This window comes from Sediminibacillus massiliensis (assembly GCF_900156915.1).
In the GTDB taxonomy this organism is placed as follows: domain Bacteria; phylum Bacillota; class Bacilli; order Bacillales; family Amphibacillaceae; genus Sediminibacillus_A; species Sediminibacillus_A massiliensis.
This window is the reverse complement of record NZ_LT732535.1, coordinates 518,645-633,987: the sequence shown is the minus strand read 5'-3', so window position 1 is coordinate 633,987 and position 115,343 is coordinate 518,645. Positions and strand designations below refer to the sequence as shown.

Annotated in this window: 114 protein-coding genes and 1 riboswitch; of the genes, 89 read left to right on the top strand and 25 right to left on the bottom strand. The window is 40.6% G+C overall.

Annotation, left to right across the window (positions count from 1 at the left end; translation table 11 throughout):
• The first annotated feature begins 178 nt into the window (after nucleotides 1–178).
• The 12 genes from rny to CZ434_RS03865 all read left to right on the top strand — a co-directional run bounded on the left by rny (nucleotide 179) and on the right by CZ434_RS03865 (nucleotide 15,175).
• Entirely contained in the window at nucleotides 179–1,741 is a 1,563-nt protein-coding gene (rny, locus tag CZ434_RS03920; RefSeq protein WP_077621901.1) for a ribonuclease Y, read from the top strand.
• 107 nt (nucleotides 1,742–1,848) lie between these two features.
• Nucleotides 1,849–2,646: a TIGR00282 family metallophosphoesterase gene (locus tag CZ434_RS03915; RefSeq protein ID WP_077621900.1), complete on the top strand. Its 798-nt coding sequence runs from the start codon at nucleotides 1,849–1,851 to the stop codon at nucleotides 2,644–2,646.
• Nucleotides 2,647–2,754: 108 nt separating this feature from the next.
• Complete coding sequence (locus CZ434_RS03910) at nucleotides 2,755–3,015, top strand: stage V sporulation protein S (protein ID WP_077621899.1); 261 nt, start codon at nucleotides 2,755–2,757, stop codon at nucleotides 3,013–3,015.
• Between the two features lie 93 nt (nucleotides 3,016–3,108).
• Entirely contained in the window at nucleotides 3,109–4,026 is a 918-nt protein-coding gene (locus CZ434_RS03905) for a dipeptidase (protein WP_077621898.1), read from the top strand.
• A gap of 183 nt (nucleotides 4,027–4,209) precedes the next feature.
• Nucleotides 4,210–5,241: an L-threonine 3-dehydrogenase gene (gene tdh / locus CZ434_RS03900; RefSeq protein WP_245831052.1), complete on the top strand. Its 1,032-nt coding sequence runs from the start codon at nucleotides 4,210–4,212 to the stop codon at nucleotides 5,239–5,241.
• Nucleotides 5,242–5,263: 22 nt separating this feature from the next.
• Nucleotides 5,264–6,442, top strand: coding sequence for a glycine C-acetyltransferase (locus CZ434_RS03895; protein WP_077621897.1), 1,179 nt, complete (start codon nucleotides 5,264–5,266; stop codon nucleotides 6,440–6,442).
• Nucleotides 6,443–7,087: 645 nt separating this feature from the next.
• Nucleotides 7,088–8,668 (top strand): tRNA (N6-isopentenyl adenosine(37)-C2)-methylthiotransferase MiaB, encoded by a 1,581-nt coding sequence (gene miaB, locus CZ434_RS03890; protein WP_077621896.1) that lies wholly within the window; start codon nucleotides 7,088–7,090, stop codon nucleotides 8,666–8,668.
• A complete protein-coding gene (locus CZ434_RS03885) occupies nucleotides 8,669–9,094 on the top strand; it encodes a YlbF/YmcA family competence regulator (RefSeq protein WP_077621895.1) in 426 nt (141 codons plus the stop codon).
• 197 nt (nucleotides 9,095–9,291) lie between these two features.
• Nucleotides 9,292–9,855, top strand: coding sequence for an outer spore coat protein CotE (locus tag CZ434_RS03880; RefSeq protein ID WP_077621894.1), 564 nt, complete (start codon nucleotides 9,292–9,294; stop codon nucleotides 9,853–9,855).
• 162 nt (nucleotides 9,856–10,017) lie between these two features.
• Nucleotides 10,018–12,618 carry a DNA mismatch repair protein MutS gene (gene mutS, locus CZ434_RS03875; protein ID WP_077621893.1) on the top strand — a complete coding sequence of 867 codons (2,601 nt, stop codon included), beginning with the start codon at nucleotides 10,018–10,020 and terminating at the stop codon, nucleotides 12,616–12,618.
• 18 nt (nucleotides 12,619–12,636) lie between these two features.
• Nucleotides 12,637–14,511 (top strand): DNA mismatch repair endonuclease MutL, encoded by a 1,875-nt coding sequence (mutL, locus tag CZ434_RS03870; RefSeq protein ID WP_077621892.1) that lies wholly within the window; start codon nucleotides 12,637–12,639, stop codon nucleotides 14,509–14,511.
• A 169-nt stretch (nucleotides 14,512–14,680) separates the two neighbouring features.
• Nucleotides 14,681–15,175, top strand: coding sequence for a Dps family protein (locus tag CZ434_RS03865; protein WP_425442090.1), 495 nt, complete (start codon nucleotides 14,681–14,683; stop codon nucleotides 15,173–15,175).
• A 50-nt stretch (nucleotides 15,176–15,225) separates the two neighbouring features.
• Here CZ434_RS03865 and CZ434_RS03860 read toward each other — a convergent pair whose 3' ends face one another.
• Nucleotides 15,226–15,477, bottom strand: coding sequence for a GlsB/YeaQ/YmgE family stress response membrane protein (locus CZ434_RS03860; protein WP_077621891.1), 252 nt, complete (start codon nucleotides 15,475–15,477; stop codon nucleotides 15,226–15,228).
• Nucleotides 15,478–15,663: 186 nt separating this feature from the next.
• Between CZ434_RS03860 and miaA the strand changes: the two genes are divergently transcribed.
• From miaA to CZ434_RS03820, 8 genes are all read left to right on the top strand, one after another.
• Nucleotides 15,664–16,599: a tRNA (adenosine(37)-N6)-dimethylallyltransferase MiaA gene (gene miaA, locus CZ434_RS03855; RefSeq protein WP_077621890.1), complete on the top strand. Its 936-nt coding sequence runs from the start codon at nucleotides 15,664–15,666 to the stop codon at nucleotides 16,597–16,599.
• Nucleotides 16,600–16,637: 38 nt separating this feature from the next.
• Nucleotides 16,638–16,862 carry an RNA chaperone Hfq gene (gene hfq, locus CZ434_RS03850; RefSeq protein WP_077621889.1) on the top strand — a complete coding sequence of 75 codons (225 nt, stop codon included), beginning with the start codon at nucleotides 16,638–16,640 and terminating at the stop codon, nucleotides 16,860–16,862.
• Nucleotides 16,863–16,978: 116 nt separating this feature from the next.
• Entirely contained in the window at nucleotides 16,979–17,899 is a 921-nt protein-coding gene (gene spoVK, locus CZ434_RS03845; protein WP_077621888.1) for a stage V sporulation protein K, read from the top strand.
• Between the two features lie 98 nt (nucleotides 17,900–17,997).
• On the top strand, nucleotides 17,998–19,245 hold the full coding sequence (gene hflX, locus CZ434_RS03840) for a GTPase HflX (RefSeq protein WP_077621887.1): 1,248 nt from the start codon (nucleotides 17,998–18,000) through the stop codon (nucleotides 19,243–19,245).
• Nucleotides 19,242–20,489 (top strand): methionine gamma-lyase family protein, encoded by a 1,248-nt coding sequence (locus CZ434_RS03835; RefSeq protein WP_077621886.1) that lies wholly within the window; start codon nucleotides 19,242–19,244, stop codon nucleotides 20,487–20,489. The genes hflX and CZ434_RS03835 overlap by 4 nt, the downstream gene beginning before the upstream one ends.
• A gap of 189 nt (nucleotides 20,490–20,678) precedes the next feature.
• Complete coding sequence (locus tag CZ434_RS03830) at nucleotides 20,679–21,074, top strand: MerR family transcriptional regulator (protein WP_077621885.1); 396 nt, start codon at nucleotides 20,679–20,681, stop codon at nucleotides 21,072–21,074.
• Between the two features lie 22 nt (nucleotides 21,075–21,096).
• Nucleotides 21,097–22,431: a type I glutamate--ammonia ligase gene (gene glnA / locus CZ434_RS03825; protein ID WP_077621884.1), complete on the top strand. Its 1,335-nt coding sequence runs from the start codon at nucleotides 21,097–21,099 to the stop codon at nucleotides 22,429–22,431.
• Nucleotides 22,432–22,541: 110 nt separating this feature from the next.
• Nucleotides 22,542–23,303, top strand: coding sequence for a nucleotidyltransferase domain-containing protein (locus CZ434_RS03820; RefSeq protein WP_077621883.1), 762 nt, complete (start codon nucleotides 22,542–22,544; stop codon nucleotides 23,301–23,303).
• A 33-nt stretch (nucleotides 23,304–23,336) separates the two neighbouring features.
• On the opposite strand, the gene CZ434_RS03815 is transcribed toward CZ434_RS03820, so the two are convergent.
• Together CZ434_RS03815 and lexA are read right to left on the bottom strand one after the other, a co-directional pair.
• Entirely contained in the window at nucleotides 23,337–23,456 is a 120-nt protein-coding gene (locus CZ434_RS03815) for a biofilm-forming protein (RefSeq protein ID WP_077621882.1), read from the bottom strand.
• 212 nt (nucleotides 23,457–23,668) lie between these two features.
• Nucleotides 23,669–24,292 carry a transcriptional repressor LexA gene (gene lexA, locus CZ434_RS03810; protein ID WP_077621881.1) on the bottom strand — a complete coding sequence of 208 codons (624 nt, stop codon included), beginning with the start codon at nucleotides 24,290–24,292 and terminating at the stop codon, nucleotides 23,669–23,671.
• A 304-nt stretch (nucleotides 24,293–24,596) separates the two neighbouring features.
• On the opposite strand from lexA, the gene CZ434_RS03805 reads away from it, so the two are divergent.
• The 9 genes from CZ434_RS03805 (at nucleotide 24,597) to CZ434_RS03765 (ending at nucleotide 31,027) form a co-directional block, all read left to right on the top strand.
• Nucleotides 24,597–25,265 carry a YneB family resolvase-like protein gene (locus CZ434_RS03805; RefSeq protein ID WP_077625060.1) on the top strand — a complete coding sequence of 223 codons (669 nt, stop codon included), beginning with the start codon at nucleotides 24,597–24,599 and terminating at the stop codon, nucleotides 25,263–25,265.
• 161 nt (nucleotides 25,266–25,426) lie between these two features.
• Nucleotides 25,427–25,663 (top strand): DUF896 domain-containing protein, encoded by a 237-nt coding sequence (locus CZ434_RS03800; protein WP_077621880.1) that lies wholly within the window; start codon nucleotides 25,427–25,429, stop codon nucleotides 25,661–25,663.
• Between the two features lie 143 nt (nucleotides 25,664–25,806).
• Nucleotides 25,807–27,816 (top strand): transketolase, encoded by a 2,010-nt coding sequence (gene tkt / locus CZ434_RS03795; RefSeq protein ID WP_077621879.1) that lies wholly within the window; start codon nucleotides 25,807–25,809, stop codon nucleotides 27,814–27,816.
• Between the two features lie 155 nt (nucleotides 27,817–27,971).
• Nucleotides 27,972–28,430 (top strand): sporulation inhibitor of replication protein SirA, encoded by a 459-nt coding sequence (gene sirA, locus CZ434_RS03790; RefSeq protein WP_179107163.1) that lies wholly within the window; start codon nucleotides 27,972–27,974, stop codon nucleotides 28,428–28,430.
• Between the two features lie 45 nt (nucleotides 28,431–28,475).
• Nucleotides 28,476–28,697: a YneF family protein gene (locus tag CZ434_RS03785; protein WP_077621877.1), complete on the top strand. Its 222-nt coding sequence runs from the start codon at nucleotides 28,476–28,478 to the stop codon at nucleotides 28,695–28,697.
• Nucleotides 28,698–28,954: 257 nt separating this feature from the next.
• A complete protein-coding gene (locus CZ434_RS03780) occupies nucleotides 28,955–29,659 on the top strand; it encodes a cytochrome c biogenesis CcdA family protein (protein WP_077621876.1) in 705 nt (234 codons plus the stop codon).
• Between the two features lie 63 nt (nucleotides 29,660–29,722).
• Nucleotides 29,723–30,148: a Na(+)/H(+) antiporter subunit B gene (locus CZ434_RS03775; protein WP_077621875.1), complete on the top strand. Its 426-nt coding sequence runs from the start codon at nucleotides 29,723–29,725 to the stop codon at nucleotides 30,146–30,148.
• Nucleotides 30,149–30,160: 12 nt separating this feature from the next.
• Nucleotides 30,161–30,520 carry a response regulator gene (locus tag CZ434_RS03770; RefSeq protein WP_077621874.1) on the top strand — a complete coding sequence of 120 codons (360 nt, stop codon included), beginning with the start codon at nucleotides 30,161–30,163 and terminating at the stop codon, nucleotides 30,518–30,520.
• 33 nt (nucleotides 30,521–30,553) lie between these two features.
• Nucleotides 30,554–31,027, top strand: coding sequence for a CcdC family protein (locus tag CZ434_RS03765; RefSeq protein ID WP_077621873.1), 474 nt, complete (start codon nucleotides 30,554–30,556; stop codon nucleotides 31,025–31,027).
• A gap of 68 nt (nucleotides 31,028–31,095) precedes the next feature.
• Here CZ434_RS03765 and CZ434_RS03760 read toward each other — a convergent pair whose 3' ends face one another.
• Complete coding sequence (locus CZ434_RS03760) at nucleotides 31,096–31,521, bottom strand: DUF2621 family protein (protein ID WP_077621872.1); 426 nt, start codon at nucleotides 31,519–31,521, stop codon at nucleotides 31,096–31,098.
• 338 nt (nucleotides 31,522–31,859) lie between these two features.
• Here CZ434_RS03760 and CZ434_RS03755 point away from each other — a divergent pair, with 338 nt between their 5' ends.
• From CZ434_RS03755 to rsgA, 10 genes are all read left to right on the top strand, one after another.
• Nucleotides 31,860–33,002, top strand: coding sequence for an ATP-binding protein (locus CZ434_RS03755; RefSeq protein WP_077621871.1), 1,143 nt, complete (start codon nucleotides 31,860–31,862; stop codon nucleotides 33,000–33,002).
• Between the two features lie 291 nt (nucleotides 33,003–33,293).
• Nucleotides 33,294–36,002, top strand: coding sequence for an aconitate hydratase AcnA (acnA, locus tag CZ434_RS03750; RefSeq protein ID WP_077621870.1), 2,709 nt, complete (start codon nucleotides 33,294–33,296; stop codon nucleotides 36,000–36,002).
• Nucleotides 36,003–36,193: 191 nt separating this feature from the next.
• Nucleotides 36,194–36,763 (top strand): redoxin domain-containing protein, encoded by a 570-nt coding sequence (locus CZ434_RS03745; RefSeq protein WP_245830918.1) that lies wholly within the window; start codon nucleotides 36,194–36,196, stop codon nucleotides 36,761–36,763.
• A 75-nt stretch (nucleotides 36,764–36,838) separates the two neighbouring features.
• Nucleotides 36,839–36,967, top strand: coding sequence for an FbpB family small basic protein (locus CZ434_RS03740; RefSeq protein ID WP_143262116.1), 129 nt, complete (start codon nucleotides 36,839–36,841; stop codon nucleotides 36,965–36,967).
• A 109-nt stretch (nucleotides 36,968–37,076) separates the two neighbouring features.
• The gene (locus CZ434_RS03735; protein WP_077621868.1) at nucleotides 37,077–37,220 is read left to right on the top strand and encodes an acid-soluble spore protein N; all 144 of its coding nucleotides are present in this window, start codon (nucleotides 37,077–37,079) and stop codon (nucleotides 37,218–37,220) included.
• Nucleotides 37,221–37,224: 4 nt separating this feature from the next.
• Nucleotides 37,225–37,467 carry a small acid-soluble spore protein Tlp gene (tlp, locus tag CZ434_RS03730; RefSeq protein ID WP_425442004.1) on the top strand — a complete coding sequence of 81 codons (243 nt, stop codon included), beginning with the start codon at nucleotides 37,225–37,227 and terminating at the stop codon, nucleotides 37,465–37,467.
• A gap of 122 nt (nucleotides 37,468–37,589) precedes the next feature.
• A complete protein-coding gene (locus tag CZ434_RS03725; protein ID WP_342745655.1) occupies nucleotides 37,590–39,896 on the top strand; it encodes an AAA family ATPase in 2,307 nt (768 codons plus the stop codon).
• Nucleotides 39,893–40,318 (top strand): acyl-CoA thioesterase, encoded by a 426-nt coding sequence (locus CZ434_RS03720; RefSeq protein ID WP_077621866.1) that lies wholly within the window; start codon nucleotides 39,893–39,895, stop codon nucleotides 40,316–40,318. Before CZ434_RS03725 ends, CZ434_RS03720 begins: the two co-directional genes overlap by 4 nt.
• 2 nt (nucleotides 40,319–40,320) lie before the next feature.
• A complete protein-coding gene (locus tag CZ434_RS03715; RefSeq protein WP_077621865.1) occupies nucleotides 40,321–40,623 on the top strand; it encodes a hypothetical protein in 303 nt (100 codons plus the stop codon).
• A gap of 272 nt (nucleotides 40,624–40,895) precedes the next feature.
• Nucleotides 40,896–41,963 carry a ribosome small subunit-dependent GTPase A gene (gene rsgA / locus CZ434_RS03710; RefSeq protein ID WP_077621864.1) on the top strand — a complete coding sequence of 356 codons (1,068 nt, stop codon included), beginning with the start codon at nucleotides 40,896–40,898 and terminating at the stop codon, nucleotides 41,961–41,963.
• 49 nt (nucleotides 41,964–42,012) lie between these two features.
• Here the strand turns inward: rsgA and yidD are convergent, their stop codons facing one another.
• From yidD to plsY, 3 genes are all read right to left on the bottom strand, one after another.
• Complete coding sequence (gene yidD / locus CZ434_RS03705) at nucleotides 42,013–42,243, bottom strand: membrane protein insertion efficiency factor YidD (RefSeq protein WP_077621863.1); 231 nt, start codon at nucleotides 42,241–42,243, stop codon at nucleotides 42,013–42,015.
• A gap of 1 nt (nucleotide 42,244) precedes the next feature.
• Nucleotides 42,245–43,183 carry a GTP cyclohydrolase FolE2 gene (folE2, locus tag CZ434_RS03700; protein WP_077621862.1) on the bottom strand — a complete coding sequence of 313 codons (939 nt, stop codon included), beginning with the start codon at nucleotides 43,181–43,183 and terminating at the stop codon, nucleotides 42,245–42,247.
• Nucleotides 43,184–43,284: 101 nt separating this feature from the next.
• Nucleotides 43,285–43,866 (bottom strand): glycerol-3-phosphate 1-O-acyltransferase PlsY, encoded by a 582-nt coding sequence (gene plsY / locus CZ434_RS03695; protein ID WP_077621861.1) that lies wholly within the window; start codon nucleotides 43,864–43,866, stop codon nucleotides 43,285–43,287.
• A 159-nt stretch (nucleotides 43,867–44,025) separates the two neighbouring features.
• Between plsY and CZ434_RS03690 the strand changes: the two genes are divergently transcribed.
• From CZ434_RS03690 to CZ434_RS03650, 9 genes are all read left to right on the top strand, one after another.
• A complete protein-coding gene (locus CZ434_RS03690) occupies nucleotides 44,026–45,093 on the top strand; it encodes an ABC transporter ATP-binding protein (protein WP_077621860.1) in 1,068 nt (355 codons plus the stop codon).
• The gene (locus CZ434_RS03685) at nucleotides 45,090–46,616 is read left to right on the top strand and encodes an ABC transporter permease/substrate-binding protein (protein ID WP_077621859.1); all 1,527 of its coding nucleotides are present in this window, start codon (nucleotides 45,090–45,092) and stop codon (nucleotides 46,614–46,616) included. The genes CZ434_RS03690 and CZ434_RS03685 overlap by 4 nt, the downstream gene beginning before the upstream one ends.
• A 27-nt stretch (nucleotides 46,617–46,643) precedes the next feature.
• Nucleotides 46,644–47,057, top strand: a complete 414-nt coding sequence (locus tag CZ434_RS03680; RefSeq protein ID WP_077621858.1) for a CoA-binding protein — start codon at nucleotides 46,644–46,646, stop codon at nucleotides 47,055–47,057.
• Nucleotides 47,058–47,217: 160 nt separating this feature from the next.
• Entirely contained in the window at nucleotides 47,218–49,191 is a 1,974-nt protein-coding gene (gene parE, locus CZ434_RS03675; protein ID WP_077621857.1) for a DNA topoisomerase IV subunit B, read from the top strand.
• Nucleotides 49,192–49,206: 15 nt separating this feature from the next.
• Nucleotides 49,207–51,663, top strand: coding sequence for a DNA topoisomerase IV subunit A (gene parC, locus CZ434_RS03670; RefSeq protein ID WP_077621856.1), 2,457 nt, complete (start codon nucleotides 49,207–49,209; stop codon nucleotides 51,661–51,663).
• Between the two features lie 216 nt (nucleotides 51,664–51,879).
• Complete coding sequence (locus tag CZ434_RS03665) at nucleotides 51,880–52,344, top strand: flavin reductase family protein (protein ID WP_077621855.1); 465 nt, start codon at nucleotides 51,880–51,882, stop codon at nucleotides 52,342–52,344.
• A gap of 141 nt (nucleotides 52,345–52,485) precedes the next feature.
• Nucleotides 52,486–53,532, top strand: a complete 1,047-nt coding sequence (locus CZ434_RS03660; protein WP_077621854.1) for a C45 family autoproteolytic acyltransferase/hydrolase — start codon at nucleotides 52,486–52,488, stop codon at nucleotides 53,530–53,532.
• Nucleotides 53,533–53,612: 80 nt separating this feature from the next.
• The gene (locus tag CZ434_RS03655) at nucleotides 53,613–57,254 is read left to right on the top strand and encodes a dynamin family protein (RefSeq protein ID WP_077621853.1); all 3,642 of its coding nucleotides are present in this window, start codon (nucleotides 53,613–53,615) and stop codon (nucleotides 57,252–57,254) included.
• Nucleotides 57,255–57,374: 120 nt separating this feature from the next.
• Nucleotides 57,375–57,566 carry a DUF4025 domain-containing protein gene (locus CZ434_RS03650; RefSeq protein WP_077621852.1) on the top strand — a complete coding sequence of 64 codons (192 nt, stop codon included), beginning with the start codon at nucleotides 57,375–57,377 and terminating at the stop codon, nucleotides 57,564–57,566.
• A gap of 49 nt (nucleotides 57,567–57,615) precedes the next feature.
• On the opposite strand, the gene hisJ is transcribed toward CZ434_RS03650, so the two are convergent.
• Nucleotides 57,616–58,440, bottom strand: coding sequence for a histidinol-phosphatase HisJ (gene hisJ / locus CZ434_RS03645; RefSeq protein WP_077621851.1), 825 nt, complete (start codon nucleotides 58,438–58,440; stop codon nucleotides 57,616–57,618).
• Nucleotides 58,441–58,648: 208 nt separating this feature from the next.
• On the opposite strand from hisJ, the gene CZ434_RS03640 reads away from it, so the two are divergent.
• The 9 genes from CZ434_RS03640 to CZ434_RS03600 all read left to right on the top strand — a co-directional run bounded on the left by CZ434_RS03640 (nucleotide 58,649) and on the right by CZ434_RS03600 (nucleotide 66,200).
• Nucleotides 58,649–59,773, top strand: a complete 1,125-nt coding sequence (locus tag CZ434_RS03640; RefSeq protein WP_077621850.1) for an ATP phosphoribosyltransferase regulatory subunit — start codon at nucleotides 58,649–58,651, stop codon at nucleotides 59,771–59,773.
• The gene (gene hisG / locus CZ434_RS03635) at nucleotides 59,770–60,390 is read left to right on the top strand and encodes an ATP phosphoribosyltransferase (RefSeq protein WP_077621849.1); all 621 of its coding nucleotides are present in this window, start codon (nucleotides 59,770–59,772) and stop codon (nucleotides 60,388–60,390) included. Before CZ434_RS03640 ends, hisG begins: the two co-directional genes overlap by 4 nt.
• The gene (gene hisD / locus CZ434_RS03630; protein ID WP_077621848.1) at nucleotides 60,387–61,679 is read left to right on the top strand and encodes a histidinol dehydrogenase; all 1,293 of its coding nucleotides are present in this window, start codon (nucleotides 60,387–60,389) and stop codon (nucleotides 61,677–61,679) included. Before hisG ends, hisD begins: the two co-directional genes overlap by 4 nt.
• A 12-nt stretch (nucleotides 61,680–61,691) precedes the next feature.
• Nucleotides 61,692–62,279 (top strand): imidazoleglycerol-phosphate dehydratase HisB, encoded by a 588-nt coding sequence (hisB, locus tag CZ434_RS03625; RefSeq protein WP_077621847.1) that lies wholly within the window; start codon nucleotides 61,692–61,694, stop codon nucleotides 62,277–62,279.
• Nucleotides 62,276–62,875 (top strand): imidazole glycerol phosphate synthase subunit HisH, encoded by a 600-nt coding sequence (gene hisH / locus CZ434_RS03620; protein WP_077621846.1) that lies wholly within the window; start codon nucleotides 62,276–62,278, stop codon nucleotides 62,873–62,875. The genes hisB and hisH overlap by 4 nt, the downstream gene beginning before the upstream one ends.
• Nucleotides 62,872–63,582 carry a 1-(5-phosphoribosyl)-5-[(5-phosphoribosylamino)methylideneamino]imidazole-4-carboxamide isomerase gene (hisA, locus tag CZ434_RS03615; RefSeq protein WP_077621845.1) on the top strand — a complete coding sequence of 237 codons (711 nt, stop codon included), beginning with the start codon at nucleotides 62,872–62,874 and terminating at the stop codon, nucleotides 63,580–63,582. The genes hisH and hisA overlap by 4 nt, the downstream gene beginning before the upstream one ends.
• Nucleotides 63,572–64,339, top strand: coding sequence for an imidazole glycerol phosphate synthase subunit HisF (hisF, locus tag CZ434_RS03610; RefSeq protein WP_077621844.1), 768 nt, complete (start codon nucleotides 63,572–63,574; stop codon nucleotides 64,337–64,339). Before hisA ends, hisF begins: the two co-directional genes overlap by 11 nt.
• On the top strand, nucleotides 64,320–64,991 hold the full coding sequence (hisIE, locus tag CZ434_RS03605; RefSeq protein ID WP_077621843.1) for a bifunctional phosphoribosyl-AMP cyclohydrolase/phosphoribosyl-ATP diphosphatase HisIE: 672 nt from the start codon (nucleotides 64,320–64,322) through the stop codon (nucleotides 64,989–64,991). The genes hisF and hisIE overlap by 20 nt, the downstream gene beginning before the upstream one ends.
• Nucleotides 64,992–65,198: 207 nt before the next feature.
• A complete protein-coding gene (locus CZ434_RS03600; protein WP_281252296.1) occupies nucleotides 65,199–66,200 on the top strand; it encodes an LLM class flavin-dependent oxidoreductase in 1,002 nt (333 codons plus the stop codon).
• A gap of 80 nt (nucleotides 66,201–66,280) precedes the next feature.
• Here CZ434_RS03600 and msrA read toward each other — a convergent pair whose 3' ends face one another.
• Nucleotides 66,281–66,808 carry a peptide-methionine (S)-S-oxide reductase MsrA gene (msrA, locus tag CZ434_RS03595; RefSeq protein ID WP_077621841.1) on the bottom strand — a complete coding sequence of 176 codons (528 nt, stop codon included), beginning with the start codon at nucleotides 66,806–66,808 and terminating at the stop codon, nucleotides 66,281–66,283.
• A 161-nt stretch (nucleotides 66,809–66,969) separates the two neighbouring features.
• Here msrA and CZ434_RS03590 point away from each other — a divergent pair, with 161 nt between their 5' ends.
• The 3 genes from CZ434_RS03590 to sspL all read left to right on the top strand — a co-directional run bounded on the left by CZ434_RS03590 (nucleotide 66,970) and on the right by sspL (nucleotide 68,420).
• Nucleotides 66,970–67,860: a 5'-3' exonuclease gene (locus CZ434_RS03590; protein ID WP_077621840.1), complete on the top strand. Its 891-nt coding sequence runs from the start codon at nucleotides 66,970–66,972 to the stop codon at nucleotides 67,858–67,860.
• Nucleotides 67,861–67,892: 32 nt separating this feature from the next.
• Complete coding sequence (locus CZ434_RS03585; protein ID WP_077621839.1) at nucleotides 67,893–68,213, top strand: CHY zinc finger protein; 321 nt, start codon at nucleotides 67,893–67,895, stop codon at nucleotides 68,211–68,213.
• 66 nt (nucleotides 68,214–68,279) lie between these two features.
• Entirely contained in the window at nucleotides 68,280–68,420 is a 141-nt protein-coding gene (gene sspL, locus CZ434_RS03580; RefSeq protein WP_077621838.1) for a small, acid-soluble spore protein L, read from the top strand.
• A 35-nt stretch (nucleotides 68,421–68,455) separates the two neighbouring features.
• On the opposite strand, the gene gltC is transcribed toward sspL, so the two are convergent.
• Complete coding sequence (gltC, locus tag CZ434_RS03575; RefSeq protein ID WP_077621837.1) at nucleotides 68,456–69,358, bottom strand: glutamate biosynthesis transcriptional regulator GltC; 903 nt, start codon at nucleotides 69,356–69,358, stop codon at nucleotides 68,456–68,458.
• 130 nt (nucleotides 69,359–69,488) lie between these two features.
• On the opposite strand from gltC, the gene gltB reads away from it, so the two are divergent.
• Nucleotides 69,489–74,051 carry a glutamate synthase large subunit gene (gene gltB / locus CZ434_RS03570; protein WP_077621836.1) on the top strand — a complete coding sequence of 1,521 codons (4,563 nt, stop codon included), beginning with the start codon at nucleotides 69,489–69,491 and terminating at the stop codon, nucleotides 74,049–74,051.
• A 16-nt stretch (nucleotides 74,052–74,067) separates the two neighbouring features.
• The gene (gltD, locus tag CZ434_RS03565) at nucleotides 74,068–75,564 is read left to right on the top strand and encodes a glutamate synthase small subunit (RefSeq protein WP_077621835.1); all 1,497 of its coding nucleotides are present in this window, start codon (nucleotides 74,068–74,070) and stop codon (nucleotides 75,562–75,564) included.
• Between the two features lie 44 nt (nucleotides 75,565–75,608).
• Here the strand turns inward: gltD and CZ434_RS03560 are convergent, their stop codons facing one another.
• Nucleotides 75,609–76,640 (bottom strand): oxidoreductase, encoded by a 1,032-nt coding sequence (locus CZ434_RS03560; protein ID WP_077621834.1) that lies wholly within the window; start codon nucleotides 76,638–76,640, stop codon nucleotides 75,609–75,611.
• 133 nt (nucleotides 76,641–76,773) lie between these two features.
• Here CZ434_RS03560 and CZ434_RS03555 point away from each other — a divergent pair, with 133 nt between their 5' ends.
• From CZ434_RS03555 to CZ434_RS03530, 6 genes are all read left to right on the top strand, one after another.
• Entirely contained in the window at nucleotides 76,774–76,962 is a 189-nt protein-coding gene (locus CZ434_RS03555) for a hypothetical protein (protein ID WP_077621833.1), read from the top strand.
• Between the two features lie 308 nt (nucleotides 76,963–77,270).
• Nucleotides 77,271–77,558, top strand: coding sequence for a TIGR04104 family putative zinc finger protein (locus CZ434_RS03550; protein ID WP_077621832.1), 288 nt, complete (start codon nucleotides 77,271–77,273; stop codon nucleotides 77,556–77,558).
• Nucleotides 77,559–77,746: 188 nt separating this feature from the next.
• A complete protein-coding gene (locus CZ434_RS03545) occupies nucleotides 77,747–78,814 on the top strand; it encodes a branched-chain amino acid aminotransferase (RefSeq protein ID WP_077621831.1) in 1,068 nt (355 codons plus the stop codon).
• A 109-nt stretch (nucleotides 78,815–78,923) separates the two neighbouring features.
• Entirely contained in the window at nucleotides 78,924–79,850 is a 927-nt protein-coding gene (locus CZ434_RS03540; RefSeq protein WP_077621830.1) for an LLM class flavin-dependent oxidoreductase, read from the top strand.
• 558 nt (nucleotides 79,851–80,408) lie between these two features.
• On the top strand, nucleotides 80,409–81,656 hold the full coding sequence (locus CZ434_RS03535; RefSeq protein WP_245831049.1) for an MFS transporter: 1,248 nt from the start codon (nucleotides 80,409–80,411) through the stop codon (nucleotides 81,654–81,656).
• Between the two features lie 15 nt (nucleotides 81,657–81,671).
• Nucleotides 81,672–81,953, top strand: coding sequence for a hypothetical protein (locus tag CZ434_RS03530; RefSeq protein ID WP_077621828.1), 282 nt, complete (start codon nucleotides 81,672–81,674; stop codon nucleotides 81,951–81,953).
• A 127-nt stretch (nucleotides 81,954–82,080) separates the two neighbouring features.
• Here CZ434_RS03530 and CZ434_RS03525 read toward each other — a convergent pair whose 3' ends face one another.
• Entirely contained in the window at nucleotides 82,081–82,686 is a 606-nt protein-coding gene (locus CZ434_RS03525) for a YitT family protein (RefSeq protein ID WP_342745725.1), read from the bottom strand.
• Between the two features lie 393 nt (nucleotides 82,687–83,079).
• On the bottom strand, nucleotides 83,080–83,394 hold the full coding sequence (locus CZ434_RS03520; RefSeq protein WP_179107161.1) for a DUF948 domain-containing protein: 315 nt from the start codon (nucleotides 83,392–83,394) through the stop codon (nucleotides 83,080–83,082).
• A gap of 127 nt (nucleotides 83,395–83,521) precedes the next feature.
• Here CZ434_RS03520 and uvsE point away from each other — a divergent pair, with 127 nt between their 5' ends.
• The 11 genes from uvsE to CZ434_RS03470 all read left to right on the top strand — a co-directional run bounded on the left by uvsE (nucleotide 83,522) and on the right by CZ434_RS03470 (nucleotide 95,771).
• Complete coding sequence (gene uvsE, locus CZ434_RS03515) at nucleotides 83,522–84,493, top strand: UV DNA damage repair endonuclease UvsE (RefSeq protein WP_179107160.1); 972 nt, start codon at nucleotides 83,522–83,524, stop codon at nucleotides 84,491–84,493.
• A gap of 98 nt (nucleotides 84,494–84,591) precedes the next feature.
• Nucleotides 84,592–86,046 carry a circularly permuted type 2 ATP-grasp protein gene (locus CZ434_RS03510; RefSeq protein ID WP_179107159.1) on the top strand — a complete coding sequence of 485 codons (1,455 nt, stop codon included), beginning with the start codon at nucleotides 84,592–84,594 and terminating at the stop codon, nucleotides 86,044–86,046.
• Nucleotides 86,039–87,916, top strand: a complete 1,878-nt coding sequence (locus CZ434_RS03505) for an alpha-E domain-containing protein (RefSeq protein WP_077621824.1) — start codon at nucleotides 86,039–86,041, stop codon at nucleotides 87,914–87,916. The genes CZ434_RS03510 and CZ434_RS03505 overlap by 8 nt, the downstream gene beginning before the upstream one ends.
• A 74-nt stretch (nucleotides 87,917–87,990) precedes the next feature.
• On the top strand, nucleotides 87,991–88,152 hold the full coding sequence (locus tag CZ434_RS21920; protein ID WP_179107158.1) for a hypothetical protein: 162 nt from the start codon (nucleotides 87,991–87,993) through the stop codon (nucleotides 88,150–88,152).
• Nucleotides 88,153–88,382: 230 nt separating this feature from the next.
• On the top strand, nucleotides 88,383–89,510 hold the full coding sequence (gene proB, locus CZ434_RS03500; protein WP_077621823.1) for a glutamate 5-kinase: 1,128 nt from the start codon (nucleotides 88,383–88,385) through the stop codon (nucleotides 89,508–89,510).
• 113 nt (nucleotides 89,511–89,623) lie between these two features.
• Nucleotides 89,624–90,676, top strand: a complete 1,053-nt coding sequence (add, locus tag CZ434_RS03495; RefSeq protein ID WP_077621822.1) for an adenosine deaminase — start codon at nucleotides 89,624–89,626, stop codon at nucleotides 90,674–90,676.
• 147 nt (nucleotides 90,677–90,823) lie between these two features.
• On the top strand, nucleotides 90,824–91,702 hold the full coding sequence (locus CZ434_RS03490) for a Cof-type HAD-IIB family hydrolase (protein WP_077621821.1): 879 nt from the start codon (nucleotides 90,824–90,826) through the stop codon (nucleotides 91,700–91,702).
• Between the two features lie 122 nt (nucleotides 91,703–91,824).
• Entirely contained in the window at nucleotides 91,825–92,712 is an 888-nt protein-coding gene (locus tag CZ434_RS03485; RefSeq protein WP_077621820.1) for a gamma-glutamylcyclotransferase family protein, read from the top strand.
• A gap of 175 nt (nucleotides 92,713–92,887) precedes the next feature.
• On the top strand, nucleotides 92,888–93,829 hold the full coding sequence (locus CZ434_RS03480) for a DMT family transporter (protein WP_077621819.1): 942 nt from the start codon (nucleotides 92,888–92,890) through the stop codon (nucleotides 93,827–93,829).
• Between the two features lie 137 nt (nucleotides 93,830–93,966).
• Nucleotides 93,967–95,226, top strand: coding sequence for a threonine ammonia-lyase IlvA (gene ilvA, locus CZ434_RS03475; protein WP_077621818.1), 1,260 nt, complete (start codon nucleotides 93,967–93,969; stop codon nucleotides 95,224–95,226).
• Between the two features lie 173 nt (nucleotides 95,227–95,399).
• Complete coding sequence (locus tag CZ434_RS03470; RefSeq protein WP_077621817.1) at nucleotides 95,400–95,771, top strand: helix-turn-helix transcriptional regulator; 372 nt, start codon at nucleotides 95,400–95,402, stop codon at nucleotides 95,769–95,771.
• A gap of 70 nt (nucleotides 95,772–95,841) precedes the next feature.
• Here the strand turns inward: CZ434_RS03470 and dapA are convergent, their stop codons facing one another.
• Nucleotides 95,842–96,729 (bottom strand): 4-hydroxy-tetrahydrodipicolinate synthase, encoded by an 888-nt coding sequence (gene dapA, locus CZ434_RS03465; protein ID WP_077621816.1) that lies wholly within the window; start codon nucleotides 96,727–96,729, stop codon nucleotides 95,842–95,844.
• A gap of 170 nt (nucleotides 96,730–96,899) precedes the next feature.
• A riboswitch (Lysine riboswitch) is annotated at nucleotides 96,900–97,090 on the bottom strand.
• A gap of 186 nt (nucleotides 97,091–97,276) precedes the next feature.
• Between dapA and CZ434_RS03460 the strand changes: the two genes are divergently transcribed.
• Together CZ434_RS03460 and cysK are read left to right on the top strand one after the other, a co-directional pair.
• Entirely contained in the window at nucleotides 97,277–97,573 is a 297-nt protein-coding gene (locus CZ434_RS03460) for a rhodanese-like domain-containing protein (protein ID WP_077621815.1), read from the top strand.
• Between the two features lie 44 nt (nucleotides 97,574–97,617).
• A complete protein-coding gene (gene cysK / locus CZ434_RS03455; RefSeq protein ID WP_077621814.1) occupies nucleotides 97,618–98,538 on the top strand; it encodes a cysteine synthase A in 921 nt (306 codons plus the stop codon).
• A gap of 38 nt (nucleotides 98,539–98,576) precedes the next feature.
• Here the strand turns inward: cysK and CZ434_RS03450 are convergent, their stop codons facing one another.
• Complete coding sequence (locus CZ434_RS03450) at nucleotides 98,577–98,828, bottom strand: DNA alkylation repair protein (protein WP_077621813.1); 252 nt, start codon at nucleotides 98,826–98,828, stop codon at nucleotides 98,577–98,579.
• A gap of 121 nt (nucleotides 98,829–98,949) precedes the next feature.
• On the opposite strand from CZ434_RS03450, the gene CZ434_RS03445 reads away from it, so the two are divergent.
• Complete coding sequence (locus CZ434_RS03445; protein ID WP_077621812.1) at nucleotides 98,950–99,789, top strand: deoxyribonuclease IV; 840 nt, start codon at nucleotides 98,950–98,952, stop codon at nucleotides 99,787–99,789.
• Between the two features lie 123 nt (nucleotides 99,790–99,912).
• On the opposite strand, the gene CZ434_RS21805 is transcribed toward CZ434_RS03445, so the two are convergent.
• Nucleotides 99,913–100,062, bottom strand: a complete 150-nt coding sequence (locus tag CZ434_RS21805) for a BH0509 family protein (RefSeq protein ID WP_143262115.1) — start codon at nucleotides 100,060–100,062, stop codon at nucleotides 99,913–99,915.
• A gap of 251 nt (nucleotides 100,063–100,313) precedes the next feature.
• On the opposite strand from CZ434_RS21805, the gene CZ434_RS03440 reads away from it, so the two are divergent.
• Entirely contained in the window at nucleotides 100,314–101,171 is an 858-nt protein-coding gene (locus tag CZ434_RS03440; protein ID WP_077621811.1) for a CvfB family protein, read from the top strand.
• Between the two features lie 41 nt (nucleotides 101,172–101,212).
• Here CZ434_RS03440 and CZ434_RS03435 read toward each other — a convergent pair whose 3' ends face one another.
• Entirely contained in the window at nucleotides 101,213–102,247 is a 1,035-nt protein-coding gene (locus tag CZ434_RS03435; RefSeq protein WP_077621810.1) for an LLM class flavin-dependent oxidoreductase, read from the bottom strand.
• Between the two features lie 255 nt (nucleotides 102,248–102,502).
• On the opposite strand from CZ434_RS03435, the gene ltaE reads away from it, so the two are divergent.
• Nucleotides 102,503–103,522 (top strand): low-specificity L-threonine aldolase, encoded by a 1,020-nt coding sequence (gene ltaE / locus CZ434_RS03430; protein WP_077621809.1) that lies wholly within the window; start codon nucleotides 102,503–102,505, stop codon nucleotides 103,520–103,522.
• 245 nt (nucleotides 103,523–103,767) lie between these two features.
• Nucleotides 103,768–105,069 carry a globin-coupled sensor protein gene (locus CZ434_RS03425; protein WP_077621808.1) on the top strand — a complete coding sequence of 434 codons (1,302 nt, stop codon included), beginning with the start codon at nucleotides 103,768–103,770 and terminating at the stop codon, nucleotides 105,067–105,069.
• Between the two features lie 263 nt (nucleotides 105,070–105,332).
• On the opposite strand, the gene CZ434_RS03420 is transcribed toward CZ434_RS03425, so the two are convergent.
• From CZ434_RS03420 to CZ434_RS03410, 3 genes are all read right to left on the bottom strand, one after another.
• Nucleotides 105,333–106,496, bottom strand: coding sequence for a glycosyltransferase family 4 protein (locus CZ434_RS03420; RefSeq protein WP_077621807.1), 1,164 nt, complete (start codon nucleotides 106,494–106,496; stop codon nucleotides 105,333–105,335).
• 269 nt (nucleotides 106,497–106,765) lie between these two features.
• The gene (locus CZ434_RS03415; RefSeq protein WP_077621806.1) at nucleotides 106,766–107,536 is read right to left on the bottom strand and encodes an alpha/beta fold hydrolase; all 771 of its coding nucleotides are present in this window, start codon (nucleotides 107,534–107,536) and stop codon (nucleotides 106,766–106,768) included.
• A 24-nt stretch (nucleotides 107,537–107,560) separates the two neighbouring features.
• Nucleotides 107,561–109,102: an FAD-dependent oxidoreductase gene (locus tag CZ434_RS03410; protein WP_077621805.1), complete on the bottom strand. Its 1,542-nt coding sequence runs from the start codon at nucleotides 109,100–109,102 to the stop codon at nucleotides 107,561–107,563.
• 288 nt (nucleotides 109,103–109,390) lie between these two features.
• On the opposite strand from CZ434_RS03410, the gene CZ434_RS03405 reads away from it, so the two are divergent.
• From CZ434_RS03405 to CZ434_RS03395, 3 genes are all read left to right on the top strand, one after another.
• Nucleotides 109,391–110,761, top strand: coding sequence for an N-acetylmuramoyl-L-alanine amidase (locus CZ434_RS03405; RefSeq protein ID WP_077621804.1), 1,371 nt, complete (start codon nucleotides 109,391–109,393; stop codon nucleotides 110,759–110,761).
• 115 nt (nucleotides 110,762–110,876) lie between these two features.
• Nucleotides 110,877–111,251: a PH domain-containing protein gene (locus tag CZ434_RS03400; protein WP_077621803.1), complete on the top strand. Its 375-nt coding sequence runs from the start codon at nucleotides 110,877–110,879 to the stop codon at nucleotides 111,249–111,251.
• 81 nt (nucleotides 111,252–111,332) lie between these two features.
• Nucleotides 111,333–111,608, top strand: a complete 276-nt coding sequence (locus CZ434_RS03395) for an acylphosphatase (RefSeq protein WP_245830917.1) — start codon at nucleotides 111,333–111,335, stop codon at nucleotides 111,606–111,608.
• A gap of 60 nt (nucleotides 111,609–111,668) precedes the next feature.
• On the opposite strand, the gene CZ434_RS03390 is transcribed toward CZ434_RS03395, so the two are convergent.
• Entirely contained in the window at nucleotides 111,669–111,908 is a 240-nt protein-coding gene (locus tag CZ434_RS03390; protein WP_077621802.1) for a ferredoxin family protein, read from the bottom strand.
• A gap of 261 nt (nucleotides 111,909–112,169) precedes the next feature.
• Entirely contained in the window at nucleotides 112,170–112,721 is a 552-nt protein-coding gene (locus tag CZ434_RS03385; RefSeq protein WP_077621801.1) for a histidine phosphatase family protein, read from the bottom strand.
• Nucleotides 112,722–112,964: 243 nt separating this feature from the next.
• Here CZ434_RS03385 and CZ434_RS03380 point away from each other — a divergent pair, with 243 nt between their 5' ends.
• Nucleotides 112,965–113,336, top strand: coding sequence for a cytochrome-c oxidase (locus CZ434_RS03380; RefSeq protein WP_077621800.1), 372 nt, complete (start codon nucleotides 112,965–112,967; stop codon nucleotides 113,334–113,336).
• Between the two features lie 67 nt (nucleotides 113,337–113,403).
• Here the strand turns inward: CZ434_RS03380 and CZ434_RS03375 are convergent, their stop codons facing one another.
• The 3 genes from CZ434_RS03375 to vrrA form a co-directional block, all read right to left on the bottom strand.
• Entirely contained in the window at nucleotides 113,404–113,607 is a 204-nt protein-coding gene (locus tag CZ434_RS03375) for a DUF6501 family protein (protein ID WP_077621799.1), read from the bottom strand.
• A gap of 190 nt (nucleotides 113,608–113,797) precedes the next feature.
• Nucleotides 113,798–114,760, bottom strand: coding sequence for a peptide-methionine (R)-S-oxide reductase MsrB (msrB, locus tag CZ434_RS03370; RefSeq protein ID WP_077621798.1), 963 nt, complete (start codon nucleotides 114,758–114,760; stop codon nucleotides 113,798–113,800).
• A 114-nt stretch (nucleotides 114,761–114,874) separates the two neighbouring features.
• Nucleotides 114,875–115,255 (bottom strand): VrrA/YqfQ family protein, encoded by a 381-nt coding sequence (gene vrrA / locus CZ434_RS03365; RefSeq protein ID WP_077621797.1) that lies wholly within the window; start codon nucleotides 115,253–115,255, stop codon nucleotides 114,875–114,877.
• Nucleotides 115,256–115,343 lie beyond the last annotated feature (88 nt).

Below are 115,343 nucleotides of genomic sequence, written 5' to 3'. Positions count from 1 at the left end.
ATGACATAAATTTGACGGTTCCTTGACAATATACCCCCTCAAGATTAAAATTGAAATGTATAATTATTATTTTTATTATACATTTCATTGTGAAAAAAGATCATTTTTAAAATGAAGGACACTGTACATGCCGACTAAAAAGTGATTGTACAAATTTATAGCAAGAGGAGGTGAAATCATGGACTTAGTTACCCTAATCATCTCCAGTTTGCTTACCCTTATCGTCGGTATTGTTGTTGGTTATCTGATTCGAAAATCGATTGCTGAAGCAAAGATATCCAGTGCGGAACAATTGGCAAAACAAATTGTTGAAGAAGGACATCGAAACGCCGATGCTGCCAAAAAAGAAGCACTTCTAGAAGCCAAGGATGAAAACCACAGGCTTCGTCAGCAGGCGGATCAGGAACTTCGTGAGAGACGGACTGAATTGCAAAAGCAGGAAAACCGCTTGATGCACAAAGAAGAAAATCTGGACCGTAAGAGTGAAACGCAGGATAAGCGTGAACTCATGTTAGAGAAGAAAGAAGAGTCTTTAACAGAAAAACAACAACAAATTGAAGAAATGGAAAGCAAAGTGGGAGCTATGTTAAGCGAGCAACAAGCTGAACTAGAGCGCATTTCCGGATACACTACTGACCAGGCGAAACAAGTAATATTGGAACGAGTAGAACAAGAGGTTACACACGAATCTGCCTTGATGATAAAGGAAGCGGAAAATCGTGCAAAAGAAGAAGCGGATAAAAAAGCGAAAAGCATTTTATCTCTTGCTTTGCAGCGTTGTGCAGCGGATCATGTTGCAGAAACGACTGTTTCTGTAGTCAATCTGCCAAACGATGAAATGAAAGGCCGCATCATAGGTCGTGAAGGAAGAAATATCAGGACCTTAGAGACATTGACTGGAATCGATTTGATTATAGATGATACACCAGAAGCTGTCATCTTATCAGGCTTCGATCCGATAAGAAGAGAAACAGCTCGGATTGCCTTGGAAAAGCTTGTTCAAGACGGAAGAATCCACCCTGCAAGAATTGAAGAGATGGTTGACAAATCACGCAGGGAAGTTGATGAGTATATTCGGGAAGTTGGAGAACAAACAACTTTTGAGGTTGGTGTGCACGGTTTGCATCCAGATCTCGTGAAAATATTGGGTCGACTCAAATACCGTACAAGTTATGGTCAGAATGTATTGAAACATTCTACGGAAGTTGCTTATCTATCAGGTCTTCTTGCAGCTGAACTGGGAGAAGATGAGACACTCGCTAAAAGGGCTGGCTTACTCCATGATATCGGAAAGGCTATCGATCACGAAGTGGAAGGAAGTCACGTGGAAATTGGTAAGGAACTTGCGATGAAATATAAAGAAAATGAGGTCGTTATCAATTCGATTGCTTCCCATCATGGTGATGAAGAGCCGACATCTGTTATCGCGGTACTGGTAGCTGCAGCCGATGCATTATCGGCAGCGAGACCAGGAGCAAGAAGTGAAACATTGGAGAATTATATTAAGCGTTTAGAAAAATTAGAAGAAATTTCCGAATCCTATGAAGGGGTGGAAAAATCATTTGCCATTCAGGCAGGCCGGGAAGTAAGAATCATGGTAAAACCTGAAGAAATTGATGATTTGGAAGCTTTGAGGATTGCCAGAGACATCAGAAAAAAAATCGAAGACGAGTTGGATTACCCTGGACATATCAAGGTTACAGTAATCCGGGAAACTCGTGCTGTAGAATATGCAAAATAAAGCGGCCATTCAGCCGCTTTATTTTTTTGCGGCTGGGGAGATTTTGACATCGATGGCCGTCTGTGTGAAACTGAATGAAACAATGACAAAGAATGGATGATGTATTTATGAGAATTTTGTTTATCGGTGATATAGTAGGAGCGCCTGGAAGAGAAATGGTGACAGAGTATTTACCTAAACTGAAGCAGAAGTTCCAGCCGCATATCAGCATTGTTAATGGAGAAAACGCAGCATCAGGTAAAGGGATAACCGAAAAAATTTATAAACAATTGCTTGAAGCGGGGGCACAAGCAATCACAATGGGGAATCATACTTGGGACAAAAAGGAACTCTTTGAATTTATAGACGATGCTGACTGTATGGTGAGACCTGCCAACTTCCCTGAAGGGACACCGGGAAAAGGCCTCGTGTTCGTAAAATCAAACAAACTCACACTAGCGGTGATCAATTTACAAGGCAGAACTTTTCTTCCGCCTTTGGATGATCCGTTCCGCAAAGCAGATGCATTGATAGAAGAAGCAAAAAAGAAGACGAACCATATATTTGTTGATTTTCATGCTGAAGCAACGAGCGAAAAGCAAGCCATGGCCTGGTATTTAGACGGAAGGGTCAGTATGGTTGTAGGTACACATACACACGTCCAGACTGCAGATGAACGGGTGCTGCCTCAAGGGACTGGTTATATAACAGATGTGGGCATGACAGGCCCTTACGATGGAATACTCGGAACAGACCGGGAAGCTGTTTTGAAAAGATTTCTGACAAATTTGCCTGTACGTTTCGAAGTGACGAAAAAGGGAAGAACACAATTAAGTGCGGTGATAGTGGATATCGACGATACGTCGGGAAAAACAAAAAAAATTGACAGAATTCTTATTAATGATGACCACCCATTTTTCGGCTGATTATTTGAATTTTTAGAAAAATTCCTTCATAATAAAAGGGAATAACTGTCTTCTCCAAGAATATAGTAAAAGTGGAAACAACTTTAGTAAACGAAGGAGGTACTAGTAGTGGAAATATTAAAAGTTTCAGCTAAATCGAATCCGAATTCAGTAGCGGGTGCGCTTGCGAATGTTCTAAGAGAACGCGGTTCAGCGGAAATTCAGGCTATCGGCGCTGGTGCATTAAACCAAGCCGTGAAAGCAGTTGCAATTGCCCGAGGATTTGTAGCCCCAAGTGGAGTTGACTTAATTTGTATCCCAGCTTTTACAGATATTATGATTGATAATGAGGAGCGTACAGCAATTAAATTGATTATTGAACCTAGATAAACCATCATATAGATATTATTTTAAGCCTGTTTGATCTAACAAACAGGCTTTATTTTTCATGGCTGCGATTTTTTGGAAGGAGTTAAGATTCATATGATAATAGATGCCCACTGTGATGTTCTATTGAAAATTTGGGAACGGAATATTTCTTTTTTTGACAGCGAGGAATTACAAGTCAATTATGTGAATTGGAAGAAAAGTCCGGTGAAAGTCCAGTGTTTTGCTATCTTCGTACCAGAAGAAGTTCCAGAAGAACGACAATTCCACTCGGCATTAGAAATGGTGAACATTTTCTATAAAAAAATCATCGATCCATATCCGGATATCAAAATGATTCGTTCGAAGGAAGATATTTTGTCACTGAAGGAACAGGAAAAAGGGGCAATTCTCACTTTAGAAGGTTGTCATTCAATCGGAAGAGATATATCAAAAATGGAAACGTTCATTCAACTTGGTGTAAAAGCGGTAGGATTGACATGGAATCAATCCAATGCAGTAGCAGACGGGATTCTGGAAAAGCGCGGCGCAGGGGTAAGTTCGTTTGGAGAAGAAATCATCGATTTGTTGAACAAAGCCAAAGTGTGGACAGATCTTTCTCATATTTCTTATAAAGGATTCTTTGATGCGGTCGAATTGGCGGATTATCCAATGGCCAGTCATTCAAACGCCAAAAAGTTGGCTTCGCATCCCAGGAATTTGGATGATCGGCAAATACATAAGTTGATAGAGAAAAATGGGTGGATAGGAGTCACTTTTGAACCCGACTTTATAAAAGATGGCCCAAATCCCTCTTACAAAGATGTTTTTTATCATATCGATTATTTTCTCCAAATGGGAGCTGAAAAATGTCTTGGGTTTGGCTCTGACTTCGATGGAACAACAGGGCCGACTTTACGACTCAATAATCAGCTGGATTATGATTATTTACTTGATGGCCTGCCTCACTTTTGCTCAAGGGAACAAATCGAATACATTACACACCGTAACTTTATAGAAAAGTTTCCTGATTGAAGAACCATTAAGCTACGGATAGCAGCAACAGAATCTACCTGCAGATCTGTTGCTTTTTTATATGTGCAAATGTATTTATCAGAAGGACAGTGCGGATTGTAATATTTTTATTGCGTGTTAAAATAAATGTATATCAACTAGAAATGAGCTTTTCTTTGAGGAGTTGTGTTCACTGTGAATGGAATGATGAAAGCGATCGTTAAAAATGGCAGGCAAAAGGGTGCAGTCTTAAAGCAAGTCAAAATCCCGGAGATCAAGGAAAAAGAAGTATTGATAAAAGTAAAGGCGACCTCTATTTGCGGGACTGATGTTCACATTTACAATTGGGATGAATGGTCGCAGGCCAGAATAAATCCGCCTTATGTTTTCGGCCATGAGTTTTCCGGGGAAGTGGTCGAGATTGGTGATAAAGTAAGCAAGGTAAAAACAGGAGATTTTGTAAGCGCAGAAACACATATTGTATGTCACCAATGTTCCCAGTGCTTGTCCGGCAAGTATCATATTTGTGCAAATACGGAAATTATAGGAGTCGATAGGGACGGTTGTTTTGCTGAATATGTCGCACTGCCGGAAGAGAATCTTTGGAAAAATCCAAGTGACATGCCGGAACATATAGCTTCTGTACAAGAACCGATGGGTAATGCTGTCCATACTGTATTGAGCGGAGATGTAGTCGGAAAGTCTGTAGCTATAATTGGCTGTGGTCCAATCGGGCTTATGGCAGTCGGTGTAGCGAAAGCAGCAGGTGCTTCTCAAGTGATAGCGCTTGATTTAAATGAGTATCGTCTGGAATTGGCAGAAAAAATGGGAGCGACTTCTGTCATTAATTCCGGTGAATCTGATCCCTTGGAGATTATCCAGAAGCTTACACAACTTAATGGAGTCGATGTAGTCTGCGAAATGAGTGGTCATCCCGTCGCCATTGATCAAGGATTCAAAATGATTACAAATGGCGGCAGAATGTCCATCCTCAGCCTTCCGACCAAACCAGTAACAATAGATATTACAAATGATATTGTCTTCAAAGGAATATCAGTACAGGGGATCACAGGCAGGAAAATGTTTGAAACCTGGCAGCAGGTGTCCGGATTGCTTCATTCAGGCCAAGTTGATCTGACACCAATGATTACCCACCACTTCCCGTTGGAAGAGTTTGAAAAAGGCTTTGAATTAATGAATCTGGGAAACTGTGGTAAAGTTGTGCTACATCCATAATTAATAGAGTGGAGGAGATGGAATGAAAGGTTTTGAATATTTACAGAAACAACTGGAAGAAATGAAAAGTGAAGGAACTTTCCGGCAATTGATACCTTTGGAATCAGCCCAGGGATCCAGGGTCACTATTAGAGGTAAGGAAGTAATTCAGCTTTCTTCCAATAACTATCTTGGACTGACTTCCCATACCCGTATGAAAAAATCAGCAGAGGAAGCTGTACGTGAATACGGAGCTGGAACTGGATCTGTCAGGACAATTGCCGGTACGTTGAAAATGCATGAAAACTTTGAGAATAAACTTGCAGAATTTAAACATACGGAGGCGGCTTTGGTTTTCCAGTCCGGATTTACGACGAATCAAGGAGTCCTTTCTTCTATCTTAACAAATGAGGATGTAGTGATTTCGGATGAATTGAACCATGCTTCTATTATCGATGGAATCCGCCTGACAAAAGCTGCCCGCAAAGTCTATAAACATGTGAATATGGAATCTTTGGAACAGGCACTTAAAGAAAGTATGGATTATCGTACACGTTTAGTGGTAACAGACGGTGTGTTTTCGATGGACGGAAATATTGCCCCTCTTCCTGAAATTGTGGAACTGGCCGAAAAATATGATGCACTTATTATGGTGGACGATGCCCATGCAAGCGGAGTGCTGGGGGAAAACGGACGTGGAACAGTAAATCATTTTGGGCTTGATGGAAGAGTTCATATTCAAGTCGGTACGTTAAGCAAAGCAATAGGAGTACTGGGAGGCTATGTGGCCAGTACGCAGACATTGAAGGATTATCTGATTCACAAGGGCAGACCATTCTTATTCAGTACTTCCCATCCGCCTGCTGTGACGGCGGCATGCGATACAGCTATCGATGTCCTTCTGGAAGAACCAGAGTTGATCGATAAGCTGTGGGAAAATACCAAATACTTCAAAAAAGGGTTGGAAACACTCGGTTTTGACATCGGGATTAGTGAAACGCCGATCACACCCGTAATGATCGGTGACGACGGTCTCGCACATAAATTTTCCGATCAATTATTCGAAGAAGGGGTATTCGCACAAGGGATCACTTTTCCTACTGTACAAAGAGGGAAGGCCAGAGTCCGGACGATAGTGACTGCGGAGCATTCCCGTGAAGAATTGTCAGAAGCCCTCTCGGCATTTGAAAAAGCCGGCAAAAAGCTTGGCATCCTGTCCTGATATCCTGGTTTTAAAGTGGGAGAAACGTTTTTAGTTTCTTCCACTTCCTTTTTTATTGAAATGAAATCACGTATAATTAATGCATAAGCTCTTTATTTTTTTCAGGATTGCTTGGTATAATAGTTAAATTGGAAAACCTTGTTCTGGAAAGCTGTTTTTCTGAAGAATAACTTTGCGCAAAATATATAAACTGCGACATAACTTGTGTGTGGCTTCCTATCATCCTTTTCGGATTGAGTGGTAGTCCAGCGCTGCGGAAAAACGCTCGCTTTCCGTGGGGAACGCTTCAGCCTCCTCGCTGGCAAAAAGCGCCACCTATGGGGTCTTTAGACTATTCCTTTCCCACTGGAGTCTCGCATTTTCCTTCGCTTATGATGGGATTTTTGATTAAGTGTGAGGTGGTCCTATAATATTTCTAACATGGGTTATTCCAACTATAAATTCAGAAAACTCCTAACAGCGAAGAGTTCTGCCGTAGCGAGTGTATGGCTCAACAATCATCAGAATCACAGGAAATAAAAATGTCACTATGTCGCTATTTGCCTATACTGGGTAGTTGAAGAGATACCAAAGTATGGGGAGAGTGCAGTGCATGGGAACAGGGTTTCACACTAGTTAAGTGTTTTAAGGAAGGAGTTTCCGTAAATGAATGAACAACAACGGAAAGAAATGAACCAAATTAAACAGGCTGAACCAACGGACATAAAATCCGCACAGGACAGCAACCTGGACCGTATAAAAAATACGGATTCTGAAGAATTGATCGGCAAGTATTTTCAGACTACTTACGAGCCGCCAAACTTAAAAAAAGCAAAAAAACGCCGCCGGGAAGATGTACAAATTCATTATGATTATAATGTTCCTGACGATATGAAAAATATTGGCAAGGACAAGAAGTTCCTGATCCGTACTTACGGATGTCAAATGAACGAGCATGACACAGAAGTGATGGCAGGACTGTTGACGGATATGGGTTATCAATCGACAAACGAAGCAAAAGAAGCAGATATCATCCTTTTAAACACTTGTGCGATTCGTGAAAATGCAGAGAATAAAGTTTTCGGTGAGATAGGCCACTTAAAAACACTGAAAACAGAAAACCCCGATGTTATTTTAGGTGTGTGCGGTTGTATGTCCCAGGAGGAATCAGTCGTCAACAGGATTCTTAAGAAACATCCATTCATTGATATGATTTTCGGGACCCATAATATCCATCGTTTGCCACAGCTTTTAAAGGAAGCAATGTTTGGAAAGGAAATGGTTGTGGAGGTATGGTCTAAGGAAGGAGATATCATCGAAAACCTTCCGAAAGTCCGAAAAGGAAAAATAAAAGGATGGGTCAATATTATGTATGGTTGTGATAAGTTCTGTACATATTGCATTGTTCCCTATACCCGTGGTAAAGAAAGAAGCCGTCGTCCGGAGGATATTATTCAAGAAGTGCGACAGCTCGCAGCACAAGGATATAAAGAAATCACTCTGCTTGGTCAGAATGTTAATGCTTATGGAAAAGACTTTACTGACATGGAATACGGACTTGGGGATTTAATGGATGAAATTCATAAAATCGATATTCCGAGGGTTCGTTTTACCACTTCCCATCCCAGGGACTTCGATGATCGCTTGATTGAAGTACTCGCTAAGGGCGGCAACTTATTAGACCATATCCATCTTCCGGTTCAATCGGGAAGTTCTGAAGTGCTCAGAGTGATGGCAAGGCGTTATACGAGGGAAAGATATCTTGAACTTGTCGATAAAATCCGGACTGCAATGCCGAATGCTACATTGACTACTGATATAATCGTCGGTTTTCCGAATGAAACAGAAGAACAATTTGAAGAGACCTTATCATTGGTCGAAGAAGTCGGGTTCGAAAGTGCCTACACTTTTATTTACTCTCCAAGAGAAGGTACACCTGCTGCAAGATGGGAAGACAATGTACCGATGGAGGTCAAGAAAGAACGGTTGCAACGATTGAATAAACTCGTGAATAAGCAGGCTGCCGAGGCGATGCAAAAATATGAAGGAAAGACTGTGAAAGTGCTAGTAGAAGGGGAAAGTAAAAAGAATCCGGACGTACTCGCAGGTTACACAGAAAGAAACAAACTTGTAAACTTCAAAGCACCGAAGTCTATGATCGGTAAGATTGTGGAAGTGAAAATAATCAATGCAAAAACTTGGTCTCTTGACGGAGAATTGGCAGAGAAAGCTATCGAGGTGAAATAAATGGCGGAATACACTAGGAAACAGGTAATGGAAGAAGCGAATAAACTTGCTAATATGATGGCGAATACAGAAGAAATTGATCGTTTTAAACAAATAGAAGCGAAATTGAATGAAAATCAAAAAGTTCAAATTTTAATTAAAAAGCTGAAGGCCCTGCAAAAACAAGCTGTCAACTTTCAAGCATATGGAAAAGAAGAGGCTTTGAAAAAGGTGGAAACTGAGTTAGACCGAATCGAAAAAGAGATTGATGACATACCTGTCGTGCAGGAATTCAAGGAATCACAAGTTGTCATAAATGACATTTTGCAAATGGTTACCAACACAATCGCACGTGAGGTCACCAATGAAGTAATTAGATCGACAGGTGGAGATATTCTAGCCGGCGAAACAGGAACGAAATCGCAAAACAGTTCTTGCAGCCATTGATCAACCAAAAAGTCTGGCTCATTGCCAGGCTTTTTTTTGTTTTTTATTCTGCCGGGATAGTACAATTCGATAGGCTTTTGCATAGGATGGATTAGAACCTTTCATGTCACTTCCTAATTGAAAACAGGAAAGTTATGCACTTTAGGTGAATGCCATGCATAAAATGACTATGAAAAAAAGAGGAGGTTTTAGTTCTTATGTCATTTCTTGATCAGGAATATCGGGAAATCATAACAAAAGCCGTTATTGGCAAGGGGCGTAAATTTACTCAGGACACGAATACAATCTCGCCATCACATAGACCCTCCAGTATTCTTGGTTGCTGGGTAATTAACCACTTATACAATGCCAATAAAAAAGGTGATGATACTGTAGAGATAAACGGCAGCTATGATGTAAACGTTTGGTACTCCTATAACGATAACACCAAGACAGAAGTAGTAACGGAACGAGTGAAGTATTGCGATCACGTAAAATTATCCGTGAAAGATGACCAGACATTAAATGACGATTTTGAGGTTTTTGCTAAAGTCATCCAGCAGCCAAACTGCCTGGAATGTAAAATATCAAGCAACGACCATAAAATTCTGGTAGAAACAGAGAGGGAATTTTTAGTCGAGGTTATCGGTGAAACCAAGGTATGTGTCAAAGTAGATCCTAAAGGATATGTGGGAGAAGATGACGATTGGGATTTTGATCTGTCGGATGATGAGTTTGATGAGATCAACCCTGATTTCCTTGCTAAAAATGAAGAAGAATAACCAAAAACGAGGGAGAAATCTCTCGTTATTTTTTTCTGTCTAAGAAAGTTTATTAATGATGACTAACCATAAAATGGACGGAAAACTAGTAAACACAACAGAATGAAATGCCAGTTTTATATGATATAATAATGGAAGTATGTTTGTTACGGGGGAAATAAAATGGTTACATATACACCGATGATACAACAGTATCTCAAGATAAAAGCGGAATACAAAGATTGCTTTCTCTTTTTCCGTTTGGGAGATTTTTATGAAATGTTCTTTAACGATGCACTTATGGCATCCAAAGAATTGGAAATAACGTTGACGAGCCGGGATGGCGGAGGAGAGGAAAGGATACCGATGTGCGGTGTGCCTTACCACTCGGCAGAAAATTATATAAAAACCCTGGTAGAGCGGGGTTATAAAATTGCGATTTGCGAACAAGTGGAAGATCCAAAGTCTGCAAAAGGAGTTGTCAAAAGAGAAGTAGTACAACTGATAACGCCAGGCACGATTATGGAAGGAACGATGCTGGATGATAAGGAAAATAATTACCTCGCCAGTATCAACGAAAGCTCTGATGGTTCTTTTACCGTTGTGTACAACGACTTGTCTACAGGGGAAACTTCTTTGGCAAATGTCAAGGATGGCTGGCAGTCCGTAGTCAGCGAACTATTCAACCGGCCGATCAGGGAAATTGTCATACCAGGTGATTTGGATGAAAGATATCAGACAGAACTGAAAGAGAGACTTGAAGTGACTCTTTCTATACAGGAAGAAACAAAGATTCCAGAAGGGTTCGATTCTTTAACAGAAGAACTGAACGAAAGCAAGGAATTAATGGAAGCATATGGCCGGATGTTGAATTACTTGCAAAAGACTCAGAGAAGATCGTTGGATCATTTGAAACCTGTACAAATTATCCAGTTGAAAGACTATATGACGTTAGATATGTATTCGAAAAGAAATCTGGAATTGTCCGAGACGCTTCTGCGAAAAGGAAAACAAGGAAGTTTGTTATGGGTGCTTGATCAAACGGTCACTGCAATGGGAGGCAGGTTGTTGAAGAAGTGGCTCGAGCGGCCATTGATGAACCTGGCAGGTATTGAAAAACGGTTGGAAATCGTGGAAGGCTTCATGGAACAGTTTTTTGAAAGGGAGTCGATCAGAGAAGCGCTGCAATCTGTCTACGATTTGGAAAGACTTGCCGGCAGGGTTTCTTTTGGGAATGTAAATGCCCGGGATTTAATCCAATTAAAGCAATCACTGGGTAAAATACCGGAGATTAAAGAAATACTGAGCCAATTCGAAAATAATGGGGTCCATGGGCTCGGCCGGGACATCGATGATTTGAAGGAACTTTATTTATTGTTGGAAGAAAGTATTCATGAAGACGCCCCCTTAACATTGAAAGAGGGCGGATTGATCAAAGATGGCTATGATGGACGCCTAGACGACTTCAGGTATGCATCTAAGAACGGCAAGAAATGGATAACGGAGCTTGAGCAAAAAGAAAAGCAGGAAACGAAAATCCGCTCACTGAAAATCGGTTATAACCGGGTTTTCGGCTATTACATCGAGGTCACGAAAGCTAATCTGCACCTGCTCCCCGAAGGAAAGTATGAACGGAAGCAGACGTTGACAAATGCTGAAAGATTCATCACTCCTGAACTAAAAGAAAAAGAAGCATTGATTCTTGATGCAGAAGAAAAAAGTGTAGACTTGGAATACCAACTTTTTCTAGAAATCAGAGAAAAAGTGAAAAAGTTTATTCCCGAATTACAGATGTTAGCGGAAAAAGTAAGTGAAATCGACGTCTTGCAAAGTTTCGCCACAGTCAGTGAATCTAATGATTATGTCAGACCGGTTTTCAATAATTCCAGGCAAGTGCAAATCGAACAAGGCAGGCACCCTGTCGTCGAAAAGGTGATGAAGGATGGCAGCTTTGTTCCGAACAGAGTGAGTATGCACGATGAAACGGACATTTTGTTGATAACAGGTCCAAACATGTCCGGGAAGAGCACATATATGAGACAGCTGGCATTGACAGCAATCATGGCCCAAATCGGATGTTTCGTGCCGTGTGAATCTGCCAACTTACCGGTGTTTGACCAGATTTTCACCAGGATAGGGGCTGCTGATGACCTAGTCTCAGGGCAGAGTACCTTTATGGTGGAGATGCTGGAGGCTAAACATGCCATCACACAGGCAACTAAAGACAGCCTTATCTTATTAGATGAGATAGGCAGGGGGACAAGTACTTATGATGGTATGGCATTGGCGCAGGCGATTATCGAGCACTTGCATGAACATGTCCATGCCAAAACTCTTTTTTCCACACATTATCACGAGTTGACAAGCCTGGCTGACGACCTCGATAAATTGAAAAACATTCATGTCAGAGCTGAGGAATATGAGGGGAAAGTTGTTTTTTTACATCAGATTCAAGAAGGTGCGGCGGATGAAAGTTACGGGATCCATGTTGCCAAACTTGCGGAACTTCCGGCACAATTAATAGACCGTGCCACCGAGATTCTGCGTCAATTGGAACAAAAGCAGCCAGATGGCAAGACGGAAAACAACCAATCAGATGAAACAGAAGATGATTTGCAGATGTCCTTCTTCGGAAGTGCCGAAACCCAAAAAACCGGAAAACCCGTCAAAAAGAAAAACAGTCAACTGCATGACGAGCTGATGAAAATCGATTTTATGGATATAACTCCCATGGATGCAATGAACATCTTGTACAGTTTGCAAAAAAAAGCGAAAGAATCCTGAGATGAGGAGGTCTCCTGAATGAAAATATTCCAAATGCCTGACTCATTAGCAAACAAAATAGCGGCAGGGGAAGTAGTCGAAAGGCCTTCTTCAGTAGTTAAAGAGCTGGTCGAAAACAGTATAGATGCAGGCAGCTCCTGGATAAAAGTCGAAGTGGCCGAAGCAGGGCTGGAGCTGATAAAAATAACGGATAATGGGGAAGGGATGACGGAAGAAGACTGTGTGCAGGCTTTCTCGCGCCATGCTACCAGTAAGATCAGGAATGAAACTGATTTATTCCACGTGAAAACATTAGGATTCCGTGGCGAAGCCTTGGCTAGTATTGCAGCAGTAAGCCGGCTGTCAGTAAAAACATCGACTGGTGTGGAAGCTGGTACAATGATTGAGATGGAAGGCGGCAAAACTGTCAATAAAACGAAAAGTGATGCAAGGCAGGGTACGGAGATAACTGTAGAAAGCTTGTTTTACAATACACCGGCTAGATTGAAATACATGAAAACACTTCATACAGAACTCGGTCACATAACAGATGTAATAAACAGGATGGCCATGTCCAATCCCGATATAAGATTTGAATTGCTGCATAATGACAAGCAGTTGTTTAAAAGTAACGGCCGTGGTGATTTATTGCAAATTATAGCCCAAGTCTATGGTATGAGCGTCGCCAAGAAAATGGTGCCCGTAGAACATGAGAGTCTTGATTTCTCTATTAGTGGGTACGTGGCAAAGCCTGAAGTGACTAGAGCTTCCCGTAATTATATATCCACTATAGTAAACGGAAGGTATATAAGAAGTGTTCCTTTAACCAAGGCGATTGCCGGTGGATATCATACATTGTTGCCAATTGGCAGGAACCCGCTTGTCGTTTTAAACATCGAAATGGATCCAATCCTCGTAGATGTCAATGTCCATCCTTCGAAACTAGAGGTGCGGTTTAGTAAGGAAAAAGAATTGTTTGACGCAATCGAAACAATGATAAAAGAAGCATTCCGTAAACAGTCGCTTATACCTGAATCAAACGCTCCGAAAATTTCGCAGCAACAGAGCTTGCAAAATACGTTTGATTTCGATTATGATGAACGAATCAAGGAGGCGGCACCCTTTCCGACTCCAAACATGGAGATAACAACAAAAGAAACGACATCCCCATTTGGGGTTTCCGGGCAGGATGACTCCTATTCAAGTGAACCAAGCGAAAGTAGGAGCGAACTTCAGGAGGAAATGACGGGACAACTTGAGAGGCCGACACTAACTCAAAGTGACCAGGATCAGACGCCAACCGTCACACATCCAATACGAGAAAGCAGCCAAAGAATACCTACTCTATATCCGATTGGACAGCATCACGGCACATATATCCTTGCCCAAAACGAACACGGGCTTTATATTATCGACCAACATGCAGCACAAGAAAGAATCAAATACGAATTTTTCAAGGAAAAAATCGGTGAAGTGGAAAATGAAGTACAGGAATTATTACTTCCTTTGTCATTTGAATTTTCAAAGCAGGAATCACTTTTAATCGAACAGCACCAAAAAGAATTTCAAAAAGTGGGTTTGTTTTTTGAACCCTTCGGTCCGCAAAGCTATATAATCAGGTCTCACCCACAATGGTTCCCTAAGGGATTTGAAGAAGAAGTGATTCAGGAAATGGTGGAACAAGTTATAATGGAAGAAAAAATCAGTATTCACAAATTAAGGGAAGAGGCAGCAATACTGATGTCCTGTAAACGATCAATCAAAGCAAATCATTATTTGAATAATGAAGATATGTTCCGATTATTGGAAGACTTGCGAAAATCAACCGATCCATTTACATGTCCTCATGGTCGGCCGATCATCATCCACTTTTCTGAATATGAAATGGAAAAAATGTTCAAACGAGTTATGTAACAAGCATTCCCCCACAATGGCTGGGGATGCTTTTTTTGTGGACAAAAACCAACTAAACTCGTTTCATTTCAGGCAAGTAGTGGAAAGGATAAGTAAACAAAGGTTTTACTGTATATAATTATGTATTAAAACAAATACATAATTAGAAACATATACAATGAAAGGTGAGATGAAATTGGCAGACAATCTAAATGTCCATGTGAACGAAAACATGCCGGAAAATCAAAGGTTGGTAAATTTTTTGAATCAGGAGTTATCCAACTTTGCCGTCTTGTATATTAAACTGCACAGGTACCACTGGTATGTGACTGGCAGACATTTCTTTAAGTTACATGAAGTGTTCGAAGACCTGTACAATGAAGCTGCTGAAGACTTGGACGAACTGGCTGAACGGATTTTGGCTATTGGCGGAAAACCACTTGCCACTATGCATAAATATATCAAAGAAGCGACCCTATATGAAGCTCAGGCTGACGATACCGAGCATGAAATCATTACGCAGCTGGCTAAAGATTATCAAACCATGGTTGATGAAATTAAAGGAAAAGGTGTGAAGATGGCAGAAGAATTGAATGACCAGCCGACTGCCGATTTGCTGAACGAAATCCAAGGAAGATTGGAAAAACATATATGGATGTTACAAGCATATGAAACAATGGAATGATTTCGATAAAAAAAACGAAGGCTTCTTGATAAGCCTTCGTTTTTTATGAGTTATTTTCTGCGTAATGCACGCATGATGACGCTCAAGATCAGTACAAAGATAATGGCGCCAATAAGTGCAGGAATAATGTAGATGCCGCCGAGCTCAGGTCCCCATTGCCCGAATAGTTCTCCACCAATCCAAGCGCCTATAATCCCTGCAACAATGTTACCGATGATCCCTGCAGGCAAGTCTTTTCCGACAATCAAGCCGGCTAGCCAGCCTATCAAGCCGCCGACAATAAGATATATGATGATTCCCATTGTAATTCCTCCTTTTTAGTTGCTTGTAAATTTTAATACCCCGCGATTTGGTAACTGAAACTTAGATAGGAAGCAGTATATCCTATAAAAATTTTATTTGGTACGGTATAATAGATGAAAAATTTGATAACAATGATAACTCGGATAAATCGGGTTAACTCTATCAATCGACCGAGGAGTATGTAAATGAAACAACAAGTGGTGGCTGTGGTGGGCCCGACAGCAGTAGGAAAGACAAAGCTCAGTGTGGAAATTGCCAAACGTTTCAATGGCGAGGTAATCAGTGGAGATTCCATGCAGGTTTATAAGGGAATGGATATAGGGACCGCTAAAGTGACGGAGACAGAAAAACAAGGGGTTCCTCACTATATGATCGATATAAAAGAGCCTGATCAACATTTTTCAGTGGCAGAGTTTCAATTGCTTGTAGCCGGTTATATTCAAAAAATAGGCGATAAAAATAAGCTGCCAATCATTGCAGGAGGTACAGGCTTGTACATCCAGGCTGCTCTTTTCGGCTATAATTTCACGGAGCAAAAAAGAGATGAGCAGTATCAGAAGGCGCTAGAAGAAGAAATCAACGCTAATGGCATCGAACCAGTCTATGAACGTCTGAAAAGAGCAGACCCCGAGCAGGCTGCCAAAATTCACCCAAATAACATGAGAAGGGTCATAAGAGCCTTGGAAGTTTACGAAACTACTGGTATGACTATGACAGAATACCAAAACAATCAACAAACAGAATCTGACTATGATCCATACTTGATCGGCCTCGATATGGATAGGGAGACATTGTACAAGCGAATTAATGAGCGGGTCGATACGATGATGGAACAAGGTTTACTTGAAGAAGTCGAAAACCTTTATCAAAAAGGGCTCAAACACGCACAAGCCATGAAAGCGATCGGCTATAAAGAATTCCTCCCTTTTTTGGAAGGAGAAGCCAGTCTGGAAGATTCAATCGAATTATTAAAAAGGAATTCCAGAAGGTATGCAAAACGGCAGTTGACTTGGTTTAAAAACAAAATGGATGTGGAATGGTATAGCATTTCACCAGATAATCCAGATGAAAAATTTGAAGTTATTTTGAACGATCTGGCAGGAAAGATAGAAAAAAAATAGAAATACATATTATAGATAGAAAAGAGGAGGAAATTTTCATGTCCCAATCGGTAAATATACAAGACCAATATCTAAACCAATTACGCAAGGATCGCATTCAAGTTACAGTTTTTTTGCTTAATGGTTTCCAGTTAAGAGGAACTGTCAAAGCCTTCGATAACTTTACGGTTCTTTTTGATACAGATGGGAAACAACAGCTGATTTTCAAGCATGCAATATCCACATTTGCACCTGCAAAAAATGTTACATTGGATAAAGAATAATATCTATTTTAAAAAAAGGACGTTTTGATTACGTCCTTTTTTTGTGTCCGTTATATGGGCGAATGTCACATTGCTGGAATCCCCGGCGTATACTATCGTGAATAAGGGGTGGTGACATGGATTCTCAAGTTTCCTTAAGAAGGAACGGACAAATAAATATTGTATTGAGTGAACGAGATAAAAACCTTGACGAAAAAAATACTCCCATGAAATCAAACAGCTATGACCCTTTTCTCAAAATAGACCAAGACTTTTCTTCATTTGTAGGGATGTCGAATCTCAAAGAAACAGTAAAAGAAATATATGCAAATATGCATATTAATAGCAAAAGAGAAAGAGCTGGTTTGAAAACGCAAAAGCAAGTGCTTCATATGTTGTTTAAGGGAAATCCCGGGACTGGGAAAACAACCGTTGCCCGAAAGCTTGCCAAAGCATTCTATGAGATGGAAATCCTTCCGAAAGGCCAATTTATTGAAGCGGAACGGGCTGATTTAGTCGGTGAATATATTGGACATACGGCCCAAAAGACAAGAGACTTGATTGCAAAGGCGATGGGTGGAGTGCTGTTTATCGATGAGGCATATTCTCTCGGGCGTGGAGGAGAAAAGGATTTTGGGAAAGAAGCAATCGACACTTTGGTGAAACATATGGAAGACAGCCATAATCAGTTTATTCTGATTCTTGCCGGATATCCAAGGGAAATGGATGAATTTTTAACTCTGAATCCTGGATTAACTTCCAGGTTCCCGATTGTCTTGGATTTTGAAGATTATTCTATCGATCAGTTAGTGGAAATCGCCAGACAGATGGCTGCTGAAAGAGAATATCAGCTTTCCAAGGAAGCTGAGTGGAAATTGAGAGATCATCTGCTGAAACAAAAACAAACACAACATTATCGGAACTTTTCTAATGCTAGGCTGGTGAGAAATCTCATTGAAAAAGCGATTCGGAAACATGCTGTCCGGTTGATGGAAAAGAACCATCATACTACAAAAGAGTTAATGACCATAACGAGGATAGATCTTTCCATAGATTAAAAAAAGCCCCTGTTCATGTCCAACAGGGGCTTATGATTTTTTGTTTTTATAAGTTCTTTGATATGATGGAAATAATTATAAAGAAAGAGGTTGGAATTATGCAGGAAAAAGTTTTAATCGTAGCAGTTAGTCATCCGCGACAAGATGAAGAACGGTTTTTGTCCTCTCTAAGTGAATTGCAATCGTTGACCGAGACCGCTCAAGGAAATGTCTTGAAGATTGTTACCCAAAACCGGGAGCGCATCCATCCTGCTTTTTATTTAGGCGAGGGGAAAATAGAGGAGATAGCAGAGACCGTCGAAGAAATGGAAATAGATTTGGTTATTTCCAATGATGAACTTTCTCCTGGTCAAGCCAAAAATTTAAATGAAAAGCTCGGTGTTAGAATTATCGATAGAAGTCAGTTAATTTTGGACATTTTTGCCCAGAGGGCAAACACAAAAGAAGGTAAGCTGCAAGTCGAGTTGGCACAGTTGCAATATATGCTTCCACGTCTATATGGTCAGGGGAAATCTCTTTCAAGGCTTGCAGGTGGTATCGGTACAAGAGGTCCTGGTGAAACGAAACTGGAATCAGACCGGCGTCATATTAGAAGAAGAATTGATGATATCAAGAAGAGATTGGATGCTGTAGTGAATCAGCGGGCTCAATACCGTAAAAGACGGAAGGAAAACAAAGCATTTCAAATTGCAATCGTTGGTTATACGAATGCTGGAAAATCAACCTTTTTCAATCGGATAACAAAGAGCCAGTCATTGGAGGAAAACCAATTGTTTGCAACGCTAGATCCAATGACAAGACAAATAAAGCTGCCTTCCGGATTCGCAGCCTTAATTACAGATACGGTTGGATTTATACAGGATTTACCTACAACGTTGATTGCTGCTTTCCGGTCGACACTTGAAGAAGTGACAGAAGCCGATTTTATCCTACATATGGTCGATGCATCACATCCTGATCAAGAAAACCACCAGAAGACAGTCAACAGGTTATTGAAGGAGCTCGGTGCCGATCATTTGCCAATGCTCACCATTTATAACAAGAAGGACATTCTGCAGGAAGAGTTCATTCCGAGTACGCATCCGTCAATAACGATTAGTGCACAGGATCCGATTGACTTAAAAAGAGTCATGGGAGAAATAGAAAGGATGCTGGCGGAACAATGGGAAAGCTATCATGTCGTCATTCCGGCTTCAGAAGGCAGTATTTTGGACAGAGTGTCGAGAAGTACGATTGTCAGTTCACGGGAATTTAGCGAAATGGAAGAGGGTTACAGCGTATCTGGTTATGTGGATCCCGAACACCCACTTAGAAACAAGTTGAAGGAGCAGGATTTTCAGCAATGAATCAACAGCTAATCGAAAAAGTAGAACAAGAAATTCAACCCTACACAGCCAAGATTAATGAAATAACAGAACACAATCAACGCAGAGTGCTTCGGGCGTTCCAAAACAACCGGGTCAGCGACAGTCATTTTAATCCCACTACAGGGTACGGGTATGATGATTATGGAAGAGATACTTTGGAAGCAGTTTATGCCGAGGTTTTTGGGGGAGAAGACGCCCTTGTCAGACCACAGCTAGTTTCAGGTACTCATGCTATTTCTACTGCCTTGTTCGGAGTCCTCCGTCCTGGGGACGAATTATTGTATATTACGGGAAAACCTTATGACACGCTTGAAGGGGTTGTAGGTACAAGAGGGGATAACAATGGCTCTCTTAAAGACTTTCAGATTGGGTTCCAATCCGTTTCCCTGACAGAAACAGACGAAATTAATTGGGACATGGTCAAAAATTCGATAAACAGTAAAACCAAAGTTATCGGCATTCAACGTTCCAAAGGTTATCACGACAGGCCATCCTTCAGCATCAATGAGATTGAGGAAATGATTACGTTCGCAAAGAAAATCAACCCTCATTTAGTTGTATTCGTTGATAACTGTTATGGAGAGTTTGTGGAAGAAAGGGAGCCTTTACATATCGGTGCGGATTTGATTGCCGGTTCCTTGATTAAAAACCCCGGAGGCGGTATTGCAAGGGCAGGAGGGTATATAGCGGGGAAAACCAAGCTAGTAGAAGCCTGTGCCAATAGACTTACGGCCCCGGGACTTGGGAAGGAAACGGGTGCAAGTCTCGGTATGCTTCAGGAAATGTTTCAAGGTTTTTTCCTTGCGCCGCACATCGTAGGTGAAGCATTGAAAGGTGCTGTTTTCACTTCTTGCTATCTTGAAAACATGGGATTTCAAACAAATCCGTCTTATCAGCATAAACGGACAGATTTAATCCAATCCGTCAATTTTCAATCTGCTGAACAGATGGTTTCCTTTTGTCAGGCAATACAAAAAGCTTCTCCTGTCAATTCTCATGTTCTGCCTTATCCTTCCTCCATGCCTGGGTATGAGAATGATGTCATCATGGCTGCAGGAACGTTTATTCAAGGAGCCAGTTTGGAGCTGACGGCGGACGGACCCATCAGACCTCCATATACTGCATACGTTCAAGGGGGGTTGACATATTCCCATGTGAAAATAGCCATTTTGGATGCAGTCGAGCAATTACTGGAAAAGGGCCATCTATCCGCTAAATCATAAATCTTTTTCATATGGGAGACATTAAGAGCAGTACATGATCAGAGTACTGCTTTTGATTTTGTGTATATATTTAGAAAATTTTATTTTTTTATAAAATTTTTTATGTAAAGAAAGCTTACACGTATTGACAATTATCTTTCGGATTGTATAATTGGAGTATGGAAAAGTTAATAGGGAAGGGGTTATTAAATGAGTGACTTAGACAGAAGGTCGATGCCCTTATTTTCCATTGGTATTGTAAAATCACTGACGGATTTGACCGCAAGACAAATTCGTTACTACGAAGAACATAACCTAGTTCATCCTGCCCGCACAAATGGCAATCAACGATTATTTTCTTTTAATGATGTAGATCGGTTGTTAGAGATTAAAGAACTCATTGAAAAAGGAATCAATCTTGCCGGTATAAAGCAAGTGTTGAATATAAAAGACTTGCCGAAAACACAAGAACTGGATGAAGGAGAGAAAGCCCCTGAGCTTTCCGATAAGGAGCTTAGAAAGATGCTTCAGAAGGAACTTTATAGTAATGGGCGCTTAGGTAAAACTTCGTTACGCCAGGGAGAATTATCACGATTCTTCCATTAAAATACAGAAGGAGAGGAAAAAAATGGCAAAATTCACTAGAGAAGAGATCATTCAAAAAATCAAGGAAGAAGACGTAAAATTCATCCGTCTACAGTTCACTGATATGTTGGGGACTATTAAAAATGTTGAGATTCCTCTTAGTCAGCTGGATAAAGCTTTGGACAATGAAATGATGTTTGACGGTTCTTCGATTGAAGGATTCGTACGTATCGAAGAATCGGATATGAAATTATATCCTGATTTGGACACTTTCGTAGTCTTCCCATGGACATCTGAAAAAGGAAAAGTAGCGCGATTCATTTGTGATATTTACAATCCTGATGGAACACCATTTGAAGGAGATCCCCGTTATAACCTCAAACGCAATTTGAAAAAAATGGAAGAGTTGGGTTTTTCTGCGTTTAATATTGGAACAGAGCCTGAATTCTTCTTGTTTAAATTGGATGAAAAAGGTGAACCTTCTTTGGAATTGAACGATAAAGGCGGTTACTTCGATTTAGCACCGACTGATCTAGGTGAAAATTGCCGACGCGATATTGTGCTCGAACTAGAAGAAATGGGCTTTGAAATCGAAGCGTCCCACCATGAGGTAGCACCTGGACAGCACGAAATCGATTTTAAATATTCAGATGCCTTGAAACATTGTGATGACATTCAAACTTTCAAACTGGTCGTAAAAACAATCGCCAGAAAGCACGGACTGCATGCAACGTTTATGCCGAAACCGTTATTCGGTGTTAATGGTTCTGGAATGCATTCTAATATGTCATTGTTTAAAGACGGCAAAAACATGTTTTTCGATGAAAATGGTGAACTTCAACTAAGTGAGGCTGCATACCAATTTATCGCTGGTATTATCAAACACGCAACAAACTTCACGGCAGTAACAAACCCGACTATCAATTCTTACAAGCGATTGGTACCCGGATATGAAGCTCCATGTTATGTGGCGTGGTCTGGATTGAATAGAAGCCCACTAATTCGGGTTCCTTCTTCCAGAGGTCTAAGCACTCGTATTGAAGTGCGCAGTGTTGACCCTGCTGCAAATCCATACATGGCAATGTCAGTGATGCTTGCTGCTGGCCTGGATGGAATTGAAAGTAAGATGGAAGCACCGACTGCAGTAGATCGTAACATCTATGTGATGGACAAAGCGGAAAGAGAAGCAAACGGTGTCCAAGATCTTCCTGCTACGTTGAGCGATGCAGTTGAATTACTAAAACAAGACGAAGTAATTGTCGGAGCGCTTGGCGAACATCTTTTCGAACATTTTGTTGAAGCTAAAGAAATCGAATGGGATATGTTCCGTACACAAGTTCATCCTTGGGAGCGCGAGCAATACTTATCAACTTATTAATCTATTAAACCCTTGGCGCATAGGCGCTGAGGGTTTTTTGTTTTCCGATTTTTATGGATGGAAAGTAGAATTTGATTTTGTGATTCTAATTATAGAAAGGTGGATTAACATTGGAGTTATTCAAAGAAGCAGATGAAGGTTGGCTTAAAGAAAGAACGATCTTGCTCGCTCGGGCTGGCAGCTATGCACATGGCACACAAATAGAAGGATCCGATAAAGATTACAAAGGGATTTGCATACCTCCGGAAGAGTATTATTTAGGATTGAATGCATTTAATGAATTCAATAATAGCGGCGGAAGAAATTTCAAAAACACAATCGTTGACTTGGATATCAGCATAACCCACCTCAATAAGTTTGTGAAAGACGCGATGTTAGGTGTGCCCAATAATATAGAATTATTATTTGTCCGGCCTGAAGATTGGCTTATAATAACGGATCTGGGCCGAAAATTGATCAAACACAGGCAGTTGTTTTTATCTAAATTAATCGAAAAAAAATTTGGTGGATATGCAAAATCGCAAGTGAAAAAAATGATCTCACTGACTGGGACCGAAAAAACAACCGAGGAGTCATCCGTTATCGCCGATTATGATACCAAGCTATTTATGACAAGTATTCGGCTGCTTACCAGCGCCATCGAAATATTGGAAACAGGTACCTACATTACATACAGGGGAAACAGGGATTTGTTACTTGACTGCCGTCAAGGAAAATATTCGTTTAACGAGGCTTTGGATATGATAGAAGATTATGAAAGGCGATTGAAATTGGCATTAGAGGAGACCGAACTTCCAGACCGGCCGGATTATCAAAAAGTAAATCGGCTATTGATTGATTTGAATGTTGATGGTTTAGGCTTGAAGAGATAAACAAATAAAAACAGGAGCCTGGGGCTCCTGTTTTTATTTGTGATTTTTTTTACCAGCTTTTTTGGGGTTGTCGACTTTGAAAGCTGTCTCTGACTCGTGGTCTTTTTGAACTTGTTCGATGCTTGAATCCTGGATCCCTTTCTTTTTGGACATTGATAAGCCTCCCTGTAACTAAATTTACTGCATTCAGTATTTTGCCAGGAAAGATGATTTCTCATTCTGCAAAAAACAACAAAATGAACATTTATAGAGAAGGTGTAAAACTGTAGAGGGAGAAGCTTGAAATGGATAAACCAATAGCACACGAAAATCCGCAACACAAACAAATCGGTCCTAAAAAAAGTCCCGCACTGAGGCGGGACTTTTTAATGAATATGTCGATATAACCCTACTACCTTGCCGAGAATGGACACATTCTCCAGTAATATCGGATCCATTGTAGCGTTTTCCGGTTGCAGTCTAATATGATCACTTTCTTTAAAGAACCGTTTGACGGTTGCTTCCCCTTCCTCTGTCATCGCGACGACAATCTCTCCATTAAGAGCTGTTTGCTGTTGTTTTACAATTACCATATCCCCATCTAAAATGCCTGCCTCAATCATACTCTCTCCTTCAATGACGAGGACAAAAATGTTTTCATCAGCATTGGCAATTGTATTTGGCAGCGGTACGTATTCTTCAATATTTTCAACAGCGGTTATTGGGATACCGGCCGTTACTTTACCGATAACAGGCGCGAATGTTGCTTCTCCTGTAGGAATGTTTTCCGTTTCTTCCAAATTCATTACTTCAATTGCCCTTGGTTTGGTGGGATCTCTTCTTATATAACCTTTTTTTTCGAGCCGGGACAAGTGGCCATGGACTGTGGAACTCGAAGCAAGTCCCACAGCTTCGCCTATTTCCCTGACAGAAGGGGGATAACCTTTATCGACGACTTGTTCTTTTATATATTCTAGTATTGCTTGCTGCCTTTTTGATAGTTTTGTCATTAAAGTAACACCTCGGACATAGTATTTATTGTAAATAGTATAGCATGTCTACCATAAATATACAAACATCCGTTCGAAGAAAAGAGTTGACAAGAACCTATGTTCGTATATAATGGTAATTACCGCAGCGAACATTAGTTCTTATGCACGGGATAGGAGGGAAATAATATGTTTCATAAATTATCAAAAGTAGATATCTTTTATTTCATCTTATTTGTATTGACTTTAGGTTTCATGTACTATTCTATGGTCACAGTATAATTGACAATTCGTTCGTAAAAAGGATGTTTTATGTTTGGATAATTTGAAGTCAAAGAAAGCTATTATATATTGCAGGGTAAGTACAACGAAAGACGAACAAGCAAGTTCTCTGGAAAGGCAACGTGAAGAGTTGGAACGGTTAGCTGATAACAAAGACATGGAAATCGTCAAAGTGATCGAGGAAAAAGAAAGTGGCTACGAAATTGAGAGGGAAGGCGTATTTTCTATGTTGGAGTTATTTGCCAGTAACGAGGCGGAATGTCTGCTGATCCAGGACGAAACGAGGCTTGGAAGAGGGAACACAAAGATTGCGTTATTCCACCAGTTGAATAAATTGAACATTGCGGTTTACACCCTTACAGACTCAGATGAATTTAAACTGTCAGAATCTGATTCCATGCTGCTTCAGATTGTTGGAATTGTAGAAGAATATCAACGTAGAATACATAACTTGAAAATTAAAAGGGGTATGAAAAAAGCGATAGAAAAGGGGTTCAATCCGGGTGACAACCTTAAACACCAGAATCAGGGTACAGGCAGGGAACGGATTGAATTTCCGATAGATGAAGTTGTTCGACTAAGACAAAACAACCTCACTTTCGAAGAAATTGCTGCCACCTTAAGAGGATTGGGCTACTCGGTATCCAAAGCAACCGTTCACAGAAGATATAGAGAGTATGTTTCACTTGAATCGCCAGCAAATGAAGGTTAATATAAAGGAAAAAGACAAGATCCTGGTTGGAGCTTGTTTTTTTATGTTTAAGAAATGAATGGATAAAGCAGGATAAAGGCATGGCTTAATTGGAATAATTTATAGATAAATGCAAATCCGCAGCCGGTGACCGTGGCATCTTATATAGAAGGAGAATGATTATGCTTTCAAAAGAAAAGTTGGATCGAATAAATGTTCTTGCCAAGAAGGCAAAAGATGATGGACTGAATTTGAAAGAACAGAAAGAACAAAAAGAACTAAGGGAAGAATACCTGAAAAATGTGAGAAAGTCTTTTAAAAACCAGTTCAAGAGCATGAAAGTCGTCGATCCGGAAGGAAACGATGTGACCCCGAAAAAAGTTCAGGAATTGAAGGACAGAGAAAGAAACAACCATTGATAAAACGAAAACATAATTGCAAGAAACAAGTGACCGATGAGATTCTTTTTACATCCTTTGTTTAATACTTGTTTCTTGTTTGTTTTCATTATACCATAGTAGTTATGAAACACATTATTGCTGAAAGGGGATACATAGTAAATATGGTAAATAAAACAGAAAAATTATCAATCAATACAATCCGCACACTATCAATAGATGCGATTGAAAATGCGAATTCCGGCCACCCTGGTCTTCCGATGGGGGCTGCCCCAATGGCTTATACGCTTTGGACAGACTTTATGACGCATAATCCGAAAAATTCCCATTGGTTTAATAGAGATCGGTTTGTTCTCTCTGCGGGTCACGGTTCTATGTTACTGTACAGCCTCCTTCATTTATCTGGCTACAACGTAACAATCGATGACCTAAAAGGATTCCGTCAGTGGGGATCGAAAACACCTGGTCATCCAGAAGTACACCACACAGATGGTGTGGAAGCGACAACAGGCCCGCTTGGTCAGGGGATTGCTATGTCTGTCGGTATGGCTATGGCTGAAAAGCATCTCGCCGCTAAATATAACAAAGAAAATTATCCTGTCGTAGACCACCATACATATGCCATTTGCAGTGATGGTGATTTGATGGAAGGTATTTCACACGAAGCCGCATCATTGGCAGGCCATTTGAAACTTGGTAAATTGATTGCACTGTATGACTCCAATGATATTTCCCTCGATGGGGAATTAAACCGTTCTTTCTCTGAAAATGTAGAGGAAAGATTCAAAGCGTATGGATGGCAGGTAATCCGTGTAGAGGACGGAAATGATGTTTCATCTATCAGGGAAGCTATCAAAGAAGCAAAAGAGAACACTGACCAGCCAACATTGATTGAAGTCAAGACGGTCATTGGCTTCGGTTCTCCTAATAAATCCGGTTCTGCAGCTTCCCATGGAGCTCCTTTGGGTGCGGATGAGATAACCTTGACCAAAGAAGCTTATGAGTGGGAACATGAAGATTTTCATGTGCCGGATGAAGTTTATAAAGATTTCAATCACAAAATTGTTGAACAGGGCCAAAGAGCCGAAGAAGAATGGAATGCCCTGTTTGATTCTTACAAAGAGGCTTATCCAGAATTAAGTGATGAACTGACTAAAGCGATAAATGGCGAACTACCTGAGAACTGGGATAAAGAACTCCCTGTATATGAGCCGGAAAAAGACAGATTGGCTACACGCGCATCATCTGGGGAAGTAATTAATGCTATTGCCGAAAAAGTTCCTAATTTCTTCGGTGGAAGCGCTGATTTGGCTGGTTCAAACAAAACGACAGTTAAAGGTGCGGGCGATTTCTCCAGAGACGATTACGCTGGCAGGAATATCTGGTTCGGTGTTCGCGAATTTGCCATGGGTGCTGCATTGAACGGAATGGCATTGCACGGCGGACTGAAAGTTTATGCTGGTACTTTCTTTGTCTTCAGTGACTATGTGAGACCAGCAGTAAGGCTTTCAGCGATTATGGATCTCCCTGTAACCTATGTGTTCACCCATGATTCGATTGCAGTAGGAGAGGACGGCCCAACTCACGAGCCAATCGAACAACTGGCTTCTCTAAGAGCTATGCCTAATCTTTCTGTTATCAGACCGGCAGATGGCAATGAAACACAAGCTGCGTGGAGACTGTCTTTAGAATCGACTAAAACTCCAACAGCACTTGTATTGACTCGTCAAGGATTGCCGACTCTAGAAAGCACGAAAGAAAACGCCTATGAAGGTGTCAAAAGAGGTGCATACACAGTAAGCCCTTCTGAAGCAGAGACACCTGATGCATTGCTATTAGCTTCCGGTTCTGAAGTTCAACTTGCCGTAAAAGCTCAAAAAGAATTGAAGAACAAGGGCTATGACGTAAGTGTTGTCAGCATGCCTTCTTGGGATAGGTTTAAGAACCAGGATAAGGGATACCAGGAAAAAGTCCTGCCTTCTTCTGTTAAAAAGCGTCTGGCAATTGAAATGGCTTCTCCATTCGGTTGGGAAAGATTTACCGGCGATGAAGGGAAAATTCTTGGAATCGACACATTCGGTGCTTCAGCAGACGGTGAAAAAGTAATGGCGGAATACGGCTTCACTGTGGAAAATGTGGTTAGCTTGACAGAATCGTTGTTTGAAAACAAGTAGAAACTAATATACCCTTGGCCTTGTTTGAGGTCAAGGGTATTTCTGCGTTCACCGAATCATTCGACAAAACTCGCTGTCATTCTTTCCGGGGTTTGACAATGTTATCAGAAAATTTCGGGTATAATAGCTCTAAGAAAATAAAGGAGGACGAGCAGGTGCTCTATTATTCTATCTATTGGATCAAGGAAGAAGTTTCCCTTCAGTACTTTTACCGGTCAGATATCCTCTATCGTTTTCTTTCTGAATGCAACATGTACCCCGACAAAACAGATATGATGAAACAATTCGAATACATTACACATCCAATTCCGGCAAAACAGTTAGTAGGACATATTATTAAATGCCAAGCTAAAGGTGTTGAGTCAGTCACCGACGGCAGACGGTTAAAATTGGCCGGAAAAGAACAATCGCTTGAGTTATTTACTGCCGGTAGATTTCTGCATGGAAACTGCGGAACAATGGATGAAGCTGAAACGTTAGTATTTCAGCCGCTCAGATTATTTGACCGCAACTTTTTTGTGATAGAAAATGAAACAGGCAAGTTTGGCTGGATTTCCCCTGTGACTAAAAGAAATCATACTTTAAATCCTCAACTATTGTATTCTTTCCATTGATTTACTATACTGTATGAGAGACAACATGAAGGAGGAAAGCGTTACATGGGCACGATTTGGGTTGTATTGATAGCCATAGTAGCATTAATTGCTGGTGTTGCTCTTGGGTTCTTCATCGCTAGAAAGTACATGATGAGCTACCTTAAGAAAAACCCACCAATTAATGAACAAATGCTTCGCACATTAATGATGCAAATGGGACAGAAACCTTCCCAGAAAAAGATTAATCAAATGATGCGTGCAATGAATAATCAACAAACGAAATAATATGGATAAGTAGAGAGCATTTTTGGAGAAATGCTCTTTTATAAGATATGAGAACACATTCTTATCTTTTATTATTCATTGAGTTGATATTTTAGAAAAATGTTGGAATAATTGTACTTAATCACAAAGATCAAATCCCTTGTCCAGTAAAACGGCAGGGGATTTGTCTATGTTTGAAAAATATTCATGAGCCTGTCACATTGGATTTGGATGTTAGTATGCTAAAATAGTCCTTGTCTAAGGAAAGGAGGAAAAACATGTCCGAGTTGAATATATTTCTGGCATTTGGTGCCGGATTTTTATCGTTCATTTCGCCCTGTGTGCTTCCGTTGTATCCGGCTTTTTTGTCCTACATTACCGGTATGAGTGTAAATGATATAAAAGAAGAAAATGCGATGTTGAATGTTAAAAGCATAGTCCACACTATTTTGTTTTTGATTGGATTTTCCAGCATATTCTTGGTTTTAGGATTTACGACATCTTTTTTTGCCGAATTCCTTCTTGCATGGCAGGATGCAATCAGACAAATTGGTGCCATACTCATAGTGTTTTTTGGTTTGGTTATTATAGGAGTACTGAATTTTGATTTTTTGATGAAAGACAGAAAGATCGTATTCAAGAACAGGCCGAGTGGTTACATAGGTTCTTTTATTATCGGAATGGCATTTTCGATGGGGTGGACGCCATGTACCGGTCCGATTTTGGCAGCTGTCATTTCTCTATCTGCAGAGAGCCCAGAGTCCGGATTTATTATGATGAGTGCATACTCCCTTGGATTTTCCTTGCCATTTTTGATACTTTCTTTCTTTATAGGGAAGATGAAATGGATCAAGAGGAATGGCCCCCGCTTAGTTAAATTCGGAGGCTATGTAATGATTTTCATGGGTGTTGCTTTGTTCTTTGACTGGATGACAAAGCTGACGTCATTTCTGGCCGGATGGTTTAACTTCTACGGGTTCTAGGAAATGAATTTCAGCCAACTTTGTATTATGATAGAAGCAAGATATATGTAAAGGAGTATTTTTATGACTAGGACAAATGACTTAATCCTTCGAACGGCGACTAGTTTGCTTGCCTTCATATTATTCGGGTTTTCCATTTACCTTTTCTTTGCCGGTCACAGTTCCCCGGGTGGTGGATTCATCGGTGGTTTGATGACTGCAGCTGCCATTGTGCTTATGTATATGGCGTACGGCTATGATACAATGGAAAAAGTAATCCCAGTAAACTTTCGAATGTTGACTCCGGCCGGTCTGTTGATAGCCGTTACCACCGGTATAGGCTCTTTCATTTTCGGGCAGCCCTTTTTGAGCCACACGTTTACGTATGTGCACCTCCCGGTATTGGGAGAAATGGAGCTGGCGACAGCTGTTCTATTCGATCTTGGTGTTTATTTAACTGTCGTCGGTATCACAATGACAATCATCCTTTCTATTGCAGAGGATCGATGACCGGAGGAAGCGATGGCAAAAGTTTTAATCGTCGATGATGCCGTATTTTCAAGAAAGACACTTATAGCCATGCTCAAAAAAGGAAATCATGAAGTAATAGGCGAAGCGGATGATGGCAGACAGGCTATTGAAAAATACAGGGAATTGTCACCTGATATGGTGATTTTGGATATCACCATGCCTGTCTTAAATGGCATGGCAGCTTTGGAAGAAATAATGAAAACAGACAATAATGCAAGAGTGATTATGTGTTCTGCAACAGCGCAACAAAAATTAGTCGTAAAGGCAATCGAATTGGGTGCTAAAGACTTTATTGTCAAACCCTTCGATGAAACAAGAGTGTTAGAAGCGGTAAACCGTGTATCTATATAATTTCCTATTAGAATTATTGGAAGAGTTGATATTATGTTAATAACGGCATCTTCAATATTGGCTGTAATAATGGCCATATGTATGATTTTTATAAGAATGAAGGCATCCAAAAAACCGGCCAGTACCCGTAAAATCATCCTGCCTCCATTATTTATGAGCACGGGCGCTTTGATGTTTCTTTCACCTGTATTTCACGTTTCATGGAGTCAGGTTTTGGAAGCAGTCAGTGTAGGGGTTTTATTTTCTTTTTTCTTGATAAAAACTTCCAATTTCGAAGTGAAGGACAATCGTATTTATTTGATACCTTCTAAAGCATTTGTGTTCATCTTGTTCGCACTGTTAATTTTGCGGATCATTCTTAAAGTCCTTCTAGGAAGAACGGTTTCCTTTGGGGAAACCAGCGGTATGTTTTTCTTGCTTGCTTTGGGAATGATTGTTTCCTGGCGGATCGCCATGTTGTTTAAATACAAAAAATTGGAAAAAGAAATCCACCAAACATCTATATAAAAAAACTGTTCCACATACTGCCAATGATTTGGGTTAGGCAGATGCTTATGGAACAGTTTTTTTATGTCTTATTCAAAGAGACTAGCATACGGTGTTATATCTATTTTTTTCTCATTCAGTTTCTTCTTCAGGAATTTATGGTCACGTTTGGGAGTAGCCAGAATGTACCCTTCGATCAGGATATCTTCTGTTATTTTTTTTCTTTTTTTTTCGATGGCTAGTTCGCCGATTTTTCCTGCTATTTTTTGTTTCGCTATATCCCTGAACAATTCCGGAACGGGTGAGACCAAATCTTCCAGCAATGACAGTTCTTTTTTTCCCCACATGTGTCTGGTCCGCTCGACATAGTACTCTTCCCAATCCAAAATCGATTTTCCATCTTCCTTTGGCAATCTTTTTAAAAATTTGCGAAACATGAAAAATCCGCCGATACCCATGAAAATGACAAGGATAAATACCCATATAACGATAAATAAAGCAAAACCACCTGACACAACAGATCACCATTCCTTCTATTATTCTTCCAATATTATACCAGATTCCATGCTTTGTTTTGCAGAAAAAGCAGGAAGATAAGTTTTATTTTGCGGATTTTTATAGTAATATTACTAATAATTGTAACAAGTATTCAATTAATGATTCAAAATGGCATATTTTTCTTTAATATTACATATTATCAACTATCGATACTTAAGTTGTTTTCATCGACATTATAAGAGCATTGCGGCAAAAAGACAATATAATCGTTACCACCTAAATGGATAATAGTTGATTGTTATAAAAATGTTACGATAATATGAAATTAGGTCGGTATATAAATAGGGGGATGGGCATGGATTCGGAACAAAGTAACAAAGATACCATAAACAATTGCAATACAAAAACGAAATGTAAAGCCTCTGACCATTATAACGAAGTCACGGACTTTGTACTTGCCAAGTTACCTGAAAATATGCTGAATTGGATTGAAGTCAATGGTTATGATTTGATCACAATCTGTGACCTTAAAGGGTATCTGCTTTATGTATCGAACTCAGTTCAGAAGATTCTGGGCTATGATGCGAAAGAACTTATCGGAACCAAAGCTATGGATTATCTTTCACCATATGATCAGGAAATGTTGTCGGTCAAACTAAGGAATGCCGATGTTGAAAACCAGAAATGCCATCTTAGCATCCGGAACAGTTACGGGAAATACATATGGGTGGAATCCGTCATCGGCAGACTGTATGATCAGGAAAATGATATCGATCTGCTGGTCGGGGTAACCAAAGACATGCAGGATAAAAAAGAAGCAGAAGAGATGATGATCAGATCTGAAAAGATGTCTGTAGCGGGACAGTTAGCGGCAGGAGTTGCGCACGAAATCAGGAACCCTCTTACCTCCATAAAGGGCTTCTTGCAATTGCTGCAGGCAGGAATCGACCGTAAACAAGAATATTATAAAATAATGGTCGAAGAAATCGAAAAAATAGAAACAATCACATCTGAACTTCTTTTCATCTCCAAACCAATGACAGAAGCCCGGAAGTTGGAACGCTTGTCCGATATGTTGAATGATGTCATCTTATTGTTGCGGTCACAAGCTAAATTAAGCAATATTGAAATACACTTAGAATTAGAGGATGATCAGTATATTTTTTGCGACCGGTCACAAATAAAGCAGGTTTTTATAAACCTTATCAAAAATGCTGTCGAAGCAATGGAAGACGGAGGGAATATTGTTGTTCGCTCAGCCACCAGAGAGTCTGTGTGTGTGATCGACATTATCGATGAGGGACCTGGCATTCCGGAAAGTATTTTACATAAATTAAAAGAACCTTTTTTCACTACCAAGAAAACAGGAACAGGGCTGGGTTTGATGATTTCCAACCAAATCATCGAGAAACACAAAGGAAATCTTGAGATACTGAGGAATCCGGAAAAAGGAAGTACTTTCCGCATCGTGATACCTTGTTCAGCACATCAGTTTTAACGCCCGGCCGGTTAAGGAGTTCTTGCAGTCTAAGAATCTCCTTATTTTATTGTGTTCTCTTTTTGCTGTGAAGCGAAATCCATCTGTCTATCATTGTCCGATGAAAATTCTAAAAATTTTTATAAGTGAAAGGATTTTACTAGGAAATCTTTTCGAAACATTTTACTTATAAACCGATTTCATTTAAAATGAATAGGTGGAAATATACAAAGATAATTTGTCGAAGGTTGGAAACAGGGGAGTGGAGTAACCTGTCGACGTCGAGAATCTAAAGGGGGTAACGTTAATCTTATGGCAAAAAATGACATTTACAATGCGAAAAAACAATTCGAACTTAACGGTAAGAAGTATAACTACTACCAATTAAAAGCCTTGGAAGATGCAGGATTGGGCGATATTTCCCGTCTACCATTCTCCATTCGTATTTTACTAGAATCATTGGTAAGACAGCATGATGGATTTGTCATCAAGGATGAACATGTAGAAGGACTTGCTAAATGGGGAAATGTGAAGGGGAAAGATGTACCTTTCAAGCCTTCCCGAGTAATCTTGCAGGATTTCACAGGAGTTCCAGCTGTAGTTGACTTGGCGTCTCTTCGGAAAGCAATGGTAGATCTTGGTGGTACACCAGATAAGATCAATCCTGAGGTTCCGGTGGATTTGGTTATAGACCATTCTGTCCAAGTAGATAAATATGGGACTTCCGATGCGCTCAAGGCAAACATGGAACTGGAATTTGAGCGGAATATAGAACGCTATGAATTTTTGAACTGGGCCCAAAAAGCATTCGACAACTATCGTGCAGTTCCGCCCGCAACTGGAATTGTTCACCAGGTAAACTTGGAATACTTGGCTAATGTAGTTCATTCAATCGAGAATGAAAACGGAGAATATGACGCTTTTCCTGATACTTTGGTCGGTACAGACTCACATACTACGATGATCAACGGTCTTGGTGTCTTAGGCTGGGGCGTCGGTGGTATCGAAGCTGAAGCAGGAATGCTCGGACAACCTTCTTACTTCCCGGCCCCTGAAGTGATCGGTGTTAAATTTACTGGAAGTTTTCCAAATGGAACTACAGCCACTGACCTTGCTCTGAAAGTTACTCAAGTACTGCGGGGTCGAAATGTGGTGGGTAAATTTGTCGAATACTTTGGACCGGGCTTAAAAGATATGCCACTGGCCGACCGTGCCACTATTTCGAACATGGCACCGGAATATGGAGCTACTTGTGGTTTCTTCCCGGTAGATGAAGAATCACTTAATTATCTTCGTCTCACGGGTCGAAGTGAAGAGCAAATTGAACTTGTCGAAAAGTATTGCAAGGAGAATAACTTATGGTATTCTTCTGACCAGCCGGACCCTGAGTTCACTGAATTGGTGGAAATTGACCTTTCCGAATTGGAACCTAATTTATCCGGACCTAAGCGTCCTCAAGATTTGATTCCATTGTCCGATATGAAAGAGTCATTCAATCAGGCCGTTACGGCGCCTGCAGGTAACCAAGGTTTCGGTTTGGACAAAAATGAGTTTGATAAAGAAGTGAAAATCGACCATCCAAGCGGTAAGTCCTCCGTAATGAAAACTGGAGCAGTGGCTATTGCTGCTATCACATCCTGTACAAATACATCCAATCCATATGTTATGTTGGGTGCAGGATTGTTGGCCAAAAAAGCTGTCGATAAAGGTTTGGAAGTACCAGCCTATGTTAAGACATCGTTGGCCCCTGGTTCAAAAGTCGTTACCCGCTATCTGGAAGATTCTGGTTTGATGACTTATTTGGACCAGTTAGGTTTTAACCTCGTTGGTTATGGATGTACGACATGTATTGGTAACTCGGGACCTCTTTCTCCTGAAATCGAGGAAGCAATCGCGGATAACGACCTTACTGTTTCTTCCGTTCTTTCTGGTAACAGGAACTTTGAAGGGCGTATTCATCCGTTGGTTAAAGCCAATTATCTTGCCTCTCCTCCGTTGGTTGTGGCTTATGCGTTGGCTGGGACTGTTGATGTCGACCTCAAAAATGATCCAATCGGCAAAGACAAAGATGGAAATGATGTTTTCTTCAATGATATTTGGCCATCAATTGATGAAATAAAACAAGAAGTTGCCAATGTAGTAACGCCTGAAATCTTCCGTAAGGAGTATGAGCAGGTATTTGAGTCAAATGAAAAATGGAATGAAATCGAAACGACTGATCAACCTTTGTATAAGTGGGATTCTGAATCTACTTACATTCAAAACCCACCGTTCTTCGAAGGTCTATCCAAAGAAGCGAGTGAAGTTAAACCATTAAACGGCCTCCGTGCAATCGGGAAATTCGGTGACTCGGTAACAACCGACCATATTTCTCCTGCTGGGGCAATAGCTAAGGATATGCCAGCCGGTAAATACTTGCAAGCAAAAGACGTGTCCCCGCGTAATTTCAATTCGTACGGATCTCGTCGAGGTAACCACGAAGTGATGATGAGAGGTACGTTTGCGAACATCCGTATTCGTAATCTGCTGGCTCCCGGCACTGAAGGTGGTTATACAACTTACTGGCCGACAGAGGAAGTCATGCCTATCTATGATGCTGCAATGAAATACCAACAAGATAACACTGGTCTCATTGTAATGGCAGGTAAAGATTATGGTATGGGAAGTTCTCGCGACTGGGCTGCTAAAGGTACCAACCTGCTTGGAATAAAGACAGTCATTGCCGAGAGCTTTGAGCGAATCCACCGTTCGAACCTTGTTATGATGGGTGTACTACCACTTCAATTCCAAAATGGCGAAAGCGCTGATTCACTGGGTCTTACCGGAAAAGAATCATTCAGTGTAGAAATCGATGAGTCGGTAAAACCTCATGACCTTGTAAGTGTGACTGCAACTGATGAAGACGGCAATGAAACAACTTTTAAAGCAATTGCCAGATTCGACAGTGAAGTCGAGATCGATTACTATCGTCATGGTGGCATTTTGCAAATGGTGCTCAGAAACAAGTTGGAAATGAATTAATACGATAAATTAAGAGTGGCCCGATTTTCCGGGCTGCTTTTTTTATTTGAGGCTATTTTGCCCATTTTTTATAACTTTACATCTCAGACAAATATAATTAGTATGTAATAAGGGCAGTCATGGAATGATAATCTTTACATAACTTGTTAATAGTCCCCTAACTATTAATATTTGTTAAGGATGTGGAAACATTGATAAAGCAGATAGCAGCTAGTTTATTCTTACTGAGTTTAATCGTGGTTTTTATATATAACGTTAAAGAAGACAACAGCAAAGGTACCGAAGTTCAATCGGAAGCGGAAAGCGCTTATATGGTGGCACCCAATGCAGAAGAGGGATTGAAAGCAGGTCAGACTGCACCTGATTTTAAACTTGAAGGCTTGAATGGCGACTCTTTTCACCTTTCGGATTTAAGGGGGAAGAAGGTAATTATCAATTTCTGGGCAACTTGGTGTGGCCCATGTGAAGAAGAAATGCCTTCCATCCAGAAGGTTGAAGAAAAGTATAAAGGTGAAGTGGAGATTTTAGCTGTAAATGCAACTAATACCGAACTTGGCGGTATAAACAAGGTCAAGGAATTTGTTAATCGTGGAAGATTCACCTTTGATGTCCTTTTGGATAATGAAGCCGAAGTAACAGAGAGTTATCGTGTATTAAATATACCCACCACTTACTTTATTGATAGAGATGGTATTATTAGTGAAGTGATATCGGGACCGATGACCCTGGATTATATGGAAGAAACTTTGCAGAAAATGTAAAAAGGCTTATATTTTTCTGAAAAATGGTAATCCTTTTATTAATAGACGAGTGAAAAGGAGAGGGTTATCATTTCTTTGCGGAAAAAAAAGTCTTTAGAAGATCTTATCAAGGAAAACAGGGATCAAATCCTTCAGGATAGCAGCCTGCTTGAACAAATCGAAGAGAGAATGGAACAAAAATGGAATGCAAAAAAAAGCAACTGATTGTTGCTTTTTTTTGTGCCCGAATAAAAAGACTCCAAGTATTGCTAGCATAGGCCGTGTGGGTGAAGCAAATAATATTCTTACATCCTGATTAGAAAGGGGATGCAGCATGGGCAATCCGAAAAGAGATAGTAAACACTTCCGGCCAAGGCACCTAGGTACACAATCCTTGGATGCCGGGGGAAATAAAGGCAAGCAAATGCAGGTCAAAACAAACAAGCAGCCGAAGGTCATTCAAACAAAAGGTGAATAGGAGGTTGACATTTATGAGGGAACATAATACACAGCCAAATCCTGACAACCGTGAAGACAATGTAGAAAAACTTCAGGAAATGGTCCAAAATACCATCGAAAACCTTGAAGCATCCCATGACACAATGAAGTTTGCCTCTGGTGAAGAGAAAGAACAAATCAAAGCTAAGAACGCCCGCAGGGAAGAATCGATTCGTGGGCTGAGACAGGAAATCAAAGACGAATTTCGACACCAACAAGGACAATAGAAAGTGGAAAGGAGCCCGGCACTGGGGCTCCTTTTCGTTTGACAACAAAGCCTCAATGCACGTTAATCAACAATAATTACGGGCTGTGATAGAATATTTATGACAGAAAGGAGCGAAAATAGTTGGTAGCTGAAAACAATATCACTAATGAATTACGAGAGAAATTACAGTCATGGTCAACTATTGATGAATCTCCTCCGATAATGGAAGTAGAGGCCTTAAGATTTATCGATCAAGTACAGCATCATGATGCCTCTTTCGCGGAAATGGAAATAGCTCAATTATATAGCATAGTAGCGTTCTATCGATTAATGAGAAATTTCGATGATGATCAAATAGTGGAAAAATTATTGCGTGAAGCCGAAGCAGTTGGCGTTCAATCAAAAGTTTTGACTGAGTTAAATGATGTCAGGCAATTATTACAGCTGTATACTGATTTGGACAAAATCGATTTAAAAAATTGGGCGATGAGGGAAACCGATTTTGACCCTGCAAAGTTGAAAAAAACGCAAGACTTGTTAGCGAAAATCAAAGTTTTTTTATACGAAAAGGGTTACAACTCGGAAGATTTTCTTCGTCAGAACGTTCTTTCCGGCGCGGAAGAAATCAAACAAGAGCTTATTGAAAAATTGGTAGACCTTAGTGGAATGCTGGAAGAGACAGTGTTCGCTATTGAAAACAAGAAAAAAACGATACCTGTCACTTCATTAAACAGGGAAGTGAAAGATATATACCAACTTGGAATTGACTTGTATGAAAGTTTTCCGACAGCATTTAAAAAAACAGCAAAGCAGGATCCTCTTAAAACACTCGATGAGATGATAGGGCTGGAGGATGTGAAGCGTTATATCAATCAATATTACCATTATCTGAAATACCAAAAAGAACGACGGGAACTTGGTTTCAATATAATGGACGAACCAGGTCTGCATATGGTGATCAGTGGCAACCCCGGCACGGGTAAGACAACAATTGCAAGGCTATTATCCGCTATCTATCACGAGCTGGGACTATTGGAGACTGACCAGGTAACAGAAGTTAACCGTTCAAATCTAGTCGGGTCTTATGTCGGGCAAAGTGAGGAAAACACCATTGGCTATGTGAGGCAATCAGTGGGTGGCATATTGTTTATCGATGAAGCTTACAGTTTGAAAAGAGAAGGACAGACTGGTAATGACTATGGACAAGCGGTGATTGACACCCTGGTATCCAGCATGACCAGTAAAGAGCTCGCAGACAAATTCGCGGTCATTCTGGCAGGCTATCCGGAGGAAATGAGACAATTTCTCTGGTCGAATCCGGGTCTGCGAAGCCGATTTCCAGAACAAAACCATATTCACCTTCCGGATTTTCGTACAAGTGAACTACTCCAAATAGCAGAAAAAACGGCATTGGATAATGATTACTTTTTCACCAAAGAGGCACTGAACAAATTCGAGGATTTAATTGAACAGTCCCGTGTAGATGAGACCTTTGGAAATGCGAGAACTGTGAGAGACCTTGTTTTGAAGGCCATTTTCCACAAAGGGGCTTATAAAAGCAGGGGCACCGAGGAAAATTGGCTTGACCATATGAGAATAGAAGCAGGCGATCTTCACTTTGCTGACAAAGGGAATCAAAGCGAAGACCCGATCAAGCAACTTGATGATTTAATCGGCCTCGGAAACGTCAAGGAAGAAGTGAAGAAGTTATCATCGTTTGTTCAAGTTCAGCAGCAAAGAAAGCAGAATGGATTGCCGAATATCCCTGTTCAGATGCATGCTGTTTTTTCCGGAAACCCGGGAACAGGAAAGACGACAGTTGCGAATATATATTCCCAAATTCTGAATCATTGTGGCTTGCTGAAAAGAGGACATTTAGTTGTAGCTTCCAGAAGCGATTTGGTTGCCGGTTATGTAGGACAAACAGCTATTAAAACAAAGCAGAAGGTCCGGGAAGCTCTGGGAGGTGTGTTGTTCATTGATGAAGCATACTCCCTCTATCGTGGTGATAAAGATTTCGGGAAAGAAGCAATTGATACGCTAGTAGATGAAATGACTAAACATAATGAGAATTTAGTGGTCATCCTTGCAGGATACGAACAAGAGATGGAGCGATTTATTGAAAGCAATCCTGGGCTGGAATCCAGATTCAAAAAGTATTTTTTGTTTCGGGACTACCTACCGGAAGAGCTTGTCGAAATAACGAAGTTTCATCTGTCCAAATATCAATATGAAGCCGGCAATTCCGCTATCGAGTATTTACAGGAAAACTTCATGAAGCAAACAATCGAGGGGAATGCCAGGTTTATTGTCAATTTGGTCGATGAAGCAATACAATTCCAGGCATTGCGTATGATGAATGGACAGCCTGCAGATTTGCTCGATCAACAACTTATAAAACAGGATTTCCAACAAGCTTGGGATACTGTCAGGGGGAAGAAATCTTGAAGAAGTCAGTGAAGACAACAATAAAAGTAAGATACCAGGAAACAGACCAGATGGGGGTAGTATACCATGCTAATTATCTGGTTTGGTTTGAAATCGGGCGGACCGCTTTTATAGAAGAATTGGGATTCAAATATCATGAAATGGAACAACAGGGCGCTGTATCACCTGTAGTAGATGCGAATATCTCTTTTCACCATCCCATCCGTTACGGAGAAGATGCAGTAGTAGAGACTTGGATAAACACTTACGATGGATTACGAGTCGAATATGGATACCAAATTATAGACTTGAATGGCGAGGTAGCGGTTTCTGGTAATACGAAACATGTTGTCGTCAAAAAAGATAATTTTCGTCCGGTTTCCATTCGACGCGTATTTCCAGAGTGGCATGAAGCCTATTTGAAGGCTATGGGTGAAAAATAAACATGGCCTTTGGATTGAAAAGAGATGAACTAAGACAATGGAAAATGGATGTGGAGAACGGTGACATTGCTTTTCTCACCCACTACTGGATTGATAGTCGATTCCCCGGCTGTGATACTGTGACAAAAGTAGGCTGTAGCGATATAGAAAAATTGGCACTTTGGGGAAGCCACTATGGTTTGCTTCGAGAATGGATCCATTTGGATAAATGTTATCCCCACTTTGATTTGCTCGGAAACAGGCAGAAAGAAATCTTGATTGCAGAGGAGCAATGGAACCAACTTCACCGTTTTAAATTGGTATAGGATTTAATCCTTAACCATATATATTTGTTTACATTTTGTAAATTTAGCATATAATGATAGTAACAAATGACAAAGGAGGTATGTGCTATGGAAAAATCGAAAAGTGTTTTCAAAGATAATAATATAGCACTGCCTGTCGGATATCTTTGTACTTTCCTTTAAAATTGATCCATGGGCAGTGCTTGCCAACCATGGTTTCTTATTAAAATTGACTGCTGAAAAAGAGACTGTGTCATATAGTCTCTTTTTTTAGTGCCATAGGAGGAAGTACATTGGATTTAAAACAAATTGGTTTGAATGATCATTTTTCTTCGCTTGCGTCGGAGTATGGATCCACTGAAGTTGAGATAGGAAGAGTATGTACCGAATATAAAGGTTTATATCGGATTTTTACAGAAAATGGAGAAAGATTTGCTGAAATTTCCGGCAAGATGAGATACCAATCACAAGAACGTCGGGATTACCCTGCTGTCGGCGATTGGGTAATCTTCGAAACCGGCGGGGAAGAATCTAATGCAATTATTCAACATATTCTGCCTAGAAGGAGCAAGTTTTCGAGAAAAACTGCAGGAGAAACGACGGAAGAGCAGATTATTGCCACCAATATCGATACTGTCTTTCTGGTGAACGCTCTTAATTTGGATTTCAACCTCAGAAGAATAGAACGTTATTTGGTGCTGACATGGGAAAGTGGGGCAAAACCTGTCATCGTGTTAACAAAAAAAGACTTGTGTGAAGAAGTTGAAAGCAGGATTAAAGAAGTGGAAAGTGTAGCAATGGGAGTACCTGTTTATGCAGTAAGCTCTATCACAAACGAAGGATTTGGGGATTTGACGCAGCATTTAACGACAGGGCAAACAGTCGCACTTCTTGGCTCATCGGGAGCCGGGAAGTCCACTTTAGCCAACCGGTTGTCCGGGAAACAATCATTGGCTGTGCAAGAAGTAAGACATGGGGACGACAAAGGACGCCATACTACCACACATAGAGAGATGGTCTTATTGCCTGGCGGTGGTATATTAATCGACACTCCAGGTATGAGAGAGCTGCAATTGTGGGACAGCAATGAAGGCATTGTTGCTGGGTTTGACGATATTGAAGCGATATCGGAAGAGTGCCGGTTCAGAGACTGTTCACACGGATCAGAACCCGGTTGCGCTGTCCTGGCAGCTATAGAAAATGGCAGCCTCTCTCCTGAAAGGCTTTCCAACTATAAAAAGCTTCAGAAAGAACAAGCATATTTTGAACGGAAAGCTGATAAACGTGCTCAATTGCAGGAAAAGCAAAAGTGGAAGAAAATTGCGGGAGACAGAACGAGGTTCCACCGGCCAAAACATTAAAACCAAAAAGAAACGACCATTCGTATTTCTCGAAAGGTCGTTTCTTTTTTTAATTTGACTGCTTTTTCTTTTCCGGCACAGGGTCGAATCCGCCCGGATGAAAGGGGTGGCATTTCAATATTCTTGTAATGGTCAATATACCGCCTTTCCAAGTACCGAAGCGACGGAATGATTCCAACCCGTATTGAGAGCAAGTAGGATAAAATCGGCAAGTAGGCGGTTTGATGGGACTTATGACTTTCTGATAAATTTTTATCAGAAATATAAATATCCGAGTCATTTTAATGATTTCCAGTCTCTTTCCTTTTATCATAGGAAAGGGAAGCTACAGCATCGTGTAAATGAATGGATTCTTCATTTGTGCAGGAAATCGAAAATTTCTCGACAAAGGGCATTTCATAAAGATCCGCTGCTACCAATCTGACGATATCTTCCACAAATCTGGGATTTTCGAAGGCTTGCTCTGTAACCATTTTTTCATCTGGTCTTTTCAAAACGGGATGGATTCTGGCACTTGCATTACTCTCCGCAGCTTCCAGCAGTGCTGCTTTCCAGTCTGTTTCCGTTTCATCAAAATTCTCAGAAAGTACTACCGACATGGAAACAATCCCTCGCTGGTTATGGGCACTATATTCACTGATTTCCTTGGAACACGGGCAAAGTGTAGTGATTGTCCCTGATAAAGAAACTTCTACTTTGTGGCCCTTATTTATATCATAGGACACTTTCATCCCTGCATCCGCATGATTTAACCCGGCCATACCTGAAGAGGGAGCACTTCTTTCGAAGAACCAAGGGAAGGTGATCTCCATTTCCGCATTATGTTGGTTTAAACGCTCTGTAAGATCTTTGGTAAACTCTTTTAGCGTTTTAATATCTATTATATAGCCGTTGTTATAATATGCATCAAGTTGCTCGGTGAACCTGCTCATATTCGTACCCTTGCTTCCGCGGTCGATTTTTGATGTGAAGCGAAAGTTGGCAATAGTCGTTTGATTGACCGGTTTTAGACTGCTGATTATATTTATCGGATTTTTCACATTGGAAATACCGACTGCATCTATATCAAAAAGAAAATCTTTTTTTGAATTTTGCAAGTCTGCCATTTTTTCTTTGGTGACTGGCTTCGTTCTGGGCCCCGGAGCTACTGATCCAAACAATTTATGCCGTTCTTCTTTACTCGGCAGTTTTCTCTGCGGTTTAATATCCATTTTATTCATAGCTTTGACTCCTTTCAGCCTCTAGAGCTAACAAAAGTATATTAAAGGTGGCGATATTATTCAATCTTGAGCATCTGTGTTAACAGCCATCGCTATTCAGATTACATCCATGTTATCTTTGGTTCGGTTTTATTGATGATTCGTTTGATGTTGGCCCTGTGTCGGTAAAAAACAAAAATGGTCAATAAAGCTGTGACGATCAGCAGACCGGTTTCCCGGAAAGCAAAACTGACGATAACTGCGACAATACCTGTTATCATCGAAGATAGCGATACATACTTTGTCAAATACAGCGCAAGAAAGAAAGTTAATAGGATAATCAGGAATACTAGTGGGTTGGCTCCGAGGATTACCCCTCCAGAAGTTGCGACAGCCTTTCCTCCTTTGAATTTAGCGAAAACGGGATACATATGCCCGATGACCGCAAAAATTCCGATAACAATTGGATTGACATTTGCTGAAAAAAGGATCGGCAGAACAGTAGCCAAGGTTCCTTTCAGGATATCAGACAAAGTCACAAGCATTCCTGCTTTAAATCCAAGCACCCGGAAGGAATTAGTTCCACCCAGGTTCCCGCTGCCGTGTTCTCTGATATCGATTTTGTAACCGACCTTTCCGACTATTAATCCGAATGGTATGGAGCCAATCAGATAAGCTATAAGTGCAAAAATAATATAATTCATAAGCGAAAACTCCTTATCAGGATATGATACTGCTATGCGTATTTTATCATGAAGCTGGCGAAGATACAGCAATTGCAGAAAAAAATCAAGTTATATTCTGTTTGCCATCGATTTAATTAGGGAAGATAGATAATATTTACTATGTAAAGGGAGAATTTTATGATCGAATTTCAGAATGTGTCAAAAATCTATCCAGATGGCACCCAAGCCATAAAAAATTTGAATCTAACTGCCAAAAACGGTGAATTCATCACTTTGATAGGACCCAGCGGGTGTGGGAAGACAACCACGATGAAAATGATCAACCGGCTGATTGAGCCCACTGAAGGCACTATCAAAATCAACGGCCGAAATATCCTGGATTATAATGTCCATGAACTCCGTTGGAATATTGGCTATGTATTACAAGAGATTGCCTTATTTCCACACATGACCGTAGCAGAAAATATTACAGTCGTCCCAGAAATGAGAAAATGGAAAAAGAGCAAAATGAACGACAGAATTAATGAATTAATGGAAATGGTTGGTCTTGATCCGGATCAGTATCGAAACAGGAAACCCGCCGAGCTTTCAGGCGGCCAGCAGCAACGGATCGGTGTAATCAGGGCATTGGCTGCAGATCCGGATATCATCCTGATGGATGAACCGTTCAGTGCATTGGATCCTATTACAAGAGAACAACTGCAACAAGATGTTCGCAAGCTTCATAAAGAAATTAAGAAAACGATCGTTTTTGTCACACATGATATTGATGAAGCGATGGCCCTTGGCGACAAGGTCTGTTTGATGAAAGAAGGGGAAATCGTTCAAGCCGACAAACCGCAAAATCTAATTTTACATCCAAACAACGATTTTGTTAAGGAATTTATCGGCGAGAAAAAATCTCCATGGCAGACGGCTGTCGATGTAATTATGGATGACACGTTTTCCAAAACGATCTCCTATTTGCAGTACCAGAGAACAAATTTCAATCCGCGTACACTCTATATCATCACTGGAGAGAACATGGAATACGAAGGAACTTACATAAATGGTGAAAAGCTTGAGCATCCAGAGTTGCCGAATGACATTCCCTTAATCAAAGCAACAAAATTATTTCGTGAATATGAAACGAATATTTTACCAGTAGTGAAAGACAATCAAGTTATCGGTACGCTTTCGTACGAAGATATCGTTCATTTCTTGGAAAGTAAAACTAAGGTGGAAAACGGGGTGGTCCACCAATGAATGAATTTATCAATGTATTTCAAAGTAGAAGTGATATGTTATTGGAAAAGATTTGGGAACACTTGCAAATTTCGGTAATCTCTCTCTTGATTGCGATACTGATCGCCGTTCCGTTAGGACTGTTGTTGACAAGGTATAAGGGAGTAGCTGAACCAATCATCGGCATTTCAGCAATAATGCAGACCATCCCGAGCTTGGCTGTGCTTGCCTTTTTAATCCCTTTTTTGGGTATCGGAAAGCAGCCGGCGATCGTGGCTTTGATTGCTTATGCACTCTTGCCGATATTGCGGAATACATACACCGGCATCAAGGAAGTGGATCCAGCTCTGAAGGAAGCGGCAACAGGTATGGGGATGAATTCTTTCCGAAGACTTTCGAAGATTGAGCTACCGCTGGCCATGCCCGTTATCATGGCTGGTATAAGGACATCGATGGTACTGATCGTGGGGACAACGACTATTGCCGCTTTGATAGGAGCAGGCGGGCTGGGTGAGTTGATTCTCCTGGGTATAGACCGTGGTGGAGACCTCAATCTTATCTTGCTTGGTGCGATTCCCGCAGCGTTGCTGGCAATTTTGCTGGATGTAATACTCCGTTTTTTTGAACGGACTTCGGCAAAATCCGGGTTTAAATCTTTGGTAATTATGTTGATTATTTCGTTACTGGTTGTCATAACTCCCCTGTTTGTGAACACTTCCTCACAACAAGAAGATATTGTTATTGGCGGAAAGTTAAATGCCGAGCCGACTATCTTGATCAATATGTACAAATTATTGATCGAAGATGGAACAGATTTGAATGTCGAACTGGAACCAGGTCTTGGGAAAACTGCCTTTGTATTCAGCGCATTGAAGCAAGGGAGCATCGATATATATCCAGAATTTACAGGTACTGCGATTGTGACTCATTTGGAAGAACAAGCTGAAAGCACCGATCCCGCAGAAGTCTATCAACAGGCAAAACAGGGAATGATGGAACGCTACAATATGGCTTATCTGGAACCGATGCAATTCAACAACACTTACGCACTGGCTACGACCGAGCAGTTTGCAGAGGAAAACGGCCTTGAGACCATAAGCGATTTAGAAGGGATTGCAGATGAAATGACTGCAGGATTCACACTTGAATTCAATGACAGAGAAGATGGATATGTCGGTATTCAGGACGTTTACGGAATTGAATTCGGAGACGTCCGGACGATGGAGCCAGGGATTAGACAGGAAGCGATAGAATCTGGGCAAGTCGATATTATTGATGCCTACTCTACTTCCAGTTACATGGTGGAATTGAATTTGACCACTCTTGAAGATGATCAAAACCTATTCCCGCCGTACCAGGGTGCACCTTTATTAAGACAAGAAACGCTTGAGAAGCATCCGGAACTAGAAGAGATATTGAACCAATTGTCAGGAAAGATTACAGATGAACAAATGAGGGAAATGAATTATCAAGTTGATTATGAAGGCAGAAGCCATGAAGAAGTAGCCAGAGAATTTCTTGAAAATGAAGGGTTATTAAATTAAAGAATCAAAAAGAGAGGGGAAATTCATATGCCTTTTCAAAATCCTGCACAACAAGAAATAAAGAGTATCCTGGAGAATGCGAAAACCATTGCAGTAGTGGGGTTATCAGACAATCCCGCAAGAACTTCCTACCATGTATCCAAAGCCATGCAAAACAGCGGTTACCGGATAATCCCTGTTAATCCTGAAATCTCCGAGAGTCTCGGAGAGAAAGCGTACGGCTCACTTGATCTTGTCAATGAACCTATCGATATTATCAATGTATTCCGGAGGTCGGAATATTTGCCGGATTTGGCTGAACAGGCCGTGAAGACAAACGCGAGAGTATTCTGGGCGCAGCAAGGTGTTTATAACCAGGAAGCTTACGACTATTTGATTGATCATGAGTTTACTGTAATAATGGATATGTGCATAAAAGTGGCACATTCCTTGGTGAAATAAAGGATTGACCCTGCTCAGGCAGGGTTTTTTTCATGGTTATCGGCAGCCCTTAACCAAAATTAGAGTTTGCGATTCTCAAGAAAACCGCTAAAATAAGGAAAGCAGCATTTTCCCCGATTCTTTACAGAAGCAAACATTTGTTCTAATATATATGGAGAATATGAAAGGAGCCGGTGTTCGATTGGTTAAACAAACAACACAATACTCAGATGACTCTATCCAAGTCTTAGAAGGACTGGAAGCAGTAAGAAAACGCCCAGGAATGTATATTGGAAGTACGGATTCCCGAGGACTTCACCACCTTGTTTATGAAATAGTCGATAATTCGGTGGATGAGGTGCTTGCTGGTTATGGAGAGCTCATCAGAGTTGTCATACATAAAGACAACAGTATTTCAGTCGAAGATAAAGGTCGCGGCATGCCGACTGGAATGCACAAAACAGGTAAGCCCACACCAGAAGTTATTTTCACTGTATTGCACGCAGGTGGTAAATTTGGACAGGGTGGTTATAAAACGAGCGGGGGACTACATGGCGTCGGTGCTTCCGTAGTAAATGCATTGTCGGAATGGCTGGAAGTGACCATTTACAGGGATGGCCATGTCTATTACCAACGCTTTGAAAATGGCGGTACACCGGTAACATCCCTTGAGAACAAGGGAACAACGAGAAAAACCGGTACCACTATTCATTTCAAACCTGATCCAACCATTTTCACATCGACCAATTACCAGTTTGAAATGCTGTCTGAACGGCTGAGAGAGGCGGCTTTTCTACTGAAAGGATTGAAAATTGAGCTGTCCGACCAACGGGATGGAAAGGAAGAGTCCTATCAGTATCCGGATGGGTTGGAATCATTTGTCGCTTATCTAAACGAAGAAAAGGATACCCTCCATCCTGTAGTATCTTTCGAAGGAGAACAGCAGGAGATTGAAATTGATTTTGCTTTTCAATTTAATGATGGGTATGCTGAAAGTATGTTGTCTTTCGTCAACAATGTAAGGACAAAAGACGGTGGAACCCATGAATCGGGTGCAAGGACTGCTATAACCAGGGTCTTTAATGAATATGCTAGGAAAACGAATATATTAAAAGAAAAGGATAAAAACCTGGAGGGGAACGATATCAGGGAAGGTTTCACTGCCATCGTCTCCGTACGAATTCCTGAAGAAAAACTTCAATTCGAAGGGCAGACGAAAGGTAAGCTCGGAACGTCGGAGGCACGGTCAGCCGTCGATGCAGTGGTGTCTGAGAAGTTATCGTATTTTCTCGAAGAAAATCCCGACATTTCCAGCATGCTGGTAAAAAAAGCAGTACGAGCTAAAGAAGCACGGGAGGCAGCCAGAAAAGCCAGAGAGGAAGCGAGAACAGGCAAGAAAAAGAAACGGAAAGATACCTTGCTCAGTGGAAAGTTGACTCCCGCACAATCAAAAAATGCTGCCAAGAATGAGCTTTATCTCGTAGAGGGCGATTCTGCAGGTGGTTCTGCAAAACAGGGCAGGGACAGAAAATTCCAGGCTATCCTCCCTTTACGTGGCAAAGTAATCAATACGGAGAAAGCTAAATTAGCCGATGTATTTAAAAATGAGGAAATATCCACGATCATCCATACGATCGGGGCCGGTGTCGGAGGAGACTTCAATCTTGAAGACGCCCAGTACGACAAGGTAGTGATCATGACGGACGCTGACACAGATGGAGCGCATATTCAAGTATTGCTGTTGACTTTTTTCTACCGCTACATGCGGCCGCTGATAGAAGCGGGGAAAATCTATATTGCCCTACCCCCGCTATACAAAATATCCAAAGGGAAAGGCAAAAAAGAAACAATTCGTTATGCCTGGAACGACGAAGAAATGAAGGCAGCGATTAAAGAATTGAAAAACGGTTATATCCTCCAAAGATATAAAGGTTTAGGGGAGATGAATGCGGATCAATTATGGGAAACTACCATGAATCCCGAAAGCCGTACATTAATCCGTGTGACTATCGACGATCTGGCAAGAGCAGAACGAAGAGTGACTACCCTTATGGGAGATAAAGTGGAACCTCGCCGTAAATGGATTGAATCCCATGTGGAGTTCGGCTTGGAAGAAGAGACAAACATACTGGAAAATGAAAACATTCACACCTAAAGGGGGGGAACTTTTTTGTCTCAAGTTGAAAAATATTTAGATCTGCCGCTGGAAGAAGTTATCGGCGACAGATTTGGCAGATATAGTAAATATATTATTCAGGATCGGGCATTACCGGATGCACGTGATGGCTTGAAACCTGTACAAAGAAGAATTCTCTATGCTATGCACGAAGAGCGGAATACGCATGACAAACCGTTCAGGAAATCAGCAAAAACCGTTGGTACGGTTATCGGAAACTATCATCCCCATGGTGATTCTTCGGTTTATGAAGCAATGGTCCGTCTTAGCCAGGAGTGGAAAGTAAGGAATATCCTGGTGGAAATGCATGGGAATAATGGAAGCGTGGACGGAGATCCACCGGCTGCCATGCGTTATACGGAAGCGAGGCTGTCAAGCATTGCTTCCGAATTAATTCGGGACATCGAAAAAGAGACGGTCGAATTCGTACCGAATTTCGATGATACGATAGACGAACCGGTCGTTCTTCCGGCCAAATTCCCTAATTTACTCGTAAATGGTTCGACCGGTATTTCTGCGGGTTATGCAACCGAGATTCCTCCACATAACCTACAGGAAGTTGTGGATGCAGTTATAATGAAAATCGATAATCCGTCGGTGACAGTCGATGAGCTAATGGAAGTAATCAAAGGGCCCGATTTCCCTACGGGCGGGATTATTCAAGGTGTTGACGGCCTCAAAAAGGCTTATGAAACTGGCAAAGGAAAAGTTGTCGTTCGCGGAAGGGCACAGGTAGAACAACTAAGGGGAAACAAGCAGCAGATTGTCATTGATGAAATTCCTTTTGAAGTGAATAAGGCAAATCTAGTGAAGCGGATGGACGAGCTCCGGATAGACAGGAAAGTAGAAGGGATCACTGAAGTTAGGGACGAAACCGATCGAACCGGTTTGCGGGTCGTCATCGAGTTGAAAAAGGATTCAGACAGCGACGGAATCCTGAATTACTTGTACAAAAATACAGATCTCCAGATCACTTATCATTTCAATATGGTCGCAATTCAGGATAAAACCCCGCAATTGATGAACTTAAATTCTATATTGGACTCTTATATTTCCCATCAAAAAGAGGTTGTTACAAAGCAATCACAGTTTGATTTACGAAAAGCCAAAGAGCGATCCCATATAGTGGAGGGTCTTATCAAAGCCATTTCCATTCTCGATGAACTGATTACAACGATAAGAGCCTCAAAAGACAAACAGGATGCCAAAGCGCGGATTAAGGAATTCTACGGTTTTACAGAAGAACAGGCTGAAGCTATCGTTAATTTACAACTCTATCGCTTGACCAATACAGATATTACATCATTGGAAAAAGAAGCAGACGAGTTGAACAAAAAGATAAACAAGCTTGAAGAAATCTTGAATAATGAGAAAAAGCTGTTTAAAGTGATCAAAGATGATCTTAAGCAACTGAGAAAGAAATATGCAGATTCTCGAAAGACTATCATCGAAAAAGAAATAGAAGAGTTGAAAATAAATCTTGAAGTGATGGTGGCAAGCGAGGACGTCTTGGTCTCTGTCACGAAAGATGGGTATATAAAAAGGACAAGTCTTCGCTCTTATGCTGCATCCAACGGTGAAGACCTAGCCATTAAAGATGAAGACTATCTCATTGCCTTAGAGGAGATTAATACTACTGATAAAATTCTTCTGTTTACCAACAAAGGAAGATATCTGTTCCTGCCTGTCCATGAATTGCCTGATATCAGATGGAAAGATATTGGTCAACATGTCTCCAATCTTGTGTCAATTGACAGAGAGGAAAAGGTCATTGAAGCAATTCCGATAAGAGAGTTTACAGAGGAAAAATACTTAGTCTTTTTCACAAAAAACGGGATGGTAAAAAGAAGCGAGCTTAAACTCTACGAGGCTCAGCGTTATTCGAAAGCATTGGTCGCCATTAACCTGAAAGGAGATGACTTGGTCAGGAATGTATATTTAACCTCCGGAGAGTCTGATCTTTTTATTACTTCCAACAAAGGATACGGTTTATGGTTCCACGAAACAGAGGTATCACCGGTCGGGCAACGTGCAGCTGGTGTAAAAGGGATCCAATTGAAAGATGATGAAACTGTTGTCAGCGGCCATGCTTTTGAGGATACGTCTAACCCTGATTTGGTCCTTCTTACGCATAGGGGGGCATGTAAGCGGATGAGATTGTCTGAATTCGAAAAGTCTTCCCGTGCTAAGCGGGGATTGGTCATGTTGCGGGAATTAAAGAGGAAGCCGCACAGAGTTGCAGGTTTTACTACTATAACCGAAAAGGAAACGTTATGGTTTAAAACGGATTCAGGTGTAGTCCAATCGATTGAGCCTTCAGGACTTACCAAAAGTGACAGATACAGTAATGGTTCCTATGTTATTGATACAGAAGAACAGGGAGAAATAATTGACGTTTGGCGTGAAGCTTCTTATCAAAGACCGTTTGAAGATACTGAACAAGATATTTAGAGTAATACAGGGCCTTGCAGTCATAGCAAGGCCCTGTATTATGAAAATTAGTTTACCATAATTTTATTATGAGTATTAAGAGACAAAACACACAATTTTATGAACAGTATTCGGATTAATAAAAGTTCGAGAAGAAAACAAGCAATATAATTTCAAACAATTACAAAAAATGCTATGGTTGTTTACGAATGTAATAGATAAAAGGGGTTAATTTATATGGATAATCGTATGTTTCGGGATGCCATGGGGAAGTTTGCAACAGGGATCACAATCGTTTCCGCAGAGTATAAAGACCAGATACACGGTATGACGGTCAATGCATTCATGTCTGTTTCGCTCGATCCTAAATTAATCGCTGTTTCGATTGATGAGAAAGCATCCATGTATCGGGAGCTGCAGGAAATCAATGGCTTTGGAGTAAGTGTGCTCTCGGATAATCAACAGGATGTATCGATGGTTTATGCGAAACAAAAGGAAAAAGACAGGGAGATCCTTTTTGAAAGGCTGAACGGGGTGCCTGTAGTCCAAGGATCATTGGTGAAATTGGCTTGTGAAATCCATGAAACCGCTAAAGCTGGAGACCACATGATTTTTATTGCGGAAGTAAAAGATGTTCAGTTGAATGATGGCGAGCCAATCGTATATTATGGTGGAAAATATCGTAATCTTGAACAAACTTGAATAAAAGGTTTATTTCATCCTAGAGGGGAGGCACTGCCTTCCCTTGTTGTTTTTGATCTATAAATACCAGGGTATGCTAAAACAGAAATAAACTTTCTGTTTTTTATTTTGAAAGAGAATCAATAGATAGAGGGCATCGATATGAAACAAATAGCATCACGTTTTTTAGAATTCAGGGGGACACATTACGAGTTTGGCTACCGACAAGGACAAGAATTGAAGGGTACTATCTTGTATGAAAATCACTTGAAATGGAATAAGCCTCGGAGAAGGCCAAGATATATAGTAAATCAATTAGAGGCAAAACAACTTATACGGTCGTTGTCACCCTTGATTTGGGAAGAATTAGAAGGAATAGCTGACGGGCTGAAAGTGCCCATAGAACAAGTGGTCAAAAATTATAGTGGATACCAACAAGAATGGATAAAGTCGGGCTGCTCTATTCTTACTGGTAAAGATTATTATGTGCGAAATTATGATTACCACCCCAAGACTTATGAAGGGCGATTTGTCATTTTTCAGCCGAAGCGGGCTTATGCCACGATAGGGCCGACCCAAAGGATAACCGGCAGAACTGATGGAATGAATGAGGAAGGACTTGTAATAGGTTATAATTTTGTAAACAGAAGAAATCCCGGCGATGGATTTATTTGTAACATGATTTCAAGGATGATTTTGGAAAATTGTAAAACCAATGAAGAAGCTATCGAGTTGATAAAAGAAATTCCTCACCGCCATTCGTTCAATTATGTTCTTTATGACAAAGGCGGGAACTCTCACGTCGTCGAGGGTACACCTCGTGCTGTGGAAATCAGAGAAGGACCAATTAGTACGAATCATTTTGATATACTTCGACATGAGAACCGTCACCATTTGGGTGATTCATTCAGAAGGAAAAAACTTTTGGAAGAAAATATTTCGAAACTGAGCAGCTGCTATGAAGCATTTCGATTCTTCAATGACCGAGACCGTGGTATTTTTTCCGAAAAATATACGAACTGGGCCGGAACTCTCCATACGACTGCCTATATCCCGAAAGATTTGTCGGTTTGGTATGCTGTGGGCGGTGACAGGGAACCGTTCATCTTTTCATTCAAAGAGTGGCTTAAAGGCAAGGATTCGAGAATCAAAAAATTGCGGGGATATTTAAACACAGAAGAGGCAATGCCGTTTATGGATCGAAGTTGACGAATCCGGGTAGCGCTTAAACGGCAAAGAAAGTATAATAATAATTCAGACAGCTTAACAAAAGGGGATTCTGCCTTGATATGAGTACTGTTATAACAGATAAGTTCCAATTGAAAACATTAGCAGTGGTTTATGATTACTTAAAGCAAAGAGACGCGGATATATATGCGGGAAAAATATTGGATTTATGGGAAAAAAGGAACAACGAACAATTGAATATCAGTTTTGCCGGCCATTTTTCAGCCGGAAAGTCCACGATGATCAATAAATTAATGGGGGAAACACTTCTTCCAGAGAGTCCGATTCCTACAAGTGCGAATGTGGTGAAAATCAGTTCCGGACCTGGACACGCACGTATATTCTTTAAAAAAGGAGCTCCGGTTCAATATACCGAGCCCTACGACTTGGACAAAATCAAGTCATATTGTAAAGATGGCGATGCTATTATCAAGGTGGAAATTGATAAGCCGACAAACTTCCTGCCAGATAACGTATCGATCATGGACACGCCAGGAATCGATTCCTCCAAAGATGCAGACAGAGTGGTGACAGAGTCAGCTTTACATTTAGTAGATATACTTTATTATGTAATGGATTATAATCATGTCCAATCAGAAGTGAACTTGGCTTTTCTTAGGGAGATGTGCCGACAAGGTAAGCATCTTAATATTGTGATAAACCAGATTGACAAGCACAATGAGAAAGAATTGAGCTTCACTTCTTTTCAAGAGGCAACTTTCCAAGTGTTTCGCGACTGGGACATAACGCCCAATAATGTTTATTTCACTTCTTTATTTCAGCCTGATCATCTATATAATCAGTTTACTGATCTGCAAAAGGATATATCCCGATTGATGAATGAAAAGCAACTCTTCGTCAATCAAACTGTCGGAAATTCTGCAGAAGTTGTATTGAATGAATATTTAGATGCCTTTTCCGATCAACTACTGCTAGAAAAACAAGAGATAACTTCAACAATGACTGAGACTGACACAGATAGCTACAATGAAGATACATGGGATGAAGCCAAGGCGGAAATAGAACGGTTGGAAAACTTTTTAACGGCTGCAGAATCTGAAGCAGTCAACAGTATTGACTATACTTTGAAAAATGCTTATTTGATGCCGTCTGAATTACGGGAATCAGCCCGCTTGTTTTTGGAATCTAGACAAGACAAGTTCAAGCCGGGTTTTTTTTCGACTAAGAAAAAAATTGAAGAAGAAAGAACTTCCAGGCTAAAAATGTTTCATAGTAGTTTGATGAAAACGATCGAAGTGAATATACAATGGAAACTTAGGGATAAGTTATTGGAATTTGCTAAAAATCATTCTCTGAATGATCCTTCCTTACTAAATTTAATCCATGATTTGAAAGTGGAAATACTTCCGGAAGAACTAATATCACTTGTTAAACCAGGTGCTGGGATGACAGGACAGTATTTGCTTGTTTACACCGAAGATCTATCAAACCATATTAAGAAGGTTTATAAACAAGAAGCCTTAAATGTTTTAAATGAATTACTCGTTCATTTAGAAGAAAATATCAACCATAAATTGGAAGAAATTAAATCAAAATTTGCAGAGCTTGAACAAACAAGGGAGAAGAAAGAACAAATCCAGCAGTTAGACCTGTATCTTCAGGAAGAAAAGAATGAACTTTCCATATTGATTCATAGTACCGATACAATGAAAAAATTAGATAATGATCCAGGCGGAGCCCTGAAAAAAAGAGAGGAAGAACTACGATTCATTTCTTCAGAAGAATTCGAATTGGCTGACAGGCCGCAGGAGGATGAAACGGATATCGGGAAGGTAAAGGAAGTACAAGATAAACATCGCAATGGGTTATCGATTGACCATACGATAGAGATGATTACAGATTCCCTTAAAATAACCGATGGCATATCCGGGTTGAAAACAATCAAGGAAGAGCTGAAGAGTAAGAGAAACAGGTTGTCAGACACCCACTTTACTGTTGCATTGTTTGGAGCTTTCAGTGCCGGCAAGTCATCTTTTGCAAACGCTTTGATGGGGGCGGAGGTACTGCCGGTCTCTCCAAATCCGACAACTGCATCTATCAATAAGATCAGCCCTCCTACAGTGGAACATGAGCACGGCACTGTCAAAGTCCAAATGAAAAAAGAGGACGATTTATTGCATGACATCGGTTTGATAACGGAACGTGCAATAGCTTCAGAATCCTTGTCAGAAATCGTCTCATGGCTAAAAGAAGACTTTTTAAAAAATAATCAGGTCGTCGCAAATAAACACAGGAATTATCTGCATGCAGTTGTGGATGGATTCACGCATGCCGAACCTCTTATGGGGCAGGAAATACTTATTGATTTCCATGAGTTTTCCGATTATGCCGCTAATGAAAGTATTGCTTGTTATGTGGAGTGGATGGAACTATATTATGATTGTCCGCTCACACGTCAAGGAATAACCTTGGTCGACACGCCAGGCGCTGATTCCATAAATTCCCGACATACTGACGTTTCATTTGAATATATCAAGCAAGCCGATGCCATCTTGTTTGTTACGTATTATAACCATGCTTTCTCAAAGGCTGACCGAGATTTTCTCATACAACTTGGACGTGTGAAAGATGCCTTCAGCTTGGATAAGATGTTCTTCCTTATTAATGCAGCTGATTTAGCCAAGAATGATGAAGAAGTGAAGTTGGTTTCCGATTATGTTTCAGAGCAACTTTTGTCATTTGGTATTAGATCGCCAAAATTGTTCCCTGTTTCCAGTCTTGTAGGGATGGAAGAAAAGCTGGCTGGACGGAAAGATGATAAATCAGGCCTGTTTGCTTTTGAAGCTTCATTCTATGATTTTATCAATAAAGACCTCACTGACATAATGATACATTCTTCCATCAAGACAATGACCAGGTTGAATCATCTGTTGGCAAGTTATATAGAATCGGCTGCAATGGACAAAGAACGAAAAAAGGAAAAAAAGGATCATCTAGAAACAGAGCAACAGGCTGCTCAAAATATGACGCTTGAAATAGAAACAGCTGGCTATGAGCAAGAGATAATGGAAAAAATCGAAAAGCAGCTTTTCTATGTCAAAGAGCGGATGGGAATCCAATTTAATGATCGTTTTAAGGAGCATTTTAATCCAGCTACTGTTGGAGGAAGCGGCCAAGAGGCAAAACAGCAAATAACGGTCGCACTGAAAAAACTAATCCAAGATATCGGAATGGAGTTAAGCCAGGAACTCCGTGCAGTGGCATTGAGAATAGGCTTTTTCCTGGATGATAAAGTAAATGAATTAAACAAAGAGATAAGTGAGGGATGCCTGTCACTTCAAGCCGACTTGATCATGCCGGAACCTGATAGTCTGGACATTCCTATTCCAGAAATTCATGCCGGACCGCAGATGTCCGAACTAGTGGATTTCCATGGCATTTACCGCTATTACAGAGGGCAAAAATCTTTTTTCGAGAAGAATGAGAAAGAAATCATGAAAGAAAGAATATACGAGATTCTATCACCATGGATGGATAAAGATTTGGAAGCACATAAGCAAAGTTTCCAGAATCATTATGGACATCACTGGCTAAGATCGTCTGAGGAAATAAAAACTTCAGCAATCGCAACCATTGATGAATACTACGAAGGTATATTGCACACCCTCACCGAATCGATCGATATGGAACAAATGCGTTCTGCTAAAACAAGTTTGGAAAATGTGTTAAAAGAAGTCCTCTGAATTTGGGGATAAAAGGAAGTTTAACAGGACGGGAAATTGTCAATATAAACTATATACGTTGGTAATACATTTTATTTATCCAGCTTAGATGAATGTTAAAACGGTTCGAGGAGGCAAAGAATGGCAGAAGAAAATAAAAAAGTAGACAAAGAACAAAGCAAAAACTTATCTGAGCAAAACTATGATGAGTCGAAAGACAAAAAGAACCAATCAGAAGTGGAAAAAGGTATCGATGACACCCATAAAAATGTAGAAGATACGTTAATGGATGGAACTATCGACCGTGAAGACGATAATAAAGAAGATAAGTAATGGAATAAAGCACCTGCCGGAAATGGCGGGTGCTTTTCTATGAAACAAGCTAACGTTGTGGACATGAATACTCTAAATAAGGAAGTGAATCGAAGCCCCTGGTCAAATGGTCTGATTTATGGCTGTCAGAACCAGGAACCAGCGGAATACCCAAGTTGGATGCTTTGTTTATCCAATCTAATGGGGGATAGCTTGCTTGGCAATGCTCTTTGAAAAGACCTGCACTGTTGACGTCAAGCTGATAGTTTCTTGATTTTATCATATCGAGAATGATAGTTATTTCGTGATTGTAACTTTGAACAGGCGGGTACTTGCGGGAAAATTTTTCGATAAGCGTAACATGCCCCATCCTGGTAGGTTTATTTTTTCCGAGATCTGAAGCTATCGCCTGTTTTAATGTTTGATAGTATTTTTCATATACGGCATCCACAGAACCGAATATCGAAGAGATCTTACCGAACTCATCCGCGCTGTAGTCCAGGCATACATAATTGTCATCAGGCGTTTTCAGCATGTGCACAGAGAGAATGGCATCTTCGATTACAGCTCCGTAATCATTCAGAAAGCGGGTAGTTTCCCGTTCATGGCCCTCGATATAGTCCACTTCGAGACCGATATTGATGTTGATTTCCTTTTTGTATTGTTCTTTCAACTGATATCCTTTTTTAAGATATGCTTCGAATACTTCAAAAGTCATACTGCTGTCATTCCCGGGTGCCGGGTCCTGGAAAGATTCCGGGAGCGGTGCATGCTCTGTGAAAGACAGGCAATTCAACCCTTTTTTTATTGCTTTTTCTATATATTCCTCCATGAGGTCCTCGGTTCCATGGGGACAAAAGTTAGTATGTACATGAAAGTCTCCTGAATGGTTCATAATTCTCCGCCTTTCCTTTTTATTTAGGCAGTTAAGTAGTAAACTCGTATTAATAGTTTAAATATTTACAAATTTAAAAGCAAGTGTGTTGACGACTAAATGTAATTTGTGTAAAATCTGAAACAAGACGTTACTTTACCGTAGTAGAGTGGTAGAGTGTTAAAGATAAAATGACAGATTACAACTACAGGGAAGTGAGTGACTCGCAATGTTTTTACCAGCAGGAAGTCAGGATGAAACAGGGCAGCAAATACATAATCGATTCCATGCATTTGAGAAATTCCGAACGCTGACATGGAAAAGAAACTATAAATCCATCTCTACTCCAGTAGTAGAGTATGCCGGGACATTTACGAACGAATATGCAGGTATGAAACTTCAAAATATGTTGAAATGGTTCAACGGAGAGGGAGAAATAGAAGTGCTCCGTCCTGACTGGACGACAGCCATCGCCAGGGCACTTGTCAATCAAACAAGGTCCCAGCTTAAATGGTGTTATCAAGGTTCTGTGTTCCGCAGCGATAAAACAGGCATGGAAAGCAGGCAGGCAGGCATTGAAATCGTACATTGCCCCAAATTCCTTGGTGAAAGCGAATGTCTGTTGACAGCCGTCCAATACCTCTCAGACCTCAACATTTCGGACTACTTGATTGAATTGGGACATACGGGAATATTCGAGGAACTGACAAATCCTTTACAGTTAACAAGTCAACAGTCTGAGCAGCTGCGTCAAGCAATGCACGATAAGCAGCGGGATGTCGTTTACGACTTGGCAGCAAAGCATGGAACCGAAGAATCGGCAGAAGAGTTGACTGCTTTGATCGATGCATATGGTTCGAAGGAAGTAATCGAGAAGTATGAGGGTGTGTGGAAAGATAACGATCGTTTACTATCTATCCTTGATCATATCAAACGTTTGGTCGGTTTGCTGGAGGATTCAGGCATTGAAGGAGTATTGGTAGATTTAGGCAGAGTTAAAAATTTGCCTTACTATTGTGGGACCATGTTTAGAGGTTACTTAAAAGTTAACGGGGCTATCTGCTTTTCTGGGGGAAGATACGATAAATTGTATGAACAATTTGAAAAGCGGATTTCAGCTGTCGGACTTGCTTTTGATGTGGACGTACTGTCTGAGCAGCTGCCATACTTCGAACAAGAAAGCAAGATTTGTATCGTGGCAGATGAAGAAACACACGCCTATGCAGAAAAGCTCAGGAATTCTTATCAAGAGGACATAGTGGATATCCTCTATGAAGTACCGTCCACTGATAAATACCATAAAATCGTAAAAGTTATAAAAAACAACAATGAATACAAGGTGGTGGAAGAATGAAACCATGCATTGCATTGACAAAGGGCCGTTTGGAAAAACAATTTTTGGAGTTTTTCCAAGCATTGAATTATAATGTAGAGCCATTAATCAATAAAGGAAGAAAGCTAAGGGTAGATACGGAAGACTTTCAGTTTGTCTTTGCAAAAGGCGTTGATGTTACTACGTATGTGGAACATGGAATCGCCGACCTTGGTATCGTAGGCGAAGATGTACTCACCGAGTTCCAGCCGGATGTCTTTAATTTGCTGCCTTTGCCGTTCGGAAAGTGCAGGATGGCACTGGCCACCGAGCAAGGGAAACAGTGGCCTGAGAGGAAGCGGAAAATAGCCAGCAAATATCCCAACATCACGAAAGAATATTTCCGGTTGAAAGGTGAATCTGTCGATATCGTTAAATTGGAAGGTTCCGTAGAGCTAGCCCCCATATTGGGGCTGGCTGACGGCATTGTTGATATCGTGGAGACAGGAACGACTTTGAAGGAGAATGGTTTGATCGTCAAAGAAGAATTCCATCAATATAGTGCAAGGTGCATTGCCAACAGAGCATCGCTAAAAGTGAAAAGAGAGCTGTTGGCCCCTGTCATAGACGCTTTTCAGAAAGGATTGGTCGTTAAATGATTCCTTTTTACAGTCCAAGCCGGTTCAAAGAGACATTCTTGTCAAAGAAAAATGGGACCCAATTGAGTCGAGATGTTTTACAAACCGCGCAAGAAGTGATTGATGATATCCGTCAAAATGGAGACAAAAGTTTGCGAAAGTATGTGGAGAAATTCGATGGGTATATACCGAAAAATTGGGAAGTGACACGAGAAGAACGGGATAAAGCATGGCAGGAGGTTCCGCAGCAAGTTATAGAATCCTTGCAGGCTGCTGCCGAAAATATCCGGAAATTCCACAGCAAACAGTTACAGAATTCCCGGTTCATGGATATGACGGATGAGGTCGTTTCCGGCCAGTTATACAGACCGTTAGAACGGACCGGAATTTATGTTCCAGGAGGGACGGCAAGTTATCCTTCCACTGTTTTGATGAATGCTATACCAGCTGTCCTGGCAGGTGTGGAGGAAGTGATCATGGTCACCCCGGCCAGGGAGAGCGAGCATATATCACCTGTTTTTTCTGTTGCTGCAGATATCGCCGGTGTTGACAGGATCTTTAAAATCGGAGGCATACAGGCGATTGCGGCATTAGCTTATGGCACGGAAACAATTCCGGATGTAGACAAAATTGTCGGTCCCGGTAATGCGTATGTAGCTGCAGCTAAGTCTTTAGTATTCGGAGATGTTGGGATAGATATGATAGCCGGTCCTTCTGAAGTGGCCATTTTGGCAGATGAAAGTGCCGACCCGGCTTTTGTAGCAGCAGATTTAATCGCACAAGCAGAACATGATGTTCAAGCCAGGGCTTTTTTGTTTACAACTTCCAAACAACTAGCAGAAAAAGCGAACGAAGAGGTCGCTAGGCAGTGTTCGGATTTGCCGAGGCGTAATATAGCCGAGGCATCCCTCAAGAAGATGGGAGCCATAGTATTCACGGAAAATATCGATGAGGCATTCCACCTAGTTAACCAACTGGCCCCGGAGCATTTGGAGATACAATTGGATAATCCCCTTCAGCAGCTATCCAAGGTTAAAAATGCCGGCTCTGTCTTTCTCGGTAATTATACACCCGAAGCACTTGGAGATTATTACGCAGGCCCCAACCATGTTTTGCCGACTTCCGGGACGGCAAGATTCTCTTCCGGATTGTCTGTTGATGATTTCATCAAGAAAACGACTTTTTTGTATTACTCCGAACAAGCACTGGAAGAAGCGGCCGGCCATGTTGTCAATATTGCAGCAGTCGAAAAACTCGAGGGACATGGAAGAGCTGTCAAACAAAGAATCAAAAACTATCAAAATAGATAAGAGGTGGATGGAATGAGGTCAGCCAGTAAACAAAGAAAAACGAACGAGACGGCAATAGAGGTAACCTGTCAACTGGATCAGCCGGACCAAGTGTCTATTCATACAGGTGTCGGCTTTTTTGATCACATGCTGGAACTGATGGCGCGCCACGGACGAATCGGCCTCCAGGTTAAAGCGGAGGGAGACCTCCATATAGACAGCCATCATACGGTGGAGGATGTCGGAATTGTGCTGGGACAAGTATTGAAAGAATCTCTCGGCGATAAAAAAGGCATCAACAGATATGGACATGCCTACGTACCAATGGATGAGTCACTTGGATTTGCGGCAGTAGATATTAGTGGTCGTCCATTCCTGGTGTTCGACGCGACTTTCTCCAATCAGAAACTCGGTAACTTTGATACAGAACTTGTAAAGGAATTTCTACAGGCATTTGCTTTCCAGGCAGGACTGACGCTTCATATTAAGGTCCACTATGGAGATAACACCCACCATAAAATAGAGGCCATTTTTAAAGCTTTGGGCAGGTCGCTGTCAGAGGCGATAGCTGTCAACCCGGATATTACCGGTGTCAATTCAACAAAGGGGTTAATTGAATGATTGCGATAGTGGATTACGGTATGGGGAATGTGGCAAGCGTTTCAACAGCATTTAAAAGATTGGGATATGAAGTTTTGATAACAGACAACAAGGAAGAGCTTGAGTCCGCTTCTCACATCATACTTCCAGGTGTAGGATCTTTTCAGGCTGCCATGGAAGAAATAGAGTCAAGGGGGTTGAAGCAAACACTCCAAGGTCTGTCTGAGCAGAAACCGTTTTTAGGTATTTGTCTTGGTATGCAGCTTTTATTTAGCAAAGGTTACGAAGGCGGGGATACGGAAGGTCTTGATATCATTCCTGGAACCGTGGAAAAAATAGAGACTGACTACCTTCTTCCGCATATTGGCTGGAATGCTCTGGAGATAAATGGAGATATACATACTTTTAAAGAGTTTGAAGGCAAGCATGTGTACTTTGTACATACATTTGCAGCCAGGACAGATGAGAAATATTTGGCTGCAACATCCGAATATGGAGCAGAAATACCCGCTATCGTAAAGAAAGGCAATGTGTACGGTATTCAATTCCATCCGGAAAAGAGTGGAGAAATAGGGGTCGAAATTATAAAGACCTTTTTACAGGAGGAACAGAAATGAGAATCATCCCGGCAATCGATTTAATCGATGGAAAATGTGTACGACTATATCAAGGAGATTTCAGTAAAACAACCCAGGTTGGAAGCGAACCAGAAGCACAACTGGCAGAGTTCATCGGGGATGGAGCGGAAATCATTCATATTGTAGATTTAGATGGGGCCCGCCATGGTGAAGCGAGACAATATGAGTTAATTGAACGTCTTTGCAAGCAGTCCAGTGTTCCAATTCAAGTAGGGGGCGGTATCCGATCTATGGTAACCGTCAAGAAATTGATTGATGCAGGAGCAAGCAGGCTCGTGCTCGGAACAGCCGCATTGGAGGATGAAACATTTTTGCAAGAGGCTTTGAATTCATATGCCGACAACATCGTCATCGGTATCGATGCAAAGAACGGCAAAGTGGCTACAAGAGGCTGGGAAACGGTCTCGGAAGTTAACTATATTGATTTTGCCAGGAAAATGGAAGAAAAAGGAGCGAAAACAATCGTCTTCACCGATATCTCGAGAGATGGGACGATGTCCGGTCCTAACTTGGAAGCGTTAAAAGAATTGTCTCAGGCCGTATCTTGTAAAATCGTGGCTTCAGGCGGAATCAAAGATAACAACAATTTACAGCAGTTGGAAGAAATCGGTATAGAAGAAGCAATCGTGGGTAAGGCGATTTACGATGGAAAAGTGACACTGGGGGGATTTCAAGGTGATCGTTAAGAGAATCATCCCCTGTCTTGATGTAAAGGAAGGAAAAGTAGTCAAGGGAACGAATTTCGTTTCCCTTCGAGAACTGGGGGATCCTGTCAAAATGGCATCCGACTATTCAAAGAATGGAGCAGATGAAATTATTTTTCTGGATATTTCCGCAACGAATGAAGGAAGGCAGACGATGATAGATATCGTTAGAGAAACTGCAGAAACGGTTTTTGTTCCATTCACTGTAGGAGGCGGGGTCCGGACAATCGATGATGTCACAAGGCTGCTTCAAGCAGGTGCTGATAAAGTGGGAATGAATTCTGCTGCTGTGGTAAATCCTCAGTTGATCACAGATGCCGCTGCACGTTTTGGTTCGCAATGTGTGGTAGTTGCGGTCGATGCAAAGCGTTTTGATGATGGTTGGCATGTCATGACACATGGTGGAAGTAAGGATACGGGAATAGATGCACTGGAGTGGGTGAAAATGGCCGAACAGAAAGGTGCAGGAGAAATATTGCTTACCAGTGTCGACACTGATGGGGTTAAAGATGGGTTTGATATCGGATTGACTAAAGCTGTCGTGGAATCGGTCAAAATCCCTGTAATTGCCTCTGGGGGTTGCGGGAAACCTGAGCATTTCTCTGAAGTATTTGAGCAAACAGATGTATCGGCAGCTTTGGCAGCATCTATTTTTCATGAAGATACCTTTTCAATAAAAGAAGTCAAACGAAGCTGTTTAGTCCAGGGGGTGAATGTACGTGAAGATGGACTTTTCTAAAGGATTGGTTCCTGCAGTAGTGGTCAATGATCAGACAGAACAAGTATTGATGGTCGCCTATATGAATGAAGAAGCGTATCAAAAAACGATTGAGACAAAGCAGACTTGGTTTTATTCTCGTTCCCGGAAAGAGTTGTGGCATAAGGGAGCAACATCCGGTAATGTTCAGACAGTGAAATCGATGAAAGCAGATTGTGACGGAGATACATTGCTTATACGGGTGGCACCAGCGGGTCCTGCTTGCCATACAGGAAAAGAAACTTGCTTTTTCTATGATGTAGCCGAGGATGGAGAATTAAGGGAAACAGAGTATTCATCCAACGACAAGTTGAATATATTTGAAGCGTTGATGGATGAGGTGGAAGCCCGAAAAACGACCAGACTGGAAAATTCCTATACAAATTACCTTTTTGACAAAGGTATCGACAAAATCGGGAAGAAAGTGATTGAGGAAGCGGGTGAAGTGGTCATCGCGGCCAAAAATCAGGATAAACAGGAAATCGTCAATGAAATCAGCGATTTGATTTATCATAGTTTTGTGCTGATGGCGGATCAGGATGTTGCCCTCAAGGAAGTGATGAACGAATTGAACAAACGTACGGCAAGAAAAGGTAACAGCAAAGGGGACCGTCCCGTAATCGAAAAATGGTAATCATGGACAGGTGTTGAAGGAAGTAACTTCGGCGCCTGTTCTATTTGTGCGTTCTGCAACCTCCTGTTAAAGTTATTTGCTTTATTTGATTCTCTCATAATTTTAGGGGAAAGCTCTAAGTGAAGGGAATGATGAAGCATTCATCTTTTGTGATTCTTTCCCATTAAGTATAATGTCTTAATAGACGACATATACAAAGGAGTTTGGATTATGCAGCTGAGCGTGCTCGATCAGGCGCCGATATCAAGAGGCAGTTCACCAGAAGAAACATTGCAAAACACGATAAAATTAGCACAGATAACGGAAAAACTGGGATATAAAAGGTATTGGGTTGCGGAGCACCATAATACCAGTGGTTTGGCGAGTACTTCTCCGGAAATTCTGATTGGCCAGATCGCAGCCAGAACAAACAAGATAAGAGTAGGTTCAGGAGGGGTCCTTTTGCCCCAATACAGCCCATTGAAAGTAGCGGAAAATTTCAAGATGCTCGAAGGCTTCCATCCAAATAGGATTGATTTGGGTTTGGGCAGGTCTCCGGGCGGGTCCCAGGCAACAAGATTGGCTTTGACAGATGGATTAAAGAAAAGCCTCAGTTCTTTTCCCAGACAAGTTTCGGAAGTTCAAGGATTTCTTCATCATTCGTTTCCTGAAGACCATCCGTATCGCATGGTCAAAGCCGGCCCGAAGGTAAAAAGCCAGCCTGAAATGTGGGTATTGGGGTTGTCTGAAAGAGGGGCGAAAAATGCCGCCAATCTCGGAATAGGATTTACTTACGGTCATTTTATCAATCCCGACAACGGAGAAGAAGCCTTATCTACTTACAGGGAAAGGTTCCGGCCATCCCTCGACTCTTCCAAACCAAAGACAAATGTTTGCATCTTTGTCATATGCGCTGATACAGACAGGGAAGCAGAAGAATTGGCGTTAAGCCAGGACAGATGGTTGCTTAATGTTGAAAAAGGAAGAGATACAAAAGTGCCGTCCATAGAGGAGGCGAAAAGCAAACAGTATAATGATGAAGAATTGGAAAAAATAAAGAAAAACAGAAAGCGTGCTGTTATCGGGAGCCCGGACACAGTCAAATCAAAATTATTGGAGCTTAGTAGACGGTATAACAATGAAGAGTTTATGGTGATTACAAACATTTACGATTTTGAAGCCAAAATTCACTCGTATCGGTTACTGGCTCAAGCATTTCATTTAAAGTAAGGTTATTATAAATATATTATGTAAACAACACTTATTATCAAAAGCTATCCCCATGCAGAGGATAGCTTTTGATTTCATTTTCATTGCCAATTTTCCTGGATAAATTCATCCCTGCCGGATTGAGCTCTATCTTGCTCATACTCCTGCTTGTTTTTTTTATAGAAGTCCTGGTGGTATTCTTCAGCAGGATAAAAGATTTGCGCAGGGAGGATTTCCGTTACAACCGGCTTTGAGAATCTATTGCTTCGTATTAAAGCCTGTTTGGATTCTTCCGCAAGGAGTCTTTGCTCTTCTGTATGATAAAATACCGCCGCCCGGTACTGGCTTCCCCGGTCCTGGAATTGCCCTCCATCGTCAGTAGGGTCCACTTGCGGCCAGAAAATGTCCAAAAGTTTCTGGTATGAGAAAACAGCCGGATCGTATGTGATTTGTACTGCTTCATAATGGCCTGTCGTCCCTGTTTTCACTTGTTCATAGGAGGGGTTTTCAACGTGACCGCCCGTATAACCGGAAACTACTTTTTCTATGCCGTCAAATTGATCAAACGGTTTTACCATGCACCAAAAGCAGCCACCTGCAAATGTAGCGTATTCCAATTTTTTATTCAATGTGGTTTCCACCCTCTGTCTCTCTGTTTAGAATGTAAATATACCAGAGAAAAAACAACCTTTCAATCTAATTGTTTAAATATGGAGAAGAGAATAATGTTGTTTTATGATAAAATCAATTATGTAATTTTAATAAGCAAAATAGATAGTGAGGTAAGCAAATGGACAATAAACACAATATTTTACTGGTAGATGGCATGGCTCTCTTATTCAGAGGATTTTATGCCACTTCTTTTTCCGGGAATTATATGGTAAATAGTAAAGGCACGCCTACAAACGGCATCTTCGGATTTTTGAGATACTTTCTTAATGCAATGGAAACTTTCACACCAAGCCATGTGATTTGTTGTTGGGACATGGGCAGCAAAACTTTCAGAAACGACCTTTATCCGGATTATAAAGGGAACAGGGGTGAACCGCCCGTGGAACTCATCCCGCAATTCGATTTGATAAAGGAAGTCATGGAAGCTTTCGGTGTCCCTAATGTAGGATACGCCGGATATGAAGCGGACGATTGTATCGGCACGCTTGCCAGGTCTTACAGCATAGACCACAATGTGACCATATTGACCGGAGACCAGGATATCCTTCAACTGGTGGATACTCATATTTCTGTAGCCATCATGAAGAAAGGACAAGGAAACTATGCAGTATATAAAGGTGATAATTTCTTTGAAGAAAAAGGAATAACACCTTATCAGATGATTGAATTGAAAGGTTTGATGGGGGATACTTCTGACAACTATCCTGGTGTTAAAGGGATAGGTGAAAAAACAGCTCTCAAACTCCTTACAGAACATGGATCCATTGAAGCAATCCTTAAAAATATTGATAAACTGTCTAATGGCATCAGACGGAAGATAGAAGAAAATCTTGAAATGCTGCATCTATCACGACAGCTGGCTGAAATCCATTGCGAAGTACCAATACAATGTGAGCTCGAGTCAGCTATATGGAAAATGGACAGTCAGGTTGTTAAAGAGAAATTCGAGGAATTGGAATTAAGAGGTTTCTCTAAATTGATTTCTAAAGTGGAACAGCAAGTTTCCTGATTGTCTTTCTTCAAAATAAAAGGAGAGATTGTATGAAAACGCCGGAAGTGAGGGGTTCCGTAGTCGATCATCAAACTCGATGTGTCCATTACTTTTCCGACAGGGATATCATTGCAATCAAATTTGCCTGCTGTGGAGCATACTATCCTTGCTACAAGTGCCATCAAGACAATGCCGGACATCCGGTAAGGCTTTGGGAAAGGCATCAGTTCAACAAGAAAGCAATACTATGCGGTTGTTGTCAAAAAGAATTATCGATTTCTTCTTATTTAAATACAGATAATTGCCCTAACTGTCATGCAGCATTCAATCCTGGCTGCCGTAATCATCACCATCTTTATTTCAATATTTAAACGTGTTGGGGATAATCTTATTCCCTAATGACATGATAAGAAATGGAGAAAATGGAGGTGTATTGGATGGCGAAACAGGAAAAGAGACGTGACAGAGGACGGGCCGCAAACGGTGTGAACCCACAAGGTTTAACGGAAGATACAGCAGACCAAAGTCCGAGGTCGCAATTAGAACAGCGCGCGAAAAAAAGCAACACGAAAAGATAAAAAACAGCCCCAATCCGGGGCTGTTTTTTATCTTATTACTGAAACTGCTGAAGCATGGAAAAGAAGTCTTTCACAAACTGATAAAATACTCTTTCTGAAGGGGCAAGATTCCGATTGGAAGGCTTGATAATACCTACCGTTCTTCTTAAATGCGGAGTATTGATGACTAGCTTTTTTGTGAATCGCGGTGTTGACTCGGAAAACACACTCTCAGGCAACAATGTCACTCCGATACCTGCCGAAACGAGTCCCTTAATCGCATCAAGGTCTTCCCCCTCGGAAGAAATCCTGGGTGTGAATCCTGCCTGTCTGCATCCATCCATTGCGATTTTCCTCAGGATGAATCCATCCGGGAACAGAACAAAGTCTTCATTTCTTAAGTCGCGAAGATGGATGCTGTCCCGCTCTGCCAGCTGATGTGTCTCTGGAAGCAAAGCAGAAATATTTTCTGTAAATAAAATGTTTCCATCGATTTCCGGGTCGTTCGATAAGACCGGGCCTAAAAAAGCTAAATCCAATTCCCGGTTTTTTACTGCTTCTACCAAGAAGTTGTAAGATCCTTGTCTTAATTGAAAGGCGATATTGGGGTATTTCTTCTTGAATTCCGAAATGACTGTGGGAAGCAAATGACTGGCAAGACTAGTCGGAAAACCAATTTTAATTGTTCCCCGCTCTGGATCCAGATACTCATCTATTTGTTTTTTCGCATGATCGATGGCTTTCATTGCTGTCCTGGTATGTTTTAAAAAGACTTTTCCTATTTGGGTAAGTTTGACGTTCCTTCCTTCCCGTTCAAACAACTCAACACCCAATTCCCCTTCGAGATTGGCGATTTGCCGGCTGATTGCAGATTGTGCAACATGAAGATTGGCGGCCGCTTCGGAAACATGTTCCCTTTCTGCAACCTCCATAAAATATCTTAATTGTCTGAGTTCCATCCCGGTTCCTCCTTATCAATCTCAATATGAGATGGTTTTAATCTATATTATATATTGTTTGGATTAATAAAGAAACCTACAATAGTTATAAGACACCTTAATTGGAATAGAGTAAACGGGGGCGTATATAATGAGTTATAATCAGATGCCTAAGGCACAAGGTCTATACCGTCCTGAATTTGAACATGATGCATGTGGTATTGGTTTATATGCCCACATTAAAGGGTTAGCTACACATGATATTGTAAAAAAAGGTTTAGACATGTTATGCCAGCTTGACCATCGTGGAGGACAGGGAAGTGATCCTCTTACTGGAGATGGGGCTGGTTTGATGGTACAAATACCAGATAACTACTTTCGTTCGGTATGCAAAGATATGGAACTGCCTGAAACAGGACGCTATGGAGTAGGGATGGTCTTTTTTTCAAATGACGACGAAGAGAGAAAACAAATTGAAGAACAACTTAACAATTATATAGCACAAGAGGGGCAGACCCTGTTGGGCTGGAGAGATGTACCAGTAGATGTCAGAAAAATCGGAATTAAGGCACAAGAAACGTGCCCTGTTGTCCGTCAGGTATTTATCGGGGCTGGTGAAGATATAACAGACAATCTGGCTTTTGAGAGAAAACTTTATATTATAAGAAAACAGGCAGAAAACTGGGCGAAAAGCCGTTCGCTTCGTTTTTACTTTGCCAGCCTCTCAAGCAGGACCATTGTTTATAAAGGTCTGCTCACTCCTAAACAAGTGGATGAGTTTTATCTGGATTTGCAGGAGGAGACATTTGTGTCCGCTTTTTCTTTAGTGCATTCCAGATTCAGCACCAACACCTTTCCTACTTGGGAAAGGGCACATCCGAACAGGTATTTAATCCATAACGGAGAAATCAACACCATGAGAGGGAACATCAACTGGATGAGAGCACGTGAAAAACAGTTCGTATCCGAAGCTTTCGGAGAAGATCTGAACAAAGTGCTTCCTATTTTGGATGATAATGGAAGTGACTCTTCCGTATTGGATAATGCGTTGGAGTTTTTCACCCTTGCAGGAAGAAAACCTGCTCATGCAGCGATGATGCTCATTCCGGAGCCGTGGAAGAACAATCCGCACATTTCCAAAGAAAAGCGGGCCTTTTATGAGTATCACAGTACGTTGATGGAACAGTGGGACGGTCCGACTTCCATAACGTTCACTGATGGAAAGCAAATCGGGGCAATCCTTGACCGTAACGGCCTTCGTCCAGCCAGATACTATGTGACGAAAGATGATTATATTATATATTCTTCTGAAGTCGGCGTCATCGACGTTGAAGAAGAGAATGTTTTATATAAAGATCGTCTTAGTCCGGGAAAAATGTTACTTCTTGATTTGGAAGAAGGCAGGATTATTTCAGATGAAGAAATAAAAGAGGAAATGGCCAATGCTGAACCATACCAGGAATGGCTTGATAAGCAGGTTATGAAGTTTCCTGATGAATTGGATCCGGAAACTACTAAGCCAATGCCTGATTTGTACACAAGGCAGAAGGCGTTTGGTTACACTTATGAAGATATAAACAAATATATGGTGCCGGTCATAACCGAAGGAAAAGATCCGATCGGTTCCATGGGTAGCGATGTTCCTTTGGCTGTTTTATCCGACAGGCCCCAATCGTTGTTTAACTATTTCAAGCAACTGTTTGCCCAGGTAACCAACCCGCCGATAGATGCTTACCGCGAGCAAATTGTCACATCTACTATGACATGGCTTGGTGCTGAAGGAAACATTCTTCATCCGGGAGAAGAAGATTGCAAGAGAATCCAATTGGAATCTCCTGTGATTTCAAACAAGCAGTTAGATGAAATTCTCGATAATAAGTTTCTAGGATTTACAAGCAAAAAAATTGAATCACTGTTTACGGACAACTTGGAGGCTGGTTTGGACCAGGTATTCTCAGAAGCCGAACAAGCCATTTCCGATGGAGTCAATCTTCTTGTTCTGTCAGATAAAGACATGGATGAAAACAGGACTGCAATTCCTGCGCTATTAGCCGTAAGCGGTCTTCATCAACATTTGGTCAAACAAGGTAACAGAACCAAAGTCAGCATTATCATCGAGACAGGCGAAACAAGAGAAGTGCATCATTTTGCTGCATTGCTTGGATATGGAGCGGATGCCATTAACCCATACCTCGCATTGGAAACTTATAAACAAGTAATTGAAGAAGGCAACTTGAATACAACATATCAAGAAACGGTAGATAAGTATATTTCCGGCGTCACAGAAGGTGTAGTCAAGGTAATGTCGAAAATGGGTATCTCTACCATCCAAAGTTACCGTGGAGCCCAAATATTTGAAGCTGTTGGTATCGGCCAGGAAGTAATCGATAAATATTTCACCGGAACTGCGTCACAAATAGATGGTATTGGCATTGAAACGATTGCTAAAGAAGCGAAGCTCAGACATGATACAGCATACGATGAGTCCGTCGATCAATCGCTAGAGTCCGGAAGTGATTTTCAATGGCGGAAAACCGGTGAGCACCATGCTTTCAATCCAAAGACAATCCACACACTTCAGTGGGCTTGCCGCAGAAATGATTATAACCTTTTCAAGGAATACAGCAATGCTGCAAACGAAGAGAGACTTGGATTCTTGCGGAACCTTTTCTCCTTCAATAACAGCCGGAATACTGTACCAATAGAAGAGGTCGAATCTGTTGAATCTATTGTCCGTAGATTTAAAACAGGTGCAATGTCGTTCGGATCGCTAAGTAAGGAAGCACATGAAGCGTTGGCGATAGCAATGAATCGTTTAGGCGGAAAAAGCAACAGTGGAGAAGGCGGGGAAAATCCAGAACGCTTCGAAGTTGACGAGAATGGAGATACTCGTAGAAGTGCAATTAAACAAATTGCATCAGGTCGATTTGGCGTTAAAAGCCACTATTTGGTAAATGCAGAAGAACTACAGATCAAAATGGCACAAGGTGCCAAGCCTGGTGAAGGTGGTCAACTGCCTGGAAACAAAGTTTATCCTTGGGTTGCCGATGTCCGGGGTTCTACGCCTGGTGTAGGATTAATTTCACCGCCGCCTCACCATGATATTTATTCCATTGAAGACTTAGCCCAATTGATTCATGACCTGAAGAATGCAAACCGCGATGCAAGGATTAGCGTGAAATTGGTGGCGAAAGCAGGTGTTGGTACCATTGCTGCCGGTGTTGCAAAAGGAGCTGCGGATGTTATTTCTGTGGTCGGTTACGATGGAGGTACCGGTGCTTCCCCTAAAACGAGTATCAAGCATACGGGACTGCCTTGGGAACTTGGATTGGCTGAAGCCCATCAGACCTTGATGTTGAATGGTCTTAGGGACAGAGTAGTCCTCGAAACGGACGGGAAGTTGATGACCGGAAAAGATGTCGTGATGGCGGCTTTGTTAGGCGCAGAAGAGTATGGGTTTGCGACCGCTCCGCTTGTTGTCCTTGGTTGCGTAATGATGCGTGCTTGCCATTTGGACACTTGCCCAGTGGGAGTCGCCACGCAGAATCCAGAACTCCGCAAGAAATTCATGGGTGATCCTGACCATATTGTTAATTATATGCGGTTTATTGCAGAAGAAGTTAGAGAAATCATGGCTGAACTTGGATTCAGAACAGTTGATGAAATGGTTGGCCGAACAGAAGTATTAGAAGTTAGCGAGCGGTCCAAAGCTCATTGGAAGGCAAAGGACTTAGATTTGTCAAGACTGATCCACACCTTGGAGGGCGTTCGTACGGCTCAGACACCACAGGATCATAAAATTGATCGATCGCTGGATATCACAAAGATTCTTCCTGCTGTACAGCCAGCGTTGCAAAATAAACAGAAAGTCGATGTATCTTTCCCAATCAGGAACATTAACCGTGTTACAGGAACGATTGTGGGAAGTGAAGTATCCAAATTATATGGTGAAGAAGGCTTGCCTGAAGATACAATAACGCTTAGATTCCAAGGTTCTGCAGGGCAGAGTTTTGGAGCGTTTGTACCAAAAGGAATGACATTGGAATTGACCGGAGATGCGAACGATTATGTCGGAAAAGGATTATCCGGAGGTAAAATTATCGTCTCTTCGCCTCGTGAATCCACTATATTCCCAAGTAAGAATGTAATAGCCGGCAACGTGGCATTTTATGGAGCTACAGGTGGGGAAGCATATATTAACGGTTGTGCCGGAGAAAGGTTCGCCGTCCGTAACAGCGGGGCCAAAGTTGTCGTGGAAGGAATCGGCGACCATGGATGTGAATACATGACCGGCGGCCGCGTGGCGATACTCGGCGATGCAGGTAAAAACTTCGGTGCAGGTATGTCAGGTGGAATCGCATATGTTTATGCGGAAGACAAAGAAGCTTTCAAATACCTTGCCAATACTGAAATGATTGAATTCGAAGATTTACAAGATCATGAAGAAATCAATGAGTTGAAGTCGATGATACAAAATCATTATGACTATACTTCAAGCAGCAAAGCATTGGAAGTATTGAACAATTGGACTGATTCAGTCAATAAGTTCGTGAAAGTAATTCCTAAGGATTTCAAACTAATGCTCATGCAAATCGATGAGTTCAAGAAAGCCGGATTATCTGATGAAGAAGCGCAAATGAACGCTTTCAACGCTAAAAAAGAGAAAAAGGTCATCCCGGCTCAAAAGCCTCAGGAAAAGGTCGTAGTTCACTAAGAAAGGAGAGAGGAATATGGGAAAAGCAACAGGTTTTATAGAAATTAAGCGGGAAGAAGCAACGGAGCGTGACCCAAAACAACGCTTAAACGACTGGAAAGAATATGCCGCTCCTTTCTCTGATGAAGTACTGAGCAGGCAGGGAGCCAGGTGTATGGATTGCGGTACCCCATTCTGTCACATCGGTACGGAAATTAACGGATCTACTTCGGGTTGTCCGGTCTATAACTTAATTCCGGAATGGAACGATTTGGTTTACCGCGGAAAATGGAAAGAAGCGCTTGATCGTTTGATGAAGACCAATAACTTCCCTGAATTCACCGGCCGGGTTTGCCCGGCTCCGTGTGAAGGTTCTTGTACAGTGGCGATTTCTGATCCAGCCGTAACCATCAAAAATATCGAGCAGTCCATCATCGATAAGGGATTTGAAAATGGGTGGATCACTCCTAGAATTCCAGAAAGAAGGACCGGGAAAAAGGTAGCCATCATCGGTTCGGGTCCTGCAGGAATGGCGGCAGCCGATCAATTGAATCAGGCAGGTCATACCGTGACTGTGTTCGAAAAATCCGATCGGGCGGGAGGATTGTTGACATACGGCATACCCAATATGAAACTGGACAAAGAAGTCGTAGAACGGAGAGTCCGGTTGCTTGAGCAAGAGGGAATCGATTTTGTGACTAGTACCGAAATCGGTAAAGATATTACCCCATCTGAACTGAAAGAACAGTACGATTCCGTCATCATTTGTACCGGTGCCCAAAAACAACGCGATCTTCCGATTGAGGGCCGTAAATCAGAGGGCGTCCATTTTGCGATGGATTACCTGACAGTCTCAACCAAAAGCTTGTTGGATTCTGGCTTTCAAGATGGCAATTATATAGATGCCAAGGGTAAAGATGTCATCGTAATCGGCGGCGGGGATACAGGCGCTGACTGTATTGCTACTGCTCTTCGACAAGATTGCAAGAGTATCGTGCAATTTGGCAAGCATCCTCAACTTCCTTTGGCACGGACTGGTGACAATGCATGGCCGGAATTTCCGAAAGTATTCAGTGTCGAATATGCTCATAAGGAAGCGAAAGCCAAGTTTGGAGAAGATCCACGGCAATATTCCATACAAACCAAGAGATTTGTCGCTGATGAAAATGGCAAGTTGAAGGAACTTCATACTGTGCAGATGCGCAAAGTGACTGATGAAAACGGTATGTTTGTATATGAAGAAGTGCCAGGTACTGAAAAAGTATGGCCTGCCCAACTTGTATTAATTGCCATCGGATTCGAAGGTCCTGAACAGCCTTTATTGGAGACTTTCGGGGTAGACACAGACAAGCGCAGAGTAAAAGCTGCTTACGGAGACTTCTCCACTAATATAGAAGGTGTTTTTGCTGCTGGTGATGCCAGGAGAGGACAAAGTCTAATCGTGTGGGCAATAAATGAAGGAAGAGAAGTAGCATACAAAGTAGATCAATTTCTTATGGGCAAATCTAGTCTGCCAACAGTTGAAGCTATGTAAACGAAAAGGAGGCCAAAATCCACTTGGATATTGGCCTCTTTCTTTTATAATGAAATGACTTTAGGATTTTCACCTTGAATCCCTTTTTCAAGGATTTCAATGACGGTAAGCACTTGTTCATCGGTAATTTGTTTTTCTTCCCCCTCGACAATCACTTCATAGAGGTGATCATAAACTCTTCCGTAATCTCCATTAGGTGTTTCAATCGGAAGGCCGCCATCCTTCTGGTCAGCTGTATAAACCACTCCATAATTCTCTATCGGGTCCACACCAAACCCTTCAACAGAAGGTGACAGTCCTGCTTTTAGGTGTTCTTCCTGTTTATCGATACCATGTTTTACATAACTGCCACCTGTTCCATGCAGGATGAATTTGGGATAAGGTTTGCTAACAAGGTGGCTTGTTTTCAGTATTGCTTTGAAATTCCCATAAAACAACTCAACATGATAATAATCTTCTGGATTGTTTTTATTCCGGAGAGAGCGCAGGTCATAATATAATTTCTCCGGTTTTCCGAACAAAGATATCACTTGGTCCAATAAATGAACTCCCAGACCGTAAAACGCACCCTCATAAAAATCACCTGGTGAATGGGATTTGTCCGGCCTGTAATAATCGAAATGAGATTCTAATTCGATAGGTTCTCCTATGTATCCACGTTCCAATACTTTTTTCAAAGATAAGAAATCACTGTCAAATCTCCTATTTTGAAAGGGCATGATCGTTAATCCTTTTTCATTTGCTAACTCAAACAGTTGTCTGGCTTCTTCAGTCGTATTCGCAAACGGTTTTTCCACGACAACATGTTTATTGTTTTCCAGACAAAGTTTCGCCAGTGAGAAATGCGTCGAAGGAGGCGTGCAGATAGAAACTAGATTAATTGTTTCATCAGTTAAAATGTCATCAAGTTGCTGCGTGAATTCTATCCGATGACTTTCATAGGCTGACTCCAATTCAGGCTTTTTGGAACGGCTGTAAATCTTTTTTACATTCACGGTTTCTTTTCTTAATAAAAGATAAGGAAGATGATACCTTGTTGTACTTTTCCCGAACCCGATTAAACCAATATTCAACATCCTAAAATCCCCTCCTGGAAATTATTAACGAATGACTTCATTGTAACATAACTTAATCCAGGACCTCAGGAATATAAAACTCTTAGAATAACACCAATGATAGAAGAATATATCCAAAACAGGGGGTGGAATGGTGAGCTATAACAAATTTATTATACTGGTTGGTCTGACTGCGTTAACCATAGTGACTGTGGTGTTAATCTGGCAAATATCCGTAAAGATAGAAGATGATAAGACGAAAGATCAGCAAGTCTCATTTCAAGGAGCGTTAATCAATAGCAAAAACCTGTTCACTTCTGATCATTTTTTTATTAAACAATAACACAATGGGAACATCTTAACATTTAAAAAGCTTCCGTATTGAGGATCATCCACAAACACAGAAAACGAGTACAAAAGCCGAATTACATGCTAAGTGATTTGCTGGGACAGTGAAAAAAAGATCGGTTATTGGCCATTGCCTTGCCTTACTTCATGGGAAGGTTTTTTCTTTTGCTGCAGAAAGTATTTTTGAAAATGTCCTCTTACAATTTCTGTTAATATTTTGATTATTTGTGGTACATAAAATATACAGTTTATGAATTTTAAAAGCTATGAAGCCAGCTCTCGTTACAGGAGGTGTAAGTTAAGATGCCAACTTGTCAAAATTGCGGAGAGAAGTGGACTTGGAAGCAAACAATAAAAACAATCCTTAAATTGAACTGTCCATATTGTGGCAGAAGACAATATGAATCTGCATCATCAAGACGAAGAAGTGGTTTATTTGCACTTATTCCATTGGTGCTGCTACCATTCAATGCTTGGTTGGATTTCTCAATAGGCAATGCTTTGATTCTGCCCATTGTTATTGCTTTCCTGATACTTGTTGTATATCCATTTATTTTGAAGTTATCCAACGAAGAGGAACCTTTTTGGTAAAACTTCCTTATCCCTCCACGTCTTGTTCACTTGTTAAAATCAATTCCATAATAAAATATTTTGGGTTTTTTGGTTGTTTTATTGAATGATTTAGTAATAAAATAGATTTTACAGACTATTTTGAATAACACTTTGGCATAATTAGTAGAGGATGTTTAAGGTGAATAAAAGATCAAGGAGCTATTGTCATGGAAGAAATTAGGGTAGAACAAAGTCAATCACTAAAACCAAAACCACAAGGAGACCAATTGGAATTCGGCAGGGTGTTCACAGATCACATGTTTATCATGGATTATACTATGGGAAAGGGTTGGCATGATCCGCGCATCGTCCCTTATCAGCCATTGGTACTGGACCCGGCTGCCATCGTGTTCCATTACGGCCAAACGGTTTTTGAGGGACTGAAAGCATATGAAACACCGGATGGAAAGGTGAGGATGTTCCGTCCAGAGAAGAATATGCAAAGATTGAACAGGTCAAATGATCGTCTGTGCATACCGGCTATTGACGAGGAATTAGCACTAACCGCTGTAAAAAAGTTGATTTCCATCGATAAGGAATGGGTTCCAAATGCCGAGGGGACTTCTCTATACATAAGACCATTTGTTATCTCTATAGAACCATATCTCGGGGTTGCCCCTTCTAAGAGATATCAATTTATCGTTATTCTGTCTCCGGTCGGCGCTTATTATAAGGAAGGTATCAATCCGGTGAAAATAGCAGTCGAAAACGAGTATGTCAGGGCTGTTGCAGGAGGTACGGGTGAAGCGAAGACAGCAGGCAATTATGCATCCAGTTTAAAAGCGCAAGAACTGGTGTCCGGCCAAGGCTATGCACAGGTATTATGGCTGGATGGTGTCAAAAAGAAATACATTGAAGAAGTAGGTAGTATGAATGTATTTTTCAAAATAAATGGGGAAATAGTAACACCTGAATTGAATGGGAGTATTTTGGAAGGTGTGACGCGGAACTCGGTCATTCATTTATTGAAATATTGGGATTATCCGGTAACTGAACGAAGAATTTCGATGGAGGAAATATTCCAGGCGTATAAAGACGGTCAGCTTGAAGAAGCATTCGGCTCCGGTACTGCGGCGGTAATTTCCCCTATTGGTGAACTATCATGGGGAGAAGCAAAACTGGTTATCAACAACGGAGAAACAGGGCAAATATCAAAAAAACTATATGATACACTAACAAATATACAGACCGGCAAAACTGATGATCCTTTTAATTGGACAGTGGAGGTAGAATAAGCAAAAAACGAGCATTTTGACATGCTCGTTTTTTGCTTGAATTCTGCATAGCCCGCTTTGGAAATTGAACTTACTTACTACAAGAAATGAAAGGAATGGAAGTGTTGCTGTGAAACTAAGTATTTTGGATCAAGCACCGGTTTTGATTGACCAAAAATCTGACCAAGCTTTGAGTGCTTCATTGCAATTGGCGAAAGCCGGGGACGAGTTGGGTTATGAAAGGTACTGGATTGCTGAACATCATGACATGGACCACTTAGCTTGCTCCGCACCTGAAGTGATGCTGAGCTATATTGGAAGCCAGACCAATAGGATCAGACTCGGTTCAGGTGCTACATTGCTGCCGCATTATAAACCTTATAAGGTGGCGGAACTATATCATATGTTGTCTACATTGTTCCCTGGAAGAATTGATCTAGGTATTGGAAGAGCCCCTGGAGGGTCACCGGAATCCTCGATTGCGCTATCCGGAAATTTTCTCGAACAAGTAAGACAGTTTCCTGATGATGTCGGAAAGCTGTTGCATTTCATCTACCAGGACTTTCCTGAAGATGATTTTTTCAAAAAAGTTAAAGCTTCCCCGCTTCCTCCAACTTCACCAGTGCCTTGGCTGCTGGGAACGAGTGAGAAAAGTGCTGTGTTGGCTGCTGAAAATGGTATGCGTTATGTTTTTGGACAGTTCATGAGTGAACTAGGTTCTGACAAAGCATTATCGCTTTACAAATCCCATTTTCATAAAAAAAGGGAAGAAGATTCTCCAGAGACCATAGTGACGGTGGAGGTAATCTGTGCGGAAACGGACGAAAAGGCAGAAACATTAGCTGCCCAGTCTTATAAATGGAGAAACAAGGAAGATAGTTCAGATTCCCCATCACCACCAAACATGATCAAAGGTTCTCCTGAGTCCGTCACTGGGCAACTAAAAAACTTGTCAGAAACCTCAGGTGCGGATGAAATAATGATTCTGACCATAACACCGACATATGAATCCAGACTAGAGTCATACCGGCTGATCGCAAAACATGCTCTTCAATGACAAGAGCATGTTTTAATTTGCACATACATATGTTAAAAATTTTCATAATATATGCCGTGATATAACTGAAAGTGTTACTACCTTCGATACTGATTAGATAGAAGTCGCTTTCCATGAGCGTATGGTTCCCATAGAGTCTGCGTGTTCTGACCTAGCTGTTAGGGATGCTCTTCATTTTGGATAAAAGACTCAACTGGTATTTCCTCTTATTAAAACAGAATGCCATTCAAAGCTGCGGAAAAATGCGTGACTCCTTGAAAATAAAGGTCGATTTTCTTCGTGCGGTGTAAATTCAAGTAGGTCATTTCAAACTCCTATGGGAAAGGAACAGTCGGAAGACCCCACAACCGGTGCTTTTCCGGCGAGAAGGCTCTCTCTAAAGTAATTTTCACTATGTAGTAATTCCACTTGATTATCACTTTTAATGTAACAGAACGGAGCTATTGGTAAAATTTTGCCATTATAAAAATATAATTACTTACCATTATAAGAAGTAGCCTCAGGCTTAAATTAAGGGTTTACTCCCTTGAAGGAGTGTAATGGCAAGTGGCAAAAAAAATGCATAAAGGATTAGCCATCCTAGCTATCAGTTCAATACCCCTCATAATGACGCTGGGTAATTCGATGTTGATCCCTATCCTTCCGCAAATGGAAAAGGAGCTGGGAGTAAGTGCGTTCAGAGTCAGCCTTACCATAACTATTTTCTCGATTGCCGCAGCAATAGCTATACCCGTTCTTGGTTATTTATCAGATCGTTTTTCAAGGAAGGCAATCATTGTGCCGGCGCTGACCATTTATGGACTTGGAGGTTTGCTTGCAGGTGTTGCGAGTGCCTGGTTGGATAATGCCTACTTATGGGTAATTGTCGGGAGGGCTTTACAAGGTATTGGTGCTGCAGGAACCGCACCTATCGCAATGGCTTTAACAGGCGACTTATTCAAGGGAGCCGAGCAAAGCAAAGTGCTGGGACTTGTGGAAGCTTCAAATGGGTTCGGTAAAGTGCTGTCCCCCATAGTCGGTTCACTGCTTGCTCTGATTGTTTGGTATGGACCTTTTTTCGGCTTTCCTATCTTTTGTGTCATATCGATTTTATTGACTATATTCTTAGTGAAGGAAAAAAAGAAGAAGCAACAACCTCCGTCATTGGGCAATTATCTGAAAGGTTTGTTTACGGTATTTAAACATGAAGGCCGCTGGCTGTTTACAGCCTATTTAGCTGGAGCTACAGGGCTGTTTACGCTATTTGGCATTCTATTTTACTTATCCGATGTGCTTGAGACAGAGTACAATATCAACGGGGTGCTGAAAGGTTGCGTTTTGGCGATTCCGCTATTATTTATGATGACCACTTCCTTTACAACCGGCAGTAAAATAGGGAAGAACCACCATATGATGAAAATGCTGATTGTATTTGGTTTGATCATGATGACAGCCTCTTTTGCTTCACTGGTATTTTTTACAAGACTTGTACCTTTCATTTCCGTATTAGTAGTTAGCAGTATCGGAACAGGTCTTGTGCTTCCATGTTTAAATAGCTTTATAACTGGTTCTGTCGGAAAAGCGAGAAGAGGTTTTGTCACGTCCCTGTATGGTTCGGTCCGCTTCCTCGGAGTGGCCGCTGGTCCGCCGGTTTACGGTTGGTTGATGAACTGGTCCAGAACCGGAATGTTTTTAAGCACTGCAGCTTTGACCCTTTTAGTTGGTTTGTTATGTTTATTGCTGATCCATGTCAAAAAGAAAAAAGACGACGAACAAGATGATACCACGCATACTTTATTCAAAAAGCTACAACTTACAACCGAATAAACAGAGGTGATGAATATGCAAATTTACTTTTCCCCGGAATTTTTAAAGGAAAATGCTCAAGTTCTGAATATAGTGGATGACAAAAATAAAGCAGTTGGTTATATGGCGTTTTTGATGGAGTCTGATAAGATGTATGTGTATGGCCAGCTTGCCGAAGAAGGAGTCAAAGAAGACTTCAAGGACTTGGTCAAACCATATCTGGAAGGGTTGACTAAACTCAAACCAAATCTCGACGTACTGTCTTACCTGACAATAGGAGGACAGAAGGTCGAGTTGGAGAACGAAGAAGAAAGTTAATATCAAAGAAACAACCGCCTTTCATATGCAGGAAGGCGGTTTAGTTTTTTGCTTTAGCTCCATTCACTTTTTTAATCGGAAGTAGGACAAGTGGATGGCAATCAGGCCCAAGAACAGAACAATTTGATTATTTCTTACGGCGAAGAAATATAGGTTGAAACAAGGCGGGGACATGCCATTTATAGACTAAATCAACTTGTTTAGTGGAAATCCATTGGCAGACAATTGCCTGGATCACGATTTTCCAGTCGATGATTGAAGCAGTCAAAAGAAAAATCGATCCGTTCAACAACAGCAACGGTCTGCCGGGAGGTGTGTTTCTATATTTTGCAACGATCAACGCAATCACTCCCATACCGCCGTTTGAAACATTTTCCCTTAAGAGAAGCCCTATACCCATACCAAGTACAATCGATCCGAGCAAAAGGTCGATCCATGTGTTGATAGAAAGCATGAAAGTATCAGAGCTGAATAAGTGGACTCCTAGAGACGTTATGGTAATTGCGTACATCGTACCAAGCGCACTTCCATTTCCAAGCCAATGGATAGCTGCAACCAACAGGGAAAAATTAACAATCCAGAGTGCTACGCTTAGTGGAATGTTGAACCAATAGTTGAGTAGTACTGCTATTCCGGCCGCCCCGCCAGAGGGAATGGAATGAGGAAATAAGAACACTGCCATCGCCAAGCCTTGAATTAATGCTCCCATTGTAATCCAACAGTAGGACGTCAAATATTGGTGCAAAATTATTTTTTTCCTTCTATATCGTTTAAATAGAAAATTTGATTGAGCATTTTCAAACTCCTTTGCATGAAAAAATAATACCGCTTTGAGTATGGGAGTATATTAAAGCTTGTCTTTTTATGTTTATTCTCACCAAAGGTGATTATGAATGCTCGGTATATAATAACTCAGTTCCTGTCTTTTTCATTCGTCCATACAGGAGGCCCTGCCATACCTTACAGGTTTATTAAAATTATTTTGAAAAGACTTTCAAGCAGAAAATCAGCCTGTCAAGACTCTGGCAGACAGCTTAATTTCTGAATAGGCAAGGCAACAAGATGGAAAGGTGAAGTCTTCTGTTGCGGGGACAAAAAAACGAAGCTGCAACCAGCCTCGTTCTTATTACAGATTCGTATTGTATTGGAATTTATCAGTGTCGAACAATTCTTTGTATAGTCCAGGTATTTCTTTAGCTGTTTTAATGGAAGTCTTGATATCCTTACTTTTTCTGTTGAAATCCTCTTGTATTTTTTGTTGATTGGCGGAGAGTTGATTGGATTGTTCGCTTATTTTGTTCAAGTCCGCTTGAACAGGTTCCATTGAGCTTGACATCTCCTTGATTGCTCCCTGAATTCCCTTTCTAGCTTTATTACCGATAACAACTGCGATTACCAATGCTGTAACTGCAATGCCTAAACTGATATAAACAATGATCATTATTCGATTCTCCTTCCTTGGTTTATATAGAGTACATACCCGGACAATGGTGAATAATAACAAGGCCAGACCAAAAATGGAAAAACAAGGTTGACTGAAAGGGATGGAAAAGAAATGAGGTGCCATGATGACTGTTTTTCGACTAGGTTATGTAGCTATGAGTAAACACGTGAAAAATAGTTCACCTTCACAAACGGTGACGTATAAAAATTTCAGCCATTATGCTGATCAGGAGGCTGCCAAAAACAAACTTATAACGATAGCAAATTCCAATATAGAAAACAGCATTAGGCTGCTGAAACACAATAAAGCTTCTGGAATATTCTTTTTCCGTTTGAGCTCAAGACTTGTTCCGTTGGCTACTCATGAAGAATTGAATGATTGGAATTATATGAAAGGTATCAAAGCTAAATTGGAAGAGTTGGGGGACTTTGCCATAAACAACGAGATGAGGGTCGACTTTCACCCAGACCATTTTGTTGTACTAAATTCGGATCGGGAAGAAATATTGAAAAATTCCGTAACTGTCTTGCAGTATCATTACAAACTGCTTACAGGCATGGGATTTGACACAAAACACCGATGTGTTTTACATGTCGGAGGTACTTACGGGGACAAAGAGCGCTCATTGGAAAGGTTCATAGAAAATTGGGCAAGGTTGTCTGTTCGACTGCAGCAAATGATTATGCTTGAAAATGACGATAAATCTTATAATGCAGGCGATGTCCTTTTCCTTTGTGAAAAGCTTGGTATTCCTATGGTTTTTGACCTCCATCATCACCAGGCCAATCACACCCAACCAAATTGGCTTGATTCATACTGGGAGAGAATCGTCGATACCTGGAGGTCGTCTGATTTGCCGGTGAAAATGCATATTTCCAGCCCGAAGAGCGACAAACAATTCAGGCACCATGCAGATTATATAGATATGAAGACGTTTGTGGAGTTTGCAAGCAATGTGGATGGTTCCGTAGATCAAGTGGACTGTATGATAGAAGCCAAACAAAAAGATGAGGCACTGTTCAAACTTGTCGAAGAGTTAAAATCCCTATCACACCTTGAGTGGATAAACGACAGTACATTCAGATTCCTCCGTTAGATTTTTGAAATTTCAGAAAAAAGAAGGTATTTCCGTTCATAATGTCGAAATCAAGATTAGGCCACTTATCTATAATCAAATGTAAAGGAGTAGCTGCTTTGTTTAAACCTTATCGAACAGAACCCTTTTTTGATGAAATGCTGGATGCCTACGGAAAGCCAAGAGGACATTACGACAATTTTTATAATATACTCCGACAATTTTCCGATGGGGAATTAAAACGGAAACATGAAACAGCCCAACACTCCTTTTTGAGACAAGGGATTACTTTTACGGTTTATAACGAAAATGTTGGTACAGAACGAACCATGCCTTTTGATTTCATTCCAATTATAATACCACGAGAAGACTGGAATAAGATTTCAAAAGGAATGATTCAGAGAACAGACGCGCTTAACCTGTTTCTAGAAGATATTTATCATGATCGAAATATAGTAAATGACGGAATTGTGCCTAGGGAATTAGTGGAAAACAATCCATATTATTATCATCAGGTCCAAGGGTTGAATATTCCGTTAAGAAATCATATATTTCTCGCCGGTATTGATTTAATCAAAGATGAAACGGGGGAATACCGCGTGTTGGAAGATAATTTGCGCAACCCTTCCGGCATGTCATATGTATATCAAAACAGATTTGTAATGAGGCAAGTTTATCCGGAACTCTTTTCCAATCATTCTATCGAGACGCTCGAACCGCAGCTATCCCACTTACATGAAGCAGTACTGGATCACGTACCATCTACATTCGCAAAAGGTTCTCCCACTGCCGTACTGCTGACACCTGGAAGATATAATTCGGCTTATTATGATCATGTGTTCCTTGCACAGCAAATGGGGATTCAATTAGTCGAAGGAAGAGATTTGCTTGTGAAAGACGACAAAGTATTTATGAAAACAATCCGGGGTTTGATGCGTGTCGATATTATCTACCGCAGAATAGACGATGACTTTCTGGACCCGGTCGAATTCCGTCCAGACACCACTCTAGGCGTTCCTGGTTTGATGAGAGCTTACCGCAACGGAAATGTGGCAATTGTAAACGGGGTAGGCAATGGGGTTGCCGATGACAAAGCCATCTATTCATATGTCCCGGATCTCATCCGTTATTATTTGAATGAAGAACCGATCATCTCCAATGTAGAGACTTATAGATTGCAAGACCCGGATAAAAGAAGCTGGGTTCTTGAAAGACTAGATAAGCTGGTGATAAAAAACGTCGGTGCTTCTGGTGGATACGATATGCTTATAGGCCCTCATGCCAGTGAACAGGAAATCGAATTTTTCCGGGACAAGATCATTAACGAGCCACACCAGTATATTGCTCAGCCGACGATAAAGTTATCAAGGGCGCCTGCTTTCCAGAATGAACGTTTTTATCCATGTCATGTAGACCTCAGGGTATTTGTAATGAGAGGAAGAAAGACCAATGTGCTTCCCGGCGGGCTATCCAGAGTTGCATTGAAAGAAGGATCGCTGGTAGTCAATTCTTCTCAAGGTGGCGGAGGCAAAGACACCTGGGTGATTAAAGAGGGGGTGCATGCCGATGCTTAGCAGGGTTGCCGACTCTTTATACTGGATGAGCCGCAATATTGAGCGGGCCGAAAACAATGCACGGATTCTTAGTGTCCATTTAATCCAAGTATTAGAAGCGTCCGAACAAATAAATCCCGCTGATAATGATTGGGATTTATTACTGGAAATTTGTGCATCTAAAGCAGATTTTTATTCCCGATATGCAAAAGTGGAAGTCAGTGATAGGGAAATCATCGATTATTTAACATTTTCAAAGGAAAATACAAACTCCATCTTTAACTGTATTAAGCTTGCAAGGGAAAATGCCCGGATGACAAGAGATCACCTGCCTGATGATTTATGGGAAATTTGGAATAATTTTTATCTTAAAATCATGAATATGCAAACGGAGGAACTATCAAGGGAAAGCCTGCAAGCTTTATTGCAAGAAATAAAATTTGCGGCATTGACAGCACAAGGAGCAGTCGAAGCTTCTATGGGAAGAAGCGGGGCAGCGTACAAATTCATTAAAATCGGCAAATGGCTGGAAAGGGCGGAAAAGTGTGCAAGAATCCTGAATGTTTCTTGCAATAAAGGTGAAGACGGTTTTGCCACGCCAAAAGGCAATTATTATTGGAGGTCTGCTCTTCAGCTAGCTAATGGATATAATGCATATTTAAAACAATACCCACCGATTATGAATCCGAAAAATGTACTATCTTTCCTGATGACGGACCGGAGTTTTCCACGGTCGATCGGTTACTGTATCGACCACGTGAGGGAAGCCGTCTATAATATGGAGGATGGAAAGGTCTCTCATTACTCCCGAAATCTTTATTTGTCTCTTGAATCACTAATCAAGGATTTCAATGAAGTGAAAATAAAAGAGGTAAATTTGAACGAGCTAAGTCAATTTTTAGATAACTTCCAAAATCAGTGCAATAAAATTGGCAAAATTTTCTCGGAAACATATTATTTAATTGAACCCACACATAAATTTGAAAAAGAGCATCTCTTTGTTCAACATCAACAAGGGAATATGGAGAGTAGATCGTTCATGAAATACGAGATAGAACATATCAATACCTTTGACTATGACACCGCGGTCAACCAAAGCATGAATACAATCAGGTTGAAACCGCGCACGGATGAATGCCAGCGTTTGCTTTCTTATCGCACAGAAATCAATCCTTCCTCTCTTACTAAAGAACACGTGGATTTATGGGGGAACCATGTAGAAACATTTTTCATCCCTGAACAACATAATCATTTAGTGGTGAAGTCGACGTCGATTGTGAGCATTCAGCGGAGTCCTTTCATCCATCGAATCGAGTTTTCGCCGGAAATGAGTGCGATTTTTCACTCTGAATTGTTTCGACACCATTATCTGTCCTTTTTGAATGAAACGGAATACACCTACCTGGCTCCCTCACAGCTAGAATCGGTTGTAGAAGAAATAGGCGAAATGAAAAATCCGATCACTTTTTCTCTGGACGTCATGAGATACTTGCATGATAATTTTCTTTACAATGGAGAAGCCACACATGTAGAAACAAAGGCACAGGAATCGTTCAGCTTAAAAAAAGGTGTTTGCCAGGACCTGACTCACGTGATGATAGGCATACTTCGGGAAAATGGCATTCCGGCCAGGTATGTCAGCGGTTATCTATATGTAGGGGAAAATTCTGCCTTGATCGGGGATTCTGCGACACATGCATGGGTAGAAGTAATGGTTCCGGGAATCGGATGGGTAGGATTGGATCCGACCAATAATGTAGAGGCTTTGGAAAACCATATAAGAGTAGGTACGGGGAGAGATTATGCAGATGTTAGTCCTTTGCAAGGAGTATACAGAGGCGGTGGCCACAGCTTGGATGTCCGTGTATCGGTGAAATTGTTGGACCAATAAAATAAATTGGTTATACTGGAGAATGAAGATGACTCAGCAGAGTTTATCTTATTATTATCAAAGGAGAACTAACGATGTTGACAGTCAAGATGAAAGTTCAAACTGCATATCATGGAGAACTGTTAAGGGAAGGAAAAGAATACGAGGTAGATGATTCGACTGCACAACGGTGGCATTCCAGCAATATAGCAGCAATCATAGAGGAAGAACAAAGTGAGGAAAAGAACAGGAAATAATTAATCAATACATTATTGACAATTCTGAAAATTAGGCACATAATGTCATTATTATATTATTGATATAGTCGGAGAATGTTCGAGGCTAAGTTTTGGTTCTTAGTCTTACCTCTAATCTCAATATTTTCGCATGCCATCCATATGTGGATATAAACACGGATATGGCTCTTTCTGTCTACTACCTAACAGGACAGAAGGAGTCTTTTTCATAGAAAGGAAGATAGGCACCTATGGCCAGAAAAACAGTTGTAGTGAAAATCGGCAGTAGCTCATTGACCGAAGGGAACGGAAGACTGAGCTTGGCAAAACTTGAGGGTTATGTTTCAGCCATCGCTGAATTAAAGAAGCAGGGCCATGAAGTCATCCTTATTTCTTCAGGTGCAGTTTCAGCAGGTTTTCCTAATTTGGGATATACGAACAGGCCTGTTACAATCTCAGGAAAACAAGCAGCCGCCGCAGTAGGGCAAGGTTTATTGATCCAAGCCTATACGAATGCTTTTATGCAAGAGGGAATTACGGCTGCCCAACTGTTACTGACAAGAGATGATTTTGGCCACAAAGAGAAATATACAAATGTATACAACACTTTAAAAGAACTTCTCAAAAAATCTGTCATCCCGATCATCAATGAAAATGACACGGTGTCCATAGAAGAACTGACTTTCGGTGACAACGATATGTTATCGGCTCTTGTCAGCGGTCTTGTCAATGCGGACCATTTATTACTGCTGACAGATGTAAACGGGTTGTACAAGGGAAATCCTGTCGACAACCCGGAAGCAGAGCGAATTGACTATCTACCTGAAATTACGGGTGAATATCTGTCGTTTGCGGAAGATCAATCCAGTTCAAAAGTAGGCACTGGGGGAATGAAATCCAAATTGTTCGCTGCCAAGACAGCATTATCTTTGGGAGTGTCGGTATTCATCGGAAAGGGAGCGGATTCTTTAACCGAAGTGCTGACAGGGAATGGAGATGGAACGTATATTGGTCAAAAACCTCTCCACAATATGAAAAAAAATAAACAATGGATTGCTCTGCACTCGAATGTGCATGGAAGTATAACGATTGATAGAGGGGCTGAAACTGCTCTTATCAGGAATGGGAAAAGTCTTCTTCCTGCTGGCATAAAGGAGCTCGAAGGGGATTTTCTTTCCGGGCAAGTAGTAGAAATCCTGAACCAGGATGGTAAGGTGATCGGTAGAGGAGAAGTCGGCTACAGTTCACAGGTGTTGCGGAATATTAAAGGTTTGAATAGTTGGGAAATAGCTGACAAAACGTTAGAACTTAAACCAGGTGAAGCTGTTCACCGCGACAAGTTGTATCTCTTTCCAAAAAAAGAACAGCTGAAAATATAAAAGAATTCAGGGCACATTTTATTACAAAGTGGTAGAAGGTGGATTTCCCGACAGCTAAAATCGATATAATATCCTTATGAAAGCTTTAAACGAAATGAGAGGGGTTGTATCGTATGAACGGACCACTTATCGATAACTGGATAAAAGAAATCCCTAAAGTTGACCTTCACTTACACTTGGACGGAAGCCTGAATCCAAAAACCGTACTGGAATTAGCTGAAATATCCGGAATACCACTTCCTGCTACTACCGAGGATCGACTCCGTCCCTATCTGCAAATTGATGAGGATTGCAACAGTCTTAGACAATACTTAACCAGATTTGAGATCGTTTTGCCGCTTTTGCAAACAAAGTATGCTTTGGAACGGGCAGCCTACGAAATGGTAGCGCAAGTGTCAGTCCAAAACTGCATATATATAGAAGTTAGATTCGGTCCGCAACTGCATCGGGAAAAAGGTTTATCTCTCCCTGAAATTTTGGAAGCTGTCCTCATGGGTCTTAAAAGAGGGGAAGCGGAATTTGGAGTGACAACCGGGTTAATCGCATGCTGTTTGAGACATCATGATAAAAACGCTAATCTAGATGTGATCGATGCTTCTAAAGTCTATATAGGTAAAGGCTTAGCAGGCGTTGATTTAGCAGGAGATGAAGCATCTTTCCCGCCGCTTCTTTTTAAGCAAATATTTCTAAAGGCAGAACAGTGTGGTCTTCCCATCACAATTCATGCAGGGGAAGCTGGTGGCGCCGATAATATTTATCATTCTGTCCATGCGCTGCATGCAAACAGGATTGGACATGGTATCCGTCTCCGTGAAGATGACAGCCTTTTAAATTTGATGAGAGAAAAACAAATTCCATTGGAAATGTGTCCAGTAAGCAATATTCAAACAAAAACATGTGCAGGTTGGAAAGACTATCCTGTGAGGGACTATTTTGACTATGGTTTGCCTGTTACAATAAATACGGATAATTTGACTGTATCTAATACAACTATTTCACGGGAATACCAGATTCTACATGAAAAGTATGGATTCGATAAGGATGAAATGGTTCAATTGGTGCTTAATGGAATCAATGCCGCCTTTGTAGACAAGGAACAAAAAGCTTTATTGGTTAATAGATTTTTAGAAACAGCTAAGAACATCAACATGAACGAATCCCTTTAACACTCACTAAAGAGATTCGCCTCTTGCGAAATCTTCCTCTGTTTGTGATCTCAGACTTGTCTTTTCGAAAAGCCCGGTGTTAAAGCCTATTCATGTTATTATACACTCAATAAAATTCCAAGCAGACGAATTCGGAGGAGAATTATCATGGAAAAACAATTGGTAGCAATCGACTTGGATGGTACACTTTTGAATTCTCAAGGCCAAATCAGCAAAGAGAACATAAAAGCGATTCGCGAAGCTCAGTCAGTAGGTATCGAAGTCGTTATCGCTACAGGAAGAGGCCAGTTCGATGTACGCCATCTGTTCAAGGGATCCGGAATACAAACGTGGATCATTGGTGCCAATGGTGCTACAGTCCATAAACCTAGTGGTGAATTGTTTCATTCTGTAGCATTGGAAAAAGAGTCGGCTGTTTCGATTATCGAGTGGCTGGAGAAACAAGAATATTATTATGAAGTATTCAGTGACGATCAAATATACACCCCCTTAAACGGCAAACAAATTATCGATATTGAAATTGACAGAATCCACAGTGCCAACCCGGATGCTGACATTGATCGGTTGAAAGAATCTGCAAGGCTGCAATTCGGTCAATTTGGTTTTTCTATTATTCCCAGTGTTAAAATATTAGAGGGATCGGACGTGAATATTTACAATATACTTGCATTTTCTTTTGATAAAAGTAAATTGGCTGCAGGAATTGAAAGGTTTAAAAACCGGAAAGACATCACATTGGTCAGTTCCGGCGAACACAATTTTGAACTGGAAGATATAAATGCTTCCAAAGGTATAGCGCTGAACATAGTGGCGGAAGAAATCGGTGTGAAGAATAACAACATCATAGCTATAGGTGACAGTCAAAATGATCTTTCTATGTTTGAAGAAGCCGGTTTGAGTTTTGCCATGAATAATGCTGGACAATTTATGAAAAATGCAGCAGACGAAATAACACTTTCAAATGATGAAAATGGGGTTGCTATGGTGCTGCGCCAATTGATGAAAACCAGACAATCTAACACTTAAATCAACTCTCCTTTTTCAACAAGTTTGCATAAACATGGATAATCTGCTATAATGCAGTCGTTGTTTATAATTAACGTTTTTTAATAATTATTATTATATAATATATAACAGGGAGATTGAGAATGCAGAATAAACACTTGGTATTCGTGTATGGTACATTACGTCAACATGAGCCTAATCATCATTTCCTAAAGGATAGTAATAGCATTTCCAAGCAAAGTTGGACATATGGAAAGCTATTTGATACAGGGAATGGTTATCCTGTATTGATAGCTGGAGGAGAAAGCAGTGTTTATGGTGAAGTTTATGAAGTAACCGATGAGACTTTGAAAAGATTGGATGAACTGGAAGGTTACGAGGGATCCGGAAGAGAGAAACAATGTGAGAGAGTTATCAGGGAAGTACAATCAGACAAAGGGATGCTGATGGCAAATGTCTATTTTTCGAATTTAATTGAGAATACTCATGAAGAAGTGCCATCCGGTGACTGGAAATGTCACAAGCATCTTGATTCAGATGAAATTCTTTATTTCGCTTATGGTTCCTGCATGGATAGTGAACGATTTACAATTGCGGGTGTGGATCGTTATTTCGCAGATATTGTCGGTTGTGGCAAAGCCAAAAACTTCACGCTTGCCTATTCAAGAGCAGCAGAAGACGGCGGAAGGGCGGACATGATAGAATCTGAAGGGTATGTCGAAGGAAAAGTTTATCAATTGAAAAAAGAAGCTTTGGATTATTTGTTCGTAAGAGAAGGTGTAGCCGGAAAACATTATCGTCCGGCTCTCATCGATGTGGAAATTGACGGAACGTTCTTTAAGAATGTCCTTACATTTCTGGTGATTGATAAGGTTGAGGAAGTTGCTCCTCCAATCCATTATGCCACGGAAATATTGCGCGGTGCCCAGGGATTTGTCAGCAACGAATACTTTAACAAATTAGAGCGGCATTTATTGACAAAGTTTAATATTTCAATAGTGGATGATAGGGACGAAGCGGTCATATCTTAAAATTACTGGATACTTTTCCTTCCATAAACAAAAATAAAATGAATTTCCCATACTGTTAATTTTAACATCCGCGAGATAAATTTTTGTGGATCGAATCCATTTGATGCTTCGAGTAGTAGTCGAAAGCATATAACCTGAACCTGTCAGAGAGAGAGAAAAGGAAGGGTGTGTGACTATGAAATTTAGAATGAATGGTTCATTTGCTTATGGCTTAATTGTGTTAGGTGCAGCTTTTTGGGGAGTTACTGGATTATTTGTACAAAGTTTATATGGGTTCGGTTTTTCTCCGTGGGAAGTGGTTGCTGTCAGGCTTGCAGTTTCCAGTATTCTTTTATTCATTTTATTGCTTACGTTTGCAAGACCATATTTGAGAATTAAAAGTAAACATCTGCCTTACTTTTTTGGACTGGGCGTTTTTAGTATTGCTCTATTCAATTGGTGTTATTTTGCCGTGATGGAGCGGGCATCTTTATCCATTGCAGTCATCTTTGTTTATACTTCCCCGATATTTGCCGCAGTTATTGCAAGGTTATATTATCAAGAGACTATTACAGTCCGTAAAAGCTCGGCTATTATATTGACAATTATTGGATGTGGGTTTGTAATTGGTTTTTTTCCAATCGGGAATGTAAACATTTCAGTGATCACTCTGTTGTTAGGGATTTTCTCAGGAGTATTTTGTTCTCTTTATAGCATTATCGGAAAGCATGTCAGCAGACTCTACCATCCTCTTACTGTGACTTTTTATTCTATGCTGTGCGGAAGCTTGCTCACAGTGCCGACTAGTTCGGTATGGGAAAATAGAGCTGCTTTTCTTCAAACTGAAGTCTGGATGAATATATTGGGAATTTCCATTATTTCAACTATATTGGCCTATATATTGTACACTGCTGGTTTGAAAAGCGTTGAATCGAGTAAAGCGGCCATTTTATCAGCATTCGAACTAATCGTCTCTGTATTTATCGGTGTTGTACTTTTTGGCGATTTATTAAATGGATGGCAATGGTTCGGTTTCCTTCTAGTAATCTGTTCCTTGTTTTTAACAGTTTATAATAGAAAAGCAGGAAAAAGAGATACACGATTGGGGTATCGGAAAAAGCAAAAAGCATATTATTAAGGGCAGTTGTATATACAGCTGCCTTTTTTTATAAAATATAGACGAAATTTTAAGAAAATAATGATATCTTATTTTACATTTCATATGTTTATGATAGTATGAGTCTAACCATTTTTTCAGCAGGAAGGAAAATCTGAATGAGCACAAAAATGAGAACGATTGATATTAAAGATATTATCATTGCACACCAAGCCTTAAAAGATGTGGTCTTTAAGACACCGCTGCAAAAAGACCAAATTTTATCAGAGCGTTATCAATGTAACGTGTTTCTTAAGCGAGAAGACTTACAGGTGGTTCGGTCATTTAAAATCAGAGGTGCTTACAATCTAATGCAAAGCCTCACGAAAGAGGAACTAAAAAACGGGGTTGTATGCGCAAGTGCCGGGAACCATGCTCAGGGTGTGGCATATTCCTGTAAAGCTTTAGGTGTCAAAGGGAAAATATTCATGCCAAGTACCACACCGAGACAAAAAGTTAAAAAAGTAGAATTTTTTGGTGGTTCCTCAGTAGATATTGTGCTAAATGGAGACACTTTTGATGATTCTTATCACGAAGCAGTCGCTTACTGTGATGAACACAAAATGTCTTTTATCCATCCATTCGATGATTACCGCACAATTGCTGGACAAGGCACGATCGGTTTGGAAGTACTAGAAAGCATTGAAGAACCTATATCTCACATTTTCATGGGAATTGGTGGAGGCGGACTTGTTTCTGGCGTCGGTTCGTACATAAAAAACATCAGTCCTTCGACAAAAGTAGTTGGTGTAGAACCTGAAGGAGCGCCTGGCATGAGTAAATCTCTGTCAGAGAACAAAGTGGTTACGCTTGATAAAATCGACAAGTTTGTCGATGGAGCAAGTGTGAAGCAAGTGGGTAAGCTTACTTTCGATATCAGCAAAGAGATTATCGACGACATCGTATTAGTTCCTGAAGGGAAAATCAGTACAACAATAGTAGACTTGTATAATGAAAATGCTATTGTCGCTGAACCTGCAGGAGCATTGCCGGTTTCTGCACTTGATTATTACAAAGATCAGATTAAGGGAAAAAATATTGTCTGTATTATCAGCGGGGGTAATAATGATATAGACAGGATGCAGGAAATAAAAGAAAGATCTTTGATCTATGAGGGATACAAGCATTATTTTATCGTCAATTTCCCACAAAGAGCGGGTGCATTAAGAGAATTCATGCATGACGTCTTAGGTGAAACCGATGATATCACCAGGTTCGAATATACAAAGAAAAATAACCGGGATAAAGGACCGGTATTGGTGGGAATAGAATTAAAGAACAAAAGTGATTATGAGCCGTTAATCAACCGAATGAATAAAAAAGGATTTTCATACATCGAAATTAACAAGGATCAAGATTTATTCAATTTATTAATTTGATAGGAATTTTCAGGGGCTTTCAGTAGAAGGTCCTTTTCTTGGAACAGAATGTTTTAACAAAACTATGTTCTAAATAAACATTTAAATGTTTTAAATTTCGCCCCATACAACAGCATAACTCGAATAAACACACGACCAATCCAGCAAGACAAGAACAAACAAGGAGGACTAACATGGGAGAACATAGAAATTCAAGTGGATTTTTAGTAAAGCAAAGGGCCTTTTTAAAATTATACTTGATTACTCTCATCGAGAATAAACATTTGTATGGATTAAAGCTAAGAGATTTATTAAAACAAGAATTTTCCGATCTCGGATATCAGCCTCATCATCCGGAAATTTATAAATCACTTCATGAACTAATTGAGCAAGGAATCATCTATCAAATCAAAGAAAAAAGAGAGGGAAATAAATACCAAGAAGTAGTCTATTACAATTTCACTGAGGATGGCAAGGAAAAGGCAAATGCTTATAAAAAATTGATGAAAGTTGAGTTGGATCGGTGCAAGGCACTTTTGGACAAGGCTATTAGAGACAACTACTAATATCAAGCAGGTATAAATGAGAAAAGAGACACCTTTTCTTATCATTTGAGGAAAAAGTGTCTCTTTTTATTTAACTTACATTGTATTTTTTTAAGTAATGAAGAGTTTGTTCCAAAACTGTTTTCTCGTTCTTGTTAAGCGGCAAAATAGGAAGTCTTACAGAACCGACCTCCAATCCCAACATGGAAAGTGCCTCTTTTACCGGGGCAGGGCTCGGAGCCATGAATAATGATTTCATAATCGGGAGAATATTTTGGTGGATTGTTGCTGCTGAAGCACCGTCTCCAGCGAAATAACTTTGCACCATGTTCTGCATTTCATTACCGATGATATGTGACGCCACAGATACCACTCCATTACCCCCAATGGACAATACAGGCAATGTCAATCCATCATCACCACTGTATAAGGTGAAATCTTCAGCCGTGTCTCTAATAATCTTTGTCATAGCATCAAGATCAGCACTAGCTTCTTTGATGGATACAATATTACTTACTTCGGAAAGCCTGATAATGGTGTCCGGGGTCATACCGACCGCACTACGGCCTGGAATGTTATAAAGCATGACCGGAAGACGCGTTTCATCAGCAATCGTTTTAAAATGTTGATACATACCTTCCTGTGAAGGTTTGTTGTAGTAAGGGGTCACCAGCATAATTCCATCTACACCAATCGACTCTGCCTGTATGGTCAAGTCGATTGATTCCCTGGTATTATTTGAACCTGTGCCAGCAATAACCGGAACTCTGCCCTTTACCGTCTTTACGACGAATTGTATTAACTGGAGTTTTTCTTCCTTTGTCAGTGTAGGGGACTCGCCTGTTGTACCGTTTACGACCAATCCGTCCGTACCATTGGACAACAAGTAGTTAATCAGTTTTTCTGTTTGTCCATAATTAATGTTTCCAGCCTGGTCAAATGGGGTCACCATAGCAGTTAGTACACGACCAAAATTCATTTCACAACACCTCTATTCATAGTTTTGAAAATCATATAAACCAAGTACGGAGACTAAAATCCATATGAATAGAGGCTATCTCATTACAAAGAACAAATTTGTTAGTTAGGGTTTAATAGCACAAAAAAACAGCAACGAGGGCCTCGTTGCTGCATCACTATTAGCAGGATGCATGAGATAGCCCTCCATATAACCGCGCAAATTCAGCTATATGACAGCTCTGCATTTGTTAAATACAGAACCAGTGAACGAGAAGGATGAGTTTCTGTCCACTTCGGCAAATTCCCCTTTCGACAAACCTTCAAAGGATCTCATCATCCTCCGGTTGTCTACTAATGGTTTTTGCACCTCTATCCTCACTTCAAAAGAGTGAAGTAAAGCAGATTAAATTATTACTTAAAATATAACAGATAGAGAATAGCCTGTCACTAAAAAAGATTCATTTTCCTGCACCTTTTTCCAGTAGTGTATGTTTGTACTTTTTCTTGTCCGATTGTTAAGATATAAAGGGAAATAAATATCGGGTAGGAAAAGGAGTGCTTGATAAATGAAAGAGATATCAACAAATGAAGTTGAGCAACTATTAAAAGATAATAAAAATGTGAATATTATTGATGTCCGGGAAGACGAGGAAGTAGCAACGGGAAAGATCCCCGGTTCCCGTCACATTCGCTTAGGAACAATAGAGGATCATAAAGATGAGTTAGACAAGACTGAAGAATATATTTTTGTTTGCCGCTCTGGAAGAAGAAGTGAAAGAGCCGCAAAATATTTCGAAGACCAAGGTTATAAGGTTAGTAACATGACCGGAGGAATGCTCGCTTGGGAAGGGGAAGTAGAGTAATTTCCCCCGGCGTATCAACTTTTTTGATGAATAGGTGGTAAACAATGAGAGTAGCAGAGAACATGACGGAATTAGTCGGTGATACACCTGTAGTTAAATTAAACAGGTTAGTACCGGAAGATGCAGCAGATGTTTATGTTAAATTGGAAATGTACAACCCGACGAGGAGCGTCAAGGACCGGGCAGCATTAAACATGATTACAAAGGCAGAACAGGAAGGTTTAATCAAGCCTGGTGATACAATTATTGAGCCAACTAGCGGCAATACCGGTATCGGATTAGCCATGGTTGCTGCAGCAAAGGGATATAAAGCTGTTTTGGTTATGCCGGATAACATGACAACCGAACGAATCAATATCCTGAAAGCATTTGGTGCAAAAGTAGTTTTGACTCCTAGTGAAAAAAAGATGCCGGGAGCGATAGAAAAGGCAAATGAACTTCATGAATCCACTCCGGGAAGTTTTATCCCGCAGCAATTTGAAAATCCGGCAAATCCGGATGCCCATCGCAACACGACAGCGATAGAACTTTTGGAACAGATGGAAGGAAAAATGGATGCATTTGTTGCAACCGCCGGAACTGGTGGAACTGTAACTGGAACAGGGGAAACATTGAAAGAAAAGCTATCAGATCTATATATAGCTGTAGTCGAACCCAAGGGGTCCCCAGTGTTATCCGGCGGCAAACCTGGTAAACACAAATTGGTTGGTACAAGCCCTGGCTTTGTTCCGCAGATATTGAATACAAATATTTACGATGAAATTATTCAGATAGCCGATGAAGATGCGGTTAATACGTTTAAAAACCTGGCTTCAAAAGAAGGGATATTGACTGGTCTTTCAGGTGGAGCTGCAGTATATGCTGCAATAGAAGTTGCCAAACGGTTAGGAAAGGGAAAACGCGTCGTCTGTATAGCACCTGATACAGGGGAAAGATATATGAGCATGAACTTGTTTGATAGTTGACGATAAAAAACAGTAAAGAACCGAATCTGGTCGGATCTTTACTGTTTTTTTTGAAGTTCAGCTTGTTTTATAAACCGTATTTCATCTTCCATAAGTCCACAAACTCCACATTGGACCCTGACTTTAGGCCCTTGGTACTTCACGTGAAATGGTTCTAATGTTTCATCTGTATATTGTAGGACCATGTCTCCCGAGTTTGGATCTAATTTTACGTAGTTTGGTGTTTGCTCGAAAAGGTTGAATCTTGATTTATTCGATTTGCAATTCGGGCATTGATAGGGTTGACTCATATGAACACCTCCGCAATCTAATATGCCCTAAACCATCGAAATTATTTCTAGCTCTTGGACGACTGCATAAATAAGCTCTTTCTCTTTAATACTAAATAAAAGAGGTGAGGGGTGTCGTTCTTTGTTCATCGGATGTCATGTCAGTATTAAGGAAGGATATTATCATGCAGCTAAGTCTGCAAAACAGTTAAATGCCGCTTCCTTTCAGTATTTCCCTAAAAATCCTAGAAGCCTCAACATAAAAGCATATGATACAGAAGATACCAGGCTCTGCAAACAATTTTGCCATGAACATGATATTGTATCAATCAGTCATTCGCCATACCCAACTAATTTGACACCTGAATCCCCTGAGCAAAAAAAGCGGGTCGTCCGCTCCATCCTAAATGATTTGCACATTTCAGATGCATGTGGTTCATTAGGGGTTGTTGTTCATTTCGGAAAAAATAAGGACGCTAACAACCCTCTATATAGTTATCAATTAATGATCGAGGTTATAAATGAAGTGATGGAGCAGTGGGATGGGAAGAGCATGCTATTACTTGAAAACAACGCAGGGAAACCAGGTTCCATAGGGACAACAATGGAAGAGCTTGTAAAGATCAGACAATTGATCGACAGACCTAACAGTTTGGGTTTTTGCCTGGATACTTGCCATGCTTTTGCAAGTGGACTTTGGAATGGTGATAATTGGGAGTATGTAATGGAGCATGGAAACAACCTTGGTTACTTTCAAAATTTGAAAGTTATTCATTTAAACAACTCAAAATATCAAGCGAAATCAGGAAAAGACAGACACGCGAATATATTTCATGGGGGATATATAACTGAAAAACAGTTTGATTCCATTCTGCAATCATCTGTAATCCAAAATATTCCCCTGATTCTGGAAACACCAAAGGACAAAAAGAATAGCCATGAAAATGAAATTGCTGAAATTAAGTCACGATGGGGGAGATAATCATGGATAGAGCTGCACATTTATGCTAGCTGCGATAACAAAAAGCCTGATTTTCGGGGTCTAATCAGGCTTTGAGTATGTATTTCTATTAATTTATATTTATTTATCATTCCATTCGAAAGACTACATTAGGTTGTAAACAGATTCATCTTCAAAATAGAGCCAATGATAGTATTCCACTTCAGCGTCTGACAAACATACAACTTCATTTTCGTTCATGGAAGTTCTGCTGCACAAGCGTTCAATCATATCATTTCTCATAGCTTGACTCATTATTCGTTTCCCCCTGTAACCTGTAGAAGGTTAATTTGTTTCAATTCTTGATATCATTATATATCTCAAAAAGAGATAATAACAATATCAAAATGAGATAATAACATTAGAAAGCAATATTGCCATGATATTTATCAGGTGTTTAAGCTAATCGAAAGTTAATTTACATCCAGTATGTTAAAGTTTATGAAGGAGATTCCAATCCACCACAAATCAATTGTTAATCGATATGAAGAAAGAGGTAATAAATTATGAGCTTATTACAAATAGGTACAACGATCAGTCTTAAAGTAGTGAATACGAATGAAGAGTATATCTTGTCAGACGGGAAGGAGAAAGTATCACTTCCTAAAGAGGAAGTTACTGAAGATCTGGAAACAGGACAGTGGACAGAAGTTTTCTTGTTTTTAGAGAAAGATGGGAGTTTGTCAGCAACCAAACATATACCAGATGCCAGCCTTGATACATATGGATGGTCAGAAGTCGTGGAAGTGATAAACGATCTTGGCGTATTTGTCGACATCGGTATCCGCAAAGAAATTCTCGTTTCCAAAGATGACCTACCCTTATTGCAAACAGTTTGGCCTAAAGAAGGGGATTCGCTTTTTGTGAGCCTTGAAGTAGATAAGAAAGGGAAATTACTCGCTAAACCAATCACGGAGGGGGATGTCCAACAAGATTTAGTCAGAGCTCCTGATTCCCTGATAAAGAATCAAATAACCGGACGTATTTACCGGGCTACCAAATCAGGATCATTCATGTTGACAGAAGAAGGCTACAGAGGGTTTATTCATCCGAATGAACGCAAACAAGAACCGAGAGTCGGAGAAACAGTTAATGGGAGAGTAATCGATGTAAAGGAAGATGGAACAATAAATGTCTCTTTACTCCCTTTAAAACAAGAAGGCATGCATGAAGATGCTGAGATGATTTTGGCATATTTACAACAACATGGAGGAGAAATGGACTTTACCGATAAAAGCGACCCGGAGGCAATTCGCTCCACTTTCCAAATAAGTAAAGCTGCTTTTAAAAGGGCTCTGGGAAAACTGATGAAAGAAAAGAAAATCTCTCAAACCAATGATAAAACCATATTGACAGAAGAATGATAAAACCAGCACCGGTGTAATAACACACCGGTGCTTTCTAATTAGTCTTTCTTATTGCCGGTTATTTCAGAAACAATTTCGAAAGATTTCAAACGTGCTGCATGATCATATATTTGAGTATTGATAATCATCTCATCGGCCTGAGTTTCATCGAGGAAACGTTGCAATTTGGCTTTCACGGTTTCCGGTCCACCTGATATGGAAGAACCCAACTGCTGATTTAATGCCGCTTTTTCATGGGGACTCATCATTTCGTCGATGTTATCCACAGGAGGTTGTAATGGCATCTGCCTGTTTCTGATCAAGTTCAAAAATTGCTGTTGCAAGGTTGTTTCTAAGTAAGCCGCCTCTTCATCCGTCCCGGCCGCTGTTACATTCACACCAACCATCGCATATGGTTCTTGCAATGTTGCAGATGGTTTGAAACTCCGTCGGTAAAGAGACAAAGCACCTTCAGTATTATGCGGTGAAAAATGGCTCGCAAATGCAAATGGCAATCCCAACTCTCCTGCAAGCTGTGCGCTGAAGCCGCTTGAACCAAGCAACCATATTGGTATATCAAGCCCCTGACCAGGAACAGCCTGAATTGGTAGAGGTTCAGAGGCGAGAGATGGATCAAAATAACTTCTAAGTTCCTCCAACTGTTCCGGGAAGTCTTGTCCGTCGCTTCGACGGTCTCTTCTTAAGGCATGTGCGGTAAGCTGATCAGTACCGGGGGCCCTTCCCAAGCCAAGGTCGATTCTACCCGGGAACAGAGATTCTAGCGTCCCAAATTGTTCTGCGATCACTAATGGTGCGTGATTAGGCAGCATGATGCCTCCAGAACCCACTCTGATTGAAGAAGTGCCAGAAGCCACATGACCTATTACCACAGAAGTTGCTGAACTGGCAATAAAAGGCATGTTATGGTGTTCAGCCAGCCAGAATCGTGTGTAACCCCATTTTTCTGCGTGTTGTGCCAAATCCAACGTGTTTTTAAAAGACAGAGAAGCATTTCCACCTTCCATAATCGGCGACAAATCCAGTACAGAAAAATGAATATCTTTAAGTTGCTTTGATTGATTTTGTTCCGTCATCTTCACATCTTCTTTCCTTACATGATTCGCATTTGGATAAATGCATGTATTTATTTTAACAGCGATTATCTGGGGCGTTAAACATTTTGACTTAATCGGAATAGCAATCAATTACCAGAACCGTAAATTGAAAAAACAAGGATTTATTCGATAATACAGGTTATCGAATAAATGTAGCAACTTATTGAAGAAGCAGACAATTTCTATTACGATTAATACTAGTGTCAATTATCTAAATTCTAGGGGGAGCATCAAGTGATCGACTTAAGAAGCGATACTATTACTAAACCGACTGAAAACATGCGCCTTGCAGCTTATCATTCCAATGTTGGCGACGATGTATATGGAGAAGATCCAACTGTAAACAAACTCGAAGAACAAGCAGCAGAAATGCTGGGGAAAGAAGCCGCTTTATTCGTAACGAGTGGTACTCAAGGAAACCAAATAGCAGCATTAACACACTGCAACCCCGGAGATGAAGTAATCCTGGAAGCGAGTGCCCATATTTATCTTTATGAAGCTGCAGCCTTTTCAGCGCTTGCCGGTGTTCAATCCCGGCCTATTAATGGGTATAGAGGGGCGATGGATCCAGAAGAAGTCAAGAGTGCCATCAGGTCAGAAGATATACATTTTCCTGTAACAAGTTTAATCTGTCTGGAGAACACACACAACAAAGCAGGAGGAGCTATCCTTCCATTAGAAAACATGCAGGCGATTTATCAAATCGCGAAAGACCGCAATATCAGCGTTCATTTGGACGGAGCTCGCTTGTTCAACGCCTCTGTCGCATCTGGAGTGACATTGAAGGAATATGGTCAAAATGCGGACAGTGTACAATTCTGTTTGTCGAAAGGATTGGGAGCACCTGTAGGTTCCATTATCGCAGGGAATAAGTCCTTTATCGACGAAGCACGCAAATGGAGAAAAAGGTTAGGTGGGGGATTAAGACAAGCTGGTATAATCGCAGCACCAGCACTGGTTGCGCTGGAAGAAAATGTGGAAAGATTAACGATCGATCATGAAAATGCACAGTATTTGGCGGATGAAATTGCCAACATCAAGGGAGTAAAAGTTGAAAACAAAGTCGAGACAAACATCCTCCTGGTTAATGTAAAAGGAACAGGACATGATGCTGTCTCATTCATAGATGTCCTTAAAAAGGAGAACATCCTGGCTGTTCCATTCGGTCCCGATACTATCCGTTTTGTAACCAATTACGAGGTCACGAGAGAAAATACAAAAACAGCCATTGCCAGAATTAACGGTGTCCTTTAGTTAATAAGTATATCTCCAATCATTAAAATGTTTGGAGATATTTTTTATGACGAAATAGCAATCAAGTTAATTCAAAACTACATGTGAGAACATTCATTGAATTTTGGGAATCTATATGGAATTTATTCAGTTTATGTTGTAAGCTGAAGTGATATTGGTAGTTTTTACCTTATTATAATAAACTTGTTAAAATTTACAGTGCCAAGAACAATCAGGCAGGTAACAACCAGAGGGGGAAGATAGAAATGTTGAGTTTTAAAAGACAACCAACCGAAAAATCAATATTACTCGGTCTTGAAGAAAATGATAAGGTTGTAAAAATAGATGTGCCAAAAGGTAGCGATATAGAAAAACAACTACATATGATTAACATGAATACAGAAGATTTAAGCATCATCCGTACCATCAAGCCATATATAGTCGCCAATATAGAAGAGATTGTTCAGCAATTTTATAAAAATCTGGAAAATGAACCTTCGTTGATGAAAATAATCCATGACAACAGCAGTATTCAGAGGTTAAAGAAAACGTTAACCAGGCATATAACTGAAATGTTCGAAGGAGTTATCGACCAAAATTTTGTGGATCAGAGAGATAAAATTGCTTACATCCATGTACATATAGGCCTTAAAACCAAATGGTATATGTGTGCATTCCAGGATTTGCTGTTATCAATAATGAAAATAGTAGATGAAATCACCTCTACAAAAGAGGAATACAAGGTATTTAGTATTGCTGTCACAAAAATCCTAAATATCGAGCAACAATTAGTGTTGGAAGCCTATGAGAAAGAAATAGCAAGAATTCAACAAGAAGAAGAGAAGGAAAAAGAGACTCTTAGAAATCAACTAAGAAGAACATCCGAAGAATTGGCTGTAATAACAGATCAAACTTATTCATCTCTTGAAGAAATCACCAATCAATCACATCAGTTGTCAGAGTATACACAGGGCGGGTTGGAGTCTGCCTATGAAACACAGCAGCTTTCACTTAAGGGGAAAGACCGTCTATATATCCAGCAGGAAAAAATGGGAAAAGTCGATGACCAGATGCTTTGGCTGGAACAAGAAATCAATGGGCTGGCAGGGACAACCAATAAGATAAGCGGGATTGCAGATATGGTAACCTCCATCGCCGATCAGACAAACCTTCTTGCTTTAAATGCAGCAATCGAAGCAGCCAGAGCCGGGGAAGACGGTAAAGGGTTTGCTGTAGTGGCAGGCGAGGTACGGAAACTCGCAGAGCAAACTAAAAGTTCTGTAGCAGGAGTATCCAAACTAATCGAGTCGACAAATCAAAAGATATGGGCCATGTCAGATTCCATTGCCCAAATAAAAAAGGTTGTCGGAGAAGAAGTTGAAGAAGTCAGTGAAACCTATCAATTTTTTGATCATGTAGTCGGCTCAATGAATGATGTGAAAAACCGTAGTGAACACAGCCATCAACAATTAGAGGCTTTTGTAAGAGTAATGAATGAAATCAGTGAGGCAGTTGGTCAAGTGTCGGCAACTGCTGATGAGTTGAGCGGGATGTCAAATAAGATTTAAATTGCTTTAACTTAAGTAAATTACCATCATTGGTGAATTGGCGATGATGGTAATTTGAAATAAAGCAGGGGTTTTCCTAAAAAAGGTAAGCTTGCTTAGAGGGGGATCGAAACAGACTTACAATCAAACTAAATTTCTATTTTATTTCTTAGTTTACATAATATATATTATAGGAAGTTATACATCAAAAGATATCTCAAGTCTCAAAAGTCAAGTATTCTTGAGATATTGAGATATCAAAGATAAAAATCAGCTGCAAAAGATTATTCGTTCGTTTTTTCTCTTGTTTCCATCAGTAACTGTTCTGATCGATCAGTCATGCGCAACGTTTCATTATAAAAATCCAGCAATTGCTTAGATGGTCTTGTCCAACTGAATTTCTCGGCTTCCTGTCTGGCGTTAAGTTTCATTTCATTCAATTTATCCTTATCTTCCAAATATTCCAACGCCTTGATCATACTGTCTGTATTACCATTTTCATATAACAGCCCGGTTTTTCCATGATTTATTTGCTCCATCGTTGGTCCGCTCTTCGCTGCAATTACTGGCAATCCCGATGCCATTGATTCCAAAATGACTAATCCGAGCGTTTCTGTTATTGATGGAAATACGAATGCATCTGCTGACGCAAAGGCTTGTGCCAATTCCTCCCCATGCATAAATCCAGTAAAAACAGTATTTGTACCGGAGAAAACCTGCTCCAATTCTTTTCTTGCTGGACCATCTCCCACAATGGCAAGCCGCACATCATCTCGAGCTTCCAATAAAGGCTTTAATTTATGAATTTCCTTTTCGATTGCCAGACGGCCAACAAATAATAATAACTTATCTTCAGGATGCCCATCCGATAACCTTTCCCTCATTTTGTCACTTTGAAAGCCAGGATGATACCCTTCGATATCCACTCCCCGTTTCCATACATGAACATTGTAGAAATCTTTTTCATCAAGTTCGTCTTTAATTGCCTGAGACGTGCATAGATTAAGGGATGCTTTATTATGAAGTTTCCGGAAATAACTCCAAAAAACCGGTTTTAAAGGCCTGTACAGGCGATAGTAATCAAGGTACTTCGGTACATGCGTATGATAAGAAGCTATCAATGGGTAACCTAGTTTCTCAGCGTAATATACCCCTGTAGCCCCGACTAGTGCCGGATTTACAACATGGACCAAATCGGGGTCATGCTTTTCCAGCAAGTTTTTCACCTTTCTCTGTGGTAAAGAAAAAGGCCTGTAACGATAAAAAGGCATCGTGGTAGTCTTTACCCCTTCCACTACTGCCCCCTTATACTCTTTTACACCTAAGTCCGGAGCGATCACAACTACATCGTGATTCAATTTCCGCAGATATTTGATTGCTTCTGTAAGCCTTGTGACCACTCCATCTGTAGAGGGTAAAAAGGTTTCTGTAATGATTGCTATTTTCAACGTGTATTGCTCCTTTTGTTACTCCCAAGAAAAAGATGGTAGTACTTTTGGTTAGTAATTTTGTGTCAGAAATAGTATACCATGAAGCACTTTTATGTATGAAACTCACCCTTTAAGCATCTAATACTATTTCCCATATTATTATGATAACTTGTTTTCCTCAAAAAATAAAATCTATCCATCGAGGACAAGCCGAGTTTACAAAACCATTACAAACTTACCCTTAAGACAATACAATTAAAACATAAAATTTCAATGTTTTATTTTATTCAATTTGCTGAGATTTCTTTATTAATGAAATCTGTAATAATGTGGTTAAAGCTTTCCCATTTCCGCGTCGGGAGCTGGTGAAATGAATTGCTGACAATTGCCATGCGCAAATTTCCGCATCTTTCATAGAAGTCTTTATGCGGGAGCGAGTAGAAGTCTTTAGCACCGTACATAAGCAGCATAGGACACTTGATGGCAGAAAGACTTTCGACACAGTCGAAGAGATACGTTTCTTCATAAAATTGCAGCCAGACAGAGAGATCGCTTTTTTTCATATGATCCACTAACGATTCCCTGTAGCTTTTTGTTTTGGCATGGCTTAAGGCAATCAGGAAGGCCAAAGTATCGGGCGAAGATTTCAGAAGTTTCATCCCAAGCATATATTGGTAATCCAATGATTTTGTGTATACCCTCGGATAACCGCCAGACAAAATCAATGCCTCTACTTTTTGAGGATATTTCAATGTATACGATTGAGCAATCATACCCCCTGCTGAGTATCCACATAGAACAGCACTCTCTAGCTGCTCATTCTTCAAAATCATATCGATTTCTTCCAAATATGACTCAATAAGTGATTCTCCAATGTCGTTCGTAGAGTTACCATGTCCGCTGAAATCGGGCATAATGACACGGAAATCCTTCTTCATGGCCTTTTGGTATTCAAACACTTTGCTCCCCATACCAGGAGGATGGATAAAAAGGACAGGTATCCCCTGCCCCTCTGATTCATATGAAATTATCCCGTTTGCATGTTCGATATTTTTCATAATGGTCCCTTCTTTTATCCCATACTAAAGATTATCTTTCTTCTTTAACGGTTCTTTTGCAGGTCCTTCGATTACTTCTCCGGAAATCGAAAATCTTGATCCATGACAAGGACAATCCCAAGTCCTGTCACCGGAATTCCAATTCACTTCACAGCCTAAATGTGTGCACGTTGTATCGACCAAATGCACCTTGCCGTCCGTGTCTCTATATACTCCAGTTCTCATTCCTTTGATTCGGATTACTGCGGCTTCATCTTTACCTACATCTTCAATATTTTTTCTAGTATATTCTAGTTTTCCTTTTATTAATTCTTTTGATACATTGGAGTTTGTTTTGATGAATTCTTTGAGATCCGGATCAGCATGAAAACGAGTCGGTGCGAACAGTTCCTGATAACGGTTATCTGTATTGGAAATGATGTCAGAAATCAGCATAGCCGCTCCGGTCCCTTGCGTAATCCCCCATTTTTTGAAACCAGTCGCAACTAGTATATCGGGTTGGTCATCTGTCACTTTTCCAATGAAAGGCATTTTATCCAGAGTAACTAAATCTTGCGCCGACCATCTATATCCATATTCTTCAACGCCGAAATTAGTCTGTGCAAAGTCTAAGAGTTTGTCATAATAATCGATTGTATTTCCGCCTTGGCCAGTCTTATGCCCTTCCCCTCCAACTAACCAGTATTCTTCTCCATTTACAGAGAAATTACGCAGCGAACGTGATGGTTGTTCAGCATTAATGTACATTCCACCAGGATACTTCTTTCCTGCCTTGACTGCAATGACATAAGAGCGTTGAGGATGCATCCTTGCCGAAAAAAACGCCTCAGCACCTACAAACGGAAAATGTGATGCAGCAATAATTTTATTGCAGTGGATTTTATAGTTTTCACGCGTGATTATCATCGGTTTCTTGCCATAATTTGCATTTACTGCGGTGGTATCCTCGAAAATAAGTCCTCCGTTTTCTTCAATATACTCTACCAGGACAGCCAAATATTTGAGTGGATGAAATTGAGCCTGGTCTTTCATTGCAACTGCAGCTTTGACAGGGAGATCGAGTGGTATATCTTCAGCCCACTTTCGAGGAATACCTATTTGTTCATAAGCCTGCAATTCTTTTTTTAACTGGTTCACATAATGGTCTGATTCTGTGTAAACAAAAGCATCTTGAATCTCATAATCACAATCAATGTTATGTTCTTTGATCACTTCCTTCATAAACTCCATGGATTCTTTGTTAAAATCATAGTAAGCCGTTGCAGTCTCTAAACCGAAGTTTTGAATAAGTTCATCATAAATCAATCCATGCTGGGCAGTTATTTTTGCAGTTGTGTGGCCGGTAGTGCCATTTAAAATTTTGCCGGCATCAAGCAATGCTACTTTAAACCCCTTTTTCGTAAGTAAATATGCAGCAGTGATGCCTGTTATACCGGCCCCTACAATTCCTATATCAACTTCGATATCTTGCTGCAATGATGGAAATTGTGGCAGTTCTACACTTTCTCTCCAATATGGCTCGGGAAATTGCGGCATTCGGGATTGACTAGCTTGTTTTTTCATCATTTTCCTCCTAATGTTAGTTGAATTCCTGTTTGTATTATTGTTCCTTCGAGAAGTAATCTGTAAACCAAATTACAAAGGAACAATTGCTTTCGCCTGCCTGCAAAGTTCAAGAGTTTCTAAGTACACGGAATTAAATCATTAACATGTGCTCAAACAACGGTTGTTATGCCCCTTTTTTGGCTTCATCTATCGTAAACGCCTTTATTCCTTCTATTTACTCATTCGTCCAAGCACTCTTATAATTTTTTCCATATCATATAAAGTAACCTGAAAGGAGGTTGAAAATCATTGAAAATTGTTATTGACCCGGGGCATGGCGGTACGGACACAGGGGCAATTTACCAAAGCCATCAAGAGAAAAATTATAACCTCTCTCTCGCACTTGCGGTACAAAGAGAGTTACGGAATCGATATGAAGTGGAAATTGTGATGACTAGAACAAAGGATGAGACAGTGTCGTTAGAAAACCGTACAAATTTCGCTAATTCAGAGAACGCTGACTTTTTTTTGTCGATACACCATAATGCTGCTGGAGGAAGAGGCTTTGAAAGCTATATATATAATGGGCCGCTGGCACCTTCCACTCAACAATACCAGTCTATAATCCATGACAGGATTGTAAATAACTTAACATCTGAATACGGGATAAGGGATAGAGGGAAAAAACGCGCAAATTTCCATGTACTGCGAGAAACTGACATGTCTGCCCTTCTGTTGGAAATCCTATTTATCGACAATCCGGATGACTTGAAATTGATAACAAATAGTGCTTTCCGTAGTGATACCGCGAATGCTATTGCACAAGGAGTTGCAAGTGCCTTAAAATTACCAGTGAAGCAACAACCGGAAGAACCTGGTGTTCTCTATAAAGTCATTGCCGGCTCATTCACAGAGAGAGAAAACGCTCAAAACCGTATAAATTTCCTGGATGAAAAGGGAATTGATTCATTTATGGTCCCGGCAACCATCTCTGGCAGGCAATATTTCCGTGTCCAGGCTGGTGCATTTGCTGATAGGCAAAACGCCGAAACACAAGTCGAAAGACTGGGAAATGTCGGCATAACAGATGCATTTATTTTGACACAAGGTGAAGAAGTTTCAGCTCCACCCTCTCCTGAGGATGGCTTCTCTATTGAAGGAGAATCCCGGTTGCTTGCACACCAGTTAGATGAATTCGTAAAGACCATCAACAAAGATGCTCCTTTACTCGGTGAGTTTTATATCAAATATGGAAACGCTTATGGAATCAGAGGAGACACAGCTTATGCCCAGGCCATCCATGAAACGGATTATTTCAGATTTACAGGTATAGTAAACGAAGACCAAAATAATTTTGCGGGTATCGGAGCAACAGGCCCAAATAATCCCGGAGCAAGTTTTGACACCATGGAGGATGGCGTTCACGCCCATATACAGCACCTATATGCCTATACTTCGAAAGATCCTATTCCAAGCGGCTTACAAAAGATCGATCCAAGGTTTGATCTTGTAGCACGGGGAAGTGCACAAACATGGACCCAATTAAATGGGAAATGGGCGGTTCCCGGCACGAATTATGGTCAAAGTATATTAAGTATTTTCAGACGGAATATTGAACATGCAATGACACAAATAGAAAAACAAAGGGATCAACTGGAGGATCTTTTAGACAAAATATAATTAGAGTAAATGAAAGGCCGGGGAAGCACCCGGCCTTTCATTTACTCATATGTAGATTTAATAATATCCCAATAAATCGTATAATGATTATATAAAATTTTAAAGGAGGAAAATAATGGGCATATTTGATGGTTTTCTTGGAAATGCATCAGAGGTTGATTTAGAAAAAGTCGAGACAGAAATGGAAATGCTTCTAACAGAAGAGGAAAAGTTGGAAAATGTGTTTAAAATCATCAGGGATTTAATTGTCTTTACGAATAAACGATTGGTATTTGTTGACAAACAAGGAGTTACTGGTAAAAAAACGGAATACCATTCCATACCATACCGATCGATCACAACTTTCAGTGTCGAAACAGCTGGAAGCTTCGACATTGACTCAGAATTGAAAATATGGATATCGGGGATTGGAGAACCCATCATCAAGGAATTTAAAAAAGGAGATGAAATTCATCATGTACATAGGGTATTAGCAGCCCATGTATTATAAAATATTATGCTCTTGTTTTCGTTTTGCCCTTAATTCAGACGGTTATATGTAAAATAAAAAGAAAACTATGGAGTGATAATTATGGTTTCAGCACATATGGTTGTGAGCGGGTCTGTTCAAGGAGTCGGATTCAGAGCCTCAGCTCAGCAAAAAGCAACAGAACTTGGAGTGAATGGATGGGTAAAGAACAGGACTGACGGGAAAGTGGAATTGGAAGCCGAAGGTAGTCAAATTCAAATAGAAAAATTCATTAAAACGATAAAAGATGGTCCGAATCCCTTTATTGAAGTGAAGAATATGGAAATAACGAAGTCAGAGCAAGATAATGGGTATCAAACATTCAAAGTTGTTTATTAAATACAACAGGCTGCATGAGCGATGTAATAATCGTTCATGCAGCCTGTATGGTAAGTATCATTAACGGTCTTCAAAGAATTTGCGGTTAAGCGCAATGTATTCATTTTCTTCTTCTGGAACTTCATCTTCCATATATATTGCTTCAACCGGGCAGACTGCCTCACAAGCTCCACAATCAATACAAATATCTGGATCGATATAGAACATATCTTTTCCTTCTTCTATACAATCAACTGGGCAGACTTCCATGCACTCGCCAGCTTTTTCATCTTTACAAGGTGATGTAATTACAAAAGCCATGTAAAATACCTCCTTTACTTCTCCACATTCTTGTAGTTATTTAGTATACCAAAAAAACCAAGGACGCTATCAGGAAATATAATGTATTAAATATATGCCGGACAGCTTAAAGCATAGTTATCTCATTTGCGTACATGGTAAAAAATTTTGGTATTAGCAATGATTGCTAAACATTAATTTTGAGTATACTACATATTTCTCCATATTTCTACCCAAAGAATAATCCGCACATCAAAAGAAAAGACACAAAAGGGGGTCCTTTTATGTCTTCCATATTCTTTCAACGATACTTTCTCCTCCAACCTTCTGGACAAGAAAAATATCTGGATTTGTAAAACCTTTCCAATGAGTAAAGCCAATGTCTGCCTGAAATTCTTTCAAAAGAATCGCAAGTAAGTTTCCGTGAGTGACGATAGCTACATTTTCACAGTTATTATCGGCCATTACTTCATTTATTAATTCCAGAGACCGGGACCTTGCATCATTCGACGATTCCCCTCCAGGTAATTTAAAGTCCAGGTTGTTAAAGGACTCTTCCAATACGTCCATCCAGTCATCCACAGGCTGGACGCTTAACATTCTTTCCTGTAATCGCTCATCAATGTCAATAGGAAGATGATTGATTTGCGCATATGGCTTTATGCTCTCTATCGCACGCAAAAAAGGACTAGAGATAATTCGATCAAGTTTATAACTGTTTTTTTCAAAAAAATCGGCAATAAGTTTAGATTGCCTTACCCCGTCCCTTGTCAACGGTGAGTCTTTATGCTGCCCTTCTGCATTACAATGGCGAATCATGAATAGCCTTTTCATGCACATCATCTCCTCCACTTAGCTTATGTCTATTATCTAGCAAATCAGACATAAAAACAAGAAAATTAAATACTTTCAAAATTATTAATGCTTTTTTAAAGGATACTTCTTATTTTAACCTAGGAACCAACTATTTATTCAAAAAAAATTAAATATGTGGAGTGAGCAGTTTCCGACACATATCTCTCTTAGGCGTTCATAGGATAGTATTAGCACTAAATACCCAGGAAAGAAGTTGATATTATGGGCGTTCGGTTGATAAAAATCTCCGTTATTTATTTTGTCATTGGTGTAATAATTGGATATGTCATGTCCATAGTCCATGATCACACACTGACCGGTGTACATGTCCATATTAACCTACTTGGTTGGACTGCTTTAACGTTAGCCGGCATTATTTACTACTTGTTCCCCAAACTGGCTGCTAACAAATTGGGGTTATTTCATTTCTGGCTTCATAATTTAGGCTTACCGATTATGATGGTTTCACTTACTGCAATGCTGCTTACAAATAATACGGCTTTCACCGGTGGAGTTGCCGTTGGAGCTACTATGATCCTGATCGGTGTTTTATTATTCGCTTTCAATGTTGTCAAAAACCTGAAGCTTGATTAACATAGCTACAGTTAAAAATAACCGGGTATGATTGCCCGGTTATTTAATCATTCATCAATCATTCAAGTCATAATTCCTTGAAGTACTCTTTTAGAAAGCCGCCAACTCGATTTGTGTTGTCGACAATGAAGTAAAATTCTTCTGTTTCATTTTTCACATCATACACTTTACCAGGTGTGAGCGTAGTGTCGACAACGAACTTCTTTGCGTTCGCATGAATGCACTCCACTTGTTTGATTGTTTTGTTATTGATCCAATTTTTATGTATCACTTAATAATCTCTCCTTATTTTTCGTCGATACCATCAATTATTGTATCATTTTTCTTCTAACAGCAAAGACATTTCTAAAGATAAGGACTAATGTCTGGATAAATCCTACTTCAATCCTTATTAACTCTATTGTAAACGAATGAAAATGGGCAATACAACAAGTTCGTTTGTGTTGTATTGCCCAGCTCTTTTATTCAAACAAGTAAGACAAGTAACCATAACCTAGCTCTTCCATTTTCTCCCGGGGAACAAACTTCATTGCAGCAGAATTCATGCAATAACGCAGGCCACCACGGTCTGTAGGCCCATCTTCGAATACATGTCCCAAATGAGAATCCGCTTCCGTACTTCTAATTTCCGTCCGAATCATGCCGTGCGATGTATCAGTTTTTTCCTGTACTTGATGTTTATCAATTGGTTTAGTAAAACTTGGCCAGCCACAGCCGGCATCATATTTATCTTTCGAGGAAAACAGCGGCTCGCCCGAAACGATGTCGACATATATTCCCTCTTCTTCATGGTTATAATATTCGTTCTGGAAAGGGGCTTCCGTTCCATTTTCCTGTGTTACATGGTATTGGATAGGGGAAAGCTTTTTTCTAATTTTCTCTTTATCTACCGGTTTTCTCCAATGTCTTTCGATAAAATCCTGTCTTCCAGACCCTTTTTTGTACAATTTATAATGGAACGATTGCTTTTTGTAATAATCTTGGTGTTTTTCTTCTGCTTTATAGAATGTACTTGCAGGAAGAATCGGGGTCACAATAGGATTATCGAACCTGCCGCTTTGTTCCAGTTCCCGTTTCGATTTTTCAGCAAGCTCTTTTTGCTTCTCATTATGGTAAAAAATAGCCGTTTGGTATGATTCACCACGGTCATTGAATTGACCTCCTGCATCTGTCGGATCAATCTGTTTCCAAAAGATTTCCAGCAAGCGTTCATAAGAAAAAATATCAGGGTCGTAAGTTATTTGGACCGCTTCTACATGTCCTGTTGTATTCGAGCAAACTTCTTCATAAGTAGGGTTTTCTGTTGTTCCGCCAGTATAACCCGAGATTACGCTATAAATACCAGGACGTTCATCAAATGGTTCTACCATGCACCAGAAACAACCTCCAGCAAATGTTGCTCTTTCTTGATTTATTTCAGCCATGCATTATCCCTCCTGCTAATAATTAGAAATACTGACACATCATCAGTATTTCTAATCTGTTTTCTCTATTTTTTCGCTTTATAGACAAAAAATCAAGCAGGGTGCATCAAAGTTTTATATATATAATTTAGGAGTTGAAATTCCATCTTCCTTCTTAACTGCCTTAGCCGGCTTTTTAGGTTGTTTTATGGAGGATTCAATTTTATGAAGGTTTTCCTTTTCATTTACTTTTACTTTTGCTTTTTCCTCATCTTCGAACACTGGGTCCTTATCTCCATCCTCCACCTCTTCTGTAGACTCAGATTCATTGAACGCTTTGATCATGTTTATCATCATTGGCAGATTTTTCACCATCGGACCATATTGCTGGACAATTGGTGCAGCAGACTGAGCCATCTTCAAGACTTGCTGAATATTTCCCAAAGTGTTTGTTACCTTTCCTCCCCCGGCCATTGTAGACGGGACTCCTCCCCCGCCTTGCATAAACTTTTGCATTAGACCCTGTAAACCGCCCCTTGCTGGTACTCCGTACTGCTGGTAGGGTTGAGGAGGCAGGAAGTTCCCTGTGTGGTTTACTGGTGGA

Bases quoted from the DNA above. Each gene is read 5' to 3' on its own strand.
- rny (WP_077621901.1), top strand. From the start codon at position 179: ATGGACTTAGTTACCCTAATCATCTCCAGTTTGCTTACCCTTATCGTC.
- CZ434_RS03915 (WP_077621900.1), top strand. From the start codon at position 1,849: ATGAGAATTTTGTTTATCGGTGATATAGTAGGAGCGCCTGGAAGAGAA.
- CZ434_RS03905 (WP_077621898.1), top strand. From the start codon at position 3,109: ATGATAATAGATGCCCACTGTGATGTTCTATTGAAAATTTGGGAACGG.
- tdh (WP_245831052.1), top strand. From the start codon at position 4,210: ATGATGAAAGCGATCGTTAAAAATGGCAGGCAAAAGGGTGCAGTCTTA.
- CZ434_RS03895 (WP_077621897.1), top strand. From the start codon at position 5,264: ATGAAAGGTTTTGAATATTTACAGAAACAACTGGAAGAAATGAAAAGT.
- miaB (WP_077621896.1), top strand. From the start codon at position 7,088: ATGAATGAACAACAACGGAAAGAAATGAACCAAATTAAACAGGCTGAA.
- CZ434_RS03885 (WP_077621895.1), top strand. From the start codon at position 8,669: ATGGCGGAATACACTAGGAAACAGGTAATGGAAGAAGCGAATAAACTT.
- CZ434_RS03880 (WP_077621894.1), top strand. From the start codon at position 9,292: ATGTCATTTCTTGATCAGGAATATCGGGAAATCATAACAAAAGCCGTT.
- mutS (WP_077621893.1), top strand. From the start codon at position 10,018: ATGGTTACATATACACCGATGATACAACAGTATCTCAAGATAAAAGCG.
- mutL (WP_077621892.1), top strand. From the start codon at position 12,637: ATGAAAATATTCCAAATGCCTGACTCATTAGCAAACAAAATAGCGGCA.
- CZ434_RS03865 (WP_425442090.1), top strand. From the start codon at position 14,681: ATGAAATTGGCAGACAATCTAAATGTCCATGTGAACGAAAACATGCCG.
- CZ434_RS03860 (WP_077621891.1), bottom strand. From the start codon at position 15,477: ATGGGAATCATCATATATCTTATTGTCGGCGGCTTGATAGGCTGGCTA.
- miaA (WP_077621890.1), top strand. From the start codon at position 15,664: ATGAAACAACAAGTGGTGGCTGTGGTGGGCCCGACAGCAGTAGGAAAG.
- hfq (WP_077621889.1), top strand. From the start codon at position 16,638: ATGTCCCAATCGGTAAATATACAAGACCAATATCTAAACCAATTACGC.
- spoVK (WP_077621888.1), top strand. From the start codon at position 16,979: ATGGATTCTCAAGTTTCCTTAAGAAGGAACGGACAAATAAATATTGTA.
- hflX (WP_077621887.1), top strand. From the start codon at position 17,998: ATGCAGGAAAAAGTTTTAATCGTAGCAGTTAGTCATCCGCGACAAGAT.
- CZ434_RS03835 (WP_077621886.1), top strand. From the start codon at position 19,242: ATGAATCAACAGCTAATCGAAAAAGTAGAACAAGAAATTCAACCCTAC.
- CZ434_RS03830 (WP_077621885.1), top strand. From the start codon at position 20,679: ATGAGTGACTTAGACAGAAGGTCGATGCCCTTATTTTCCATTGGTATT.
- glnA (WP_077621884.1), top strand. From the start codon at position 21,097: ATGGCAAAATTCACTAGAGAAGAGATCATTCAAAAAATCAAGGAAGAA.
- CZ434_RS03815 (WP_077621882.1), bottom strand. From the start codon at position 23,456: ATGTCCAAAAAGAAAGGGATCCAGGATTCAAGCATCGAACAAGTTCAA.
- lexA (WP_077621881.1), bottom strand. From the start codon at position 24,292: ATGACAAAACTATCAAAAAGGCAGCAAGCAATACTAGAATATATAAAA.
- CZ434_RS03800 (WP_077621880.1), top strand. From the start codon at position 25,427: ATGCTTTCAAAAGAAAAGTTGGATCGAATAAATGTTCTTGCCAAGAAG.
- tkt (WP_077621879.1), top strand. From the start codon at position 25,807: ATGGTAAATAAAACAGAAAAATTATCAATCAATACAATCCGCACACTA.
- CZ434_RS03785 (WP_077621877.1), top strand. From the start codon at position 28,476: ATGGGCACGATTTGGGTTGTATTGATAGCCATAGTAGCATTAATTGCT.
- CZ434_RS03780 (WP_077621876.1), top strand. From the start codon at position 28,955: ATGTCCGAGTTGAATATATTTCTGGCATTTGGTGCCGGATTTTTATCG.
- CZ434_RS03775 (WP_077621875.1), top strand. From the start codon at position 29,723: ATGACTAGGACAAATGACTTAATCCTTCGAACGGCGACTAGTTTGCTT.
- CZ434_RS03770 (WP_077621874.1), top strand. From the start codon at position 30,161: ATGGCAAAAGTTTTAATCGTCGATGATGCCGTATTTTCAAGAAAGACA.
- CZ434_RS03765 (WP_077621873.1), top strand. From the start codon at position 30,554: ATGTTAATAACGGCATCTTCAATATTGGCTGTAATAATGGCCATATGT.
- CZ434_RS03755 (WP_077621871.1), top strand. From the start codon at position 31,860: ATGGATTCGGAACAAAGTAACAAAGATACCATAAACAATTGCAATACA.
- acnA (WP_077621870.1), top strand. From the start codon at position 33,294: ATGGCAAAAAATGACATTTACAATGCGAAAAAACAATTCGAACTTAAC.
- CZ434_RS03735 (WP_077621868.1), top strand. From the start codon at position 37,077: ATGGGCAATCCGAAAAGAGATAGTAAACACTTCCGGCCAAGGCACCTA.
- CZ434_RS03715 (WP_077621865.1), top strand. From the start codon at position 40,321: ATGGCCTTTGGATTGAAAAGAGATGAACTAAGACAATGGAAAATGGAT.
- yidD (WP_077621863.1), bottom strand. From the start codon at position 42,243: ATGACTCGGATATTTATATTTCTGATAAAAATTTATCAGAAAGTCATA.
- folE2 (WP_077621862.1), bottom strand. From the start codon at position 43,183: ATGAATAAAATGGATATTAAACCGCAGAGAAAACTGCCGAGTAAAGAA.
- plsY (WP_077621861.1), bottom strand. From the start codon at position 43,866: ATGAATTATATTATTTTTGCACTTATAGCTTATCTGATTGGCTCCATA.
- CZ434_RS03690 (WP_077621860.1), top strand. From the start codon at position 44,026: ATGATCGAATTTCAGAATGTGTCAAAAATCTATCCAGATGGCACCCAA.
- CZ434_RS03685 (WP_077621859.1), top strand. From the start codon at position 45,090: ATGAATGAATTTATCAATGTATTTCAAAGTAGAAGTGATATGTTATTG.
- CZ434_RS03680 (WP_077621858.1), top strand. From the start codon at position 46,644: ATGCCTTTTCAAAATCCTGCACAACAAGAAATAAAGAGTATCCTGGAG.
- parE (WP_077621857.1), top strand. From the start codon at position 47,218: ATGAAAGGAGCCGGTGTTCGATTGGTTAAACAAACAACACAATACTCA.
- CZ434_RS03665 (WP_077621855.1), top strand. From the start codon at position 51,880: ATGGATAATCGTATGTTTCGGGATGCCATGGGGAAGTTTGCAACAGGG.
- CZ434_RS03660 (WP_077621854.1), top strand. From the start codon at position 52,486: ATGAAACAAATAGCATCACGTTTTTTAGAATTCAGGGGGACACATTAC.
- CZ434_RS03655 (WP_077621853.1), top strand. From the start codon at position 53,613: ATGAGTACTGTTATAACAGATAAGTTCCAATTGAAAACATTAGCAGTG.
- CZ434_RS03650 (WP_077621852.1), top strand. From the start codon at position 57,375: ATGGCAGAAGAAAATAAAAAAGTAGACAAAGAACAAAGCAAAAACTTA.
- hisJ (WP_077621851.1), bottom strand. From the start codon at position 58,440: ATGAACCATTCAGGAGACTTTCATGTACATACTAACTTTTGTCCCCAT.
- CZ434_RS03640 (WP_077621850.1), top strand. From the start codon at position 58,649: ATGTTTTTACCAGCAGGAAGTCAGGATGAAACAGGGCAGCAAATACAT.
- hisG (WP_077621849.1), top strand. From the start codon at position 59,770: ATGAAACCATGCATTGCATTGACAAAGGGCCGTTTGGAAAAACAATTT.
- hisD (WP_077621848.1), top strand. From the start codon at position 60,387: ATGATTCCTTTTTACAGTCCAAGCCGGTTCAAAGAGACATTCTTGTCA.
- hisB (WP_077621847.1), top strand. From the start codon at position 61,692: ATGAGGTCAGCCAGTAAACAAAGAAAAACGAACGAGACGGCAATAGAG.
- hisH (WP_077621846.1), top strand. From the start codon at position 62,276: ATGATTGCGATAGTGGATTACGGTATGGGGAATGTGGCAAGCGTTTCA.
- hisA (WP_077621845.1), top strand. From the start codon at position 62,872: ATGAGAATCATCCCGGCAATCGATTTAATCGATGGAAAATGTGTACGA.
- CZ434_RS03590 (WP_077621840.1), top strand. From the start codon at position 66,970: ATGGACAATAAACACAATATTTTACTGGTAGATGGCATGGCTCTCTTA.
- CZ434_RS03585 (WP_077621839.1), top strand. From the start codon at position 67,893: ATGAAAACGCCGGAAGTGAGGGGTTCCGTAGTCGATCATCAAACTCGA.
- sspL (WP_077621838.1), top strand. From the start codon at position 68,280: ATGGCGAAACAGGAAAAGAGACGTGACAGAGGACGGGCCGCAAACGGT.
- gltC (WP_077621837.1), bottom strand. From the start codon at position 69,358: ATGGAACTCAGACAATTAAGATATTTTATGGAGGTTGCAGAAAGGGAA.
- gltB (WP_077621836.1), top strand. From the start codon at position 69,489: ATGAGTTATAATCAGATGCCTAAGGCACAAGGTCTATACCGTCCTGAA.
- gltD (WP_077621835.1), top strand. From the start codon at position 74,068: ATGGGAAAAGCAACAGGTTTTATAGAAATTAAGCGGGAAGAAGCAACG.
- CZ434_RS03560 (WP_077621834.1), bottom strand. From the start codon at position 76,640: ATGTTGAATATTGGTTTAATCGGGTTCGGGAAAAGTACAACAAGGTAT.
- CZ434_RS03550 (WP_077621832.1), top strand. From the start codon at position 77,271: ATGCCAACTTGTCAAAATTGCGGAGAGAAGTGGACTTGGAAGCAAACA.
- CZ434_RS03545 (WP_077621831.1), top strand. From the start codon at position 77,747: ATGGAAGAAATTAGGGTAGAACAAAGTCAATCACTAAAACCAAAACCA.
- CZ434_RS03535 (WP_245831049.1), top strand. From the start codon at position 80,409: ATGCATAAAGGATTAGCCATCCTAGCTATCAGTTCAATACCCCTCATA.
- CZ434_RS03530 (WP_077621828.1), top strand. From the start codon at position 81,672: ATGCAAATTTACTTTTCCCCGGAATTTTTAAAGGAAAATGCTCAAGTT.
- CZ434_RS03520 (WP_179107161.1), bottom strand. From the start codon at position 83,394: ATGATCATTGTTTATATCAGTTTAGGCATTGCAGTTACAGCATTGGTA.
- uvsE (WP_179107160.1), top strand. From the start codon at position 83,522: ATGACTGTTTTTCGACTAGGTTATGTAGCTATGAGTAAACACGTGAAA.
- CZ434_RS03505 (WP_077621824.1), top strand. From the start codon at position 86,039: ATGCTTAGCAGGGTTGCCGACTCTTTATACTGGATGAGCCGCAATATT.
- CZ434_RS21920 (WP_179107158.1), top strand. From the start codon at position 87,991: ATGTTGACAGTCAAGATGAAAGTTCAAACTGCATATCATGGAGAACTG.
- proB (WP_077621823.1), top strand. From the start codon at position 88,383: ATGGCCAGAAAAACAGTTGTAGTGAAAATCGGCAGTAGCTCATTGACC.
- add (WP_077621822.1), top strand. From the start codon at position 89,624: ATGAACGGACCACTTATCGATAACTGGATAAAAGAAATCCCTAAAGTT.
- CZ434_RS03490 (WP_077621821.1), top strand. From the start codon at position 90,824: ATGGAAAAACAATTGGTAGCAATCGACTTGGATGGTACACTTTTGAAT.
- CZ434_RS03485 (WP_077621820.1), top strand. From the start codon at position 91,825: ATGCAGAATAAACACTTGGTATTCGTGTATGGTACATTACGTCAACAT.
- CZ434_RS03480 (WP_077621819.1), top strand. From the start codon at position 92,888: ATGAAATTTAGAATGAATGGTTCATTTGCTTATGGCTTAATTGTGTTA.
- ilvA (WP_077621818.1), top strand. From the start codon at position 93,967: ATGAGCACAAAAATGAGAACGATTGATATTAAAGATATTATCATTGCA.
- CZ434_RS03470 (WP_077621817.1), top strand. From the start codon at position 95,400: ATGGGAGAACATAGAAATTCAAGTGGATTTTTAGTAAAGCAAAGGGCC.
- dapA (WP_077621816.1), bottom strand. From the start codon at position 96,729: ATGAATTTTGGTCGTGTACTAACTGCTATGGTGACCCCATTTGACCAG.
- CZ434_RS03460 (WP_077621815.1), top strand. From the start codon at position 97,277: ATGAAAGAGATATCAACAAATGAAGTTGAGCAACTATTAAAAGATAAT.
- cysK (WP_077621814.1), top strand. From the start codon at position 97,618: ATGAGAGTAGCAGAGAACATGACGGAATTAGTCGGTGATACACCTGTA.
- CZ434_RS03450 (WP_077621813.1), bottom strand. From the start codon at position 98,828: ATGAGTCAACCCTATCAATGCCCGAATTGCAAATCGAATAAATCAAGA.
- CZ434_RS21805 (WP_143262115.1), bottom strand. From the start codon at position 100,062: ATGAGTCAAGCTATGAGAAATGATATGATTGAACGCTTGTGCAGCAGA.
- CZ434_RS03440 (WP_077621811.1), top strand. From the start codon at position 100,314: ATGAGCTTATTACAAATAGGTACAACGATCAGTCTTAAAGTAGTGAAT.
- CZ434_RS03435 (WP_077621810.1), bottom strand. From the start codon at position 102,247: ATGACGGAACAAAATCAATCAAAGCAACTTAAAGATATTCATTTTTCT.
- CZ434_RS03425 (WP_077621808.1), top strand. From the start codon at position 103,768: ATGTTGAGTTTTAAAAGACAACCAACCGAAAAATCAATATTACTCGGT.
- CZ434_RS03415 (WP_077621806.1), bottom strand. From the start codon at position 107,536: ATGAAAAATATCGAACATGCAAACGGGATAATTTCATATGAATCAGAG.
- CZ434_RS03410 (WP_077621805.1), bottom strand. From the start codon at position 109,102: ATGATGAAAAAACAAGCTAGTCAATCCCGAATGCCGCAATTTCCCGAG.
- CZ434_RS03400 (WP_077621803.1), top strand. From the start codon at position 110,877: ATGGGCATATTTGATGGTTTTCTTGGAAATGCATCAGAGGTTGATTTA.
- CZ434_RS03395 (WP_245830917.1), top strand. From the start codon at position 111,333: ATGGTTTCAGCACATATGGTTGTGAGCGGGTCTGTTCAAGGAGTCGGA.
- CZ434_RS03390 (WP_077621802.1), bottom strand. From the start codon at position 111,908: ATGGCTTTTGTAATTACATCACCTTGTAAAGATGAAAAAGCTGGCGAG.
- CZ434_RS03385 (WP_077621801.1), bottom strand. From the start codon at position 112,721: ATGAAAAGGCTATTCATGATTCGCCATTGTAATGCAGAAGGGCAGCAT.
- CZ434_RS03380 (WP_077621800.1), top strand. From the start codon at position 112,965: ATGGGCGTTCGGTTGATAAAAATCTCCGTTATTTATTTTGTCATTGGT.
- msrB (WP_077621798.1), bottom strand. From the start codon at position 114,760: ATGGCTGAAATAAATCAAGAAAGAGCAACATTTGCTGGAGGTTGTTTC.
- vrrA (WP_077621797.1), bottom strand. From the start codon at position 115,255: ATGCAAAAGTTTATGCAAGGCGGGGGAGGAGTCCCGTCTACAATGGCC.